Consider the following 115,343-nt stretch of genomic DNA (forward strand, 5'->3'; position numbering starts at 1 on the left):
GGTGGCTGAGCTTGTCGAAGTCACCGGGGGTTCGCGGGGCGTGGGGTGGTGCGATGTGAGGTGGCTGAGCTTGTCGAAGTCACCGGGGGTTCGCGGGTTCCGGTCCCTTCGACAGGCTCAGGGACCTGGGGGTCCGCGGGTTGCGGGCCCTTCGACAGGCTCAGGGACCTTGGTTCTGCGGGTTTCCGGTCCCTTCGACAGGCTCAGGGACCTGGGGTTCGCGGGTCTCCGGTCCCTTCGACGGGCTCAGGGACCTGGGTTCTGTGGGTTGCGGTCCCTTCGACGGGCTCAGGGACCTGGGGTTCGCGGGTTTCCGGTCCCTTCGACAGGCTCAGGGACCTGGGGTTCGCGGGTCTCCGGTCCCTTCGACGGGCTCAGGGACCTCGGTTCTGTGGGTTGCGGTCCCTTCGACGGGCTCAGGGACCTCGGTTCTGTGGGTTGCGGTCCCTTCGACGGGCTCAGGGACCGGGGGTCCGCGGGTTGCGGTCCCTTCGACGGGCTCAGGGACCTGGGGTCCGCGGGTTGCGGTCCCTTCGACAGGCTCAGGGACCTCGGTTCTGCGAATTTCCGGGCCCTTCGACGGGCTCAGGAAGGGGAAGGGCCGGGCGGCGGCGGGTCGGGGCGGCGCCGCCCGGCGGGCTCACACCCCGGGGGCGGGTGTGAGGGCTGTGAGGCAGACCACCGCAGCGGCGGCCGACCACGCCTGCGGACGGCAGGCGGCGGGGTAGGGCGTCGGCACCGACGAGTGGGTACGCGGGTCGCCCGCGTGCAGCTCGGGCACGCGGTACGCGAAGCCCTCGGCGGCATCGAGCAGGCCGTCGACCACCGCGCGCGCCTGGTCGTGCAGGCCCGCACGCAGCATGCCGTGCGCGGCGATCGCGGTGTCGTGCACCCAGACGCTGCCCCCGTGATACGACAGCGGCCAGTATCCGGCGGCGCCGGTCGACATGGTGCGGATGCCGTATCCACTCGACATGCTCTCGCCCAGCAACAGCTGGGCGACGTGCGCCTCTTCGGCGGGGGAGAAGATGCCGGTGCCGAGCAGGTGCCCGATGTTGCTGGTCAGCGTGTCGACCGGGCGCTTGTCGCGGTCGAGGGCGACGGCGGGGTAGCGGCCCTCGGGCGTCTCGACCCAGTAGGTCGCGGCGAAACGCTCCTTGAGGTCGGCGGCCCAGGCGCGCCAGAACGCGACGTCATCGGCATCCGCCCCCTCACCGAACTGCTCGAGCAGGTCGGCTCCGGCGAGGGCGGCCTCGTACGCGTACGCCTGCACCTCGCACAGGGCGATCGGACCCTCGGCGAGGCGGCCGTCGCGCCACTGGATGGAGTCGCCCGAGTCCTTCCACCCCTGGTTCGACAGGCCCGTGCCCATGCGGTCGATGTAGTCGAGGAAGCCGTCTCCGTCGCTGTCGCCGCTGTCGCGGATCCAGCCGAGGGCGCCGCGGAGCGTGGGGAGCAGCGCGCGCACCTCGGCCTCGGGCATGCCGCCGCGCCAGGCGTCGGCGAGCAGGCAGATCCACAGCGGGGTCGAGTCGACGCTGCCGTAGTACTTCGGCGGCAGCACGATGCCCTCACCGGGGATCTCGAGCGCCGAGGCCCGCAGCTCGTGCAGGATCTTGCCCGGTTCCTGCGCGGTCTGCGCGTCGTCGTCGGCGCCCTGCAGGCGGGCGAGGACACGCAGGGTGGATGCCGCGATCTCGCGGTCGAGCGGGAGCGCGAGCCGCGCGGCCCAGATCGAGTCGCGGCCGAAGAGCGTGAAGAACCACGGCGCTCCCGCGGCGAAGAACTCGTCGTCGGGGTGATCGGGGAGCACGAGCCGCAGGGCGTCGAGGTCGTCGAGCGCCGTGCGCAGCCATCGCGACAGGCGCGGGTCGGGGGCGGTCGCGGCGAGGGCAGCGGCATCCCACCGGGCGGGAGCCGTGGCCGAGCCCACGACGAGGGTGTCGTCGCGGAGCGTCAGCGTCCACCCGATCTCGGCGGAGCCGAAGGGAGCGATCTCGACGTCCCACTCGGCCTCGACCTCGCGACCGGTCGACGCCACGCGGGCGCCCGGCGCGACGAGGTCGAGGCCCTGGGCATCGGCATCCACTCGGGCTTCGTCTCCCTCGATCGCGGTGTCGGCGTCGCGCGCGGCTGCGTGACCCGACTTCACCTCGTGCAGCTGGGCGAACTCGGGCGTGAGCGTCAGGCGCAGCGTGGTGCGGAGGGGGTGGTCGACGCGCGAGTGCACGGTCCACGACTCGCTCACCACGCCGTCGGCGACGCGGCGGTTGCGCAGCAGCCGCACCTTCGGGTCGGGGGTGGTGTCGTCGAGCCCGCGCAGCAGTCCTCCGAAGACCACGCGCGAGGCGCCGTCGGGGGCGGTCGAGATCCACTCGATCGGTGAGCCGTCGCAGCTCGCGGTGAGCGAGCGCACGTGCCGCACGTCGCCGTGGTAGACACCGTGCACCGCGGCCGCGCCCATGTCTCCCGTGCCGTCGGACCACACCTGGGTGGGGGCCCGCAGCACGATGAGCGCATCGCTGAGCAGCGGTTGCAGGGGAGGGGTGTCGACCTTCGTCCCGGCAGGCGAGGTGGTGGGGGCGGTGGTCATTCTTTGACGGCTCCTTCGCTGGCGTTCATGATGCGGCGCTGGAAGATGAAGAACACCACGGCGACCGGGATCGTCATGATGGCCGCGGCCGCGAGTTTGAGGGGGAATTGGCTGCCCTGGCTGAGCTGACCGCTCGCCAGCGCCGCCACGCCCTTGGTCAGGGTGGTGAGTTCGGGCGACTGGGTGGAGATGACGAAGTGGCTCAGCTCGTTCCACGATCCCTGGAACGACAGGATCACGATCGTGATGAGCGCGGGCCGGGCCATCGGCAGCACGACCGACCAGAAGATGCGGAACGTGCCCGCTCCGTCGATACGGGCCTGCTCCTCGACCGAGGGCGGGATCGACTCGAAGAAGTTCTTCATGATGAACACGCCCGCGGCATCGACCAGCAACGGCAGGATCATTCCCGCGTACGAGTCGTACATGCCGAGTTGGTTGATCACGAGGAACTTCGGAATCAGCAGCACCACCGAGGGCACCGCCATCACGGCGATCAGGGCGGCGAACACCACCCCGCGCCCGCGGAACTGCAGGCGGGCGAGGGCGTACCCGGCGAGGGAGTTGAAGAACACCCGGCCGGCGGTGACGAACAGGGTCACCACGACCGAGTTGCCGAACCACACGGGGAAGTCGGAGTTCAGGAACAACCGCTCGTAGGCCGCCCACGTGAACGGTTGGGGCGCGAGCGAGATCGGGTCGGCCGCCGCCGCGGCATCCGTCTTGAACGACGTCGCCACCTGCACGAGGAACGGATAGATGTAGATGACCGCGAGAACGATCAGCAGGACGTAGAGACCGATCTGCCAGCGCAGGGCCTTGCCCGACATGCGGTGCTTCGCGGGCCGACCGGGCCCGTCGATGCGCTGCTCGGCGAGGACGGTGGTCTGGGGCGAGGCCGTGGCGGTCATCGCTTCGCTCCCTTCTGTGCGGGCACCTCGTACTGACGCAGGCGTCGGCGCGAGACCGGGCGGTCGCGCAGCACGAAGCGCTGCAGGATCGTGAGCGCCACGATGATGACGAAGAGCACGAAGGCGATCGCCGCACCCTGACCCCACTGCTGCGACAGGAACGCCGAGGAGTAGCTGAGGTAGGCGGGGGTCAGCGTGGTCTTTCCGGGGCCGCCCTGCGTGCCGGTGTAGATCTGGTCGAACACCTGCCACGTGCCGATGAGGCCGAGGGTCAGCACCGTGAACAGCACGGGCTTGAGCTGCGGCAGGGTCACGCGCCAGAAGCGCTGCCAGCCGGTCGCGCCGTCCATCATCGCGGCCTCCTGCACGTCGGCGCCGATGTTCTGCAGGCCGGCGATGAACAGCAGCATGAAGGTGCCCGAGGTGGTGAACACTGCCATGAGGATGAAGGCCGACATCGCGACCGAGGGGCCGGCGAGCCAGTCCCACCATGAGACGCCGAGCATCGTGTTGCCGGTGAGGAAAGCCGGGCCGCTGGTGATGCCCACGGCTCCGAGCAGGTTGTGCACGACGCCGGACGGATCGCTGAACCAGTTCGGTCCGTTGATGCCGAACCACGACAGCGCCTGGTTGACGGCACCGGATGCCGAGAAGAGGAAGAGCCACAGCACGGTGATGGCCACCGAGCTCGTGACCGAGGGGAAGTAGAAGGCGGTGCGGAACAGACCGCGTCCGCGCAGGATTGCGCGGTTGACGAGAACGGCGAGGAAGAGCGACAGGGCGGTCTGCAGCGGTACGACCAGCAGCACGTACCAGGCGTTGTTGCGCAGCGCCGTGCCGAAGTCGCGTTCGGCGAGACCGCCGCCGGTGGTGACGGCGGCGTAATTGTCGAGACCGACGAAGCCGACGTTGGACGAGAAGGGGCTGCCGCGCCCGGTCCAGTCGGAGAAGCTCACCCACAGCGCCATGAGCACGGGGACGAGCAGGAACACGCCCAGGATGATCAGCACGGGGGCGGTGAAGAGCCAGCCGGCGGCGGCCTCGCCGCGCCGGATCCCCGGGGAGGAGGATCCGGCGCGACGCGGCGCTGAGGTGAGAGCACTCATGGCTACTTGGTGATGGCCTCGAGGTTGGACTGCGCCGTCTGCAGCAGCGCCTGCGGGTCACCCGTCTTCAGCGACTCCAGCTGGGCGTTGAAGTCGGTGATGACGTCGGCGGCACCGGCCATGTTCGGCGGGAACTGCGCGTACTCGGCTCCGGAGAGGAACGCCGTGAGGTCGGGGTTGGCGCTGCTCCACGCGTCGGCGGCCGACTGGATCGAGGGCATCGGGCCGAAGGCCTTCGAGAACGCCAGCTGCTGGTCGGTGCTCGTCAGGTACTCGACGAGAGAGCGGGCCTGCTCCTGGTTGCCGCTGTCGGCGGCCATGCCCCAGCAGTTGGTGAACTGCAGCGTGCCCTTGCCGCCGGGGCCCGCGGGCAGCTCGGCGACCTGGTATTTCACGTCGGGGTAGTCGGCCGACATGGCGCCGGTGATCCAGTTGCCCTCGATGACCATCGCGGCCTTCTGGGTGCCGAACGCCTCGCCGCCCCAGCCCGCGCCCACATCCGACGCGAAGGCGAAGGTGCCGTCGTTCAGGTGCGTCTTGACGTAGTTCAGCGCCTCGACGTTGGCGGAGCTGTCGGCCGTGGCCGTGCCGTCGGAGACGAGTCCGCCTCCGGCCTCGGCCATGAAGGCACCGACGCGCTGGTACTCGGCGCCGAACGCGAGACCGACGCGGCCGTCGGTGGTGAGCTTCTGGGCGACGGATGCCAACTGGTCCCAGGTCGTGGGGACATCGGCATCCGTCAGCCCTGCCGCCGACCACAGGTCGGTGTTGATGATGAGGGCCAGGGTCGAGAAGTCCTTGGGCGCGCAGTAGAACTTGCCGTCGACGGTGAAGTTGTCGACGAGCGAGGGGTAGAAGTCGTCCTTGTTCGCCAGGTCGTCGCCGTACGCCGCGATCGAGCCGTTCGCCGCGTAGCCGGCGAGGGCCTCGGGGGCGAGGTAGAACAGGTCCGGCGGCGAGCCGGCCGCGAAACCCTGCGAGAGCTGCTGGGGGAGGTCGTTGGCGGTCTGCACCTCGGCCTGCACGCCCGACTGCTCGCTCCAGGCGGCGACGGCGTCGGTGACGGCGGTGGTCTCGGCGTCGCCCGAGGAGCCGATGAGGATGCTGAGCTTTCCCGAGCCCGAGGCCTGGGATTCGCCGGGGGTGTCGTTGAATCCGGAGCCGCACGCGGTGAGCGTGAGGGCTCCGGTGGCGAGAAGTGCGCCGGCGGCGAGCCAGTTCCGGGCGGTGTGCCGTGTCATGTGTCTCTCTCCTTCGATGAGGCATGCGACCCCTCCGGGTGCTCGGAGGGCCGTCGGTTTGATCGTTCAAATGACGGTTCGACAACGGTAAGGAACGGCGGTGTTTCCTGTCAAGCGGTTGCCCGCCCGCTTAGGCTGTCGGTCTGACCGTCAGGCCTGCGCGCGCGTCGTCGCGGAGCGCGCCGGCGTCGAAGGATCGGAAAACCGGATGCCGCGGGGCACCGGCCACGGCACGGGGGAGACGAGACATGGCGAAGGCGCCCACGGTCGACGACGTCGCACGCGTCGCCGGGGTCTCGCGGCAGACCGTGTCGAACGTCGTGAACACCCCCGACATCGTGCGCGAGGCCACCCGCCTGCGCGTCGAAGCCGCGATCGCCGAGCTCGGCTACCGCCCCCACGCCGCCGCGCGCCGCCTGCGCACGCGTCGGAGCTCGACCATCGGCATCCATCTCGATCCGTACGCCGGGGGAATCTCGGGCGTCGTGCTCGACCGCTTCGTGCACGCCCTCACCGAACGCGCGGGCGAGCGCGACATGCGCGTGCTGCTGTACGCCGCGCGCACGCCCGAAGAGGAGATCGCCCGCCTCGGCGATCTGCTCGAGGGGGGAGAAGTGGATGCCGTCGTCATCACCGGAACCTTCCACGGCGACCCGCGCACGGGGTGGCTGCTCGACCGCGCCCTGCCGTTCGTGTCGTTCGGACGGCCGTGGGGCGAGGACGACGTCGAAGCCCCCGCGCACCTCTGGGTCGACGTCGACGGAGCGGCGGGCACGCGCGCCGCGACCGCGCACCTGCTGGCCCAGGACGGCCAGCGCATCGCCTTCCTCGGGTGGCCCGCCGGGTCGGGAACCGGCGACGAACGCGAACGCGGGTGGCGCGAGAGCGCGGCCTCGGGACCGCGATGGGTCGTCGAAGAGAACGTCTCGGCGGCCCGCGACGTGGTCGCCGCCGGTCTCGCCGCCGACCCGGGCGTGACGGGCATCGTCTGCGCGAGCGACTCCCTCGCGATCGGCGCGCACCTCGCCGTCACCCTCGCCGGCCGGAGCGACATCACGGTCATCGGCTTCGACAACACCCCCGCGGTGGAGGCGCTCGGCCTGTCGAGCGTCGAGCAGTTGCCCGAGAAGGTGGCATCCGGAGCCCTCGACCTGCTCATGGGCGAGAACGGCACGGTCGTCGCCCCCCGCGCACCGACGGCCGGAGCGGCGCACGTGCTGGTGGAGCCGCGGCTCGTCGTTCGCTGAGGCGCGGGGGTGGGCGCGGGCGGCGCCCGGGGAGTTTGGGGCGGGATCCGTCGATTGGGGCGAGAATTTCACGCCCCGAACGACGAAACTCGCCCCGAACGCGCGTCAGGCCGGCCGGCCGATGCGGCGGGCGAGCTCGGCGGCGGTTCCGGATGCCGCTGACGCCAGCGCCTCGGCATCGCGCGGGGGTCCGTCGGCCGGCCACGTGATCGCCACGGCCGCGGCGGGCCACCCGGCGTGATCCAGCACCGCGGCGGCGACGGAGCGGAATCCGGGAGTGACCTCGCCGTTCTCGCTCGCGTGGCCGTCGGCCCGCACGAGGCGGAGCACCTCACGCAGCTCGCGCGGGGTCGTGGGGCCCGCACCGTGGCGCTGGGTGAGGGCCGTGGCATCCGGGAACAACGCCCGCACCTGCTCGCGGGGGAGCGCCGCGAGCATGGCCCGCCCCGTCGCCGTGAGGTGTGCGGGCAGGCGCACGCCGACGTCGGTCACGAGCGCGGGGCGGCGCGGAGCGCGCTCTTCGACGATGTACAGCACGTCGCGTCCGGCCAGCACAGCGAGGTGGGCAGATTCGCCGACCCGGTCGGAGAGCCCGGCCAGCAGCGGCCGGCCGAGGCGGGCGAGGGGCTGCTGCCGGGCGTATCCGCCGCCGAGCTCGAACGCCGCGGTGCCGAGGCCCCAGCGACGGTCGCCGGGCAGGTGCACGACGTAGCCGTGCTGCTCGAGGGTCGCGAGCAGGTGATAGACGCTCGAACGCGGGATGCGGAGGGTCGTCGCGATCGACTGCGCGGCCATCGGGCCGGGCTGGCGCGCGAGCAGCGAGAGGATCCGCAGCGTCTGATCGGCGGCGGGAACCTGCGGACGGGGAATGTCTGGCATGACAGACACAGGATGCCATAACCCCGTCGTCGCGCGACAGTGCGCGCGATGGAATCGGCGTATGAACGCGAGCGTCACCGTCGGATCCCAGCCCCTCACCCCTCAGGATGTGGTCGCCGTCGCGCGCCACGACGCGCAGGTGACGGTGGACGACGACGCCCTGCAGCGCGTGGCCGACACCCGCGCCCTCATCGAGGCGCTCGCCGACGACCCGCAGCCGCACTACGGCATCTCGACCGGCTTCGGGGCGCTGGCGACGACCTTCATCGCCGAGGACCGGCGCGCCCAGCTGCAGGCGAGCCTCATCCGCTCGCACGCCGCCGGCACCGGGTCCGAGGTCGAGCGCGAGGTCGTGCGCGCCCTCATGCTGCTGCGCCTGCAGACCTTGTCCACCGGTCGCACCGGGGTGCGCCCCGTCGTGGTCGAGACCTACGCCGCCCTGCTGAACGCCGGGATCACCCCGGTCGTGCGCGAATACGGCTCGCTCGGCTGCTCGGGCGACCTCGCGCCGCTGTCGCACGTGGCCCTCGCGGTGATGGGCGAGGGCGAGGTACGCGACGCCGCCGGCAATCGGCGATCCGCCGCCGACGCGCTCGCCGCCGCCGGGATTGCCCCGGTCGCCCTGCGCGAGAAGGAGGGCCTCGCCCTCATCAACGGCACCGACGGCATGCTCGGCATGCTGCTGCTGGCCCTGCACGACCTCGAGATGCTACTCACCACGGCCGACGTCTCGGCGGCGATCTCGATCGAATCGCAGTTGGGGACGGATGCCGTCTTCGCGGCCGACCTCATGGCGCTTCGCCCGCAGCTGGGGCAGGCGGCATCCGCGGCGAACCTCCGCGCGTTCCTCGCCGGCTCGTCCATCGTCGCGAGCCACCGCGGCCCCGAGTGCACCCGCGTGCAGGATGCCTACTCCCTGCGTTGCGCTCCCCAGGTGCACGGCGCCGCGCGTGACACGATGACCCACGCGGCGCGGGTCGCCGAGCGCGAGCTGGCATCCGCCGTCGACAACCCCGTCGTCACCGTCGACGGGCGCGTCGAGTCGAACGGCAACTTCCACGGCGCCCCCGTCGCGTACGTGCTCGACTTCCTCGCGATCGCGGTCGCCGACGTGGCCTCGATGTCGGAGCGCCGCACCGACCGTGCGCTCGACGTCGCCCGCAGCAACGGGCTGCCGCCGTTCCTGGCCGACGAGGTGGGGGTCGACTCGGGCCTGATGATCGCGCAGTACGCCGCCGCCGGAATCGTGTCGGAGCTCAAGCGCCTCGCCGCCCCCGCCTCGGTCGACTCGATCCCCTCGAGCGCCATGCAGGAGGATCACGTGTCGATGGGCTGGGCGGGTGCCCGCAAGCTCCGTCGCTCGATCGACGGGCTCGCCCGCGTGCTGGCGATCGAAGTGCTGACCGGATGCCGCGCCCTCGACCTGCGCGCTCCCCTCGAGCCCGCGGCGGCCACCGGCGCCGTGCGCGACCTCGTCCGCACGCGTGTCGAAGGCCCCGGCCCCGACCGCTTCGTCTCGCCCGAGATCGAGGCCGTGACCGAGCTCGTCGCCTCGGGCGCGGTGGCGCGGGTCGCGCTCGCTCGGACGGATTCCGCCCACACGCTCTCCACTCCCGTACACACCGCCTGACCTCGCGCCCCGATCGAAGGAGATCCGCCATGACCGACACCACCACGACCGGCGCGGCACCGGTCGACACGACGCCCGAAGCCGCCGCCCCGGCACCGGAGGTCGCAACGGCTGCGGGTCGTGGTACGGCTGCCGCGGCCGCATCGACCGCCGGGGGCCCGGCATCCGCTCCCCGCTCTCCGATCCGCGCGGCGCGCGGCTCCGAGCGCACCGCGAAGAGCTGGGGAGCCGAAGCCGCGAAGCGCATGCTCATGAACAACCTCGACCCCGAGGTCGCCGAGCGCCCCGACGACCTCGTCGTCTACGGCGGCACGGGCAGGGCCGCGCGATCGTGGGCGGCGTACGACGCGATCGTGCGGACCCTCGACGAGCTGGAGCCCGACGAGACGTTGCTCGTGCAGTCGGGCAAGCCGGTCGGCGTGTTCCGCACGCACGAGTGGGCGCCGCGCGTGCTCATCGCCAACTCGAACCTCGTGGGCGACTGGGCGACGTGGCCCGAGTTCCGCAAGCTCGAAGAGCTCGGGCTCACCATGTACGGCCAGATGACGGCCGGGTCGTGGATCTACATCGGCACGCAGGGCATTCTGCAAGGCACGTACGAGACGTTCGCGGCCGTCGCGCGGTCGCTGGCGGGGGCTTCGACAGGCTCAGCCACCGAGACCGCTGCTTCCGCCGGTGATCTCCGGGGCACCCTCACCCTCACCGCCGGGTGCGGCGGCATGGGCGGGGCGCAGCCGCTCGCCGTCACGATGAACGGGGGAGCGGTGCTCATCGTCGACGTCGACCGCACGCGCCTCGACCGCCGCGTCGCCCACGGCTACCTCGACGAGGTCGCCCCCGATCTCGACGCGGCCATCGAACGGGTGAGCGCCGCACGCGAGGCGGGCGAGGCGCTGTCGGTCGGCGTCGAGGGAAATGCGGCCGAGGTGTTCCCGGAGCTGCTGGCCCGCGGCATCCGGATCGATATCGTCACCGACCAGACGAGCGCGCACGACCCCCTGTCGTACCTGCCGATCGGCGTGTCGGTCGACCAGTGGCAGGCCGAAGCCGCCCGCGACCCCGAGGATTTCACCCGCCGCGCGCGCGAGAGCATGGCGGCCCACGTGAAGGCGATGGTGGGGTTCCAGGATGCCGGGGCGGCGGTGTTCGACTACGGCAACTCGATCCGTCGCGAGGCCGAACTCGGCGGGTACGACCGCGCGTTCGCGTTCCCCGGCTTCGTGCCGGCGTACATCCGCCCGCTCTTCGCCGAGGGCAAGGGACCGTTCCGCTGGGTCGCTCTCTCGGGAGACCCGGAAGACATCGCCAAGACCGACCGCGCCGTGGCCGAGCTCTTCCCCGAAGACGCAGCTCTCCACCGCTGGCTCGACAAGGCGGGAAAGCAGGTGCACTTCGAGGGGCTGCCCGCGCGCATCTGCTGGCTCGGCTACCAGGAGCGCCACCTCGCGGGCCTGAAGTTCAACGAGATGGTGGCCTCCGGCGAGCTGTCGGGACCCATCGTGATCGGTCGCGACCACCTCGACGCGGGATCGGTCGCCTCTCCCTACCGCGAGACCGAGGCCATGGCCGACGGCTCGGACGCCATCGCCGACTGGCCCCTGCTCAACGCGCTGCTGAACACCGCCAGCGGCGCGTCGTGGGTGTCGATCCATCACGGCGGAGGGGTGGGGATCGGCCGCAGCATCCACGCGGGACAGGTGTGCGTTGCCGACGGCACCGAGCTCGCCGCCGAGAAGCTCGCGCGCGTGCTCGTCAACGACCCCGGCACCGGAGTCATGCGCCACGTGGATGCCGGCTACGACCGCGCCCGCGAGGTGGCGGCCGAGCGCGGCCTGACGGTGCCGATGTGGTGAGCGGTTCCGGGCGGGCCGGACGCGCGTTCCTCCTGACGAACATCGGGGAGCTGACGACGAACGTCGCGGCCCCGGGCGATGCCTGCGGAACCCTGCGCGACGCCGCCGTGATCGTGCGGGACGGACGCGTCGAGTGGGTGGGGTCGGCGGATGCCGCTCCGACCGACGTTCCGGTGGTGAATGCCGAGGGTCGCGCCGTCATCCCCGGCTTCGTCGACAGCCACACCCATCTGGTCTTCGGCAGCGACCGGGCTGCGGAGTTCGCGGCCCGGATGGCCGGTGAGTCGTATGCCGCGGGGGGAATCCGCACCACTGTCGCCGCGACCCGAGCGGCCTCCGACGATGAACTGCGGGCTCGTCTCGCAGCCCTGGTCGGGGAGTGCCGAGCCCAGGGGACGACCACCCTCGAGATCAAGACCGGCTACGGGCTCGACGTCGAGACCGAGACGCGTCTCGCGCGGCTCGCGAGCGAGGTCACCGCCGAGGTCACCTTCCTCGGCGCGCACGTCGTGCCCGCGGAGTTCGCCGGGCGGGGCGACGACTACGTCGAGCTCGTCGTCGGCGACATGCTCGACGCGGTGGCTCCGCACGCGCGGTGGATCGACGTGTTCTGCGAGGAGGGCGCGTTCACGCCGACCCAGAGCCGCCGGGTGCTCGAGGCGGGCCGTGCCGCGGGTCTCGGCATCCGGGTGCACGGGAACCAGCTCGGCTTCGGCGGGGGAGCGGCCCTCGCCGTCGAGCTCGGCGCCGCGGCGGTGGACCACTGCACGTACCTCAGCGACGACGACGTCGCCGCGCTCGCCGGCTCGGACACCGTGGCGACGCTGCTGCCCGGGGTGGAGTTCTCGACGCGGCAGCCGTTCCCCGACGCGCGGCGCCTCATCGACGCGGGCGTGACCGTCGCTCTCGCGAGCGACTGCAACCCCGGATCGAGCTTCACCAGTTCGATGCCGCTCATGATCGCCCTGGCCGTGCGCGAGATGGGCATGACGGTCGCCGAGGCCGTGTGGGCGGCGACCGCGGGAGGTGCCCGCGCGCTGCGCCTCGCCGACGTGGGGGTGATCCGGCCCGGCGCGCGCGCCGACCTCGTGCTGCTGGAGGCCCCGACCCGCGTGCACCTCGCCTACCGGCCGGGCGTGCCCCTCGTGCGGGCGGTGTGGAAGGACGGGGCCGAGGTCTGAGGCATCGCGCGGGTCGGGGGCACGGCCGGGCCGGTCGTCGGGCCGGGCTGGACCGTCGTGCGGATGCCGCGGGGGACACGCCGGGTGTCGGGTCGGGCGGGACGGCGTGTCGGGGGTGAGGTCCGCAGGACGGCGGGCTCGGCGGGGCACGGCGGGTCACGGCGGGGCGGGGGTACGGCCGGTCGGCGGGGTCCCGCCCGAGTGTGCCGTCGTGCGGATGCCGCGGGCGACACGCCGGGTGTCGGGTCGGGCGGGACGGCGTGTCGGGGGTGAGGTCCGCAGGACGGCGACGCGGCGAAGAGGTGAGGCAACCCGGGGCCGGACGGCCCAGGCCGGCCTCAGGGCGTCAGCAGCTCGAACTCGTCGGGAGGGGTCGCGTCGACGTCGTCCCACGTGCCGTCGTGCCAGGTGAAGATCGCCACGGCGCACGTGACCATGCGCTCGTCGCGGTCGGCGAGACGCGAGACGAGGGCGCTCATGCCGGGGTCGTGCGCGACGACAATCAGCTCGTCGACCCCCACGGCGCGCGCGGACGCCAGGATCTGCGCGGGATCGGCCAGGTACAGCTCGGCGAGCTCGGTGACTTCGGCGTCGAAGGCCTTCGCGAAGAACTGCGCCGTCTCTTTCGCGCGCACGGCCGTGCTCGACAGCACGGTCTCCGGTCGGACGCCCTTGCGCACGACCATCCGCGCCATCGCCGGTGCGTCGCGGCGACCGCGGTCGTTGAGCGGACGTTCGTGATCGTCGAGGCCTTCGTCAGCCCAGTCCGATTTCGCGTGCCGCGCGAGGATGAGTTGGATCATCGTCTTTCCGCCATTCCTGCCAGGATCTCCAGAACGCACAGCGCAGCCAGACGCACCGTGCGGGCGTCGGCGGTGTCTGCCGTGGCATCCACCTCGACGATGTCGGCGCTGATCACGCCGGAGTCGCGGGAGAGGCCGCGCACGAGAGCGCGCAGCTCCCACGCGGCGAGGCCTCCGGGAACGCTCGCCGGGCACCCCGGTGCGACCGAGCGGTCGCAGACGTCGACGTCGACATCGAGATGGATGCCGCCGGCATCGGCCGACGCGGAGCCCGCTCCGGCGATGCGCAGGGCGTCGGCGATCACCGTGTCGATGCCGCGACTGCGGAGCTCGTCGAGGGTGATGACGGTGATGCCCGCCTCGTGGGCGCGCTGCGCGTAGGCCGCGGAGTTCGCGAAGTCGGCGATGCCGATCTGCACGATGCGCGAGGGGTCGAGCCCGTCGGCGGTGAGCCGGCGTACGGGGGATCCGTTCGATTCGCCGTCGCGCAGGTCGAAGTGGGCGTCGAGGGTGATGAGCCCGCGGGCGCGGCGTCCTTGCGCGACCGCGTAGGTCGCGGAGTTGTCGCCGCCGAGGGCGATCACCATGCGCGCGGCGTTGAGCTCGGAGACGGCGTCGCGCACGCGCTGTTCGCCCTCGCGACCGTCGGGTTCGGTGACGTCGCCGGCATCGACGATGCGCAGCACGTCGTCGAGCGAGACCGGGGGCGGACCCATCAGCGTGGGCGAGAAGCGGCGGAGAGCGGCGCGAACCGCCGCGGGGGTTTCGCCGGCGCCCGTGGGCGAGAGCGACGTGCGCCAGGCGGGGACACCGAGCAGAGCGGCATCCGGAATCTCGTTGGGCGAGGGCGCGGGCCAGTCTCCGGCGCGGGGCCAGAGCGGGTCGACGGACAGGGCGGTCATACGGCGACGTAGACCCATGCCTCGTCACCGCTCGATAGCGTGACCCGCGTGCGCCGCGAGACGGTCGCCATGTACTCGTCGGCCGCGTCGAGTTCGTCTGCCGTGAGCTGCAGCACGCTGCCGAACACGCGATCGCGCGGGTCGTCGGTACGCCTGAGAGCCCGGTGACGATCAGCCAGAGCGGAGGCGGTGTCGACACCGCCCGGATCGTGGACGCCGGTGGCGTCGATCCATTCGAGACGGAAACCGGTCAGTGCGTCGTCGTCGCCGTCGACACGGCGACCGAACGTGTCGAGTTGCACGTCGGGCGACTGCAGCGTGCCGTACGTGAAGAGCGACTCGGCGTCGGTTCCGTCACTCACGCGCCCCAGGCTACTCACCCGGCTACGCCGCAGGGCGGTGCGACGCGACGGATTTCGGCGCGCCGCCCTGAGAGCGCTCACGAACCCCAGATCACGTGGGCGACGGTGAAGATCACGAGCCCCGCGAGCGCGCCGACGATCGTTCCGTTGAGGCGGATGTACTGCAGGTCGCGTCCGACCATCAGCTCGATCTTCTCGGTGGTCTCTTCGGCGTCCCACCGCTCGACGGTGTCGGTGATGATCGAGGCGATGTCGTGGCGATAGCGGCCCACCACGAACACGGCCGCGTCGGTGACCCAGCCGTCGACGCGCTTCTGCAGGACCTCGTCGCGCTGCAGGCGCTCGCCGACCTCGGCGAGTGCAGCCGTGGCGCGGCGCCGCAGGGCGCTGTCGGGGTCGCCGAGCGAGCGGAGCAGCCCGGCCTTCGCGGTGTTCCACGCATCGGCGGCGAGCTGACGCACGCGCGGGCTGTCGAACACCGCGGCCTTCGCTTCTTCGAGGCGCACCATCGTCGACGGATCGTGCTGCAGGTTGTCGGCGAGACGCCCGAGGTAGCCGTCGATCGCTCCACGCGCCTGATGGCGGGGGTCGGCGCGCACGGCGTCGACGAACTGCACCGCTTCGCGATAGACCGTGTCGTCGACGAGGCGCGCCGCCATGCTCGGCACCCACGCCGGCAGGCGTCGGGACACGAGGCCCTGGAAGGTGTCGCGGTTGTTACCCAGCCACACGGCGATGTTGTCGAGGGCGAGGTCGACCGCCCCGTGGTGCGCTCCCGACGACACGACCCGTTCGAGCCACCCTCCGATCGAGGGGCCCCAGTCGGGCGAAAGGAGGTGCTCGCGGGCGAGGTCTTCGATGAGGCCCTGCACGTCGTCGTCGCTCAGCGCAGTGAGCACGCTCGACGCGAGGGTCGCCCCCTCGGCGGCGACGCGTTCGGCGTGGGCGGGCTCGGCCAGCCAGGCACCGGCGCGAGCCGAGAGCGGTGTCGACTCGAGCTTGGTGCGGACGACGTCGCCCTCGAGGAAGTTCGTCTCGACGAACTCGCCCAGTTGGCGACCGATCTCGTCTTTGCGGCGCGGGATGATCGCCGTGTGGGGGATCGGCAGACCCAAGGGGTGCCGGAACAAGGCGGTGACGGCGAACCAGTCGGCCAGGGCGCCGACCATCCCGCCCTCGGCGGCCGCGCGCACGTACTGCAACCACTCCACCTCGCGCTGGAGCGAGAACGACACGGCGAAGACGATGGCCATCGCCACCAGCGCACCGAGGGCGACCCCCTTCATGACGCGCAGGGCGCGACGGCGCTCCTGATCGGCCGGGCTCAGAGCGCGCGTGGGCGTGCGCGCCATCAGGAGGTCACCGGTCCGAGCCACGCCGTGGCGGTCGTCGCGTGCGCCGACTCGGCGTCGGACGGGTGGAACATGCCGGCCAGCACGTCGCGGTACAGGCGGCTCAGCTCGTGACGCGAGAAGTACGCCGCGCCCCCGCCGACGAGGACGGCGTCGTCGACCACCTCTTTCGCCATCGCCACGGCGCGGTACTTCACGCCCGAGAGCAGCGAGAACCACCGTGGCCCGTGGTCGGCGAGGGAGTCGACGTCGTTCGCGAGGGCGGCGAGCTGGGGAGGCATCGCGTCGTAGGCGAGGGCCATATCGGCGATGCGCCAGCGGATGTCGGGGTCGTTGGCGTAGATCGTGCCGGTCTTCTTCGAGGTGCGCGAGGTGGCGGCCTCGACCGCGAGGTCGAGTGCGCGCCGCGCGATGCCGGTGTACACCGACGCGAGCAGGATCTCGAAGACGGCGAAGATGCCGAACACGAGCGGATCGGGCGTGGGACCCGGGTCGATCCGGCGCACGACGCGGTCGGCGGGGGCGTGCGCCCCGCGGAGCTGCGTAGTGCGGCTCTGCGTGCCGCGCATGCCGAGGGTGTCCCAGTCGTCGCGCGTGACGACCTCGTCGGTGCGGTCGAGGAAGGCGAACACCGTCTTCGGGCCGTCGGGCGACTCGGTGTCGAGACCGTGCACGCCGAGGTGGTTCCACACCGGCGACAGCGAGGTGAAGATCTTCGTCCCCGTGAACGTGTAGCCGCCCTCGCCGTCGGGAAGCGCCACGGTGTCGCTCCCGGCCAGCACGAGGTCGTTGCCGGCCTCGCTGATGCCGAAGGCGAACACCTCGCCCGCGACGGCCCCCTCTTCGACGAAGGCCAGATCGTCGATGCCCCGATCGCGCAGCACCTTCGCGACGCCCGTCCACACGAGGTGCATGTTGATCGCGAGCGCCGTCGCCGGGGCCGCCCCCGCGAGCCGCTGCTGCAGCACCGAGGCCTCGGCGAGGCTCAGACCCGCGCCGCCGCGCTCGGTCGACACCAGGATGCCGAGATAGCCGGCCGCGCGCAGCTCGTCGAGGTCGTCGTGCGGGAAGGTGTTCTCGTGGTCGTGCACCACGGCTCGCTCGCGGATGCGGGCCAGCAGGTCGTCGGGCAGGAACCGAGCCGGGTCGAACGAGGTCATGGCATCCATTGTGCTCGGGACCACCGACATCGGGACGGGGGTGGCGTCCGACACCCGAACGGCTTCAGAGGATCTCGGCCCGACGCCGTCGACCGCCCCCAGAATGGATGCCATGATCTCGACCGAGATGGCCCTGGCCCTCCGCGAAGCCGGACTCGTGTGGCATCCGCGCTCGGGAGACCGCTTCCAGCTCGACGAGCCGGAGTTCGACGCCGACGTCTTCACCGTGAGCGAGATGACCGTCGAGCCTCGGGATTATCCGACCGGCCGCATCCTCGCGTTCAACGGCACCACGGAGTGGGCGCTCGACTCGGTCGCGACCGAGGACGCCCTGTGGCTGCCCTCCGAATCGCAGCTGCGCGAGCTGCTGCGCTCCACCTTCCGGTCGCTCCGTCGCCTCTCCGACACCTACGAGGTCGAGATCGCGGTCGGCGGGTCCACAATCGTGTTCGACCACCCCGAACCCGCCGACGCCTACGCGCTCGCCGTGCTCGAGCTGCTGCGTCGCACGCACTGAGCCGCCGTCGCCAGGAGTGTTCCGGATGCCGAGCTCCCCGGCATCCGCTCAGGTGATGGTGGGAACCGGCTCGGTGTCGGGGATGGGGCTGGCGTCACGGTGTCGCAGGTCGGGGAAGCCGCGCACGAAGATCACCGACACGACGAACCCGGCCACGGCGAAGCCCGCCGCCGCCAGGTACGCACCGGTCGGACCGACGCCGTCGACGAGGAAGCCGGCCACGGCGGACCCGGCCGCCGCGCCGATCAGCTGCCCGGTACCGATCCACCCGTAGGCCTCGGCGGTCTCGCTGAAGCGCACGCTCGCCGAGGTCATCGCGAACATCACGGCCAGCGCGGGCGCGATGCCGGCGCCGGCGACCAGGAGGGTCGCGCCGATCCACCACGCGTTCAGCGAGAAGACGGTGAGGGAGAGTCCGACCGCGACGATCGCGAAGCGACGCGCCATCGCCCAGCGCCCGATCGGGATGTGCCCGAACGAGAGGCCGCCCGCGAGGCTGCCGACCGCGAAGACGGCGAGGATCAGCCCCGCCTCGAGGCCACCGTGGTCGAAGGTGGCGACGACACCGGCCTCGACGGCCGAGCACGCGCCGATGAGCAGGAACCCGGTGGCCGTGGCGAGGATGACCGGCGGCTTCGTGAGCACGCGACCGAGACCCCGGCGGCTGCGCGGGATGCGCACGCGCCCGACCTCGGGGCTGAGGATGAACCACGCGCCGCCGCCGATGAGGATGACGACGACGAGCAGGAGCCCCGGCACCGTGCCGATCTGTGTCGCGACGAGGGTGATGAGCACGGGCGCGAGCACCCAGATGATCTCTTGCAAAGAGGCGTCGAGCGAGTACAGCGGCGTGAGCTGCTTCGAGGGGACCATCTTCGGGTAGATCGTGCGCACGGCCGACTGCACCGGGGGCGTGGACAGGCCGGCGATCAGGCCGAGCGCCATGTAGAGGGGGAGCGGCATCTCGATCAGCGCCAGGGTCGCGATCGCCGCCGCGCACACGAGGAGCGTGACCGAGAGAACACGACGCATGCCCCAGCGGCCCATCCAGCGGCTGGTGACGGGGCCCGCGACGGCCTGCCCGAGGCTCGTGGCGGCCAGCACGAGACCGGCGGCACCGTACGAGCCCGTGACGTGCTCGATGTGCAGCAGGACGGCCAGGCTCGTCATGCCGTTGGGGAAGCGCGCGGTCAGCTGCGCGGCGATGATGCGCCCCACGCCAGGGGTTCTGAGGAGTTCGCGGTAGCCGGCCACCGCACAACGCTACCGCCGACCTCCGACACCCGCCGAGCGGTCCGGATCGACGGATGCCGCGACACGCCGCGACACGCCGGAGTCGAGATTCCACCGCCTGTGCGATGTCGGAACCCCCGTCTAGCGTCCGATCTGTGGACAGATGGCGGACGACGACGCGAGAACCGCGGAATCGCGCCTGTTGGCAGAGCGAGGAGAGGGGGTCGATCTGTGGATGAAATCGTGGACAACCTGTGTTGTACATGGGGAGAGACGGTGGAAAATCACATCGATGTAACTACTACCCCTTGTGGTGCCTTCCGATGTCCGTCCCCATATGTAGTATTGAGGTCCCGGCGAGCCCTGCCCGCCCGGACGAAAATTTTCCAGGGGAGAGAGAGAACGACATGGCGATCACGGTCTACACCAAGCCGTCCTGCGTCCAGTGCACGGCGACGTACCGCGCGCTCGATTCGAAGGGCATCGAGTACAACGTGCTCGACCTGTCCGAAGACCCGTCGGCCCTCGAGCAGGTCAAGTCGCTCGGGTACCTTCAGGCCCCCGTCGTCATCACCGACGAGGACCACTGGTCGGGCTTCCGTCCCGACAAGATCGACGAGCTCGCTTCGCGCCTCGCCTGATCCCACGACACGCTCTCAGACCTTCGTCATGAGCGATGTCATGTCGGCGACCGAGGCTCCGCTGCTGGTCTACTTCTCGAGCGTGTCGGGCAACACCGCGCGTTTCATCGAGAAGCTCGGCAAGCGGGCCGTGCGCATTCCGCTCCGGCCGACCGATCCGCCCCTTCACATCGACGAACCCTTCGTGCTGGTCACCCCCACTTACGGTGGGGGTGCCAGCCGGGGCGTCGAGAAGGGCGCGGTCCCCAAGCAGGTCATCCGGTTCCTCAACGAGGAGCGGAACCGACGCAACATCCGCGGGGTTATCTCCGCGGGAAACACGAACTTCGGCGACGCCTTCTGCCTCGCCGGAGACATCATCGCGCGCAAATGCGCGGTGCCACACCTATACCGGCTGGAAGTTTTCGGCACCCCCGACGATGTCGAGCGGGTAACCGAGGGATTGGAACGATGGTGGAAGTTGAGCTGACCGACGTGGACTTCAAGACCGAGGCGCGGTTCGAGGGGCTGGATTACCACGCCCTGAACGCGATGCTGAACCTGTACGACGCCGACGGCAAGATCCAGTTCGACGCCGACAAGCGCGCGGCGCGGGAGTACTTCCTGCAGCACGTCAACCAGAACACCGTGTTCTTCCACTCGCTCAAGGAGCGCCTCGACTACCTCGTCGAGAAGGAGTACTACGAGCCCACCGTGCTCGCGAAGTACTCGATGGACTTCATCCAGGAGCTCAACGACCGCGCCTACGGCGCGAAGTTCCGTTTCGAGACCTTCCTCGGAGCGTTCAAGTACTACACGAGCTACACGCTCAAGACCTTCGACGGAAAGCGCTACCTCGAGCGCTTCGAGGACCGCGTCGTCATGACCGCCCTCGCCCTCGCCGACGGCGACCAGCGTCTGGCCGTGCAGCTGGTCGACGAGATCATCTCGGGTCGCTTCCAGCCCGCGACCCCCACGTTCCTCAACGCCGGCAAGGCGCAGCGCGGCGAGCTCGTGTCGTGCTTCCTCCTGCGCATCGAGGACAACATGGAGTCGATCGCCCGCGGCATCAACTCCGCGCTGCAGCTGTCGAAGCGCGGCGGCGGCGTCGCCCTGCTGCTGTCGAACATCCGCGAGGCGGGCGCGCCGATCAAGCAGATCGAGAACCAGTCGTCGGGCATCATCCCCGTCATGAAGCTGCTCGAAGACAGCTTCAGCTACGCCAACCAGCTCGGCGCGCGCCAGGGCGCGGGCGCGGTGTACCTCAACGCGCACCACCCCGACATCCTGCGCTTCCTCGACACCAAGCGCGAGAACGCCGACGAGAAGATCCGCATCAAGACGCTGTCGCTGGGTGTCGTCATCCCCGACATCACGTTCGAGCTCGCCAAGAACGGCGAAGACATGTACCTCTTCTCGCCCTACGACGTCGAGAAGGTCTACAAGAAGCCCTTCGGCGACATCTCGGTCACCGAGAAGTACCGCGAGATGGTCGACGACCCGCGCATCAAGAAGACGAAGATCAACGCGCGCGAGTTCTTCCAGACCCTCGCCGAGATCCAGTTCGAGTCGGGCTACCCGTACATCATGTTCGAAGACACGGTGAACAAGGCCAACCCGATCGCCGGTCGCATCAACATGTCGAACCTGTGCTCCGAGATCCTGCAGGTCAACACCCCGACGACGTACAACGAAGACCTCTCGTACGACACCATCGGCAAGGACATCTCCTGCAACCTCGGCTCGATGAACATCGCGCTGGCGATGGACGGCGGCGACCTCGGCCTCACGGTCGAGACCGCGATCCGCGCCCTCACCGCGGTGAGCGTGCAGAGCCACATCGCCTCGGTGCGTTCGATCGAAGACGGCAACGACCGCTCGCACGCCATCGGCCTCGGCCAGATGAACCTGCACGGCTACCTCGCTCGTGAGCACGTGTACTACGGCTCCGAAGAGGGCATCGACTTCACGAACATCTACTTCTACACGGTGCTTTTCCACGCGCTGCGTGCGTCGAACCGCCTCGCGATCGAGCGCGGCACGGCCTTCGACGGCTTCGAGAACTCGACCTACGCCTCGGGTGAGTTCTTCGACAAGTACACCGACCAGGTGTGGGAGCCCGAGACGGCCAAGGCCAAGGAGCTGTTCGCGAACGTCCAGATCCCCACGCAGGACGACTGGCGCGAGCTGAAGGCGTCGGTGCAGGCCCACGGCATCTACAACCAGAACCTGCAGGCGGTGCCCCCGACCGGTTCGATCTCGTACATCAACAACTCCACGAGCTCGATCCACCCGATCGCCTCGAAGATCGAGATCCGCAAGGAAGGCAAGCTCGGTCGCGTCTACTACCCGGCTCCGTTCATGACGAACGAGAACCTGGACTACTACCAGGACGCCTACGAGATCGGCTACGAGAAGGTCATCGACACGTACGCCGCGGCCACGCAGCACGTCGACCAGGGCCTGTCGCTGACGCTGTTCTTCAAGGACACCGTTACCACGCGCGACATCAACAAGGCGCAGATCTACGCGTGGCGCAAGGGCATCAAGACCATCTACTACATCCGTCTGCGTCAGCTGGCGCTCGAGGGCACCGACATGACCGAGTGCGTCTCGTGCATGCTCTGAGCCGCTGACCACCCATCGATCAAGGACACAGGAACGACATGGCTGAGAAGCTGCAGTTGCTGAACCACGTGCAGGCCATCAACTGGAACCGCATCCAGGACGACAAAGACCTCGAGGTCTGGAACCGTCTGGTGAACAACTTCTGGCTGCCCGAGAAGGTGCCGCTGTCGAACGACATCCAGTCGTGGAACACGCTCACCCCCGAGGAGCAGACGCTCACGATGCGCGTGTTCACGGGGCTCACGCTCCTCGACACGATCCAGGGCACGATCGGTGCGGTCTCGCTCATCCCCGACGCGATCACCCCGCACGAAGAGGCCGTCTACACGAACATCGCGTTCATGGAGTCGGTGCACGCCAAGAGCTACTCGTCGATCTTCTCGACGCTGTGCTCCACGAAGGAGATCGACGAGGCGTTCCGCTGGTCGACCGAGAACGAGTTCCTTCAGAAGAAGGCGCGCATCGTCATGGACTACTACCGTGGCGACGACCCGCTCAAGCGCAAGGTCGCCTCGACCCTGCTCGAGTCGTTCCTGTTCTACTCGGGCTTCTACCTGCCGATGCACTGGTCGAGCCGCGCGAAGCTCACCAACACGGCCGACCTGATCCGCCTCATCATCCGCGATGAGGCCGTGCACGGGTACTACATCGGCTACAAGTTCCAGCGCGGTCTCGAGACGGTCGATCAGGCCCGTCGCGACGACATCAAGGACTACACGTTCTCGCTGATGTACGAGCTCTACGACAACGAGGTGGGCTACACGCAGAGCCTGTACGACTCGGTCGGGCTGAGCGAAGACGTGAAGAAGTTCCTTCACTACAACGCGAACAAGGCGCTGATGAACCTCGGCTACGAGGCGATGTTCCCCGCGTCGGTCACGAACGTGAACCCCGCGATTCTGTCGGCCCTGTCGCCGAACGCTGACGAGAACCACGACTTCTTCAGCGGGTCGGGTTCTTCGTACGTCATCGGCAAGGCCGAGGCGACGGAAGACGACGACTGGGACTTCTGAAGTGCACGCCGGAGCAACGGCGCTATCAGTGGTCTCTCTCTACTCCGGCGCCGGAGGCCTCGATCTTGGCTTCAGGCAGGCGGGCTACGAACTAGAGTTCGCGAATGACCTGGACCCTTTAGCTCGCGAATCGTACTCTCTCGTGCATTCGGACGCGCCTGGGCAAATTGATCATGAGTACGTGGTCGGAGATCTAAGCGCGGACTTTTCTGTGCTTGGGCGTCGAGAGAGCTCGGTGTTGGTCGGCGGCCCGCCGTGCCAGGGGTTCTCGCGCGCCGGGCGGATGAATCCCTCCGACCCTAGATCCCGTCACGTTCGTGCCTTCATTCAAGCTGCTGAGTCGATGCGACCGCGAGCCTTCGTCATGGAGAACGTTCGTGCGCTCGCGACTCATCCCCGCTGGACATCAGTTCTCGACACGCTCAAGGATGAGGCGCATCTTGCTGGATATGAGACCACCACATTGCTTCTGAATGCTCGCGATTATGGCGTGCCCCAGTCGCGAGAACGCATGTTCCTAATCGGCTACCGGAGAGGGGACCTCGACGTTGATATTCTCCGGCGGCCTGTCGGGCTGCGGCGCAGCTCAGTGCGAAGCGCGCTGCAAGCTTTAGGGCATCCGGGCCCGACCTGGCAGCAATGTCGCGCACGAATCGTACCTGCACTAGCCCCCGTGATCAGGCGTTCACCATTTGCTGGAATGATGTTCAATGGTCAGGGACGCCCGCTAGATCTCGACGGAGTCGCGCCGACCATAAGCGCCTCCCTTGGCGGAAATCACACGCCAATCGTCGACCAGCTTTGGCTCGACAACCCCGACGAGCGCGGCTTGGCCACCAGAACTTATCATCACCAGGTTGTATCCGGTGGTCACGCGGAGGTTCCGACCTCCTGGCGTCGAATCTCACTTCGCGAAGCAGCGGCCCTCCAGGGATTCCCTGACGTGGCCTGGGATGCTCCGCTGTCGGCGCGTTTTCGTCACGTCGGTAACGCTGTTCCACCGCCGCTGGCGCAAGAAGTCGCCACCCGCCTGCGCCTTGCGCTCGGTTCGCCTGCGATGGCGACCCCAGACAAGGTGAAACTCGGCGGTCTCCAGTTGACGGCCTAGGCGTCGCGCGCGTCTATCTGAGATGCTTCCAGAGATGAATGCCACTGAAGAGCAGCCAACAGCAAGCGAGCGACCGCACCGAGCAGAGACTCTCCGCGTGTCGCGAATCCTGCTGGACCCAGAGAACCCGCGGCTTGTGGTCAGTCGCAATCCCGCTCAGCTCACCCTTCTCAAAACGCTTTACGAGGACGAGTCCCTCGACGAACTCGTTCCCTCGCTTGTGGAGCACGGCTACTTTTCGGAAGAACCCCTGGTGGTAGTGCCAGGGGAGCCAGATGAGCTAGGGCCCCGATGGGTCGTGGTGGAAGGCAACCGGCGGACGGCAACCCTCAAGTTGCTGTTAGATGACGAACTCCGACGAGCGGTTCGCGTCTCGGGCTGGCCGACTCTCTCGGAGGCGCAGCGTGCCCGGCTTGAGGCGGTGCCATGCATCATCTACGACGAGCGCGATGATGTGTTCCCATTTCTTGGATTCCGGCACATCACGGGTGTGAAGAAGTGGGCGCCGTTTCAAAAAGCTCGATTTGTGGCTCACCTTCTGAAGCGGGGACGCAGTCTTGAGGAGATTCAGGAACTCATAGGCGACACCACTCAGGCGGTGAAAAAGCTCTATCAGCAGCACGTCGTATTTCAGCAGATTGTCGACAATACGGATATTCCAGAGAGGGCGATCCGTGACAGATTTTCTTTGCTGGAGGTTGCGCTCGGACAGCGGCCAATCAAAGAATATCTCGGAGTGCCCAAGAGGCTGCCAGCGCAACCAGTGGAGGAACTGGTTCCCGAAGATCGCCTCGAAGAACTTGAAGAAGTAGCCACATGGGTTTTCGGAGACGGGGACCGAAGAGCTGTAATTAGCGACTCAAGAGAGATTGCCAATCGGCTCGCGCCAGTTCTCTCGAGCGAACAGTCCATCACGCATCTCAAGAAGACGGGTGATCTTGAGGCCGCATATGAGTACAGCGATGGCGAGGTGGCATATCTCGCGCGAAAGATTCGTTTGGCGGAAAAGTCTATTGGGGAAGTATCCGCCCTTCTTGCCGTCTACAAGACAGAGCCGGAGATTGTTCAGTCCATTAAGCGCCTGGTAGCCTTGACGGAGGCGCTCGACCGCATCTTAGGTGATAGTTGATGCCGGATTGGCCAGCATTTCCCGCGGGCACATCTCCCGCGGTTGCCGAAGTCGCCGACTGGTGCGAGTATGTGGCGCTCACAAAGGTGGGGGATTTCAAACGCGGCGATCTTAAGGCTGCCATTAGCATCGAGGACATCTCGTCTCCTGATCTGTTGGAGCAACAAACGTGGGCCGAGCTTCGGCACCGCTCTAAACTGTTCGGTTCGAGCTGGCCGCTGAAGATCCAGGGGTCACGCGTCAGTGGACGCACCAATTTCAGGATCCAGAGGGAGCTATATGCCTATCTTTGCTTGCTCGGCCTAAACCAAATTGAGAGTTCCGATCGGAAGCTGTTCGAAGAACTGGTGGCTGAAATATTCGCTAGAACTCTGGGCGGAAACGCCATGCGAATTGGTCATCCAGCTTCAGGATCGCTTTCCAAGTCGTTCCGCGAGCGCGTAACTATGTATATCGAGAGTTCCGGCCTTTCTCCGCTGGAAGTCAACAAGCCTCCATTGAGCGATGACAAAGATCTTGGTGTCGACATAGCTGGTTGGTTTCCTCACCTCGATGCTCGCGGGGGTCAGCCGCACATCCTAATTCAATGCGCGACAGGTCGAAATTGGGACAAGAAGTTCGACGACATTAGTCTGCAGGTTTGGCAATCACACCTTGCATGGGCGGTGCCACCCCTCCGTGCATTCTGCGTACCAAATGTCGTATCCCTGTCGCCCGAAAAGTGGATTCGCGTCACTCAAGAAGCGGGCTGGCTCATCGATCGCGCCCGCCTGGTGGTTTTTGCTGCTCGATACCGGATGTCGCAGGACCTCGCGGATCGTGTCTCTGAGCGCGTTTTGGACCTAGCTGCCGCCTGAAGGATCCGCAGACTCGCTACGTCGGTGATTCCCGCGTGGCAGTCCGTGCACCTTTCTCCTACTGGTCAGATAGACAAGGTCGAGAGCCCGTTTGGGCGCGCGCCCGCCGCATCAGCGTCGGTGTGGCTCCGTTACCGTCACAGAAGAATTTGCCCCGGCCACTCCCGCCTTTCAAGCGCGCCGAGCAGCACCTCGACCGCCGAGCCCTCCATGCCGCGCACCCAGCGCTGCGTGTCGGAGCCGCGTGATGACACCGTCCGCCCGCGTTCGCCGCGCTCGAGTCGCACCTCGACCTGGCCCGAGGCGACGCTGACGCCGCGCAGCACGCCGGCGGCCACCATCGCGGCGAGTGGGTCGTGCAGCGCGCAGCGTCGGTCGGGAAAGACGCGATCGGCGTAGAAGTCGAGGTAGGCCGGCAGCATGCGGGCCAGTGCGTGGGGGAGCGCGCCGGGGATCGCCTCGAGTCGTACGAGGTCAGCGGAGTCCAGCGTCTGCGTCATCGTCACGTCGAGCGGCACGAGCGTGGTGTCCCAGTCCTGCGCGAAGACGACGGCGGCCGACTCGGGGTCGTTGTGGATGTTCGCCTCGGCCCACGCCGTGACGTTGCCCGAGTGCGCGAACGCGCCGCCCATCACCACGAGGTGGTCGAAGCGGGCGACGCCGGGCGTCTCGGCGTAGGCCGCGAGGTTGGTAAGTGGTCCGAGGGCGAGCACGGTGAGATCCGGATGCCGAGCGGCGAGGTGGTCGATCAGCTCGACCGCCGGTCGGGCGTCGTGCAGCTGAGCGGCCGTCGCGAGCGCGATCCCGCCCACCCCGTCGTCTCCGTGCACGTGCGGAGCGCCGCCCGCGTAGGCGCGGCCACGGAAGTCGTGCGCTCCGACCGCGACGGGGATGCCGTCGACGCCGGCGAGTTCGAACAGCGCGAGGGTGTTGGCGGCCGCGCGGGCGGCATCCGTGTTGCCCGAGACGGTGGTGACACCCACGATCTCGACGGACGGCTCGGCCAGCAGGTAGGCCAGGGCGAGGGCGTCGTCGATGCCGGTGTCGCAGTCGACGAGGATCGGCCGGCGGCTCATGCGGTCACCGCGTAGGAGTCGAGGGCGTCGAGCGCGGGCTGCGAGGCGTCGTCGGCGACGGCCGCGGCACCGACGGCGCAGGCGCGGGCAAGGGCGTCGGCTTCGGCGTCACCGCGCAGGAGCCCGACGACGAGCGCCGCGCAGAACGCATCGCCCGCGCCGACGGTGTTGCGCACGGTCGTCGAAACCCCCGGGGCGGATGCCACGAGCTCGCCGTGCCGGTACAGGCGTGCTCCCGCGGCGCCGAGGGTGACGCACAACAGCGGGGCGTCATGCACCTCGGGGAGCTGCGCGTACTCCGTCTCGTTCACGATGACGAGGTCGCACTTCTCGAGCAGGGCGCGGGGGAGGGGCCGCGCGGGGGCGGCGTTGAGCGCGAAGAAGCCCGCGGCGTGCGCGGCGGCCGAGACCACGGCATCCGCCACCTCCAACTGCGCGAGCACCGCGGAGTCGGGCTCGATGCCCAGGGACTCGGCGTCGATCGCCGCGTTCGCACCCGCGCACACGACGATCGAGTTCTCGCCCGTCGCGTCGACGACGATGAGGGCGGTACCGGTTGCGGCCGCGGTGGTCTGCACACCCGAGGCGTCGACGCCGATCGCGGCAAGCTGATCCCGGATGCCGCGGCCGTCGGGGTCGTCGCCGACCCCGCCGATCAGCCGCACATCGGCGCCGAGGCGGGCCGCGGCGACCGCCTGATTCGCGCCCTTGCCGCCGGGTCCGTGCTGGAGCACGCCGTCGGCGACGGTCTCACCCGCGCCGGGAGCGCGCTGCACGCGCGCGGTGAGGTCGACGTTGATGGCGCCGACCACGGTCAGCGCTACGGCCCGGTCGGGAGAGGGGGAAGTCGTCACGAGGGTCAAGCCTGTCACGCGTCGTCGCGCTGCACGCTGAAGTACGACAGCGTCACGGTGATCACGAGGAACTCCCCACCATCGGCTCGGGCCATGAGCGCGTCGCGCATCTCACCCGAGTCCGATCCGACCCGCTCGTTGATGTGCCAGATCGGCAGGATGTCGTAGTCGGCCACCTCGGCGGACTGCAGGTAGCCCGTCATCTGCACGCGCCGACCGTCGACCAGCAGCGCGCCGCCCGCGTTCGGCGGGGAGGCATTCACGGCGAACGCGGGGGACTCGGGCGGCACGTCATCGGGGTGGAACGCGCTCGGCAGGTCGGCGAAGGCGGTCTGGATCTGCATCAGCGCGGTGAAGGCCGCGGCGTCGCGCGTGCCCGCGTCGGCGGCATCCGTCAGCTCGTACGCCGTGCGCCGCACGGCCACGCACGAGTAGCCCTCGATGTGCGTCTCGTCGAACATCTGGTCGCTCGTGTTCGAGCCGCAGGCGTCGATCGTGCGTTCGGCGGCGACGGTCCACCCGGTCAACTCGGGCAGCGGGAACGCCTCGAGGGCAGCAAGGCCCACGGGTCGTGCGTCGGCGGCGCCCTGAAGTTCGGAATCGGACGGCGTGCCGCTGCACCCGGCGAGTAATCCCGTGAGCGCGAGGACCCCAACCCGCAGGGCGCGGCGGCCGGTCAATGCAGCATCAACTTCGCCGAGACGAGCAGCGCCGACACGATCGCCGCGCCCGCGGCCGTGAGTACGACCCCCAGGGCCGAGTAGCCGCGGAGGCGTGCTCCGGCGGTCGCCACCACGACGAGGTACGCCATGGCGACGCCGACGCCCCACAGCAGAGCGGTGGGCAGCGACACCCCGAACGCGACGAGCACGACGACCACCAGCAGCGGGAGGAAGGTCACCGACACCATCGGCGCGCTCACGCGCAGGTGGTGCAGGAAGATGCGCGAGGGGCGGTCCGTCGAGGTGTCGCCCAGCGAGTAGGCGAACACGTGGGTCGCGAAATACACGACGTTCGTGAGCGCGACCACCGCGATCACCAGCGCGAGGTCGGTGGTGCCCAGGCCGATGAGGGTGGATGCCGAGACCAGGGCTCCGTAGCATCCGGCACTGATGCGCTCGGCGGCGTCGTGCCCGAGGGTGCGGGATGGGCGGTCGTCCATGGCGGTCATCCTCCCGCGGTGCGCCGGCGCAGCGCCGCCGACACGATCGCGACGACGGTGCCGACCGCGACGCCGATGATCGTCTCGATCACGCGGTCGCGCAGCAGCATCTCGGGCGTCGCGGGCGAGGCCAGCGAGATCATCAGCAGGGCGAGCGGGGTGATGAAGACCATCGCGATGCCGTAGTTGCGGCCCACGAACAGCTCCGACAGCGCCTGGAACGCCACGGCGACGAGGATCGTGAGCCACGGCGGGAGGTGCAGCGCGAGCAGTCCCGCCGCGATCAGCACGCCCAGCAGGGTCCCGAGCAGTCGCTGGGCTCCGCGGATGAGCCGCGCCGTCACGTGCGCGCCGCCGACCGCCGCGACCGCACCGACCATGGCCCAGTACCAATGAGTGCCCACGAGCAGGGCCCCCGCGAGACCTGCGAGCAGGGCGGCGACGCCGACGGTGGCGGTCATCTCCCACGCGACCGGGCCGATCGACGGTCGGGGGCGGGTGGGGCGCGCCCACGATCCTCGGCGGGCGAGCACGAAGGCGACGGTGACGATGAGGCTCCACGCGACGCTCGCGCCGCCGACGAACAACACGAGCAGCAGCGACGGCCAGCCGGCCGGAAGACTCGCCGTCGCACCGCCGGCGAACACCGCGAAGAGCGCTCCGGGCGGATGCCACTGCGAGCGGTAGGCGAAGAGGGTCACGGTCGCGGCGATCGCCGCCACGACCACGACGCCCACGACGGCCGGGCTCGACAGCGCCGACACGACGGTGCCGATCAGCATGGACGAGACCAGGATCGCGCCCGCCGTCGCCTGCATGATCACGCGCGGACGCGGCTGGTCGGTGCGACCGTAGAGCGCCGCGAACGCGCCGAAGCTGGCGTACACGCTGAGGTCGAGGCGGCCGATCAGCAGCAGCACGAGGAGCGGCACACCGACGCTGAGAACGGCGCGCACCGCGACCCGGTGGTCTCCCTGACGGGGTCCGACCCGGATCACCCCGGTCCACACGCGCCCCCGGGATTCCGCCACCCCACCAGCCTACGCTTCGCGTGTTCGCTCTCCCGTCCGCTCCGGGGGAGAGGGTGACGGATGCCGCGGCGTCAAGGAGGTGGCATCCGTCGCCCGATCTGCTGGGCTGGGGGCATGGACGCCGAACGCGAGAAGGGGCCGATCGAGCCCGGCCCCGAGCCCGACACCACCACCGCGGCCGAGGCCGACCGCTCCAACGACTCCCTCGACAACGACGATCAGCCGATCGAGTGACCTCTCGACGTCGAGGGGAGCGCACGGGCGCCGTCAGCGGCGTCCGTAGGCTGGAAGCCCCCGACTCGCGAGGAGAGACGTGTTCCGCACGCCCCTGACCCTGTTCCGCACGCTCGCGATCGCCGAGGCGATCTCGTGGACGCTGCTCATCGGCGGCCTGATCCTGCGCGCGGTCGCCGATCTGCCGCTCGCCGTGACCATCGGCGGCTCGATCCACGGCTTTGTCTTCTTGGCCTACGGCGCGACCGCCGTGCTCGTCGCCCTCAACCAGCGCTGGGGTGTCGGCCCCGCCGTGGTGGCCGTGGCCAGCGCGGTGATCCCCTACGCGACCGTTCCGACCGAGATCTGGCTGCACCGCACCGGGCGCCTGCGCGGAGACTGGCGTCTCGACGCCACCGACGACCCGCGCGATCAGCGGCCCCTCGACCGACTGCTGCGCTTCTTCTTGCGGCGTCCGTGGGCGCTCGCCCTCGCGTTGGTCGCCGCCGTGGCGCTCGTATTCGTCGTGCTGCTGATCGTGGGCCCGCCGGGCGGCAAGGGCTGAGTCCGTCTCGAGCTCACCGCACGTGGATGCGCACCGCCGACGGCGCGATGCGGCACGTCGCGGTGAAGGTCTGGACGGTGCCCGACACCGTCGCCCCGGCGACCCCCGTGTCGAGTAGCTCGACCGCGCCGCCGCTCGCGTGCAGGGTGGGCGTCGCGTCGCTGAAGCGGTGCATCGCACCCCCGTTGCGGCTCGAATACCAGACGTCGATGTCGATCCGCTCAATCGGCCCGGTGGTCGAGGTCGCGCGCCAGTCGATGGCTGCCAAGCCCCCGCCGCGGCTCTCCATCGTCAACGTCACGCTGCCGCATTCCTCGCCGCCGACCGCTTCGGTGCGCAGGGGCTGATCATCGGGCGTGATGTCGGCGCCGCAGAGATCGATCGAATGGATGCGGGCGTATTCGCGTGCTTTTCCGGTGATGCTCGAGCAGTCCGCCAGCAGCGCGGTCGCCACGCTCGCGGCGAAGGGGTCGTCGGGTCCGGCACCGGCCGGTGTCGGTGCCGGAGACGCGGCGAGCAGTGCCGCCGTCGTGATGGCGGCGAGGGCAAGGGCGCCGAGCGACGCGGAGATCGTGCGCACGCCCATGCTCGCCCCCCTTCGTCGCGGTCGAGGGAAATCTACGCTCGACCGGGCCGCGCGGCCATGGCTTGCGTCAGCGCTTCGTCGACACCGTCACCGTGAACTTGCGATCGCGCGCGACCTGACGGGTCGGTCCGACCAGGCGTTCGAGGGCGGGCCGGTACTGCAGGGCGGAGTTCCACACGGTCCACAGCTCCCCGCCGGGGGCGAGCACGCGCGCGGCGTCGGCGAACATGCGCGGAGCGAGCTGGTCGGTGACCGCGGCCCCCGAGTGGAAGGGCGGATTCAGCGCGATGAGCGACGCCGTGGCATCCGGCTGCGATCGCATCATGTCGTCGCGCACGACCTGCACGCGGTCGGCGACGCCGTTGGCTCCGGCGGTGGCGCGGGCCGACGCGACGGCGATGGCCGACTGATCGCACGCGATGACCTCGAGCGACGAATGCCGCACGGCCAGGGCAGCGGCGACGACCCCGGTTCCGCAGGCGAGGTCGATCGCACGGCCATCGCGGGGAGCGGGGAGGTGCGCCAAGAGCAGGCGCGTGCCGATGTCGATCGAGGCGCCGGCGAAGGCGCCGCCGAAAGCTCGGATCCGGATGCCGTCGACCTCCGCGGCATCCGGTTCGGGCTCGACGCCGTCGTGCGGACCGCGCGCGATCAGCACGCGGGACTTCTGCCGCGCGTGGCTGACGTCGAGGCGGTCGAACCTTTCGCGCAGCACGTCGTTCATGGTCACGGTCATGTGCTTGAGGCGTCCGCCGGCGTACACGACGACGTCGGGGTGCGCATGCAGGGCGATCAGGCCCGCGATGTCGGCGAGGGCGCGCAGGGATCGGGGCAGGCGCAGCAGCACGACGCGGGCGCCGGAGAGCAGCGACGCGTCGAGGGCGTGCGAGGTGAAGGCGTCGTGGAGATCCGCCTCGACCGCGTTGGCGCGGAGCGCCTCTTCGCCGAGGATCTCGTCTTGATGCACGCGGATGCCGCGCGCCCCGGCATCCGCCGCGCCCAGGGTGAGAGCGCCGAAGGAATCGCCGATCACGACGAGTTCTCCCTCGCCGAGGCGGGCGCGGTCGTCAGCGGATTCGTCGAGGATCAGCCGGTCGGCTGCGTCGACCGCGACGAGGTCGGGGCCTTCGAGATCGGGTCTGCGGCGGAGAGCATCGAACGAGAAGGGCACTGTGCCACGCTACCGGGCCGTGCTTCGAACGTGCCCGTCATCGGGCGGTGCGGGTTTACCGGGTGCCGAAGTGGAACGGCAGGGCCAGCGAGGCCGAGACGAGGATGATGCCGAGCGCGAAGAACAGCGCGGGTGCGGCGAGCGAGAACGACAGTCCGGTGAGCAGCATGCCGCCGACGAACAGGATGAGCGAGACGATGAACATGGGGTTCCCTTCGGTCGCTCCAGGCTATCGTGCCGCGTCGGCGCTCCGGTCCGCGGGCGGGGGCGGCGTGGCGGCGGCGGGGTGTTCCCGAGGGTCTGTTCCGGATGCCGCTGGGCCGGCGCCGGGCCGGACGGGGCCACCGAGCGCCGAGAGCGTCCACAGCGTGCTGCCGGCCACGGCGGCCGGCATGACGGCGACGGCCCCGAGGGGCACGAGGAAACACAGCTGGGTCGCCACGCCGAAGCCGAGGGCCCGGGCGCGGTGGTCTTTGACGATCGCGCGCCGGGCGCGTCGATCGAGACCGCGCGCCGAGAGCGAGCGCGAGGTGAGCTCGTCGGCCAGGAGCCAGCCGGTCAGCGCGACACCGGTGACGAAGCCCAGGACGCCGCCGACGAAGGGGATGAGCCCGATCACCCACGCGAGCAGCGCCGCGAGGATGCCGCGCAGGATGAGGCGCACGCTGTCGCCCACGGCGCGCCAGAAGCCGTAGTCGGCGTCGGGAACGGTGCCGGTGACGCTGCGCTCGGTGGCGCGCCAGATGCGGTCGTAGAACGGCTCGCCCACCGCGAGGGTGACGGCGGTGAACGACACCACGACGATCAGCAGCGCGGCGCCGAACGAGGCGACCCCGATGGCGGTGCGCACGGTCGTCGCCCAGAACGGGGCCCACGTGTCGGCGAAGGGGGTCCAGTCGTCGACGAGCCCGGGGAGCACGAGACCCCACCCGATGAGCGCTCCCGCGAAGACGAGGCCCACGAGCGTGCCGGGGATGAGGCCGAGCGCCATCGCCCCGGGCGTGCGACGCCACTGACCGAGCCCGCGGAGCAGGAGCCCTGCCCCGGTGAGGAATTCGCGCATGCGGGAAGTCTGTCACCGACTTCCGACATCGTCCGGAACCGGGTCGCGCCGGTGTCGGAGGCCCCTGGCAGGATGCCGGTATGCGCATCCGCACCACGTCGACCCAGCGCACCTACCGCTACGTGCGCCTGGCGATCATCGGGGCCACCGTGTTCCTCGCGGTCGGGGTGGGCGTGCAGATCGCGGGCGGGGGAGTGCTGCCCTCCGTCAGCGCCGCGTACTACACGCCCGCGGGGCCGGTCTTCATCGGAGCGCTGACCGCCATCGCCCTCGCGTTGCTCGCGCTGTCGGGGCGCAGTCTCGAGCAGGGGCTCCTCGACATCGCGGCCGTGCTGGCGCTGGTGGTGGCCTACGTGCCGACGACGGTGGCCGCGGGCGTCTGCCCGAGCGTCGCGCGCTGCGTGCCGCCCGAGGTGCAAGCGACGGTGGCGAACAACGCGGTCTCGGTGGCGGTCATCGTGGTGGTCGGGGTCGTGGCGGCGATCGTCCTCGCACGGGTGCAGGGCACGGCGACGCCAGGCGTGTTCCTCACGGCCGGGATCGTGCTCGCGCTGACGGCTGCCCTGGCGACCTGGGGGACGGCGGCTCCCGAATCGTTCCTCGCCGCCGCGCACGAGGTCGCGGCCGTGGCGTTCTTCCTCGCGATCGCGGGTGTCGCCGCGCTCGCCGCGTGGCGCCCGCAACCACGCGGTGCTCCCCGTCGGGGCGTGCGGACCGCCTACGGCGTCGTGGCGGCGGCCATCCTCCTGACGCTCGCGCTGCTCGTTGCCGGGGTCGTGCTCGGGGTGGACGAGAGAGGCTTCCCCGTCGTGTTCGTGGGCGAGGCGGTGGCGCTCGCGCTGTTCGCGGTGTTCTGGCTCATCCAGACCATCGAGCTGTGGAACCAGCCGGATCCGAGCCTGCGGGAATAGCCGAGGCGGCCTCGCGTTGAAGTTGATACGACGGCGCTCAAGATGCAAACTTGAGCGAACCGCACTCACGTATCACAGGAGACGGAATTGCCCGAAGACTTCACCCCCGGCGCCGGGGAAGACGGCGCCCAGTCGTTCGACGAGTTCCTCGCGCGCTACCTCGCGGGCGAGCAGGCACGTGCCGAACGGTCCATCGATCTGAGCCGCTTCCTCAGCGCCCGCACGCAGGAGGCCCTGCAAGAGGCCGGCCGCTACGCCCTCGGTCGCGGCCAGCGCGAACTCGACGCCCTGCACGTGCTGCACGTGCTCGTCGGCCGCTCGCCCGCCAAGGACGCCGTCGCGCGCCTGGGTGCCGACCCTGCCGCGATCGCCCGCGCCGCGGAGAGCCGCCTGCCTGCCGCGGGTTCGCCCGCGAACGTCGACGGCGCCGTCGTCGCCGGCTCCGTGCAGCGTGCGCTGTTCCACGCTTTCCAGGTCGCGCGCGCCGCGGGCTCGACATACGTCGACCCCGACCACCTGTTCTTCGCCCTCGTGCTCGCGCAGGACGCCCCCGCCGGGCAGATCCTCGCGCAGGCGGGCGTCACCGCCGAGGCCCTGACCCAGGGTGTGCGCGACACCGTCATGGGCGGCGAGTCCGACGAGATGGCCGGGGAGTCGGCATCCGTCACCCCGAACCTCGACCGTTTCGGCACCGACCTCACCGCTCGCGCCGCGGCGGGCGAACTCGACCCCGTGATCGGCCGCGCCGACGAGATCGAGCAGACGATCGAGATCCTGAGCCGTCGCACGAAGAACAACCCCGTGCTCGTCGGCGAGGCCGGCGTCGGCAAGACCGCCGTCGTCGAAGGCCTGGCCCGTGCGATCGTCGCGAACGAGGTTCCCGAGCAGCTCCGCGACACCCGCGTGGTCTCGATCGACCTGGCCGCGATGCTCGCCGGGGCGCGCTACCGCGGCGACTTCGAAGAACGCCTCACCCAGACGATGGATGAGATCGCGGCATCCGACAAGCTCGTCGTCTTCATCGACGAGGTTCACACCCTCGTCGGTGCCGGTGGGAGCGGTGACGGGTCGATGGATGCCGGCAACATCCTCAAGCCGCGCCTCGCCCGTGGCGACGTGCACCTGATCGGAGCGACGACGCTGCGCGAGTACCGCACGATCGAGAAGGACCCCGCCCTCGAGCGGCGCCTGCAGCCCGTGCGCGTGGGGGAGCCCTCGCTGCCGGATGCCGTGGAGATCCTGCGCGGCCTGCGCTCTGCGTACGAGGAGCACCACGCCGTCACCTACACCGACGACGCCCTGCGCGCCGCGGTGGAGCTGAGCGACCGCTACCTGAGCGACCGCGTGCTGCCCGACAAGGCCATCGACCTGATCGACCAGGCCGGAGCGCGCCTGCGCCTGCGCCTCGGTGTGAGCGTGGACACGTCGTCGCTGCTCGAGCGTCTCGCGACGCTGGAGGCCGACAAGAACGCCGCCGTCTCGGCCGAGCACTATGAAGAGGCCTCGCGCCTGCGCGACGAGATCGCCGCGGTGCAGGCGCGGCTCGACGACGCCACCAGCGCGCCGCGTGGCGCCGCCGTCGTCGACGAGCCCGAGATCGCCGCGGTGATCAGCCGGGCCACCGGCATCCCCGTCGCACGCCTCACCGCCACCGAGCGGGGGCGCCTGGCCGAGCTCGAGACCGAGCTGCACGCCCGCGTGATCGGTCAGGACGACGCGGTCGCCGCCGTCGCCAAGGCCGTGCGGCGCAACCGCACGGGCATGGGCGACGAGAACCGTCCGGTCGGTTCGTTCCTGTTCCTCGGCCCCACCGGCGTCGGCAAGACCGAGCTGGCCAAGGCCCTGGCGGGGTCGCTCTTCGACGACGACGGCGCTGTGATCCGCTTCGACATGAGCGAGTTCGGCGAGCGCCACACCGTGTCGCGCCTGATCGGCGCCCCTCCGGGATACGTCGGCTACGACGAGGCCGGCCAGCTCACCGAGCGCGTGCGCCGCAACCCCTACGCGGTCGTGCTGTTCGACGAGATCGAGAAGGCGCACCCCGACGTGTTCACCCTGCTGCTGCAGGTGCTCGACGACGGTCGTCTGACCGACGGACAGGGGCGCACGGTCGACTTCCGCAACACCGTCATCGTGATGACCTCGAACCTGGGTGCCGAGGTGCTCGCGTCGCGCGCCGGCGCGATCGGCTTCACCACCACGGGCCGCGAGTTCGCCGACGACGACCTGCGCGACCGCGTGATGGGCAAGCTCCGCGAGGCGATGCGGCCCGAATTCCTCAACCGCATCGACGACATCGTGCTGTTCCGCAAGCTTGAGAAGACGCAGCTGCGCCAGATCGTGCGTCTGCTGCTGAACGCGACCTCGCGCCGCCTCGCCTCCCGCGAGGTGACCCTCGAGGTGACGGATGCCGCGATCGACCGCCTCGCCGAGGTCGGCTACGAGCCCGAGTACGGGGCGCGGCCGCTGCGCCGGGTCATCCAGCGTGAGGTCGACGACCGCATCGCCGATCTGTTCGTCGCCGGCGACCTCGTCGACGGGGGAACGGTGACGGTGGATGCCACGGCATCCGGTTTCACGGTCATGCCCGTCATCACGGCGCTCGCCGCCTGACGAGTCGCTTTTCGACGCCCCCGGTGCTGCGGTGCCGGGGGCGTCGTCGTGTGTGCGGGCGGCGGCGGGCGCGGGCGTTGCGGGGTGCCGTCGTGCGGATGCCGTGGGCGGCGCGCCGTGATTCGGTGGGGTGTGCGCGGTGTGTCGGGGGTCCGGTCCGCGGGACGGGGGTTCGCCCGGCGCGGGCGTTGCGGGGTGCCGTCGTGCGGATGCCGTGGGCGGCGCGCCGTGATTCGGTGGGGTGTGCGCGGTGTGTCGGGGGTCCGGTCCGCGGGACGGGGGTTCGCCCGGCGCGGGCGCTGCGGGGTGCCGTCGTGCGGATGCCGTGGGCGGCGCGCCGTGATCCGGTGGGCCCTGTGCGGCGTGTCGGGGGTCCGGTCCGCGGGACGCGGGTTCGCCCGGCGCGGGCGTTGCGGGGTGCCATCGTGCGGATGCCGTGGGCGGCGCGCCGTGATCCGGTGGGCCCCGTGCGGCGTGTCGGGGGTCCGGTCCGCGGGACGGCGGAACGCGGGCGGTGCCCTGCGCCACCCCTGCCCGGATGTCGGAGGTTCGAGGCAGAGTAAGAGCATGAGTCGTATCGGCACGATCTTCAGCCCGTACCCGCACCCGCCCGAAGAGCTGCGCGACGCCGCGCGAGCGGCAGAAGACGCCGGGGTCGAGGAACTGTGGCTGTGGGAGGACTGCTTCCGCTCGTCGGCGTGGGCGGCCGCTGCCGCGGCGCTCGCCGTCACCGACCATCTGCGCATCGGCGTGGGCATCGCACCGCTCCCGCTTCGCAACGTCGCCGCCTCGGCGATGGAGGTCGCGACGATCGAGCGCATGTTCCCCGGACGACTCCTTCCTGGTTTCGGCCACGGGGTGCAGGACTGGATGCGCCAGGTGGGGGCGAAGGCGGCCTCGCCGCTGACGCTCATGCAAGAGCAACTCCCGGCGCTGCGCGCTCTGTTGGCCGGAGAAACGGTCAGCACCGAGGGGCGGTACGTGAAGCTTCGCGACGTCGCGCTCGATTGGCCGCCCGCCCAGGCTCCGCTCGTCTATGCGGCAGCCGAGGGCCCGAAGACGCTGGCGCTGGCGGGGGCGGTGGCCGACGGCGTCGTGCTCGACAGCCGGCACACGGTCGACGAGATCGCAGCGGCGGTGCGCACCGTGAACGACGCGCGGGCGGGAGCGGGTCGCCAGGGCCGCGCCGACATCGTCGCCTACGTGCTCACCGCGTTCGGTCCCGACGCGCGCGAGCGCGCCACCGCCGTGCTCGCCGACCGCGAAGACGCCGCCGATCGTGTGCTCGCGGGCTCCGTGTCCGAAGTCGCTGAGGGCGTCGCCCGCTTCCAGGCTGCGGGAGTCGACGACGTCGTGCTCCTGCCGACCGACGACGTCGATCTCGCCGCCTTCTTCTCGGCGGTCGGCCAGGTCGCGGTCGCCGTCCCCGACCCGGGAGGCGTCTCATGACTCGCGGTGTCGTCTCGCTCGGCGTCGCGGGGTCGCTCGGGCCCGACGCGATCGCGGCGATCGCCCCCGCCGTTGAAACAGCCGGCTTCCACACCCTGTGGGTCAACGACACTCCCGACGGCGACGCCCTCGCGGCGCTCGCCGCCGCGGCCCGTGTTACCGACCGGCTACGGCTGGCCACGGGCGTCGTGCCCGTCGACCGTCGACCGGCCTCCGAGGTCGCGGCGGAGGTATCGTCGCTGGGCCTCCCGCTCGACCGGCTGACGATCGGCATCGGCTCGGGCATGGCCCGCCAAGGAGCCCTCGCCCGCGTCCGCGAGGCCGTCGAGCAGCTGCACGATGCGGGCATCGAACGCGTGTTGGTCGGAGCCCTCGGGCCCAAAATGCGCCGTACCGCGGTGGAACTCGCCGAGGGCGTGCTGCTGAACTGGGTGCCGCCCGTCGAGGCGGCACAGCAGGCGAGCGAGCTCCACTCCCTCGCTCCCGCGACGCACGTGGCGGTCTACGTGCGCACGGCGATCGCCGCCGCGGCGCGCGAACGCCTCGACGAAGAGACCGCCCGGTACGCCTCGTTCCCCAATTACGCCGCGAACTTCGAGCGGATGGGGGTGGATGCCATCGACACGACGATTCGCGACGCCTCCGAGCTCGACGACGCCCTCGACGCCTACACCGGGGCGGCCGACGAGGTCGTGCTGCGCGCGATTGTTCCCGACGACACGGTCGAGGCTTATCTCGAGTTCGTGCGGCGCACGGCTCCCACGCCGGGCTGAGGCGAGGGCGGGCGGCGACGACGGCGAGGGCGGGCGGCGACGCCGGCGAGACCGGCCCGATAGTGTGCGACTCATGACGCCGTCGCTTCCCGGACTCCCGCCCCTGTTCTGGACCGGAACCGAGGGCATCGTCTCGTACGACGAAGACGCCGCGACTCTTCAGCTCACGGCTCGCGCCGGGGTCGACTGGACCAACGACGCGACCGGAGGCCCTGCGCAGCACGCTGCGACCGCGCTGGCCTTCTCCGCGCCCGACGGCGATTTCGTGCTGTCGGCCCGGGTGCGGGTACTCGGTGCTCGCTCCACTTTCGACGCCGGGGCCCTTGCCGTGTGGGCCGGGCCCGATCGTTGGGCGAAGCTCTGCAACGAGTATTCGCCGCAGAGTGCCGCGATGGTCGTCAGCGTCGTCACGAACGCATTTTCCGACGACGCGAACGGCCCGCTCCTCGACGCGGATGCGGTGTACCTTCGCGTCGCTCGGACGGGGCCCGCTTTCGCTTTCCATTTCTCGCGCGACGGGGTCGCCTGGGATTTCGTGCGGCTTTTCCGCCTCGACGTGGCCGCCGCCGCCGTATCGATCGGGTTCCTCGCGCAGGCGCCCCTCGGTGACGGGGCCACGGCGGTGTTCGATGAGATCGCGTACGCGCGGACCTCGCTCGCAGATCTTCGCGATCTGAGCTGACGGACCCCCACCCCCGGTGCCGGTGGAAGACTGGGCGGATGCCGCACCGCCGAGGCCTCACCGTCCGCTCCGTCGCCCGCGGAGCTCTCGCCGCCCTCCTGGTCGGGGCGGGGGTGAGCCACGTGACCTGGGGCCGCCGGGGCCATCGGATCGTCGTCCCGGGCTGGGCCACGCGACTGCTGCGCACCGACAAAGACGCCATCGTCGTGGCATCCGGAGCCGTCGAGGTGATCCTCGGCGTTGCTCTCGTCGCGCTGCCCCGCGAGAGGTCGCGCATCGGCGCGGCGATCGCGGCGTTCTTCGTCGCGGTGTTCCCGGGCAACGTGCACCAGTGGCGCACCGGCCGCGCGGCGCCCGGCCTGCAGACCGACCGCGCGCGGTTCCTCCGCCTGTTCCTGCAGGTGCCGCTCGTGGCGTGGGCGTGGTGGGCGACGCGCGAGCGCTGACCCGCGAGCGCTGACGCCAACGCCCCCGCCCGCGCGTGTTCCGCCCGCCGCGCGATTACGCCGCTGCGCCGAGCTCCATGACGCCGCTCTCGAAGGCCGCGCGCGCGAGCACCTTGTAGCCATGCTCGGGGAAGAACACGGTCAGCCGGTCGGCCTCGATCCCCATGACCGTGCCGACACCGAACTCGCCGTGCTGCACGGTCGAGTCGATCCGGATGCCATCGGCATCCGCCTCTGCGGGCTCGGCGTCGTTCGGGGTCACGGTGGTTCCGGTGCCGCAGCGATCGCACGACCCGCACTCATCCGGCGTCTCGACCCCGAAGTACTCGAGAAGCGCGCGGCGGCGGCAGTGCGAGGTCTCGGCGTAGCCGCGCATGATCTCGATGCGCGAGGCGCGGATGCGCTCTTCCGCCTCATCGCGCTCGCGCACGGCCGCGACCGCGTCTCCCGCGGAAGCCTTCTTCGCCGCCGACACCCCGTCGGGGCCGGAGACGGCGAAGCCGCAAGTGACGAGCTGGTTCAGCACGCGTCCGATCGCGCGGACCGACCGGCCGGACTCCTCGGCGATGGCTTTCGCCCGCAACGGCGTCTTCGCGCGGCCCAAGGCGTCCCACACCCCGGCCACGTCGGCGCGCTTGCTGTGCCCACCGGCGAAGAAGGAGCGCAGCGAGAAGTCCTCGGCGCGGTAGTGCAGGATCGCGCGGGCGGGCTGCCCGTCGCGCGCCGCCCGGCCGATCTCCTGGGCGTACGAGTCGAGCGACTCGGTGACGTCGGCGTGCACGACCAGACGCACGTCGGACTTGTCGACGCCCATTCCGAACGCCGAGGTGGCCACGACCACGTCGAGCTCCCCCGCGCTCCAGGCCGCGTGCACCTCGTCGCGTCGCTTCTGCGCCATCGCCCCGTGATAGGGCGCCGCGCGCACTCCGAGGGCGACGAGCTCGTCGGCGTAGGCGTCGGTTGCCTTGCGCGTCGCCACGTACAGCAGCGCCGGGCCGCCGGCATCCTGAACATCGGCGAGCACCGCGCGGCGCTTGTCGAGGTCGTGCTCGTGGCGGCGCACCGCCATGTGGATCTCGGGGCGGTCCATTCCGCGGACCTCGAGGTGCGGTTCGCGCATGCCGAGGCTCGCCACGATGTCGTCGCGGACGGGGGCGGATGCCGTGGCCGTCAGGGCCAGGATCGGGGGATGCCCCAGCGCCTCCACGGCGTCGCCGATGCGCGCGTAGTCGGGCCGGAAGTCGTGGCCCCACGCCGACACGCAGTGCGCCTCGTCGACGACGACCAGGCGTACGTCGGCCTTCGCGAGCCGGTCGAACACCTCGGTGTTCGCGAGCTGCTCGGGAGCGAGGAACGCGTAGACCGCATCGGGGCCCTCGATCGCGGCCCACGCGCGCTTCTTGCCCGCCGCGCTGGTCCGCGAGTTCAGGGCGACCGCCGCCGGAGCGTCGGGAGCGGCATCGATCGAGTCGATCTGATCGCGCTGCAGGGCCAGCAGCGGCGAGATCACGACGGTGACCCCGCCCAACTCGCAGCCGGCGATCTGGTACACCGCCGACTTGCCCGCGCCGGTGGGGAAGACCACGAGGGTGTCGCGCCCGCCGATGACCGCATCGATCGCCTCCGCTTGACCCGGGAGCAGGTCGTCCCACCCGAAGACCTCGCGGGCGGTGCGGGCGGACTGTTCGAGAGTGGCGGGAGCGTTCACAAGGCCTCATTCCTGGGGGAGGTCCCCAGCACACCTCAGACCTCCGACATTGCCGCGGGGGTTGCGAGCCGCACCGACGTGTGATCAGCTCCGCGCCCCGACAGAAGGTCGGCCCCTAGGCATTCGAGGGGCGCTGACGCAACCGCGTCATCGACGTCGGAGGGTGCTGACAGGATGCCGCCATGCTCTTCGTAGAGATCGAGACGGCCCTCGCGGCGGTGACGAACACGCGTTCGCGCCTCGCCAAGATCGAGGCTCTCGCCACGGTGCTCCGCGGCCTCGAGCCCGACGAGATCGAACCCGCGATCGGCCTGCTCACGGCATCCCCCCGACAGGGCCGACTCGGCGTCGGCTGGCGCACCCTCTCGGCGCGCGGCGGGGAGCACGCCGAGACCCCGTCGCTGACGGTCGCCGATGTCGACGAGACGTTCTCGCGCCTCACCGGGATCGGCGGGTCGGGCTCCGCGGCGGCACGCACGAGCCTCCTCGACGAGCTCGCCCAGCGCGCGACGGCGGGGGAGTGGAACCTGCTCATCCGCATCATGACGGGCGAGCTGCGCACCGGCGCCCTCGAAGGCGTGCTGCTGGATGCCGTCGCCCGAGCCGCCGACCGCGACGGCACGGCCGTACGACGGGCCGCGATGCTCTCGGGCGATCTCGGAGCCACGGCCCGCGTCGCTCTGACCGGGAGCGACGACGACCTGGCCGCGGTGGGACTCATCGTGCTGCGCGGCGTGCAGCCGATGCTCGCCTCGACGGCGACCTCGGTCCGCGAGGCGCTCGAGGTCGCGGGGCGCGCCTCGGTCGAGTACAAGCTCGACGGTGCCCGCGTTCAGGTGCACCGCCACGGCGACGCTGTGCGCGTGTTCACCCGCACTCTCGCCGACGTCACGCACCGGGTGCCCGAGATCGTCGAGGCCGCGCTCTCGCTGCCCGTCGACGACGTGATCCTCGACGGCGAGACCCTCTCGCTCGACGAAGACGGCGGGCCGCGTCCCTTCCAAGACACCATGGCGCGCTTCGGCGCCGAGACCGCGCGGGCCATCGCGTTGCGTCCGTGGTTCTTCGACATCCTCCACGTCGACGGCCGCGACCTCGTCGACGAGCCCCTGTCCGCACGCCTCGATGAGCTCGAGCGGATCGCCGCCGAATGGCGCATCCCGGCGATCCTCACCGACGACGCCGAGCAGGCCGAGACGTTCGCCCGCGATGCGCTCTCCGCAGGCCACGAAGGCGTCATGGTGAAGGGGCTGGATGCCGCGTACACGGCCGGCCGCCGCGGCAAGAGCTGGCTGAAGGTCAAGCCCGTGCACACGTTCGACCTCGTCGTGCTGGGGGTCGAACGTGGCTCCGGCCGCCGCGCGGGCTGGTTCTCGAACCTCCACCTGGGGGCACGCGATCCCGACGGCGTCTTCGGCGATCCCGGCGGATTCGTCATGGTCGGCAAGACCTTCAAGGGGCTGACCGACGAGCTGCTGACCTGGCAGACCGCGCACTTCAGCGAGCGCGAGACGGGGGAGGTTCCCGGTGGCATCCGCGTCGTCCCCGACACCGTCGTCGAGATCGCGATCGACGGCGTGCAGCGATCCGTGCGCTACCCCGGCGGCGTGGCGCTGCGCTTCGCCCGCGTGAAGACCTACCGTTCGGACAAGACCGCGGCCGAGGCCGACACGATCGACACGCTTCGCGCGCTGCTGCCCGGCGGCGGCGCTGCGACGGAGGGATGACGCGATGAGTCTGGCGCCTTGGCTCGACGGCGAGCTCGGCTACCGCAGTTTCGGAACGCCGGGCGCACCGCGCGCCGTGTTCGTCCTGCGCACCGGCGACGTGTCCACGACTGATCCCGATGCGAGCGTCACCTCGGGATTCGACGTGCGGGTGGTCGCGGTCGGGCTCGACGCCCCCGAGCTCGAAGACCCGCCGGTCTTCGGCGGCCAGACGCCCGCCGGACTGACCGTCGAGGCGCTGCGCGAACTCGTCGCCCGTGAAGCACCGGGCGTCACCGTGGGCCTCGTCGGAGAGCGATCGGCCGGGGCCATCGCGATCTACCTCGCCGCGGCTCTGGGCGAGGTCGTCGACCGCCTCGCGATCGTCGGTGTGCCGAGTCCCAACGATCCGCTCAGCCGCGACCTCCGCACGCCGTTGCTCGACGACCTCGCCGCCGAGGTGCTGGTGGTCGTCGGGGGCGACGGCCCGGCCGACGTCGCCGACGCGAACTGGTACGTCGAGCGCATGCGGTCAGCCGAGGCCGAGGTCGTTCCGGATGCCGAGATCACCTCGGTCAACAATCACGTCACTCTGACGACCGTGTGGGAGCGCGTGCTGGCGCACGTGGCCCCCGGCGCCGAGCGCCGCTGACCCACCGACCGCGAACGTCAGCGCAACAACGGCAGGTCAGCCGCGCGTCAGCGCCTTGACCTGCACGACGTTCGACTCCTCGTCGACCTCGACGTGATCCGTCTGCGCCTTGAGGAAGTCCGAGAAGCTGCGGAACCCGAGTGCCTTCTCGCTGAACGAGGGGTCGAGCCGCTTCATGAGGTCTTTCACCGCGGAGGCGTGCAGCCACTCGCCGTCGGCGCGCTCGGCCTCGAGCTGCATCGCGCGATCGAGAAGGTCGACGGCGGGGTCTTTCGAGCGCTTGCGGGCGCGCGGGCGCGAGGGGGTGCTGTCTTTCTTCGTCTCGGAGAGCTTCGGAATGCCCGGCAGCGAGTCGTACGCGTCGAAGCGGTCGCAGGCCGCGGCCAGCGACTTCGCGGTCGACCCCGCCACTCCCACGCCCACGACGTAACGGCCGAGGCGCTTGCACCGCTGGGCGAGCGGGACGTAGTCGCTGTCGCCCGCGACGATCACGACGTGCGTGAGGTCGGGCAGGCGGAACATGTCTTCGACGGCATCCACGGCGAGGCGGATGTCGGCGCCGTTCTTGGCGTATGCCGCCGCGGGGAAGAGCTGCACGAGATCGACCGCGCGGGCGACCAGCTGCGAGCGGTACTCCGCGTTGACCGGCGACGACCAGTCGGCGTAGGCGCGCGTGAGAACCAGGGTGCCGAACGAGGCCGCGTAGTCGATGACGGCTCCCACATCGATGGTCGCCTTGGTGAGGCGCTCCGCGATCTCGGGGTCGAGGGGGTTCTCGGCGATCTTCTGCCGATCGCGCGAGTAGGCGTTTCGCCCGTGGACGCGGTCGTACCACGACATCACGATGTTGTCGAAGTCGAGGTAGACGGCGACGCGGGCGGTCTGCGTATCGGGCATGGGTCCAGTCTGGTCGGTCGCGAACGGTTGCGGAACGCCTCGCGGGCTCAGCGCTCGGTGGGGTAGACGACGCCGATCTGCCGGCGCACCTCGTCGAGGACGCCCATGATCGCGACGGTCTCGTCGATGGGCAGGATGTCGTTGGATCCGACCCCGGCGGCGACGAAGCGCTCGGCGGCCAGCGCCTGGTACTGCATACCGCGGCCCTCGACCTCGCTCGTGTACTCCTCGGCGACCTCGTTCGAAGGCAGCGTCACGCGGAACGAGGTGGGGGTGTACCAGACGCGGTCGATCTCGATGCGGGCTTCGGTGCCGACGATCTGCGCGGTGTTCGCGCCGGCGCCGCGCGACGACGACACGGTGGTCGAGACGGTTCCGCCGGGGTGCACCATCGCGGTGGCGACCTCGGCGTCGCTGCCCGCGTCGGACAGGCGGGCGACGGCGGTGATGCGCTCGGGCAGGCCCAATACGTCGACGGCGAACGAGAGGGGGTAGATGCCCAGGTCGAGAAGCGCTCCGCCGCCGAGGGCGAGGTCGTTGAGGCGGTGGGCGGGGTCGGTCGAGATCTTCTGCGTGTGATCGGCCGACACCACGCGCAGCTCACCGAGGGTGCCGGCGGCGATGATCTCGCGGATGCGCACCATGTGCGGCAGGTACCGCGTCCACATGGCCTCCATCGCGAGCAGCCCCTTCGCTGCGGCCGCGTCGCGGATGGCCGCGGCCTCGGCCTGGTTGAGGGTGAAGGGCTTCTCGACGAGCACGTGCTTCCCGTGCTCGAGGGCCAGCAGGGCGTTGTCGACGTGACCGGGGTGCGGGGTCGCGATGTAGACGATGTCGACGTCGGGGTCGGCGACGAGCTCTTCGTACGAGCCGTGCGCGTGCGGGATGTCGTACTTCTCGGCGAAGGCGCGCGCGTTGTCGAGGCTGCGCGAGCCGACGGCGGCGACGTCGAGGCCCGCGGTACGCAGGTCGGAGGTGAAGGCGTGCGCGATGCCGCCCGTTGCGAGGATGCCCCAGTGCAGTCCGGTCATGGGTTCCACCGTATCGGCGCCCACCGACATCGCGGTCGATCGAGCCGGGATGCGCATACGAGTCGCCTCTAGGCTCGGGTCATGACGCCCGTCGAGCGCTTCCGCGAGTTGCTGTCGATCCCCACCGTCTCGCGCGTCGATCCCGCCGAGGTCGACGACGACGCCTTCGAACGCTTCCACGCAGCACTCGCTCGCCTGTACCCGCTGGTCCACGAACGCCTCGAGCGCGAAGTCGTGGCCGGCCGCTCGTTGCTGTACCGCTGGCGCGGCGACAGCCCCGAGGCGCCACTCCTGCTGCTCGCGCACCAGGACGTCGTCCCGGTCGACGGCCAGCCCTGGCGGCATCCGCCCTTCGCCGCCGAGGTGGTGGGGGAAGGTCCGGATGCCGAGATCCACGCCCGCGGTGCGATCGACGACAAGGGGGCCCTGGTGGCGATCCTCGAGGCGGTCGAGCAGGCGCTCGCCGACGGGGTGACCCCGCGCACCGACGTGTGGCTCGCGTTCGGCCATGACGAGGAGACCCACGGCACCGGGGCTCGGGCCATGGCCGCGGAGCTGGCCGAACGCGGGGTCGCCCCCGCTCTCGTGCTCGACGAGGGGGGCGCCGTCGTCGAGGGTGCCGTGCCCGGGGTCGCCGCTCCGACCGCGATGATCGGCGTCGCCGAGCGCGGGGTCGCGACCTTCGACCTCGTCACCCGCGAAGCCGGAGGACATGCCTCGACCCCGCCGCGCCTGCCCGCCACCGCTCGGCTCGCCCGCGCGATCGACCGCCTGCGTCGACGGCCGTTCCCGCGGCGCCTGACCGCTCCGGTGCGGGCGATGCTCGGCACCGCGGCGGCCCACACCGACGAGCCGCTGGCGACGCTCTTCCGCCGCACCGCGGTGTCGGCCCCGCTGGTGACGGCCGCCCTCGCGCACCTCGGACCCGAGACGAACGCCCTCGTGCGCACGACGGCCGTGGTGACGCGGCTCGAGGGCTCGGCGGGCGAGAACGTGCTGGCCACCACCGCCCGCGCGAGCGTGAACGTGCGCCTGCTGACGGGGGAGACGCTCGCCGACGTCTCGGTGCACCTGCGCCGTGCGGTGGCCGATCCGCTCGTCGACATCGAACTGCGCCAGGGCAACGATCCCTCTCCGGTGTCGCCGTGGCGGGGCGAGGCGTGGCGCCGCCTCTCGCGCACGGTCTCGGCGACCCTCGGCGACGACGTGGTGCCGTTGCCGTATCTGCAGTTGGGGGCCAGCGACAGCCGGTTCTACACGGGTCTCACCGACGCGGTGTACCGCTTCGCGCCCTTCCACCTCACGCGCGCCGAACGCGACGCTCTGCACGCGCCCGACGAACGCATCCGCGTCGAGGTGTGGCTCCGCGGCATCCGGTTCTATCGAGCCCTCCTCGAGTCGTGACGGGGGCGCCCGGGGAGGAGGTGCGCCTCCGCCGCGGCGCGGTGCGCTGAGCAGCAGGGCGAACGGGCGAAGAGCGACGAACGGGCCCGCCCCACTCGCGATCGAGCGAACAGAGCGCGGTCCGCTATTGTCGTGTGACCGGTCACGCAACAGCGCGCGACCCGCAACGAGGCGGACATGAGCGACACCGAGACCCCGGATGCCACGGGCAAGGCCCCCAGCATCCGCGACGTCGCGCGGCTCGCGGGTGTGTCGTACCAGACCGTCTCGCGGGTGATCAACAACAGCCCGCAGCTTCGGCCCGAGACGGCCGCGAAGGTGCGCTCGGCGATCGCCGAACTGAAGTTCGTGCCCAACCAGGCCGCCCGGGCATTGGCGACGAACCGGTCGCGCCTGATCGGCGTGCTCGGCCCGCGCATGACCACGCACGGCACCTCGGCGATGGTGCAGGCGATCGAGTCGGTCGCTCGGGCAGCGGGCTACCGACTCACCCTCACCAACCTGGCCACGAGCGCCGCCGACGACGTGCGCGCCTCGATCGACCACCTCATGCAGCAGTCGGTCGAGGGGCTGATCGCCGTCGCCCCGCAGACGCGCGTGGTGCCGATCCTCGATGAGCTGAAGCTCCCCGTCCCGGTGCAGATCGTGGCCTCGACGGGGACCTCGAGTTCGCACAACGACCAGACCGCGGGCGCCCGCGCCGCCGTGCGCCATCTCATCGAGCTCGGGCACTCGCGCATCCTGCACATCGCCGGCCCCCGGGACTGGGTCGAGGCCGATCACCGGATGCGCGGGTATCTCGCCGAGATGGACGCGAACGACCTGACGCCGCGGCCGCCGGTGCTGGGCGACTGGACCGCGCAGTTCGGCTTCGAGGCGGGACTCGAGCTGTTGCGCACCGAAGACGCCACGGCGGTGTTCGCAGGCAACGACCATATGGCGCTCGGGTTGATGCATGCCGTGCGGGCCATAGGTCGCTCGGTGCCCGAGGACATCTCGGTCGTCGGGTTCGACGACGTGCCCGAATCCGCCCACCTGTGGCCGCCGTTGACGACGGTGCGCCAGGACTTCGCGGGCATCGGCGCCCGCGCGATCACCGATCTGCTGACCAGGTTGGGGGAGTCGTCGGATGCCGTCGGGCCCTCGGAACCCGATCATCTGCGTCTCATCGTACGTTCGTCGACCGCTCCGCCTTCGCGCTGAGTTCGTCACGTTTCGGCAACGGACGCCTCCGCGACGCGCCGGGACTTGACATCCCTGGCTCACCGCGATGTAGCATCACACACACAATGTGAACGGTCACATGACCGGGTCACACGGCCGACGGGACTCGCTGCGGAGCGGATCCGTCGAGACGAAGACGTTTCGAACGACACGGGTGAGCCGTGTCGCCGACCGGCCTCGTTTCGCCCCGCCGCCCGTGCGCCCCGACGTGCGGCGACAGCACTGCGCGGTGGACTCCAGGGGGAGACGCCGCGACAACCACCCAATGGAGGGAACCAGAGTGAAGAAGCACAGCATGCTCAAGGCGATCGCGGGCGCGGGCGTCCTCGCGCTCGGCATCGGTCTCGCCGGTTGCGCCGGTGACCGTACCGGCGCCAGCAGCGGAGACTCGCAGGAGGCCGGCGGCACCATCGGTGTGGCCATGCCGACCCAGCAGTCGGAGCGATGGATCGCCGACGGCAACAACGTCAAGTCGCAGCTCGAGGAGCTCGGCTACCAGGTCGACCTGCAGTACGCGAACGACGACATCCCCACCCAGGTCTCGCAGATCGAGAACATGATCACCACGGGCGCCAAGGCCCTGATCGTCGCCTCGATCGACGGCACGACGCTCACCGACGTCCTGCAGCAGGCCAAGGACGCGAACATCCCCGTCATCGCGTACGACCGCCTCATCAACGGCACCGAGAACGTCGACTACTACACGACGTTCGACAACTACAAGGTCGGCGTCCAGCAGGCCACCTCGCTCCTGACCGGCCTGGGCGTCCTCGACGCTTCGGGCAAGGAGACCGGCGCCGCCGGCCCCTTCAACGTCGAGCTGTTCGCCGGTAGCCCCGACGACAACAACGCCACGTTCTTCTGGAACGGCGCGATGGACACCCTGAAGCCCTACATGGACTCCGGCGTGCTCGTGGTCCCCTCGGGTCAGACCGAGTTCGGCCAGGCTGCCATCCTCCGCTGGCTGCCCGAGACGGCGCAGAAGCGCATGGAGAACATCCTCACCGTCATCGGCGGCACCAAGCTCAACGGTGTGCTCTCGCCCTACGACGGTCTGTCGATCGGCATCATCTCGGCCCTCACCTCGGGCGGCTACTCGGCCAGCGACCTCCCCGTCATCACGGGTCAGGACGCCGAGGCCGGCTCGATCAAGTCGATCATCGCCGGTGAGCAGTACTCGACGATCTTCAAAGACACGCGCGAGCTCGCGAAGCAGGCCGTGACCATGGTCGACGACATCCGCAAGGGTGAGACCCCCGAGACGAACGACACCACGACGTACGACAACGGCAAGAAGGTCGTCCCCTCGTACCTCCTGCAGTCGACGATCGTCACGAAGGACAACTACAAGGAAGTCCTCGTCGACAGCGGTTACTACACCGAGGACGACCTCAAGTAATCCCTCGGAGGGGCTCCGGCTCCTCCACCCCGCCTCCGCCGCGGCCCGACAGGGTCGCGGCGGAGGCTCCCGCGGGTCTGCGGCATCCGCCCCCGCCCCCCACCATCCCGACCGGCCACGAGCCGGTTCTGCAAGGAGGACCTCGTGAGCACCATCCTCGAGATGCGCTCGATCACCAAGGAGTTCCCCGGCGTCATCGCGTTGGCCGACGTGTCGCTGACCGTCGAGCGCGGTACCGTCCACGCCATCTGCGGCGAGAACGGCGCGGGCAAGTCGACCCTCATGAAGGTGCTCAGCGGTGTGTATCCCGCGGGCGACTACCGAGGCGAGATCGTCTTCGACGGGCAGACCGTCGAGTTCAAAGACATCCGCGACAGCGAAGCGGCCGGCATCGTCATCATCCACCAGGAGCTCGCGCTGAGCCCCTACCTCTCGATCGCCGAGAACATCTTCCTCGGCAACGAGATCACGAACCGCGGCCTCATCGACTGGGACGCCACCAACCGCGAGGCGGCGAAGCTGCTGGCGCGCGTGGGGCTGGGCGACAGCCCCGACGTGCCCGTCAACGAGATCGGCGTCGGCAAGCAGCAACTCGTCGAGATCGCCAAGGCCCTGTCGAAGGACGTCAAGCTCCTCATCCTCGACGAGCCCACCGCGGCGCTGAACGACGACGACTCCGAGCACCTGCTCGATCTGATCCGCCACCTGCGCGGCCAGAACATCACGTGCATCATCATCAGCCACAAGCTCAACGAGATCCGCGCGATCGCCGACGAGGTGACCATCATCCGCGACGGTCGCACGATCGAGACGCTCGACGTGGCCACCGGGGGCACCAGCGAAGACCGCATCATCCGCGGGATGGTCGGTCGCGAGCTCGAGAACCGCTACCCCGACCGCGACGTCGAGATCGGCGACGAGGTCCTTCGCATCGAGGACTGGAACGTCAGCCACCCCACCGACGGCAACCGCACGGTGATCCACCAGGCGAACCTCACGGTTCGCGCGGGCGAGGTCGTCGGCATCGCGGGTCTGATGGGCGCCGGTCGCACCGAGCTCGCGATGAGCGTGTTCGGCAAGAGCTTCGGCTCGAAGATCTCGGGCAACGTCTACATCCGCGGTCAGAAGGCCGACACCTCGACGGTCCCCGCGGCCATCCGCAGCGGTCTCGCCTACGTGACCGAGGACCGCAAGGGTGCAGGTCTCAACCTGATCGACACGATCAAGCGCAACATCTCGCTCGCGGGCATGCGCAAGCTCGTCAAGGGCGGGTTCGTCGACGGCGATGAGGAGTACCTGGTCGCCAACCGCTACCGCAAGTCGATGAACATCAAGGCGCCCAGCGTCGACGTGGTCGTGGGCAAGCTCTCGGGCGGCAACCAGCAGAAAGTCGTGCTGTCGCAGTGGCTCTTCTCCGACCCCGAGGTGCTCATCCTCGACGAGCCGACCCGCGGCATCGACGTGGGCGCCAAGTACGAGATCTACACGATCATCAACTCCCTCGCGGCGCAGGGGAAGGGGGTGCTCGTCATCTCTTCGGAGCTGCCCGAGCTCCTCGGCATCTGCGACCGCATCTACACCCTCAGCGAAGGCCACATCACCGGCCAGCTGCCCATCGAAGAGGCCACTCCGGAGGCCCTCATGGTGCTCATGACGAAGGAGAAGGAAGCCGACCATGTCAGCGCTTGACAACACCGCGACCCAGGCGGGCCCGGGCGGCACGCCCCGCGGTCCCGTGGGAGGCGGAGCCGGGGGACCCGGCAGCCTCGTGACGTTCTTCACCTCGCGTCTGCGCGAGATCGGCATCTTCATCGCCCTCATCGTCATCGTGCTGCTGTTCCAGGCACTGACCGGCGGGCGCCTGCTCACCGCGGGCAACGTGTCGAACATCATCGTCCAGAACAGCTACATCCTGATCCTCGCGATCGGCATGGTGATGATCATCATCGCCGGCCACATCGACCTGTCGGTCGGTTCGGTCGCCGCCTTCGTCGGTGCGGTCTCGGGTGTGCTCATCGTGCAGTGGGGCCTGCCCTGGTGGCTCGGCATCCTGCTGTCGCTGGTGCTGGGTGCCGTGGTCGGCATGTGGCAGGGCTTCTGGGTGGCCTATATCGGCATCCCCGCGTTCATCGTGACCCTGGCGGGCATGCTGCTGTTCCGCGGTCTCACGCAGATGACCCTGGGCAACACGCAGATCACGCCGTTCCCGACCGAGTACCGCGCCCTCGGTGGCGGGTACCTCTTCCCCGACCTGTTCCCGGCGTCGTCCTCGCCCGCCGAGTGGATCACGGTCGCCCTGGGCGCCCTGACCCTGGTGCTGTTCGTCTTCTCGCAGGTGCGTCAGCGTGCGAAGCGCGCCGCCCTCGAGCTGCAGAACGACCCGATGACGGCGTTCCTGGTCAAGGTCATCGGTGGCGGCGCCCTGATCGCCTACCTCACCTACCTGCTGGGTGTGGCTCCCGGATCGCGCGGCACGCCCATCGTGCTCGTCGTGCTGGCGCTGCTGATCATCGGATACTCGACGGTCATGAGCCGCAGCGTCTTCGGCCGTCACATCTACGCGATCGGTGGCAACCGCACCGCCGCGAAGCTGTCGGGCATCAACACGCGCCGCGTCGACTTCATGCTGTTCGTGAACATGGGTGTGCTCGCGGCCCTCGCCGGCATCGTGTTCACGGGTCGCCTGAACTCGGCCGGTCCCGGCGCCGGTAACCTCTTCGAGCTCGACGCGATCGCCGCCTCGTTCATCGGTGGAGCGGCCGTGCAGGGTGGTGTCGGCCGCGTGGTCGGCGCGATCGCCGGTGGTCTGGTCATGGGTGTCCTCAACAACGGCATGTCGCTCATGGGCATCTCGACCGACGTGCAGCAGTTCATCAAGGGCCTCGTGCTCCTTCTGGCCGTGGCCTTCGACGTGTGGAACAAGAACCGCACGCGCGGTTGATCCACGCTTCTTCATCGAACGCCCCGTCGCCTCGTGCGGCGGGGCGTTCGTGCGTGTGCGGCGCGTCGGTGGGAGAGGATGGACGGATGCCAGCTCGTCCGATCCTCCGCGCCGCGGCCGCGCTCGCGCTGGTCGCCGTCGCGCTGACGGGATGCACGTCGTCGCGCGCGCAGACCCAGGGGTCGAACGACGGCGCCGGGGTGATCGGCGTCTCGCTGCCCACCGAGGCCGATGCGCAGTGGAGCCGGGGCGGCGACGCGCTGAAGACCGAGCTGGTCGCGCGCGGATACGCCGTCGATCTGCAGTTCGCCGCGGGCGATGCGCGCACGCAGGGCTCCCAGGTGCAGAACATGCTGACGAAGGGGGCGGATGCCGTGGTGGTGGCTCCCGTCGCGGCCGGCGACCTGGCGGCTCCGCTCGAGGTGGCGAACGGCGACGGCGTCCCCGTCGTGGAGTTCGGGCGTTCGCTCGCGGGCGTCGATGCGGCGGCCGCGTTCGCGCCGGATCCGACCGCGCTCGGCCGCGCTCAGGCCGAGGCGCTCCTCGCCGACCTGCCGTCATCAGGGTCCGAGCAAGTGGCTCCGGATGCCGCGACGGAGCCGTCGCCGTCGCCGTCCGAGGCGCCGTCGCCCGCGGCATCCGCCCCCGCCACCCCGACTGTCGCGCGCGTCGCGCTGATCACCGGGTCGTCGGCCGATCCGTGGGATGAGCAGCGGTTCGCGGCGGCGCTCGACGCGCTGCAGCCGGCGATCGCCGCGGGTACGGTGCAGCTGGTGTCGGGTGCGAGCCTCGAGGCCGCGGCCGTCGACGAGGACACCGCCGCGGCGCAGGCCGCCGCCGCCGAGAAGCGTCTCCGTGCCTTGCGCGCCGATGCCGATGCGCCCACCGCCGTGCTCGCCCTCGGCGATGCGGTCACCCGCGGTGTCGTGACGGCCCTGACCACCGATCCGCCCGCCGAGGAGTCGCCGAGTCCGAGCCCCCGCCCGACCGCGAGCTCGACCCCCGAGGCGCCGGCGCCGCTGGTGGTGGGCACCGGGGCCGACGCCGCGACCGTCCGGGCTCTGCGCGACGACGTGCTCGACGCGACGATCTTCGCCGACCCCCGTGCCCTCGTCGACGCCACCGCCGACGCGGTGCAGGCGCTGCTCGACGGCGAGACGCCCGCCGCGGCGGGCGAGGGCGTCGCGCCGAGTGTCGTGCGCCCCGACGACGTCGAAGAACTCATCTCCTCGGGCTGGATCTCGACCGACGAGCTCTGAGGGCGCATCATTCGGGTTTTCCCGAATGCGGCTCGGGGGCTGCCCGGGCGGTGCGAGCGCGGGGCTGAGCCCTAGCGTGGAACCCATGACCACGGCATCCGTCCTTCCGCCTCCGCCCTCGACCCCGCCGGTCGCGCCCGCACCGCCGTCCGCGGCCGACGTGCGCCCCGTGCGCATCGGCTCGCCCGCCCGCGTCGCCGGCGCCGCCGCCCAACTGGCCGCTCTCGGCATCGTCGGCCCGGGCGTCTTCGCGGGGCTCATCGGACTGCTCAGCTCGGGATTCGGCCTGCTCGCGGCGCTGCTCATCGGCGTCGTCGTGCTCGTCGCGTTCGTCTACGCGCTGTTCGCCCTGGCGTGGTTCGAGCGGGCGCGCCTCGAGGGCCTGTACGCCTTCGGCCTCGCTCCGTTGCGGCCGCGCCGCAGCCCCAAGCCCGGCTTCGGCGGCGTGCTGCACACCATCTGGCTGCAGGCGATCGACCCCCTGCAGTGGCGCGCGGTCGCCTCGTTCGCGATCTCGACCGTGCTGGGGCTCGCGACCATCACGATGCTCGGAGGCCTCGCCTGGGGCCTGGCGCTCTCGGTCAGCCCGCTGTTCGGCTGGCCCAACCGGCGCTTCCTCGGCATCGTGCCGCTCGAGGGGGCCGCGGCTCCGGTCGTCGGCATCCTCGCGGTGATCGTCGGCGCCGCCGCGGTGATCGGCCTGGCCCTGCTGCAGGGCGTCATCGCGCGGGCGATCTTCGTGCCCTCGCGCGAGGCGCAGCTCGTCGAACAGGCCCGCACCTCCGACTCGCGTCGGGCCGGCGCCGTCCGCGCCGCCGAGGTGGAGCGCACCCGCATCGAACGCGACCTGCACGACGGCGTCCAGCCGCGGCTCGTCTCGATCGGCATGACGCTGGGCCTGGCCCAGACCAAGATCGACGACGACCCCGAGGCCGCGAAAGCCCTGGTCGCCGAGGCCCACGCGTCGACGAAGTCGGCCATCACCGAACTGCGGCAGCTGGCCCGCGGCATCCACGCCTCGGTGCTCGAGGATCGGGGGCTGGATGCGGCGCTGTCGGCCCTCGCCTCGCGCTCGCACATCCCCGTGACCCTCGACGTGCGCCTCCCGCGCCGCTGCGGCCGCGCCGCGGAGGCAGCGGTGTACTTCGCGATCGCCGAGACCCTCACCAACGCCGCCAAGCACTCGCGGGCCACGGCCTGCCGCGTGCACGTGCGGGTGCGCGACGACGGTTCGCTCTGGGCCCGCGTCGAAGACGACGGCTTGGGCGGTGCGCGCGTCGTCCCCGGCGGTGGCCTCGACGGGATCGTCAACCGCACCACCGCCGCCGGCGGCACGGCGCGCATCGACAGCCCGCAGGGCGGCCCGACGACGGTGGAGGTGAACGTCCCGTGCGCGTCCTGATCTGCGAAGATTCCGTGCTGCTGCGCGAGGGGCTCGTGCGCCTCCTCGCCGATGACGGCCACGAGGTCGTCGCGGCGCTCCCGGATGCCGAGGGTCTCGAGCGGGCCGTGTCGGACACGTCACCGGAGCTGTGCATCCTCGACGTGCGGCTGCCGCCGACCTGGACCGACGAGGGCATCCGCGCGGCGATCGCGCTGCGGTCCCGGCATCCGGGTCTCGCCGTGCTGGTGCTGTCGCAGTACGTCGAAGAGCGCTACGCGAGCGACCTCATCGCCGACGGCCAGGGCGCCCTCGGGTACCTGCTGAAAGACCGCGTCGCCGACGTCAAGGACTTCCTCGCCGCGGTCGCCTCGATCGCGGGCGGAGCCACGGTGCTCGACCCCGAGGTGGTGGCGCAGCTGCTCACCCGGCGCCGCCGCGACGAGCGCCTGCAGAGCCTCACCGAACGCGAGCGCAGCGTGCTCGCCCTCATCGCCGAAGGCCGCTCGAATCAGGCGATCGCCGCCGCGCTGTTCGTGTCGGAGGCCAGCGTCGAGAAGTACATCACCGCCATCTTCACCAAGCTCGGCCTCGAGCAGGACGAAACAGGCAACCGCCGCGTGATCGCCGCGCTCGTCCACCTCGGCCACGACACCACCGGAGCTGCGTCATGACCCTCGAAACCCCCCTCGCCCCGACCCCCGATCCCTCGCCCCAGCCGCCTCGCCGGGGAGCCGCCTTCGCGGTGTCGGTCGTCACCATCGCCGTCGGCGCGTGCATCGCGCTCGGCACCCTCGCCGGCACCGGCGCGTCGGCCGTGGTCTCGCTGCGCGACACGGGCGAGAACAGCTCCGTGCTCGACAGCGGCGTGGAGGGCCTGACCGACGTCGACATCGACGTGGCCGCGGGCGCCCTCACCATCGCGTACGGCGACGTCAGCGAGGCCCGCCTCGACGCCGACCGCGAGGGGCCGCGCGGATGGAGGTTCGACCGCCGCGGAGACACCCTGCGCGTGTCGTCGCCGGAGGGACCCTTCGCGGGGGTCGGCACCGGCTCCCGCGCGACGCTCACCCTTCCCCGCGAGCTCGAGGGCAGCGGCATCCGCGCCTCCATCGACGTCACGGGCGGGTCGCTCGACCTCGACGGCGACTTCGGCGCGCTGTCGGTGCAGCTCGCCGGCGGGGCGGCGACGCTGCGCGGATCGGCGGCCGAGCTCGACGTGTCGGTCTCGGGCGGGGCTGCAACGGCTCGGGTCGACGACGTGTCGACCGCGTCGTTCGAGGTGGCCGGGGGCGACCTCACCGCCGAGCTCGGGGGCCTCACCCCCGACCGCACGAAGGTCGACGTGACGGCCGGGTCGGCCGACATCACCCTGCCCGACGACGACTATCGCGTGAACGTGGACGACGGCCTCGGCCGCGTCGACAACGCGCTGCGCACCGACGCCTCCGCCACGGCGCGCGTCGACGTGCAGGCGACGATGGGCCAGGTGCGCCTGCACTCCTGAGGGCCACCCGCGTGAAGGGTCATCTTCGGTCGCTTCGAGCCGTGCTCGGCGACGGAAGGTGACCCTTCACGCGCTCTTGAGCGCCTTCGCGATGCGCTGCGGCGACACCGGCTCGGCCGTGCCGAGGCGCTGGGCGAACAGGCTCACGCGCAGTTCTTCGAGCAGCCAGCGCGTCTGCACGAGGTTTGCGGGGGCGTCGGCCGGCAGGGGAACCGTCCCGCCGGCTTCGCCGAAGCCCGCGGCGGAGCGCTCGTACTCGGTCATGCGCTGGCGGTCGCGGCCGGGGTTGTCGGACAGCGTCTTGACGCGGTCGAGGGCTCCGGCCAGATACCGCGGAAGGTGCTGCAGCCGCGCGGGGCCCGTTCGCGAGAGGAAGCCCGGGAAGATCAGGCCCTTCAGCTGCCCGCGCACGTCGTTCAGCGCGCCGAGCAGGGTGATCGACGAGGCGTCCTTCATCGCGCGGTCGACCTCGCGCTGCGCGAGCAGGATCTTCGCCGCGAGCGACACCGTCTGAAAGGTGCGGTCGACGGATGCCGCGGAGAAGGCGTCGCGCACGCGCTCGAAATCGGCCTTCGTGCGCACGACTCCCCTCGGCGCCTCGCGCAGCAGCACGTCGTCGGCGAGGGCGACGCGGGCGTCCTCGATGAGCGCCTTGGCGTTCTGGTACGGCGAGGCCGCGAGGGCGAGCTTCTCGTTCGCGGTGAGGTGGTCGAGCACGTAGGTCGCGGGGGAGGGGACGGCCAGCAGCAAAAGACGACGGATGCCGGCACGCGTGTGCCGCGCGGCGTCTTCGGGCGTCGCCTCCACGCGCAGGGCGACGCTGTCTCCCTCATCGACCAGAGCGGGGTAGCCGCGCACGACGCCGCCGGCGACCGGGGTGTCGACGACCTCGGTGAGCTCATCGAGATCCCAGGTGGTCAGCTTCGACCGGGAGGCGAAGGCGGGGGAGGCCTCGGCGACCTTCGCGGCTCTCTGCGCCGGGCGAGCGATCGTCGACTCGACGCTGGAGCGGGCCTTGTCGGCGAGACGGCGCTGCAGGGTCGCCAGATCGCGGTCGCTGCCGATCGCGCGGCCACGTGCGTCGACGGCGCGGAACGACGGCGTGAGGTGGCCGGGAACCCGCTCGAGCTCGAAGTCGGCGGCGCTCACCCGCTGGTTCGCGACGCGTTGCACGAGGGCGGCGAGAGCGTCGACGAGCGTCGTCTTGGGCAGACCGTTCGCGTGCTCGGGGCCCTTCTCGGCGAGCTCGGCCGAGAACTTCTCCGCCCAGTCGGCGGCGGGCACGACGTTGCGGCGGATGGTCTTCGGCAGTGCGCGCAGCAGCGCGGTGACGAGCTCGTCGCGCATGCCCGGAACCTGCCAGTCGAAGCCGTCGGGGCGCAGCTGCGCGAGCAGCGGCAGCGGCACGACCACCGTCACGCCGTCGTCGGGAGCTCCTGGTTCGAAGCGGTACGCGAGGTTGAGGGTCTGATCGCCCTGCCGCCAGCGCGCGGGGAAGGCCCGGTCGTCTCCCTGGGCGCGGTCGCCGGTGAGGTCGGACTCACGTAGGTCGAGCAGGTGCGGGGTGCGGTTCGAGGCGTCCTTCCACCACGTCTCGAACGAGCGCACGTCGGTGACGTCGGCCGGGATGCGCGAGTTGTAGAACGCGAACACGGCCTCGTCGCCGATCAGGATGTCACGGCGACGCTCGCGCTCCTCGATCTTCTCGAGCAGGCGACGCTGCTCCTGGTTGCGGCGGAGGAACGCGGTGAGGCGCTTGTCGAGCACCGAGGGGTCCCACTCGCCCTCCACCAGCGCGTGGCGCACGAACATCTCGCGCGCGAGCGGCCGGTCGAAGCGCGCGAGCTGCACCCGGCGGCGCCCGACGAGCTCGACCCCGAAGAGGGTGACCTTCTCGTAGGCGGCGGCGGAGCCGGCATCCTTCGACCAGTGCGGCTCGCTGAGGGAGCGCTTGACCAGGTCGGGGGCGAGCTCTTCCGCCCACGCCGGGTCGACGGCGGCGACCGTGCGGGCGAACAGGCGCGAGGTCTCGACGAGTTCGGCGGCCATGACGGCCGAGGGGCGCTTCTTCTTCAGACCCGAGCCGGGGAAGATGGCGAACCGCGCCCCGCGCGCGCCGATGTACTCGCCCTTGGTGGGGCGGGCGTCACCCGGCGCCTTGCGGTCTTTGGCCTGCGCCATCGTGCGGGGGTCCAGGATGCCGAGGTGCGAGAGCAACCCGGAGAGGATCGCGCGGTGGATCGCATCGCCGGCGGCGTGCCCCTCGAGGGCGGTGCTGTGGTCGCCGCGCCCCGATCCATGTCCCGATTTTGTCGCCGCATGTCCCGAATTGTGCGGCCTGGAGGGGTCGGAGCCAGCCGAAAGTGGGACATGGTTCCGCGCGCGACGGCCTCCGTCGCCGGAGCCCCGCGCGCCACCTTCGCCGGAGCGCTCGCCGCCGAGCGACCGCAGCTGCCGGTGCACGTCCATCCACTCGCGCACGCGCACGTAGTTGAGGTGCTCGCTGCGGCACAGGCGCCGGAACGCGCTCGAGCCGAGCTCGGCCTGCTTCTCCTGCAGGTAATCCCAGAGGTTCAGCAGCGAAAGGAAGTCGCTGGTGGGGTCGGTGAAGCGCGCGTGGAAGCGGTCGGCCTCCTCCCGTCGCTCCTCGGGCCGTTCGCGCACGTCTTGGATCGACATGCCCGACACGATCGCGAGCACCTCGCTCGACACGTCGTTGCGACGCGCCTCGATGAGCATGCGGGCGAAGCGCGGGTCGATCGGCAGCCGCGCGATCTCGCGGCCGATCTCGGTGAGGCGGGGACCGTCCTCGCGCGGTGCGCGTCTGCCGCGCTGCCGAGACGGGTCGCCGTCGTCGCGCACGTCGCGCTCGCGCGAGGTGTCAGCCCCGCGCGAACCGGGGGCGGGCAGCTTCACCGCGCCGAGCTCGACGAGCAGGTCGAACGCCGCCTTCACGCCTCGCGAGTCGGGCGGGGTGAGGAACGGGAAGGCCTGGATGTCGCCGAAGCCGAGCGACAGCATCTGGAGGATGACGGATGCCAGCGACGTCCGCAGGATCTCGGGCTCGGTGTACTCCGGGCGACGCGTGAAGTCGTCTTCGGAGTAGAGTCGGATCGCGATGCCGGGCGAGGTGCGCCCCGCACGCCCGGAGCGCTGCTGGGCCGAGGCCTGCGACACGGCCTCGATGGGCAGGCGCTGGATCTTCGACCGGTTGCTGTAGCGCGAGATGCGGGCGGTTCCGGTGTCGACGACATACCGGATGCCGGGGACGGTGAGACTCGTCTCGGCGACATTCGTGGCGAGGATGACGCGACGGCGCACGCCCGCGACGCTCGAGCGCTCGAACACGCGGTGCTGTTCGGCCGCGGACAGGCGCCCGTAGAGGGGCAGCACCTCGGTGGGCGAGGTGTCCTTCTGGTACGCCCCGCGGATGGCATCCGCCGCATCGCGGATCTCGGCCTCGCCGGGGAAGAAGACGAGCACGTCGCCCGGGGCCTCGCGATCGAGCTCGCGCAGGGCCGCGACGACGGCTCCCACCTCATCGGCGTCGTCGTCGGAGCGCCCCGGCTTGGCCGCCGGCCGTGCAGAACTCCGGACTTTCTGCGGGCCGGTCGCCGCTCGGCCGCGCGATGACGGGGCGTCGGGGTCATCGGCATCCGGAATCTCCGGAGTCGTGCTTGCGTCGTCCGCTCCGTCGACCGGCCGGTAACGGATCTCGACCGGGTACGTGCGACCCGACACCTCGATGACCGGCGCCGGGGTCGGCTCGCCGCCCGGCTCGGGGGGAGCCGCCGCGAAGTGTCGCGCGAAGCTCTCGGGGTCGATGGTGGCCGAGGTGACGATGACCTTGAGGTCGGGGCGCTTCGGTAGGATGCGGCGCAGATAGCCGAGCAGGAAGTCGATGTTGAGCGAGCGCTCGTGCGCCTCGTCGACGATGATCGTGTCGTAGCGACGCAGCAGCCGGTCGCGGTGGATCTCGTTGAGCAGGATGCCGTCGGTCACCAGCGCCACGCGCGTGTCGGCCGACACCTTGTCGGTGAAGCGCACCTTGTAGCCGACGGTCGAGCCGAGCGGAACCTGCATCTCTTCGGCGATGCGCTCGGCGATCGTGCGCGCGGCGATGCGGCGCGGCTGGGTGTGCGCGATCGAGGTGCGGCCCAGTTCGAGGCAGATCTTGGGCAGCTGCGTGGTCTTGCCCGAGCCCGTCGCCCCGGCGACGATCACGACCTGGTGGTCGCGGATGGCGCGCGCGATCTCGTCCCGCGCGGCGCTGACGGGCAGCTCGGGCGGGTAGACGATGACGGGTTCGACAGACACAGCCTTCCAGCCTATCGGCCTCGTCGCCTTCATCGCCCGCCGGGCACCGAATCCCGCGTGAGGGGTCGCTTCCTGTCGCCTGGCTCACCGGCTGGGCGACAGAAAGCGACCCCTCACGCGCGGCGACTCACGGCATCGACGCCTTCTGCGCCAGGATCCGGCGCACCGCCGCGTCGACCTTGGCGGCGAACGCGGGGTCGGCCTGCGCGCGCGCGAGCACGGCCTGGTGCATCTCGGCGTACACCGAAGGGTCGGCCGAGACCAGCAGCAGGTCGATGCCGGCGTCCACGGCGAGGGTCGCGCGATCCGCGGGCGACCACGGCTGCACCTGCCGCGCGGCCGAGAGGTCGTCGACGGTGACCACGCCGTCGAAGCCGACGCGATCGCGCAGCACACCGACCACGGCGGGCGAGAAGGCCGCGGGCGCCGAGGGGTCGATCTGCGCGTAGATCGCGGTCGACAGCATCACGACCCCGGGGCCCTGCGGCAGCACGCTCGAATACACGCCGACGTCCGCTCCGTCGGCGGTGACGGTGTCGTCGGTCACGCCGCTGCGGGTGTCGGTGTTCTCCGTCACGCGACCGAGTCCCGGGAAGTGCTTGAACGTCGGCAGCACGCCGCCCGCGCGCATGCCCGCGGCGAAGGCGCCGACCTTGGCGGCGACGGTGGCGCCGTCGTAGCCGTACTCGCGGGCCAGTGCGCCGATCGGGGGGTTGGATGCCGCGGCATCCGGGCTCGCGACGATGTCGGCCACGGGCGCGAGGTTCATGTTCACCCCGGCCGACGCGAGCTGCGCGCCCCACGTGGTCGCCGCCGCCTGCAGAGAGGCGTCGTCCTGCTGGCCCTGCCGGACGGCTGAGGGGATGTCGTCGAATCCCGGGCCGGACAGTACTTGAACGGTCCCGCCCTCTTGATCGGTGGCGACCCACAGCGGCGGCTGGCCCGCAGCGACGACCGAGGTGAAGCCCTGCACCAGGGACGCGGTGGCCTCCGCCCCGGCGGCCGAGCGCCCGTGCAGGAAGATCCCGCCGATGTGGTCGTTCTGCACGGCCGCGAGGGTCGTCGGGTTGGCGCCCTCGACCGAGGTCCCCACCATGAACATCTGCCCCACCTTGTCGCTGAGGCTCATGCCCGCGAGCGGGTCGGGCGTGCGCGTGGGCGTGGGGGTCGGCGTGGGCGTGGGGGTGACGGATGCCGAGGGGGTCGGGGCGGCGGAAGGGGCTGCGGCGGGCGCGCAGCCGGCGAGGGCGAGCGCCGCGATCACGACGAGCATCGAGAAGCGGGGGGCGGTCTTCACCCCTCGATGGTGGCCCATCGACCTGAGCGTCCGGTCCCCGCGCGGGCGGCTTGCGCTCGCGCGGGGCGGGGCCTAGGGGCGGGGATCAGCCGTTGCCGGCGGAGCAGGTCGCCTGGTCGGCCTTGGTGCCCTTGACGTTCTCGGGCAGCTCGACCACGCCGGGCGCCGCGCTCCCGTCGGGCGAGGCGCTGGCATCCGGAGCCGGGGTGTCCTCGACAGGGGTGGTCGGCTCGGGCGTCGGGACGGACGGGTCGGCGACCACGCCGCCGTTGGACCCGGCGGCACCCGTGATCGCGAGCCCGGCATTGCTGTTCAACGCATCGAAGAGCACCTGAGCGGACTCCTCGTCGGGGACGACCCGGTTGCTGTCGTACGGGTCGTCGACGACCGGGTACTGCACGAACGTGAACTCGCTGAACGGCACGTCCTTGAGCGTGTACGCGAGCTGCGCGATGCGGATCGGGTCGGCGAGGCTCTCGCTCGGCTCGATGTTGTTGACCGCGGTGTTCGCGAGGCCGATGAGTGTGCCGGGGTTCGACAGCACGTCGTCGCTGCGCAGCTTGTTCACCAGGCGCGACATGTACTGCTGCTGGTTGCCGATGCGGGCGAGGTCGCTGCCGTCGCCGATGCCCGTGCGGGTGCGGAGGAACGCGAGGGCGTCGAAGCCCTTGACCACGCGGGGTCCGGCGTCCCATTTGATGCCGGCATCCGGATCATCGATCCCGTCGCCGCCGATGCAGACCTCGACGCCGCCGATGGCGTCGGTGATGTTGACGACGTTGCCGAAGCTCACCTTCGCCGCGAACGGGATGCTCTGACCCGTCAGGTCGGAGATCGTGTCGGCGACGCAGGGCAGTCCGCCGTCTTCGTAGGCGGTGTTGATCGAGGCCCTGTCGGTGCCGCCGAAGACCGAGCCGTCCTTGTTCGTGCACTCGGGGATCCCGACCTGCAGGTCGCGGGGGAACGACACGACCGTGACGCGCCGCGGGTCGGCCGAGACGTGCAGCAGCATGTTGACGTCATTGCGGGCGCCGTTGTTCTCGGGGTCGGAGCACCGAGGACCGAAGGCGGCCGCCACGACGTCGTCGCACTCGTCGGTGCCGACCACCAGCACGGCGAACGGCTCGCTGTATTCGCTCAGGGCGGGGGGTTCGACCGGGGCGTCCTTCAGCGGAACCGAGGCCTCCTGCAGGCGGCTCGTCAACGACCAGGCGTAGAAGCCGCCGACCGCGACGGCGGCGACGACGACGACCGCGGCGACGATGGCGACGGCTTTCACGCCGCGACGCCAGGGCGACGCGGGCTCTCGGCGCGCGTGCTGCGGAGGAGGCTTCATCCGGTCAGTCAACCACGGCAGAGCCTGCGGAGGGGAGAGACCCGCACGAGGCGACCGGTCGCTGCCGGCCGCCCCGTGCGGGTGCGGGTTACTGTCCGCCCTCGGTGAGGGTGACGTCGATCGGCGTGTAGTCGCCGTCGACGGTGACGCCCTCGTCCTTCAGCGCGGTCAGCGCAGCCTGCACGTAGTCGTTCGAGTACGCGGATGCCGGCGGCTCGGTCGTGATGAGGTTCAGGCCGTCCTGGTTCTTGGCGGCCAGGGCGCCCTTGAACGTCTTGTCCCACGCGGCGGAGTCGACGACGCCGAAGTCGCCGCCGGTCCAGATGAGCTTGTTGACCTCGTTCATCTGCCACAGCTGGTGGGTCGGTCCGACGGGGAAGGCGCTCACGCCGGGGGCGGTCGCGGCCTTGTAGGTGATGTCGGCGGCCTCGGCGGGGTTGTCGCGCGCGAACACCCAGCCCTTGATGACGGCCTTGAGGAAGCGCGTGGCGGCGTCGGCGTAGGCGGGGTCTTCCGACAGGCGCTTCGTGTCGGCCCAGATCGCGTCCTGCAGCATGGCGCCCGCGGTGTCCTCGTACGAGATCACGTCGATGTCGTCCATCGTGTACAGCTTGCCGGTGGCGGGGTTCACCGTCTCGAGCAGCTGGGCGAGCTCGTTGTAGGTCATCGCCTGGGCGGCGTCCACGTCTTTGTCGAGCAGGGCGTTCATCGAGAAGTCCTGCGTGGTGATCTGCACGGTGGAGGCGTCGAGACCCTTGTCGGCCATCGCGGCGAAGATCTCCCACTCGTTGCCGAAGCCCCACGAGCCGATGCGCTTGCCCTCGAAGTCGTCGACGCTCGTGATGCCCGAGCCCTTCCACGACACCTGGGTCGTCCCCGACTTCTGGAAGACCTGCGCGATGTCGGTGAGCTCGACGCCCTGGTTCTCCATCGTGCCGAGCACTTTGGGCACCCATGCGACGGCGAAGTCGACGTCGCCCGCCACGAGGGCGTCCTGCGGCACGATGTCACCGCCGGAGGGGACGACCTCGACGTCGTCGAAGCCCTCCTCCTGGAAGTAGCCCTTTTCGAGCGCGACGTAGTAGCCGGCGAACTGCGCCTGCGGCAGCCACTGCAGCTGCAGCTTGACCGAGGTCAGGGGCGTGAAGTCCTCCGTCGAGGCGGCGTCGGGGGTCGAGCTTCCGGCGCAGGCGGAGAGGGCGAGGGATGCCGCGGCGAGTGCGGCCATCGCGCCGAGGGCGCGACGTGTGCTGTGTGACATGGGTGTCCTTTCGGGAGGCGGGTGGTGCAGGTGTGGAGCGGGCGGAACCTGTTCTGTCGAGGGCGGGTGGAGGTGCCGGTCAGGCCGGCGGACGCCCCGCGCCGAGGCGTCGCGAGACGACGCGCTCGAGCAGCGAGGTGACGAGGAAGAAGACGAGACCGATCGCGATGCCGCCCGCGACGAACGCCCAGGCGAGCGAGGCACGTCCGGATTTGGCGTAGGTGGCGATCGCGGTGCCGATGCCGTCGGCGGGTCCGCCGAAGTACTCGGCGACCAGGGCCGAGATGACCGCGAGCGAGGCGGCGACCCGGATGCCGGTGAGCAGGTACGGCACGGCGGTGGGCAGCGTCAGCAGGCGGAAGGTCTGCGAACCGTTCGCCGCGGTCGCGCGGAAGAGGTCGCGCTGCACCGGCCGGGTCTGCTGCAGTCCGCGCAGGGTGTTGACGAACACCGGGACGAAGGCGGCGATCCCGGCCACCGCCTGACGGCCGAACTGGCTCGATGCGCCGAACATCGTATTGAGGATCGGCGTGAGGGCGACGATCGGCACGACCGCGAGGGCGGCGATGAGCGGAGCCGTCATGCCGTCGACGGGTCGCCAGGTGGCGGCCAGCGCCGCCAGGGCGACCGCCACGACGCTGCCGGCGACGAGGCCGACGAGCGCATTGGTGCCGGTGATGGCGGCGGCTTCGGCCACCAGCGGCATCCGCCCGGTGAGCTCGCCCGCGATCGCGAGCGGGTCGGGCAGCATGCGCGGGGCGGAGCCCGAGGCCACGTAGGCGAACCACAGCGCGAGGCCGAGGAGGCCCACGGCGACGGGCGCCGCGAACCGCAGCCACGCGGGGAGGCGGGTGGCCGTCATCGCTCGTTCACCCGTTGCAGGGGAGCGCCGTGCAGGGCCTCGCGCACGGCGGTGACGCGCGCGAAGTACTCCGGCGATTCGCGCAGGGCCTCGTCGCGAGGGCGGCCCGGGCGCGTGTCGATCACGTCGGTGATGCGGCCGGGGCGCGGGCTCATGACGACCACGCGGTCGGAGAGGAAGACCGCCTCGGGGATCGAGTGGGTGACGAAGACCACCGCGGCTCCCGTCTCGGCGGCGATGCGGGCGAGCTCGGTCTGCAGGCGTTCGCGCGTCATCTCGTCGAGGGCGCCGAACGGCTCGTCCATCAGCAGCAGCTGGGGCGAGGCGGCGAGAGAGCGGGCGATGGCGACGCGCTGCTGCATTCCGCCGGAGAGCTGGTCGGGGTAGCGGCCGACGAAGTCCGACAGCCCGACGAGCTCGGCGAGTTCGGCCACGCGGGCGTCGCGCTTCGCCTTCGCCCACCGGTGCAGTTCGAGTGGCAGCGCGATGTTCGCCGCGACCGTGCGCCAGGGCAGCAGTCCCGCCTGCTGGAAGGCGATGCCGTAGTCCTGGTCGAGGCGGGCCCGGCGGGCGGTCTTGCCGAAGATGGTGAGCTCTCCCGCGGTGGCGTCGTCGAGGTCGGCGATCAGTCGCAGCAGCGTCGACTTGCCGCAGCCCGACGGCCCGATGAGCGACACGAATTCGCCCGCGGCCACCTCGAGGTCGACGCCGGTGAGGGCGGTGACCTCTCCGGATGCCGCGGGGAACACCTTTCCGATTCCGGTGGCGTGCACGGCGGGGGTGGGTGGGGTGGTCATCGGGTCTCCTCTCCGCGACGGAAGCGGCGCAGCGTCACGCCGATGAGCGCGACGCCCGCGGCGGCGACGAGCCCGATCACGACGGTGCCGAAGGTCGGCGCCCAGGGGGCGGCGGGGTCGGACGAGGCTTGCCCTGCGAGCTGGATGAGCATGCGGCCGATGCCGCCGCGCAGGCCGATCGACACCTCGGCGACGACGGCGCCGACCACGGCCGAGGCGGCGGCGAGGCGGAGCGCCGGCAGCAGGTGCGGAACGGCGGCGGGCAGGCGCAGGTGCACGAGCGTCTGCCACCATCCCGCCGACTGGGTGTGGAAGAGGTCGCGGTGCAGGGCGTCGGGCGACTCGAGCCCGCGCAGGGTTCCGATCGCGACGGGGAAGAAGGCCAGGTACGACGCGATGAGGGCGACCGAGAACCACTGCGGCCACGGCACCACGCCCGCGCGGTCGATCTGGTTGCCCAGCGCGTTGACCACGGGGGCGAAGGCGATGAGCGGCACGATCTGACTCACCACGATCCAGGGCAGCAGGCCCCACTCGACCAGGCGCCAGCGCTGCATCGCGATGCCCAGGATGCCGCCGACCACCACGCCGATCACCCAGCCCACCGCGGCGAGGCCGAGGGTGGTGCCCGCGGCCTCGAGCACCGAGACGATCAGCGGGGGAGTCGCCCCGCCGCTCGTGGGCTGGAACATCCGCGCGACCATGTCCCACACGTGCGGCATGGCGCGGTCGTGGGTGCGGGGGAGCAGGATGACGCCCGACCCCGCCGATCCGTCGCCGCCGACGGTGACCCCGTCGGCGGGACCGAGGAGTTTGTACAGCTCCCAGATCGCGACGAGGCTCGCGACGCCCGCGACGCCCCACCCCACCCGGCCGGTGAGCCCCGACGAACGTGCGGACCGGCGACGCGGCATCCGTCCGCTCGTGTCGGGGACGACCCCGGTCACCGAGCCGGGGGCCAGCGCCTGGTCGGTCACTTCTTCGCCGTCACCGGGGGAGTGAGCGCGGGGATCACGCTCTCGCCGTAGACCCGCATCGTCTCCTCTTTGTTGTCGTGCTGCAGATAGCCGGCGAACTGGGTGACGCCCAGCGCGCGCAGCTTCTCGAGCTTCTCGATGTGCTGCTCGGCGGTGCCGAGCACGCAGAAGCGCTCGACGATCTCGTCGGGCACGAAGTCGACGTGGTCGTTGTGGCTCTTGCCGTGCGAGTTGTAGTCGTAGCCCGTGCGCCCGGCGATGTAGTCGGTGAGGGCGGCCGGAACGTTCCCAGCGGTCCCTGAGCCTGTCGATGGGGTCCCTGAGCTTGTCGATGGGGTCCCTGAGCTTGTCGATGGGGTCCCTGAGCTTGTCGAAGGGCCGTACTTCGCCACGATGTCGGCGACGTGGTTGCCCACCATCCCGCCGAACCAGCGGCACTGCTCGATCATGTGCGCGCGCGACTCGGGAGTGTCCTCGCCGATGTACATCGGGGCGGCGACGCAGAAGGCGATCTCGTCGGGGTCGCGTCCGACGTTCTCAGCCGCCTCCCGCACGGTCGTGATCATCCACTCGGCGATGTCGAGGTCGGCCAGCTGCAGGATGAAGCCGTCGCCCACCTCTCCGGTGAGCTTGAGCGCGAGGGGGCCGTAGGCGGCGACCCACACGTCGAGCTCCGATCCGCGGCTCCAGGGGAACTGCAGCGTCGCGCCGTTGTACTCCACGGCGCGGGAGTTGCCGAGCTCGCGGATCACGTGGATCGACTCGCGCAAGGCCTTGAGCGTCGTCGGCCGCCCGTTCGTGACGCGCACCGCCGAGTCGCCGCGGCCGATGCCGCAGATCGTGCGGTTGCCGTACATCTCGTTCAGCGTCGCGAAGGTCGAGGCCGTGACCGTCCAGTCGCGCGTCGCGGGGTTGGTCACGAAGGGGCCGACCGTGATGCGGCGGGTGGCCGCGAGGATCGCCGAGTGCACCACGTACGGCTCCTGCCACAGCAGGTGCGAGTCGAAGGTCCACACGTGGCTGAAGCCGTGCGCCTCGGCGAGCTGCGAGAGCTGCACCGTGCGGGCGGCGGGGGGATTCGTCTGCAGGACGACACCGAAATCCATGGGGTCTCCTCTCAGACCAGGTACTGGCTCAGGCCGCGCTTGATGTAGCGACCGTGACCCTTGTCGCCGATGTAACCGCCGGCATCCACCACCACCCGCCCCCGCGAGAGCACGGTGTCGACGCGACCGTCGATCTCGTAGCCCTCCCACGCGGAGTAGTCCATGTTCATGTGGTGGCTGCGGCCCTCGCCGATGCCGATCGAGGTGTGCCCGTTCGGGTCGTAGACGACCACGTCGCCGTCGGCGCCGGGCTGGATGACGCCCTTCTGCCCGTACATGCCGAACATGCGCGCGGGGGTCGTGCTGGTCAGCTCGACCCAGCGGGGGAGCGTGATCTGCCCGGTCACGACGCCCTGGTACATGAGGTCCATGCGGTGCTCGACCGAGCCGATGCCGTTGGGGATCTTCGAGAAGTCTCCGACGCCGAGCTCCTTCTGGTCCTTCATGCAGAAGGGGCAGTGGTCGGTCGACACCATCTGGATGTCGTTCGTGCGCAGCGACTGCCACATGTGGTGCTGGTGGCCCTCGTGCTTCGAGCGCAGCGGCGTCGAGCACACCCACTTCGCGCCCTCGAAGTCGCCCCACTCGGCGCTCGAGGCGCCGAGCTGGTCTTCGAGCGAGAGATAGAGGTACTGCGGGCAGGTCTCGCCGAACACGTTGAGACCGCGGTCGCGTGCCTCGGCGATCTGTTCGACCGCCTGCTTCGCGCTGACGTGCACGATGTACAGCGGTGCACCGGTCAGATCGGCGAGCATGATCGCGCGGTGGGTGGCCTCTTCCTCGGCCTGCCAGGGGCGGGTCGTGCCGTGGAAGTACGGGCTCGTGTCGCCGCGGGCGAGGGCCTGCTGCACGAGCACGTCGATGATGGCGCCGTTCTCGGCGTGCATCATCATCATCGCGCCGTTGTCGGCGCCCTTCTGGAACGCCCGCAGGATCTGGCCGTCGTCCGAGAGGAACACGCCCTTGTAGGCCATGAACAGCTTGAAGCTCGTCACGCCCTCGGCGATGAGCTCGTCCATCGCGGTCAGTGAGCTGTCCTGCACGTCGGAGAGGATCTGGTGGAAGCCGTAGTCGATCGCGCACTGCCCGGCGGCCTTGTCGTGCCAGGCCTGGTAGCGGTCGAGGATGTTCTCGTCGGGGTACTGCACGACGAAGTCGACGATGCTCGTCGTGCCGCCGATCGCCGCCGCCCGGGTGCCGGTCTCGAACGTGTCCGAGGCCTCGGTGCCGCCGAAGGGCATCTGCATGTGGGTGTGCGCGTCGATGCCGCCGGGGATCACGTACTTGCCGGTGGCGTCGACGACGGTGTCGACGGATGCCGCGAGGTCGTGGCCCAGCAGGGTCGAGCCCGGCTGCAGCACGGCGGCGATCTTCTCGCCGTCGATGAGCACGTCGGCGGCGCCCGTGCCGGTGGCGTTGACGACGGTGCCGCCCGAGATCAGGGTGGTCGCCATTTCAGGCCTCCACGATCTCGCCGTAGGTGTCGGGCCGGCGGTCGCGGTAGAACTGCCAGTCGTCGCGCATCTGCTGCACGAGGTCCATGTCGAGGTCGCGCACGAGGATCTCCTCGTGCTCACCCGAGCCGAGCGCGCCGACGTGGTTGCCGCGCGGGTCGATCACCTGGCTCGTGCCGTAGAAGGTCACGGCATCCGCCCCGTACTCGTTGTCCTCCCGGCCGACGCGGTTGGGCTGCAGCACGAAGTAGCCGTTGGCCACGGCCGCGCACGGGCCCTCGACCTCCCACAGGCGGTTCGACAGCCCGGGCTTGGTGGCGTTGGGGTTGAAAACCATGTGCGCGCCGTTCAGGCCCAATTCGCGCCAGCCCTCGGGGAAGTGACGGTCGTAGCAGATGTACATGCCGACCTTGCCGACGGCGGTGTCGAACACGGGGTAGCCGAGGTTGCCGGGGCGGAAGTAGAACTTCTCCCAGAACTTGTCGAGGTGGGGGATGTGGTTCTTGCGGTAGCTGCCGAGCACGGTGCCGTCGGCGTCGACCAGCACCGAGGTGTTGTAGTAGACGCCGGTCTGGGCCTCTTCGTAGATGGGGAGCACCGTGACCAGGCCGAGCTCTTTCGCGAGGGCGGCGAACCGCTGCACGATGGGGCCGTCGACGGGCTCGGCGTAGCGGTAGTACTTCTGGTCCTGCGTGATGCCGAAGTAGGGGCCGTAGAACAGCTCCTGGAAGCACAGCACCTGCGCTCCCTGCGCGGCGGCGTCTCGAGCGAACTGCTCGTGCTTGTCGAGCATCGACGCTTTGTCGCCGGTCCAGGTCGTCTGCGTGATCGCTGCGCGCACCGTCGTCATGGGGCTTCCTCGTTCCTGTGGGCCTGCTCGAGTTCTGTTACTGTCGCGCCTGAACATTTCTCGACGATTTCTCCCGGTGTCACCGCCGTAAAGTCTCGGTTCGGTGGTGGGGGAGTTTCCGGATGCCAGGTGGAGGGCCGCCGATGCTCGCACCCGAATCGCTGGTCGAGCGCAGCTCCGCAGGCCTCGCGGCCGAGATCGCCCGACGCGTGAGCGAGGGCGCGTTGGCACCGGGGAGCCGACTGCCGACCGTTCGCGAGGTCGCGGCGACCCTGGGCGTGTCGACGGGCACCGTCGCGGGAGCCTGGCGCGCGCTCGCCGACGCGGGAGTCGTGACCTCGCGCGGTCGGGCCGGCACCTTCGTGCGCACCGAGCGCCGCGAATGGTTGAGCCCCCGCGTGCAGGGCATGGCGGTGGCCCCCGCCCCCGGGGCACCCCGCGGCCTGGGAGCGGGTCCGCACCGCGCCGCGATGCGCCTCGACCTCTCGCTCGGCACGCCCGACCCCGCGATGCTGCCTTCGATCGAGCGCGCGCTCGCCGGGGCGCGGCCCCGCGCCGACACCGGGCGCTACCACGACCTCCCGGTATTGCCCGATCTGCACGACGTGCTGCGCGAACAGTGGCCCGTGCGCGGGGTCGAGGCGCTCACCGTGGTCGACGGCGCTCTCGACGGCATCTCGCGCACGCTCGACCAGGTCGTGCGCTTCGGCGATCGCGTCGCGGTCGAGTCGCCCGGCTTCCCCTACTTCTTCGACCTCGTCGACGCCGCCGGGGCGGTGCCGGTGCTGCTCGAGAGCGACGCCGACGGGGTGCTCCCCGCCTCCCTCGCCCGGGCGCTCGCGCAGCGTCCCTCGGCGGTCATCCTGCAACCCCGTGCGCAGAACCCCACGGGCGCCTCGATGTCGCTCGATCGCGCTCGCCGCCTCGCGAACGTGCTGCTGAGCGTGCCCGGCGGCAGCCGCGTCACGGTCATCGAAGACGACCACTCGGCGCTCATCGCCTCGGCGCCGCCCGTGTCGCTCGCCCTCTGGGTTCCCGCGCAGGTCGTGCACGTGCGCGGGTTCTCGAAATCGCACGGCCCCGACCTGCGCATCGCCGCCCTCGGCGGACCCGCGGCGATCGTCGACCGCATCGTGCGGCGGCGCATGCTGGGTCCCGGGTGGACCTCGCGCCTGCTGCAGGCGGTGCTGCTCGAATTGCTCACCGACTCCCGGTCGATCGCGCCCGTGCGCACCGCCCGGCTCATCTACCGCGACCGCCTCGACCGCCTCGCCACGGCCCTTCGGCGCCTGGGGGTCGAGGTGGGCGATCCCGACGGAATCAACGTCTGGATGCCGGTGCGCGACGAACGCGCGGCCGTCGTGCACCTCGCCGCCGAAGGCATCGCCGTCGCCGCCGGAACCCCGTTCGTCGCCGACGCCTCGATCGCGTCCGACCGCGAGCCGCGCGTGCGCGTCACGGGCGGATCGGTGGTCGAGAACGTGCGCCTCGTCGCCGAGGCCCTCGCCCGGGCCGCCGACGCCGCTCCCTTGGCGTGAGGCCGCCGTCAACCCCGATCCGCATGTCGGAGGCCGCTCCTAGGGTGGAAGACATGACCGTTCCTTCTGTTCAGCTCAACGACGGAAACTCCATCCCCCAGCTCGGCTACGGCGTGTTCCTCGTGCCCGCCGACGACGCCGAGCGCGCCGTGTCCGAGGCGCTCGAGGTGGGCTACCGCCACATCGACACCGCCGCCATCTACAAGAACGAAGAGGGCGTCGGCCGCGCCATCGCTGCCAGCGGCATCGCGCGCGACGAGCTCTTCGTCACCACCAAGCTCTGGAACGACCGCCACGACGGCGACGAGCCGCTCGCCGCGATCGACGAGAGCCTGCAGAAGCTCCAGCTCGACGCCGTCGACCTCTACCTCATCCACTGGCCCACGCCGAAGAACGACAACTACGTGCACGCGTGGCAGAAGATGATCGAGATCCGCGAGTCGGGCAAGACGCGCTCCATCGGCGTCTCGAACTTCCTCGTGCCGCACCTCGAGCGCATCGTCTCCGAGACCGGTGTCACCCCCGTGGTGAACCAGATCGAGCTGCACCCGGCCCTCAGCCAGCGCGAGATCGCGGCCTGGGGTCAGCAGCACGACATGCACATCGAGTCATGGGGCCCGCTCGGCCAGGGCAAGTACGACCTGTTCGAGCTGCCTGCGGTGAAGGACGCCGCCGAGGCGCACGGCAAGTCGCCCGCGCAGGCGGTGCTGCGCTGGCACATCCAGCACGGCTTCATCGTGTTCCCCAAGTCGGTGCGCCGTGAGCGCCTCGAGGAGAACTTCGACCTGTTCGACTTCGAGCTCACCGCCGACGAGATGGCCGCGATCGACGCGGTCGACCCGGGCGACGGTTCGGGCCGCGTCGGCACGCACCCCGACGACCTCAATTGACGTCGGCGCACCCGCGCGCATGAACCGCCTCGCGAACGCCTCGAGCCCCTACCTGCGGGCCCACGCCGACAATCCCGTCGCGTGGTTCCCCTGGGGGGCCGAGGCGTTCGCGCTCGCGGCCGAGAGAGACGTCCCCGTGATGGTCTCGATCGGCTACAGCACCTGTCACTGGTGCCACGTGATGGCCCGGGAGTCGTTTCAAGACGCCGAGACCGCGGCCGAGCTCAACGCCGGTTTCGTGTCGATCAAGGTCGACCGCGAAGAGCATCCCGAGGTGGATGCCGCCTACCTCGACGCCGCCTCCGCATTCACCCCGCACCTCGGCTGGCCGTTGACCGTGTTCGCCTCTCCCGAGGGGCGCGTCTTCTACGCCGGCACCTACTTCCCGCCCGCCCCTCGGCCTCCGCAGCCCTCGTTCCGCCAGGTGCTCGCCGCCGTGCGCGAAGCCTGGACCGAGCGGCGCGACGAGGTCGACGCCACCGGGGCATCGCTGCGCGAGGCGCTCGCGGCCGCGGCATCCGCCCCCGCCGACGCCCCGCCGAGTCTCGACCAGCTCGCGACCGCCGCCCGCACGGTCGCCGCGCGCGAAGACCGCGAGTACGCCGGCTTCGCCGCCGGCCCCGCCTTCGAGACGCCGAAGTTCCCCAACACCCCCGTGCTGCGCTTCCTGCAGCACCCCGCGCTGTCTTCCGAGGTTCCGGATGCCGCGGCCGTCGCCTCCCGCGCGCTCGCGGCCATGGCGGGCTCCGACCTGCACGACCCCGTCGACGGCGGATTCTTCCGCTACGCCACGCGCCGCGACTGGAGCGTGCCGCACTACGAGCGCATGCTCACCGACAACGCCGGTCTGATCGAGGTCGCCCTCGCCGCGGGCGACGAGGCCTCGGCGACCGACGCCGCCCGGTTCGTCGTCGACGTGCTGCAGCTGCCGTCGGGCGGCATCGCCGCCGCTCAGGACTCCGAGTCGATCATCGACGGCGCCCGCAACGAGGGCGGGTACTACCGCGCCGTCGACCGATCCGGCCTGCAGCCCCCGGCGCTCGACGCGAAGGTCGTCAGCGGCTGGAACGGCCACGCGATCGCCGCTCTCGCCGCCGCCGGCGCCCGCACCGACCCCCGCTTTCTCGAAGCTGCCCGGTGGGCCGCCGACGCGGTGCTCGAGAGCAACGTGGCCGACGACGGAACCCTGCGCCGCGCCTCGCTCGAGGAGACCCGCTCCGCCGCCCCCGCGACGCTCGAAGACTACGGCGGGCTCGCGCGCGGCCTGCTCGCCCTCGCCCGCGCGACCGGTGAGGTCGCCTACGCCGAGCGAGCGCGGGCCCTCGTCGATCTGTGCCTCGGCGACGACGGCATCCACCCACCCGGAGGCGGTGACGCCGTGCTCGTCGCCCAGGGCATGCAGTCGCACGCCGTGCCCACCGACGGCGCCTCGCCCTCGGGTCCGTCGGTGTTCGCGGCCGCGGCCCTCGACCTCTGGCGCCTCGGCGCGGGCGAAGGCTACCGCGACGCGGCTGAGTCGCTCGTGCGCGCCGCCGCCGAGGTCGCGCTGTCGTCGCCCCTCGCACACGGAGCGATCCTCGAGGTCGCCGTGGGGCTCGCCGCGGCGCCGCGCCAGATGGTCGTGGTCGGCGAGGCCGATGCCGAGATCGCTGAGGCCGCGCGCCGAGTGGACGCCGACGTCGTCGCGATCGTCTCACCCGCTCAGGCCCAGGCCTTCGCCCAGGCGGGCTTCGAGCTCTTTGAGGGCAAGGTCGCGCAGGGCGGCGAGGCGACCGCCTACGACTGCCGGGCATTCGCCTGCGCCCTGCCGACGACGGATCCAGCGCGGCTGGTCTGACGCGCGGGGCGCGAGGCGGCGCGGGAGCGCCGCTTCAGGCGGTCGCGCACGGCCGTGTGAGATGCGCGGGGCGACGGAGTACGAGGCGGTCGACTCGCGCCTGTCCCCCTTCCGGTGGACCCCAGCGTGACCCGCCCGGATTGGGCTGAACGGACAGGTGATTCTCCCGCGCCGGCCCCGCGGAATTCCGCAGCGACGCCCGTTTCCTGAATGAACGCTATGCGCACGATCAGTGCCGTCTGAATACAGACGACGTTGACCGCCACGTTGGCGGGCCCCGGGGGTGCGTGTGCTCTCTGTCTCTCGTCTCGCCGTCGTGTCGGTCGTCACGACAGCCGCCCTCCTCGTCGGGTTCGCCGTTCCGGTCGATGCCGCGCAGGCCGCGTCGCAGCCGGATGCCGTGGCACCGGTCGCCGACGGTCCGGCCCTTCCGTCGACCGACGAGGCGTCCACCGCACCGCAGCTGCCCGCGGGCTCGTTCGACATCCCCTCGCCGCCGACCGACGTGCCGACCTCGGCGGTCGAGACGGTCACTCCGCCGCCGACCTCGGAGGTGCCCCTCGACCAGAGCTTCACGCCGTCGACCGACGGGCTCGAGATCATCGATGAGTCCGAGACCTCGACGACCTATCGCTTGCCGTCGGGCGGCCAGATCACCCGCCTGACCACCGACCCGGAGCGCGCAAGCGAGGGCGACGGCGCGTGGTCCGACATCAACACCTCGGTCTCGCGCGACGGCCAGACCTGGACCGTCGACGACCACCCCCTCGCTCCCGTCTTCCGCGGAGGTCCCGACGAGGCGCCGGGTGTCACGGTGACGCGACAGGGCCACGACGTGTCGTTCTCGCTGATGGGCGCCGAGCCGGGTGAGGTGGCGGCGCCGTTCTGGTGGTGGGACGACTGGAAGCAGCTGACCTACCGCGACGTGGTCGGCTCGTCCGATCTCGAGTACCGCATCGAGCCCGGTGCCGTGAAGGAGTCCGTCGTCCTCGACGCGGCACCCACGTGGCGAACGTCGTGGACGTGGCGCATCGACGCCGGCGCTCTCACTCCGACCCTCGGCGAGGCGGATTCGGTGACCTTCACGGATGCCGACGGCGCCGAGGTTCTGATGATCCCGACCCCCGTCGCGTTCGACTCGAGTGGCGTCGACGGCGCCTCCGACGACGCGACGGTCGCTCTCGACGCATCGCTGCGACAGGCAGCCGACGGTTCGTGGCGCTACACCCTGCGCGCCGATCGCGACTGGCTGCGCGACCCGGAGCGCGTCTACCCGGTGCGCATCGACCCCACGATGATGACCCCCCGCTCGACCACGGCGTACAAGTCCGACGGCACCGTGCGTAACGGGTCGACGCTGATCGGCAACACGCGCGAGGGAAATCGTGACAGGTTCTGGCGATCGGTCGTCTCGTACGACTATGGCTCGCTGCCGGGTCAGTTCATCGCGGACGCTGCCGTCGGCGTCGCGTGGGACGGCGGCGGAACGCGGTCGGCTCAGCAAGGCTGGGTGCAGCACGCCAGCGCCTTCTCGTACAACGGCATGGGACCGCATCTCGGCTGGTTCACGCTCGGCGACGGTCAGGCATGGACCGACGGCACCGGCGTCGCCGCTCGGTTGGCCAGCCAACTGCGCATCGGCGACCGACCCGCCTTCATGATCGGCGGCTACGAGGGCTCGACGTATTCGCTCAAGAGTGTCGACACCAACCTGTGGGTTCACTCGTGGGACTACCCCCACGTGTGGGGCAACGGCCCCCGCGAAGATCAGACGGGGGTCGGCCTCACCCCCACGCTGGGCCTGACCGCGACCAACCCTGGTGGTCGCCAGCAGTGGTTCCGCTTCGAGGTGGCGACCGACCCCGGCATGTCCAATCTCATCGCGGGGTCGGCCTGGGGTGGGGCGACGCAGTATCAGGTGCCCTGGGGGATCCTGCGGACCGGAACGCCCTACTACTGGCGCGTCTGGTTGGTCGACGACGTCAACGGTCACCTCGGCCAGAGCACAGAGACCCAGTCGCCCGTCTACCGCTTCACGACGAACCAGGTTCCCCTTCCGGATGCCGCGACCGCGACGCCCGGCTCCCCGGTCACCGAGACCCCGACCACCGTCACGACCCTGACGCCGCAGTTGCAGGTCGGCGCGGTCTCCGACACCGACGGCACCGGCGGTTCGATGACGTACCAGTTCAAGATCGCCACCGGTCAAGACGCCCGCTCGGGCGCCGTGGTCACGTCGGGCTGGGTGAGCGCGGTGAACGGCGTCGCCTCGTGGACCGTCCCGATCGGAACCCTGCAGGACGGCGGCGTCTACTCGTGGACCGTCACCACGAACGACGGCCAAGACACCACGACCGAGAACACGTGGGTGCGGCGCCTCCGCACCGATCTTCGCCTCGGTGCCTCGGGCCCCTCGCCGTACGACACCGCCGGGGCGGTCACGACCAACCTCGCGAACGGCAACGTCAACGTCTCGTTCGCCTCGCCCACGGTGCAGACCCTGGGCGGCGCGATGGGCATGTCGTTCACCTACAACTCGCAAGAGGTGCCGCAGGCGAACCGTGGGTTGCTCGCTGAGTACTTCGACGCTCGAGTGAACGGCAGCCCGCCCTCCGCCGCCGACGGCTACACCTTCGCCGACAAGGTCCCGGCGATGGTCCGCACCGATCCCGCGGTGTCGTTCCAGTGGGGATCCGGCGTGCCCGCCGAGGCTCTTCCCGCCGACTACTTCCTCGCGCGGTGGACCGGATTCGTGACCCTTCCGCCCGAACTGATCGGCCGCGAGGTGCGGTTCGGGGCTTCGCACGACGACGGCATCCGGGTCACCTACGACGGACGCAAGCTGATCGACCGGTGGCAGCACGGTTCGCAGACCACCACCGACGGCGCGACCGTCACCGGCGCCGGCGGGGCGAAGCCGATCCAGGTCGAGTACTACGAGAGCGTCGGGCTCGCCGGCATCGACCTCTGGGTCGAGTACACGCCAGAGGGAGCATCCGCTCCTACGCGCATGAACGTTCCGCCCGACTGGTTCACGAAGCGCGTGACGACGCTGCCGCAGGGGTGGGGCGCGTCGGTGCCGCTCGCGGGGGTTGCGTCGAGCTGGGTCTCGGCGCAGATCACCGACGCGTCGGTCGTGCTGACCGACGTCACCGGCAAGTCGCACACGTACACGAAGGTCGCGGCGGGCGGCTACACGCCGCCGACCGGCGAGTACGGCGTGCTCTCGCTCGACGGAAACGGCTGGGTCGTCTTCACCGACGAAGACGGGACGGTCTACCAGTTCTCGAAGGAGGGGCGCGTGGCATCCGCCACCCCGCCCGAAGACGTGCGCAAGGCCGCCGCACCCCAGGCGCTGCTGAACGCCAACGGCGTCACCACGCAGATCGTCGACCCGGTGTCGAAGAGCGGCGACCAGTACCTGCGCGCCGTCGCCTTCACTTATCAGAACGGCGATCGCACGGCCTGCCCCGAGCGCTCCGGAGACGGCTTCGCGAAGGCCCCCGTCGACATGCTGTGCCGCATCGCGTACCCCGACGGCTCCGAGTCGCGCCTGTTCTACAACGGCACCGGGCAGCTCGCGGCAATTCTCGATCCCGGCGACGAGCTCACGTTGTTCGGCTACGAGAACGCGGGAGGGCTGCTGAGCCAGATCCGCGATGCCACGGCGAACGACGGGCGGCCCCTCACCGCTGCGGCCTCCGGGAACGATCCGGCCTCGACGACCGTCGCCTACGACAGCGGGCGCGCGGTCGGCGTGACCCTTCCCGCTCCCGACGGCGTCACGGCATCCGCTCGTCCTTCCCGGACCTACGGCTACGGCTCGGGTCAGACGACCGTGACCATCGCGGGGTTGTCGGGTCCGTCGCAGACCGTCACCTACGACGTCTCGTGGCGCCAGACGGCATCGACCACCGCCATGGGCGTGTCGACCAGCCAGCAGTGGGACGCGTCGAAAGACCTCGTGCGACGGACGACGGATGCCACGGGCCTCGTCTCCACGCGCATCTACGACCGCACCGATCGGCCGGTGGCCGCGTACGGGGCCGCACCCGCCGCGTGCTTCGGCAGCGACGGGATGCCCGTCTCGCAATCCGAGAGCCTGCAGGGATGCGGCATCGTGCCCCCGTCGTCGACAACGACCTACGACGGCGGCATGAACGGCCTGCAGGCGGCGTACTACTCGAACACCGAGAAGCTGTCGGGCAAGCCCGAGGCGTACGGACTCGGTCTCGAGGGCGTGAGCGGGGGAGCGGTCGACCGCGACTGGGGTGAAACCGCGCCCATCGCGGGCATCTCGGCCGACCACTGGTCGCTCCGATTGACGGGTCTCATCACCTTCCCCGAGGCGGGCACCTACCGCCTTCGCACCACGAGCGATGACGGCGCACGGGTGTGGCTCGACGACGTCCGGGTGATTGACCGGTGGCGCCCTCAGGGGGCGACCGACGAGACGAGCGCTGCTTTCACGGTCTCGGCGGGGGAGGTGCGGCGCATCCGCCTGGAGTACTTCGACACGACGGCTTACGCCGTGCTGCAGCTGAAGTGGTCGACGCCGTCGAACGGCGACTTCACGATCGTGCCGGGTGCGCAGCTGCGACCCGACTACGGCCTGGTCACCTCGACGGTCGTCGCCGACGGCACGTCGGTCGCCGGAGCAGCTGCCCCCTCGCTTACGACCGCGACGAGCTACGCCGATCCGGTGGTGGGTCAGGCGACCGAGAACGTCGTCGACCCGGCCGGGCTGGCGCTGAAGAGCACGGCGGCGTTCGAGAAGATCAACGGCACCGGGTGGCTGCGTCAGTTGTCGAAGACGTTGCCCGCCGTCGCCGCCTCGGGATCGACGACGGATGCCACGAGGACGACCCGCGCGTACTACGGCGACCTCGAGCAGCTCGAGGCCGACACGTGCGGGGTTCCCGCCGGCACGCGGCAGTTCGGCATGCTGAAGAGCTCCACCGGCCCCACGCCCGCGACGGGTACCGCCATCGTGACCTCCTACGTTTACGACGTGATGGGGCGTACCGCGGGAACGCGGGTCACGGGCGACACCGGCTGGTCGTGCAGCACCGTCGATGCGCGCGGTCGAGTGACGCAGCACACGTCGATCGGTGGCGCGGGTGTGCCGACGCGCACCGTCACCACGACCTACACCGCGACGGCGGAGGGCACCCGAGTCGTCGTGACCGGTGAGGCGATCGAGGGGTCGAGCGGGTCGTCGATCACGACGCGCTCCGACTTCCTGGGCCGGGTGATCGCCTACACCGACGTGTGGGGCACGACCACCGCGCCTGAGTACGAGCCGCTGACCGGGCGCGTGCTGCAGGTCGTCACCAGCGGCGGGAGCCTCGACTCGTCGACGACCGGCTTCACCTACGACCGCGACGGAAAGACGACGTCCGTCTCGTTCCGCGGTGAGACCTACGCCTCCGTCGTGTACGACGCGAAGCAGCGGGTGTCGCAGGTGTCGTATCGGGGCGGCTCCGCGCTCGCCGTGGCGTGGGACGACACCCGCGGCAGCATCGGATCGCAGACGTGGTCGTTCCCCTCGGCGGCATCCATCACCGATGAGGTGACGAGATCGCTCGCCGGACGCATCGTGCGCGAGAGCTTCACCCAGGGAACCCAGTCGTACACCTCGACGTACGGCTACGACGGCGCGGGCCGCTTGGTCTCGGCGAAGATCCCCGGGCACGAGCTGTCGTACGAGTTCGCTTCATCCAGCGGGTGCGGTCCGAACGCGTGGGCCGGGGCGTCGGGTCACCGCACGCGCTCGGTGGACGCGTACACCGCGCCGGGTTCGACGACGGCGCAGGTGGCGACGATGCAGTTCTGTTACGACTGGGCCGACCGGCTGTTGTCGACGGCGAACAGCGGCACTGTCGCCGGGGCGAATCAGATCACCGACGGGTTCGGTGCGGATGAGATCTGGTACGACGTGCGCGGCAACACGCGCCGTCTGGCCGATCTGCAGTTCTCGTACGACGCCGACAACCAGCACATCGGCACGGTGACCTACAAGGGTTCGCGCACGTCGTTGGTGCGGGATGCGGCGGGTCGTGTGGTGTCGCGCACGGTGGATCCGGCGGGCGATGCGCCGGCGGTGACGAAGCGGTACCTGTATGCCGGTGCGGGCGATAGCCCGGTCGCGGTGGTGTCGGCGGATGCGTCGTCGGTGTGGATGCTGTCGCTTCCCGGTGAGGTGACGGTGGATATGCCGTCGGCCGGGGCGTCGACGTGGGCCTACCCTTCCCTGCAAGGCCACACCCTGACGACCGGGGACGGGGCGACGTCGACGGGGGTGCAGCTGTACGACCCGTTCGGTCAGCCGTTGGATGCCGCGACCTTGGCGATCGGCACGGCTGCGGCGAACGCGTCGGGTGTGATCGATGAGACCTCGGGCTGGCACCAGGGCGCGCAGAAGCTGGTGGAGGCCACCGAAGACACGCTGATCGTCGAGATGGGCGCCCGGTTGTACGTGCCGACGCTGGGGCGGTTCTTGCAGGTCGACCCGGTCGAGGGCGGCGTCGACAACGACTATGTGTGGCCGACGGACCCGATCGGGAAGAACGACCTGAGCGGACGCGCGTGGTGGGAAGAAGTCGGGCGAGCAATCACGGACAACAAAGCCCTTGAGTTTGGATGCATGTTCGCATTCGGTGTTGCTGGAACGATCTGCTCTATCGTCAAAAGAGCCGGATACGCGGTGCAGGGTGATCTTGCAGGAGTCGCTATTGAGGTTGCCGGCGCGGTAACCGGTGGGCTCGCCTCAAAGGCAGTCGCTGCTGCTCATGTGCTTGTGATTTCGACCAAAGTAGTCTCCTCTAGGGTCGGCAGCGTCACGAGGGCGACGCTGCGACCGACGGCCGCTGCGGCTCGCGCTGACGGGCGGTTGGCCGAGGTGTTTACGGCCAATGCTTGGGGAGTGGTATCGCGACGCACCCCGGTGAGTTCGCCTATGGCACCCGCCACACCGCGATCGGTCAACCGGCGCGCACCGAAGCGCGGAGAGATCTACGCCTGATGACTGCGCCAAAGCAAGTAGATCGACAAATGGGACGGAGAGGTCGGATTCGCCGTCTCGGTGTCTCCAGCGCACTCATGGGGATGTTGCCAACCGCGGCGGTCGTCGCGACCTCGGGCGCAACTCCCGCAGAGCTCGTCCTCCTTGCGACTTGTTCGAGCCCTGTTTTGCTGTTCTACGGGTGGGCTTGGTTGCGCGTCTGGCGGACCGGGGCCTTTCCTGGGGTGGACGCTCTTCACGTTGTGGGGTGGTGGAAAACAAGCGTCATCGAGAAATCGATGATCCGCCGGGCTTATGCCGTCCCTTATCGAGGTTGGTTCTATGTCTTCGGGTGGCCGGTCGTGAGCGGGTCGTGGCAGAGCGGAGCTATAGAAGTCGAGGTTGCCGGCGCTGTCAGAACGCTCAGTGGAACGGTCACATCCCTTGGCTGCGCACGTGAAGAGGCGGAGCGAATCAACCGTTGGCTTGGTCTTGAAGCGGGCGCAGGTGATGGGCCACGCAGACGGAACTCCCGAAACGAGGGACGCGGAAGGTGACAGCCGAACAACCCAGGGGTCCGAAGGCTGTCGCGACGGTCTTCGCTCGAACACCGGCACTCGACGCGGTGGTTGCAGCTGTATGACTCATTCCATGGGCGGTTGGATTCCGCGACGTTCGCCAACGGCACGGCCGCATCGAATGCGTCTGGTGTGGGCCGAAAGCGGCGAGTTGAGGCGCGCCTTCGGAGCAATAGCGACCTATAAGGGTTCGCGAACCCCGTTCGTGCGGGATGCCGCCGGTCGTGTGGTCTCGCGCACGGTGGATCCGGCGGGCGATGCGCCGACGGTGACCAAGCGGTACCTGTATGCCGGTGCGGGGGATAGTCCGGTGGCGGTGGTGTCGGCGGATGCGTCCTCGGTCTGGATGCTGTCGCTGCCCGGCGGGGTGACGGTGGATGTGCCGTCGGCGGGGGCGTCGACCTGGGCCTACCCGTCGTTGCAGGGTCACACCTTGACGACCGGGGACGGGACGACGTCGACGGGGGTGCAGCTGTACGACCCGTTCGGTCAGCCGTTGGATGCCGCGACCCTGGCGATCGGCACGGCAGCGGCGAACGCGTCGGGTGTGGTCGATGAGACCTCGGGGTGGCACCAGGGCGCGCAGAAGTTGGTGGAGGCGACCGAGGACACGCTGATCGTCGAGATGGGCGCCCGGTTGTACGTGCCGACGCTGGGGCGGTTCTTGCAGGTCGACCCGGTCGAGGGCGGCGTCGACAACGACTATGTGTGGCCCACGGATCCGATCGGATACAGCGACCTGAGCGGGCGCGCGTGGTGGGATGAGGCTTTCGAGACAACCCAGCGCTTTGCGAAGTCGGCAGCACAATTTGTCACGGACACGCCGGCTGTGCAGGCGGCCTTGTTCGCGTGCGGGTTAGTCCCCAATGCTGTCGCCGTTGCGTGTGGGGCTTTGAGTGCCGGAGCCTACGCCGTGCAGGGGCGCTACGGCGAGGCGGCAGCTTCGGCGGCAGGCATGGTGATCGGAAGCGCCGCGGCGGGAGCGTTGAAGCTCGGTATCAAGGCTGTTGCCGTGGCCTCGGTTCGTCCCGTCATGGGTGTCTCGACTCGTGCCGCGCTGAGGACGTCGAGGAATAGGTACGTGACCTCAACGACCTACCAGAGATCGGCCATCAGCACGCTTGTCGGCTATGCCGTTGAGAACGCCATCAAGAGCGTCCTAGTGGCGTCGGCTCCGAGTAGGGGTTCAAGACCTGTGAATAGGGGGATGTATTGATCTTGCAGAGTGATGAGCCGAGCAAGGCTGTGCCATATGTGGGTCGAGTATGTCGTATCATTCATTTTTTCGGCCTGTGTGTAGCACTATCAGTCGCGCTGTTTGCCTACGACAGTAGGCCGAATCTCTTCGCCGCGGCGGCCATAACGCTCCCAGCTATGGTGTCATTCGCGCTTTCGCTTCGAGTGCGCCTGCGTGTGGCGGGGGTGAAGGTATTATTTCAGGCTCACTTTCGAAAGTACGAATTCGACCTGTCGCTCGGCGACGAATTCCAGTGCGTGCTGTACGAGGGATTCTGGAATAGATACAGCGCGGTAAACCGCTTTCTCAATGCAAACGCATACATGCTCGAAGTTTCGGTCCAGGGCGGGCGCGAAATATCGCTACCCGCGACGATCGGAGGACGTGAGCGGTTGACCCTTATCGCCGAACATCTCAACGATCGATCGATGCGATGAAAGATTGTCGGGCGCGCACGATTCGTGTCGCAGCTCTCAGGCGGCGAGATAGTGATTCGCCAGATTCCAACGCTGCTCTGTTCGCTTGTGGTTTGATCCCTGGCAGTATTCGGGCTGCCCGCGCCGTCGCCGAGACGACTCCCTACCCTTCGCACAAAGGTCGGCACCGTGACCTATAAGGGTTCGCGCACGTCGCTGGTGCGGGATGCCGCCGGTCGTGTGGTCTCGCGCACGGTGGATCCGGCGGGCGATGCGCCGACGGTGACCAAGCGGTACCTGTATGCCGGTGCGGGGGATAGTCCGGTGGCGGTGGTGTCGGCGGATGCGTCCTCGGTCTGGATGCTGTCGCTGCCCGGCGGGGTGACGGTGGATGTGCCGTCGGCGGGGGCGTCGACCTGGGCCTACCCGTCGTTGCAGGGTCACACCTTGACGACCGGGGACGGGACTTCGTCGACGGGGGTGCAGCTGTACGACCCGTTCGGTCAGCCGTTGGATGCCGCGACCCTGGCGATCGGCACGGCAGCGGCGAACGCGTCGGGTGTGGTCGATGAGACCTTGGGCTGGCACCAGGGTGCGCAGAAGCTGGTGGAGGCGACCGAGGACACGCTGATCGTCGAGATGGGCGCCCGGTTGTACGTGCCGACGCTGGGGCGGTTCCTGCAGGTCGACCCGGCCGAGGGCGGCGTCGACAACGACTACGTCTGGCCGACGGACCCGATCGGGAAGAACGACCTGAGCGGGAGCGCGGAGGAGTGGCGCGGCTTTCTCGAAGGCGCGGCGATATTCGCCGGAGTCGTGGGCGCCGTGGCGTGTGCGGCAAGCGTCGTGTGCGGGGTGGCAGGCGCGGTCGCGATCGGCGTTGCAGCGGGCGCGGCTGCGTACGTCGCTCGGGATGGGTTCTCAGATCGTTTCAGTGCGGGCGGCCTCGCAGTGAACGCCTTGGCCGGGGCTCTGCCCGGCGGCGTCGTTACGACTGGAATCCGTTCCGTTGCCGCTCGTGTGGTGGCGCGGGCAGTGCCAGCTGGTAGTGCGGCGTTCAAGAGGGACAGCTTCCACCGGGTCGGCGGTTGGGTGGCATCATCTATAACTCGCCGGGGTGCCATTCGACCCGTCCGCGTAGCAGCGACTAGGTCGTGGGGCCTAAGCGTGAGTGTTCGAGCGCAGATAAATGGCCGCGCTGGCACTCAGAACTGGGTCGTGGGACGGGGACGCCTCGTGCATTCTCACTACAAGTACAACTGAAAGGACGAACGGGTTGGTCGATTTTGAACTGGAGGAATGGGCTAGTGGCGTGCGCGTCTCGCTCACACCACTTTTCGGTAGGACCGTTCATGTGAAGAACCCCGGCGCAAGCGAGCAGGTTTGGAGAGACTCGCAATGTATCGGGCGGGCGCTTGGGCTCGTTGAAACTTCGGTGTCCGATGGGACTCATCAGAGCCGCTGCGACGAACGAACGCACAAGTCGATTTGGCTTCGCGTCGTGCTCGAACTGATGGCAGAAGTGTGGTCGCGTGGCGAGAGCGATCCTCGAATCGACATGGATGAATTCGCGCAAACCTGGGGCGCAGAAGCGGAGGAGATCGCTCGAAAAATAGCTCCAACCGGGATGGACAGATGGTTTTTCACGAGAGGCGCCCGGCGCCGATATCTCAAACGCCTTCACGAAGCGTTGCCATGCTGTGGCGCCTAGCGGAACGTCGCGTGCCGGCGTCATGCGGCCGCATGGCGTGCGGGAGGATCCACCTGGGCGGCCGGCCGGCACGTCGTTCACGCGGGTGCAGCCGTTTGACCCGTTGCGGACGGCGCGATGGGGCACAGGACGAGGTAATTCCGGCGGGAGATGCGCCGGCGGTAACGAAGCGGTACCCGTGTGCCGGTGCCGGGGATAGTCCGGTGGCGATGGTGTCGGCGGATGCCTCGTCGGAGTGGATGCTGTCGATGCCCGGCGGCGTGACGGTGGATGGGCCGTCGGCCGGGGCGTCGACGAGGGCCTACCCCTCGCTGCAGGGGCACACCCTGACGGCCGGTGACGGCACGACGTCTAATGAGACTGTCACGCAGCTGGTGTATCCGGTCTCGGAAACCTGACTCTAGGCATTCTCGTGTGGGATCTGGAGAGCGGCCGGTCCTCGACCCCAGGATGGGAGCTTCCGTGGGTGGCGGCCCCGAATGTGCGGGCGGCGGGAAAGCACTCGGGCATCTGTAATTGGTGAGGGTGGCATGAGACCAGGAAAGGCAGTCCGTCGCATCTTGCCGGGGCCGACACTATTGCTTATTGCTTCAGTCGGCGGTGGGGCCATAGTGACATCTATTCTCGCGAAGGAAATACTTGCCTGCGCGGGTCCTTCAGGTCATTGGGCCACTCGCTTGACGCTGGCGGCCTGGGTGAATCTGGGTTTTCATATCGCCGTACTCTCGGGACTTTCAATCCTGATCTCAATCGGATTATCGGTGCTTACCCGGGGCGTACGCGGCGGTCGTTATGTCGCTTTTGTCGCCTCCCTCTCGGTGGGGGTGACGGCATGGCTCATACCGTCTTTGATGATCATGAACGCTGCGTACGCGCTGGGCTCGACGACATGTTCGGACGAGCATTTCTGGGCGATCCTGCTGCTGGAAAGCTGCGCTGTCTGCGGAGCTATTGCATCGATTCTGAGTCTTTTCGTCATGGCAATCTTCTTCGCGTGGCGTCGGTCTCGAACTGGCGGCAGTTGAGATGGACCCCCGGCCGTACGTGCTGACGCTGGGTCGGGTTTTGCACGTCGACCCGGCTCGGCGCGGCGTCGGCAACGGTTACGCCTGGCCGACCGATCATCAACCAGCGGTGCCCGGAAACACGGATGGGCACTATAAAGTTCTTTCGAAATGTTGCCTTACACGTGGGTGTCAAAAGGCGCGGTTGGAGGATCTATTAATGTCGCGGCGGAAGGGAAATTCAAATGACCTTTTCGCGCTCGTTGCCATCGTTGCCATTGGCGTTATGTCTATGATCTTGCCGCTAGTGATGGGCAACCTAGCTGCGGCTGCCCTCGTGTTATTCGGTATGCTGCTCGCTTTGGGGGCCCTCAGGTACTCCACTCAGAATGCGGCTACTGGCCGTCAATCGACCCGGGCTACCACTCCGAGCGACATCGAGCGTGAAGTGCCCCGCTTCTTGATAATCGGATTCCCTGTGGGGGTGGCAGCGATAACGATTGTGATCGTCGTTGTGACAACCGTTTGGCACGAGGCGCACTGATGGGTGCGCAGAAGCTGGGGGAGGCGACCGAAGACACACTGATCGCGGCTGGGGCACCAGCCGATGCCGCGACTGGCGGGAGTGGCTTCTTTATGGGGGGTAGTTGTACGGCACGGCTGGGCCCATCGGTTTGTATGGGGAGGCCGGTATTCAACAGAATGGTCCTCTGGGCTACTACGGTGGGGGAGTTTTCTTTGGAGCCAAAGCGGGCTGCAGTGCTCAAGCGGGATGAGGATGGTGAATTGCGATGCTATTGATGTCCCTCAACGAGGCGCCTGCCCCCGCCCTACCTAATCTGATCGCTGGGATGCTCTTCGTCGTCATGGGCGCGTTGTCGATCATTCATCGCAAACGCATATATGCAGCGACTGTCCGTGGAGAAAAGCGATGGTTTGGTCGGGGAATCGGTAAGTTCCTGGAACGCCTCCAGAGTCCATTCTGGATCGGATTTGCGGGCCTGCTGGGCGTCCTCATGGGGGCCGCGGCCATCGTCTACGCTCTGTTCCGGTTCGTCAATCCGTGAGATCTACAACGAGGCGTCGACCAGTGTCGAGGGTGAATCCCGCCTTGAGCTTTCCAATTCTCCTTTTTGAGTCGGACGGGTATTATCAGCGAGTAGATCAACCAGCGATTTGCCAGGACTTCGCGACGGCAAGCGAGTTGTACGACAGATAGTTGCCGACCGATGGGCCAGAATTGCTATATGAAATTTTGGAGTCTGCAGACTTGAGCGACGAGTTCCCGGAACTCGTGTACTTTTCTCCGGTCGGGTTTCTCGGGACGTTCCGAAGGGGCGCGCCACTGAGAAATCGTCTTCGTGTTCGATTGGAGGAGTTGTCGGCGATGGTGACTGCGTTGTAGACGGGTTCTCTTGTGTTGGGATACTTCTGGAACGGCACCTGTCTCTGGGAGTAACGTGACTGCTGTCGAGTGTGCGTAGCGCCCCGGCACGCGGCATCCGTCCCCGTCCCTTCACTCCAGCAGATGCCGCAGGTACCGCCCCGGCGCATCCAAGAAGCCGCGGTGTAACCGGACCAGCTCGAGGTCTTCCCACGCGCTCTCGCGGATGCCCCAGTCGCCCAGCTCGAGGATCGTCGCCCCGGGCAGCGCGGCGAGCACGGGGGAGTGGGTCGCGCAGATCACCTGCGTGCCGCGCGAGCGCATCCGGTCGAGAGAGGCGAGCCAGCGCAAGGTCGACGAGAACGACAGCGCGGCCTCGGGCTCATCGAGGCACGCGAGTCCTGAGACGTAGTGCGGGTGGTCGAGCACCTCGTCGAGCAGGGCGTTGAACGACTCTCCGTGGCTCATCGTGTGCAGGCTCGGCGGGGCATCGGGCAGGTCGTCGCGCCACGAGTAGTAGCCGTGCATCGTCTCGGCGCGCAGGAAGAATCCCCACCGCGGCGCCCGAGGGCTCCGCTCGATGCGCAACCACTCCGACAGGGGACTCTCGGTGCGCCGCGTCTCGCCGCCGCCGTTGGTCGACCCGCCCTCTGCGGGGAGTCCGGCCGCCTCGGCGATCCCCTCGATGAGCGTGGACTTGCCCGAGCCGTTCTCTCCGACGAGGAAGGTCACGCCGGGGCCGAACTCCCAGCCGTCTCGGCCGGCCACCTCGAGGAACTGTGCCACCGCGGGCACCGTCGCCGGCCACGCCGCCGGGTCGATGCCGGCGTCGGAGAAAAGTTTCACCCGCTGGACGGGCCGAGGATCGTGCAGCCAGTCATCCGCGCTGGTCATGACCAAACCCTTCGGGGGTGCGGGTGGGGCGCGGGACGCCAGCCGCATCTGGTCACGCCCACAGGGGTGTGATCCGCGCGCGCACGCCGGGTCTGCATCGACATCAGATCCAGGTCGGCAGCCAGTTGTGCAGGCGCCAGAACTCGTACGACACCGGCAGCCCCGCCCACACGGGGTACCAGAACGCCGAGACGACGACGCAGAACCCGAGGAAAACGAGCACACCCACCTGCCCCGTCACTCGTGATGCCGCGCGCGCCGGGCTTGCGATCTCGCGGAGGGCGAAGGTGAGGGCGATCACGAGGAAGGGCAGCATCGCGACCGTGTAGAACTGGAAGATCGTGCGCTCGGGGTAGAGCAGCCACGGCACGTAGGTGGCGGCCAGGCCCGTCAGCACCAGGGCGTAGCGCCAGTCGCGCACCATCACGAAGCGCACGAGCAAGAAGACGGATGCCGCGATCCCGGCCCACCAGATGATCGGGTTCGCCAGGCTCGAGATCGCCTCGGTGCAGCCGGTCGGCAGGGTGCAGCCGTTCACGCCTGCGGCATCCTGATGCCAGTACATCGAGGTCGGACGGATGAGCAGCGGCCACTGCCACGCGGGACTCGCGTAGCTGTGCGGCGTGACGAGCCCGACGTGGAAGGCGTACATCGCCTGGTGGTAGGCCCACAGCCGTTGGAGCGCTTCGGGAACCCACGACCACAGCGGACTCGTCGCCACCGGCGTGCTGCGCATGTATCCGCCGCTGGTGAAGAGCCATCCCGACCAGCTCGCGAGGTAGACCACCAGCGCCACGGGCACGAGCAGCACGAACGAGGCGAGGCCCTGGCGCACGGCATCCATCGGCCATTGCACGACACCCGCGCGACGCCGGGCGAGCGCGTCGGTCACGACCGCGTAGACGCCGATCGCGGCGAGCACGTACAGCCCCGACCACTTCACGGCGGTCGCAGCGCCCGCGGCGGTGCCGGCGGCGATCAGCCACGGCCGGTTCCAGAGGATCGGGCCCCACATCGGCCGTTCGCCGCGCCTCGCGACGAGCTCGGCGATGCGATCACCGGTGCGCAGATGGTCGAGGGCGACGAACCAGAACGTCAGCAGGATGAAGAACGTGAGGAAGATGTCGAGCAGCGCGATGCGGCTGAGAACGATGCCGAGGCCGTCGATCGCGATGAGACCGGATGCCACGGTGGCGAAGGGGATCGACCGCGTGAGCGTGCGCGCGACGAGGTAGACCAGCAGCACGGTCGCGGTGCCGAAGACCGCGGCCGAGATGCGCCAGCCGGTCGCGGAGTCGGGCCCGAACAAGGCCATGCCCGCGCCGATGAGGATGCGCCCGAGCGGCGGGTGTACGACGTAGCTGCCGATGCCGGTGAAGATGTCGGTCTGGCCCGCCGCGAAGCGGGCGTCGGTGTCGTCGGGCTCCCAAGTGGAGGGGTAGCCGAGCACCCACTGACTCCACGAGTCCTTCACGTAATAGGTCTCGTCGAACACCAGCTGGTGCGGGTTGCCGATGTCGATCAGGCGCAGCACCGCCGCCACGACTGTGACGAGCAAGGGTGCGAGCCATCTCCACAGGCGGTACCCGCGGGGGCTCACGAGGAGGGCGTCGCGCCACCGATCGATGCGCGTCTGCTCGACCGTGGGGAGCAGCGGAGGCACGGCGGTGGTCACGTGCCCCAGCCTAAGGTGGAACGGTGATCATCCTCGCGGCGACCCCCATCGGCAACCTGGGCGACGCGTCGCGCCGCCTGGTCGAGGCGCTCGAGAACGCGACGGTCGTCGCGGCCGAAGACACCCGCACCACGCAGCGCCTGCTCGCGGGCCTCGGGGTCGAGAACCGCCCGCGGCTGATCGCCCTGCACGACCACAACGAGAAGGAGCGCGCGGCCGAGCTCGTCGAGCTCGCGCGCGAAGACGACCTGCTCGTGCTGAGCGATGCGGGAATGCCCACGGTCAGCGACCCGGGCTTCGGCCTCGTCGCCGCCGCGGCCGCCGCCGGCGTCACCGTCACAGCGATCCCCGGGCCGAGCGCCGTCGTCACCGCCCTCGCGGTTGCGGGCCTTCCCACCGACCGCTTCGCCTTCGAGGGATTCCCGCGCCGCAAGCCGGGGGAGCGCCGCAAGGCCTTCGCGCAGCTCGCGTCGGAGGAGCGCACCCTCGTCTTCTTCGAGTCGCCCTCGCGCCTGGCATCCACTCTCGAAGATCTTGCGAGCGCGTTCGGAGCCGATCGCCCCGCCGCCGTCTGCCGCGAGCTCACGAAGCTGTACGAAGAGGTCAAGCGCGGCACTCTGGCCGAGCTCGCCGCATGGGCGGCCGAGGGCGTACGCGGAGAGATCGCGATCGTCGTCGGCGGCGCCTCGGCGCGCGAGGTGGCGTTCCCGGATGCCGTGACCCAGGTGCTCGAGCTCGTGCGCGGCGGCACGCGGCTCAAGGAGGCTGCCGCCGAGGTGGCGTCGCAGACGGGTCACTCGTCGCGCGAGCTGTACCAGGCGGCGCTGGCCGTCAAGCGCTGAGCATCTCTGCGCGTCCCCCGCGTCTTCGCGCGTGAGGGGTCGGTTGGTGTCGCCTGGCGCGCGTCGCGGCGACGGTTTCCGACCCCTCACGCGCGGGGGCGCCGGCCCGCGCGTCACACGCGGCGGGAGTGTCGGAGGCTCCCCGTAGAATCTCCAGGTGACTTCCGGCCGATCCTTCTACATCACGACGCCGATCTACTACCCCAGCGATCTGCCCCACATCGGGCACGGGTACACGACCGTCGCCGTCGACACGCTCGCCCGCTGGCATCGCCAGGCGGGGGATGACACCTGGATGCTGACCGGCACCGACGAGCACGGGCAGAAGATGCTCCGCGCCGCCGCCGCCAACGGCGTCACTCCGCAGGAGTGGGTCGACAAGCTCGTCACCGAGTCGTGGTTCCCGCTGCTCGAGACGCTCGACGTCGCCAACGACGACTTCATCCGCACCACGCAGCCCCGCCACGAAGAGCGTGTGCAGCAGTTCGTGAAGGCCCTGTTCGACCGCGGCTACATCTACGCGGGCGAGTACGAGGCGCTGTACTGCGTCGGCTGCGAGGAGTTCAAGCCCGAGGCCGAGATCGTCGACGGCACCGGCCCCTTCGAGGGCCTCAAGGTCTGCGCGATCCACTCCAAGCCCCTCGAGCTGCTGCAAGAGAAGAACTACTTCTTCAAGCTCAGCGAGTTCCAGGACCGCCTGCTCGAGCTGTACAAGACCGAGCCCGACTTCGTGCGCCCCGAGTCGGCGCGCAACGAGGTCGTGTCGTTCGTGCGCAGCGGTTTGAAAGACCTCTCGATCTCGCGTTCGGCGTTCGACTGGGGCATCACGGTTCCGTGGGACCCCTCGCACGTCATCTACGTGTGGGTCGACGCGCTGCTCAACTACGCCACCGCCGTGGGCTACGGCACCGACCCCGCCGAGTTCGAGCGTCGCTGGCCGGCGTTCCATGTGGTCGGCAAAGACATCCTGCGCTTCCACGCCGTGATCTGGCCGGCCATGCTGATGGCCGCGGGCCTCGACGTGCCGCGCGGCGTCTTCGCACACGGGTGGCTGCTCGTCGGCGGCGAGAAGATGTCGAAGTCGAAGCTCACCGGCATCGCGCCCACCGAGATCACCGACGTCTTCGGGTCCGACGCGTACCGGTTCTACTTCCTCTCGGCGATCGCGTTCGGTCAAGACGGCTCGTTCTCGTGGGAAGACCTGTCGGCGCGCTACCAGGCCGAGCTCGCGAACGGTTTCGGCAACCTGGCGTCGCGCACGGTCGCGATGATCTCGAAGTACTTCGAGGGCGTCGTGCCGGCACCGGCCTCGTACACCGAGGGCGATCTGACCATCCAGAAGATCGTGGCGGATGCCGCGACCACCGCCGACGCCGCCATCGAGCGCTTCCGCACCGACGAGGCGATCGCCGCGATCTGGACGATCGTCGATGCGCTGAACGGCTACATCACCGAGAACGAGCCGTGGGCACTCGCCAAAGACGAGTCGACCCGCGAGCGTCTGGGCACGGTGCTATACACCGCGGCCGACGGACTCCGCGCCCTCGCGGTGCTGCTGTCGCCGGTCATGCCCGAGTCGACGTCGAAGCTGTGGGTCGCGCTCGGTGCGGCCGAGCGACTCGGCGCTCTCGTCGAGCAGCCGATCCGCGAGGCGGGCACCTGGGGGCAGCTGCCGGCGGGCGCCACGGTCACTCCGCTCACGCCGCTTTTCCCGCGCGTCGAGCAGGCGTGACGCAGGTGCCTTCCGAATCGGCGGCGTCGGCGACGGTCCCTGAGCCTGTCGAAGGGTCCGCCGCCCGGGCCGCCGCCCCCGGCTCGACCCCGGTCGAGCGTCCCCGCGACACGATCGGCGACGGCGACCCGAGCCAGTACGTGCGCGAGCGTTCGGTCGACGGCCGTCGCGACGTGAGCTATCCGCCGGCGCCCGAGCCCCTCGGCATCCCGGTCTACGACAACCACACGCACCTCGAGATCGAAGACGGCCCTTCGACAGGCTCAGGGACCATCGACGGATTGTCACTGGACGAGCAGCTCGAGCGCGCTCTCGCGGTCGGTGTGCACGGGGTCGTGCAGGCGGGCGGCGACATCGACTCCTCGCGGTGGTCGGCGTGGGCGGCACGGTCGCACCCGCGCGTCCTCGCGGCGGTGGCGATCCACCCCAACGAGGCTCCCGCGTACGAGCAGGCGGGGGAGTTGGATGCCGCGATCGCCGTCATCGACGAACTCGCCGCCGAGCCGCGGGTGAGGGCCATCGGCGAGACGGGGCTCGACTTCTTCCGCACCGAGGCCGACGGCATCCCGGCCCAGATCCGCTCGTTCGAGGCGCACATCGCGCTGGCGAAGAAGCACGGGATCGCGATGCAGATCCACGACCGCGACGCCCATGACGCCGTGCTCGAGACCCTGCTGCGCGTCGGTGCTCCCGACAAGACGGTCTTCCACTGCTTCTCGGGCGACGCCGACATGGCGCGCATCGCCGCCGACCGCGGCTACTACCTCTCGTTCGCCGGCAACGTCACGTTCAAGAACGCGCAGAACCTGCGCGACGCCCTCGCGGTCACGCCTCTCGACCGCATCCTGGTCGAGACCGACGCCCCGTTCCTGACCCCCGCGCCGTATCGCGGCCGGCCCAACGCGCCGTACCTGATCCCCGTGACGCTGCGCTTCCTCGCGGCCGAGTTGGCGATGGATGCCGACGAGCTCGCCGCCCAGGTCGCCGCGAACACCCTCGAGGTCTACGGCGCGTTCGAAGACTGAGCGCGCGGATCCTCGGTGATTCGCGCATCTTCAGCCGGATGGCCGCGGATGCCGCTGAGGTTGTGCGGATCGCGGAGGTTGTGACGGCGTGCGCCGCTGTCGCGGGCGTGGCGCAGGTTGAGTGATTCGCGCATCTTCAGCGGGATGGCCGCGGATGCCGCTGAGGTTGCGCGGATCGGGGAGGTTGTGGCGGCGGGTGCCGCTGGCGCTGCACTGGCTCAGTTATTCGCACGTCTTCAGCCGGAATCCTGAGGACGCCGCTGACTATGCGCTGATCGCGGAGGTTGTGGCGGCAGGTGCCGCTGGCGCTGCTTAACCTCAGTGATTTGCGCATCCTCAGCCGGATGGCCGCGGATGCCGCTGAGGTTGCGCGGATCGCGGAGATTGCGCGGGCGCGACGACACCGAGAACGACGAAGGCCGGCACCCCGCGGGGCGCCGGCCTTCTGGCATCCGGGATCAGGCCTTGGCCTTGTCCTTCGGTTTGCGCACGAAGAGCGTCTCGGTCTGCTCGAGCTCCATGCCCTTCGTCTCGGGGATGCGCAGCAGCACGTAGACGAACGACAGGCCGGCGAACAGCGCGTACATGCCGTAGGTGAGCGGGAGCGACCAGCTCGACATCGCCGGGAACGACACCGTGATGGCGAAGTTCGCGATCCACTGCGCACCGGCGGCCACGCCGAGCGCCTTGCCGCGGATGCGGCTCGGGAAGATCTCGCCCAGCAGCACCCACACCAGCGGACCCCACGAGGCGCCGAAGCCGACGACGAACACGTTCGCGGCGACGAGGGCGACGCTGCCCCAGGGAGCGGGAAGCGAGACGTCCTGACCCGAGCCGGTCGCGAACGCGAACGACAGGGCCATGGCTCCGAGCGAGACGGTCATGAGGATCGAGCCGGTGAGCAGGATCGGCTTCCGGCCGACGCGGTCGACGAGGAAGATCGCGACGAAGGTGACCACGACGTTGGTGATCGAGGTGATCACCGAGATCAGCAGCGAGTTGCTCTCGTCGAAGCCGACGGCCTTCCAGAGGGTCGTGGAGTAGTAGAAGATCACGTTGATGCCGACGAACTGCTGGAACATCGACAGCAGAATGCCGGTCCAGACGATGCCCTGCAGGCCCAGCACAGGTCCGCGCAGCGACACGTTCTTGTTCTTGCGATCGGCTTCGATCGTGTTCGACAGCTCGTTCATCGTCTTGTCGAGATCGGCCGGCGGCACCAGGCGCGCGAAGATCGCCTTGGCCTCGTCGCGCTTGCCCTTGGCGAGCAGATAGCGCGGCGACTCGGGGACGGTGAACGACAGGATGCCGTAGACGGCGGCGGGGATCACACCGACCAGGAACATCCAGCGCCAGGCCTCGAGGCCCAGCCACAGCTGGTTGGCCGCACCGCCCGCGGTGTTGGCCAGCAGGGCGTCGGACAGCAGGGCGCCGAAGATACCGAGCGTGATGGCCAGCTGCTGCAGCGACGCGAGCGAGCCGCGGATCTGCCGGGGCGCGACCTCGGCGATGTACGCGGGAGCGACCACCGAGGCGATGCCGATGCCGAGGCCGCTCATCACGCGCCAGAGGATCAGGTCGGGGACGCTGAAGGTGAGCGCCGCACCGATCGACGACACGAAGAACAGCACGGCGCCGAGCAGCATGACCTTCAGGCGACCCCAGCGATCGGAGAGGGCGCCTGCGATGATGGCTCCCACCGCGCAACCCAGCAGGGCGACCGCGACGACGAAACCGGTGAGCACCTGCCCCAGCTCGAAGTTGCCGTCGACCGCATCGACCGCGCCGTTGATGACGGAGGAGTCGAAGCCGAAGAGGAAACCGCCCACGGCGGCGGCGACGGACAGCCCGATCGCTCGTCGCCCGTACGGGCTCCGCAAAGTGAAGGCATTGGCGGGGATCGACTGTGTCTGACTCACCCGACCACGCTACTCCCGGCTGGTGCGCAGCAAGGGTTCTGGCGGAGCCCTGACTACAGTGGAACAATGCCCGTTTCGCTCCTCGGTGCCGCCGAGATCCGTCGGCTCGCCGCCGACCTCGACGTGACCCCGACCAAGAAGCTGGGGCAGAACTTCGTCGTCGACGCCAACACGGTCCGCAAGATCGTGCACGCGGCCCGGGTCACGGCATCCGACCGTGTCGTCGAGATCGGACCGGGCCTCGGTTCGCTCACCCTCGCAATCCTCGAGACGGGGGCCTCGGTGGTCGCCGTCGAGATCGATCACCGCCTCGCCGAGCGCCTTCCCGTCACCGCCGCCGCCCACGACGTGCCCGCCGACCGGCTCACGGTGATCGACGCCGACGCTCTGCGCGTGACCGAGCTGCCGGGCGAGCCCGAGGTGCTGGTCGCGAACCTGCCGTACAACGTGTCGGTGCCGGTGCTGCTGCACTTCCTCGAGAGCTTCCCCTACCTGCAGCGCGGCGTCGTCATGGTGCAGGCCGAGGTGGGCGAGCGCCTGGCGGCCCCTCCCGGGTCGAAGGTGTACGGCGCACCCAGCGTCAAGGCCGCCTGGTACGGCTCGTGGCGTCTCGCGGGCACCGTGTCTCGCCAGGTCTTCTGGCCGGTGCCCAACGTCGACAGCGTGCTCGTCGGCTTCGATCGCGACGCCGAGCCCCGCGGCACCGAAGAGCACCGGCTGCGGACGTTCCAGATCGTGGATGCCGCGTTCCAACAGCGCCGCAAGATGCTGCGACAGGCGCTGTCGGGCGTGCTCGGCGGCACCGCGGCCGAGGCATCGGCACGCCTGAAGGCGGCGGGTGTCGACCCGACCCTGCGCGGCGAGCAGCTCACGGTCGACGACTACGCCCGCATCGCCGGCGCCTCCTGACGATTCCGCGCTGATCGCGGGATCCGGCCCGCGTGGGTGGTCGCGGCATCCGGCCCGCGTGTGCACAACGGCGGGGGGTTCGGCGACACGCCGCGTGGGTCCGGCCGGTGTCCGGCTTGTCGTCGGCGACGCCCGCGGTTGTGCTCGGCCCACCGCCTGCTCTGCCGACCCACAACGCGCGCAGGGTGAATTCCCTCCGTGTTCATCACGCGTTTGCGAAACATGTCTGTAACATTTCGAGGCAACCGGGAGCATCACGCCGGTCACGAGGCCGTACCCGACGGCCCGGAAGGAACGAGATGCGTTACGCCGAGTACCCCCGTGCTGAGAGGGTGCTGCTGCACCTGAGTGACACCCACCTGCGCGCCGGCGGTGCGCCGCTGTACGACAGCGTCGACTCCGAGGCCTACCTCGCCCGGGCGGTCGAGGCGATCGGTGCCTCGGGAATCCGCCCCCACGCCCTGGTGTTCACGGGTGATCTGGCCGACTTCGGCGAGGCTGACGCCTACGAGCGCGTGCGCCGACTGGTCGAGCCGCTCGCGGAGCGCCTCGGCACGCGCGTCATCTGGGTGATGGGCAACCACGACGACCGCGCGGCGTTCCGCGCCGAACTGCTTCCCGGCGATGCCGCCGATGCGACCGCCCCGGTCGACCGCGTCGACGAGATCGACGGCCTGCGCGTCGTGACCCTCGACACCTCGGTGCCCGGCGCGCACCACGGAGAGGTCACCGCCGCCCAGCTCGAGTGGCTCACCGAGGTGCTGGCGACGCCGGCCCCGCTCGGCACGATCCTTGCGATGCACCACCCGCCCGTGCCCAGCGTGCTCGACCTCGCCGCCTCCGTCGAACTGCGCGACCAGCGCAGCCTCGCCGCGGTGCTGCGCGGCACCGACGTGCGCGCGATCCTCGCGGGTCACCTGCACTACTCGACGTTCGCCACGTTCGCCGGAATCCCCGTGTCAGTGGCATCCGCCACCTGCTACACGCAAGACCTCATGGTGCCCGTGGGCGGAACCCGCCCGCAGGACGCCGCGCAGGGGTTCAACACCGTGCACGTCTACGACGACACCGTGGTGCACTCGGTCGTGCCGCTCGCGGCGACTCAGGCTCTGCAGTACGTGGATGCCGCGGAGTCGCAGCGACGCCTGCACGACGCTGGCATCGTGGTGCCGGCGTCGCGGGCGTTCAGCGGACCGGTGTCGCCGCCGACGACGCCGCTGCCGATCCTTCGTTGACCGCCGTCTTCTCCCAGGGAGCGGCGACGGGGAAGTAGCGCTCGAGGCACGCCCGGAGCGCGGGGACGCGCACCTCTTCAGGGATCTCGGGCACGCTGCCGTCGTTCAGGCAGAACATGTCGGTGTCGCGGCGCGAGACGAGGCGCTCCATCGTGCGCAGCGAGTCGAGCTGCGTGGTCTGCACGTAGCGCGTGCGGGGCTCGGTCGTGATGACCGCCCGGCCGGTCGCCAGCGCGTAGTGGTGGTACAGGCTGTTGGTCACCGAGATGTCGGTCGCCGAACGGAACCGGCTCGCGGCGGTGCGGGCGTAGTCGTCGGCGAACTCCTGCTCGAGCTCGAATGCGACCGAGCGACGAAGCGGCGTCGCGCAGTGCTCGAGGTCGAGGGTGATGACCCGGCCGAAGCGCTCCTTGAGCAGCGCGCGGTTGACGCGCAGGCCGTTGTCGTGGCCCGAGCGGTCGATGTGCGCGGGGCCGCTGCCGATGCGCACGCCGCTCTCGACGAACCGGCTGACCCCGCCGCCGCTGAAGAACAGCTCGGGGGTCACGGGACGACCGAAGAACATGTCGTCGTTGCTGTAGAGGAAGTGCTCGGCCAGCCCCGGGATGCGGTGGAGCTGCGCCTCGACGGCGTGGGAGTTGTGGGTGGGCAGCACCGCGGGATCGGCGAAGAACTCCTCGCTGCGCACGATCGTCACCTTCGGGTGATCGGCGAGCCACTCGGGGGTGGGGGAGTCGGTCGCGATGAAGATGCGGCGCACCCACGGCGCGTACATGTGCACGCTGCGCAGCGCGTAGCGCAGCTCGTCGACCTGCCGGTAACGCGCGGCGTTGTCGTCGCCGTCGCCGACGACGTAGCCCTTCATGCGCGCGGCGCGCTGGCGCTGGAACTCGCTCGACGAGCCGTCGACCCACGAGAAGACCATGTCGACCTCGGCCGTGAGCTCGTTCGGGTGCGGGTCGAACATGCCCGCCACCGTCGTCCACCGTCGTCCGTAGCGCTCCACCTCGACCAGGTCGAGGTCGGCCGCGGCGAACTTGCGGCGGGTGAGGGCGCTGGGCCGCGGGGCCTCGATGGTCTTGTCGCCGAAACGCCAGAGCTCGAGTCGCGGGGCGAGCGACGCCCCGTAACGGTACGAGCCCTCGGTCGAGGTGCGGGGGCGGAACACCGCGTACGCCTGCACGGAGCCGGGCGAGGGGTGCACGCTGTGCGCGGGCACGGGGTCTTCGCCGCGGGCCTTCAGGTACACCGGGCCCAGCTCGGGATCGCGCAGAGCGGTGAGCGCCGCCTCGGCATCCGCCGTGTCGACGACGAGCTTGGGGCGACGGTTCGCGTCGCGCACGAGCATGACGCGCACGCCCGCGGCCTCGATCGCGGCGGCCGCGGTGAGCAGGTCGTCGCGCTCGGACATCGAGGGCGTGGAGGAGTCGTCGACGACGTGCAGGATGCCGTCGTGCATCCGGATATCGGAGCGGGAGAGCAGCGCGCGCCAGGGGTCGGTGTCGATCGACAGGGGGACCATCGGGCGCATAGTGCCTCCACGGGGATAGGTGACGGGCTCCCGTCACCGTAGGGTTCCGGGGTTACGAAGACGTTTCGGCGGCGGCGCCGAACGGCGGGGAGCGGCGCGCTACTGTCGAAGAGTGACTCGAATCGCTCGCTCCGGCCCGGTCTGTCCCGAACCGCTTTGCGAGCGACGGCGGGAACCGGGCCGACGTTCCAGTTTCGCACACGCCGGCTCCGTCGGACGCACGTTCGAGCGGCCCGCGCGATGAGCGCTGCTCCGCCGGCATCCGTCCGCGTCCGCGCCCCCGGCAAGATCAACGTCTTCCTCGAGGTCGGCGACGTCCAGGACGACGGGTATCACGAGCTCGCCACGGCCTTCCAAGCGGTGTCGCTGTACGAGGAGATGACGGCGACCCCTGCCGATGACATCACCTTGAGCGTGACGGCGAAGGGCCCCGTCGACATCGGGGGCGTGCCCACCGACGACCGCAACCTCGCCGTGCGCGCCGCGCGCCTGCTCGCGCAGACCGCCGGCATCGACCGCGGTGCCCATCTGTCGATCCGCAAGGCTGTTCCAGTGGCCGGCGGGATGGGCGGGGGATCGGCGGATGCCGCCGCCGCCCTGGTTGCGTGCGATGCACTGTGGGGACTCGGCATGCCGATGAGCGAGCTGGCCCGTCTCGCGGCGCGACTGGGCGCGGACGTTCCGTTCGCCCTGCTCGGCGGGACCGCGGTCGGAACAGGCCGCGGCGACGAGCTCAGCCCCGCTCTCGCACGCGGGCGGTTCGACTGGGTGCTCGTGCCCAACGACGAGGGCATGTCGACACCCGTCGTCTACGGCGAGCTCGACGCGCACCGCCGCCGCCACGCCGTCGACATCGGCCCGGCGCCGCGCGTGCCCGCTGTCGACCCCGACGTGCTGCACGCGCTGCGCCAGGGCGACGCCGAGATGCTCGCTCAGACCCTGCGCAACGATCTGCAGGCGCCCGCGCTGCACCTGCGGCCCGATCTCGCGCGCGTGCTCGAGCGCGGCGAGAGCTCGGGAGCGCTCGCGGGCATCGTGTCGGGATCCGGTCCCACGCTCGCGTTCCTCACCGCCGACGAGTCTTCCGCGATCGACCTGCAGGTCACCCTCAGCGCGGCGGGACTCGTCGCTCTGCACGTGCACGGCCCCGTGCCGGGCGCCCGTGTGGTCTGACCGCGGCGCACCATAGTGCAGGTCGACACACGGAGCAATCTTCGCCTCGGGGCCCCGCGACCTGGTTAGCCTCGTTCGAGGTGGTTCGTCACCGCTGGGTGCCGTGCCCGCGGGGCGCCACGAAGGGGGTTTCCCATGAAGGCAACACTCGACGGCGTCGTGATCGCCGAAGCCGACCGCGACGACCTGGCCTCGATCGAGGGCAACTGGTACTTCCCGCCGCAGGCGGTGCGCGAGGGCGCGCTGCACGAGAGCCCCACGCCCTACACCTGCCCGTGGAAGGGCGCCGCCCAGTACTGGAACATCTCGGTCGACGGTGCGGAACTCCCCGACGGCGCATGGTCGTACCCCGATCTGTACCCGGGCGCTGTGGATCGCGTCGGCAAGGACTTCGCCGGATTCGTCGCGTTCGACCGCAAGGTCGTGGTCTCCGACTGAGGTCGGGCAGTCACATGATCGAGTTCTCCGCCGTCTCGAAGATGTTTCCCGACGGCACGCGCGCCGTCGACGACTTCAACCTCGTCATCCCCTCGCGCCAGACCACCGTGTTCGTCGGGTCGTCCGGCTGCGGCAAGACGACGCTGCTGCGCATGATCAACCGCATGGTCGAACCCTCGTCGGGCACGATCCAGATCGACGGTGCCGACATCGGCGGCAAGCCCGCCGTGCAGTTGCGTCGCAGCATCGGCTACGTCATGCAGAATTCCGGGCTCATGCCGCACTTCACCGTGGCCGACAACATCTCCACGGTCCCCGTGCTGCAGGGCCAGAGCCGCAAGGCCGCTCGTGCGCGTGCGCTCGAGCTCATGACCACCGTCGGTCTCGACACGGCCATGGCCGACCGGTACCCGAGCCAGCTCTCGGGCGGCCAGCAGCAGCGCGTCGGTGTCGCCCGGGGGCTCGCGGCCGACCCCAACATCCTGCTCATGGACGAGCCGTTCGGCGCCGTCGACCCGATCGTGCGCGACGAACTGCAGCAGGAGCTCCTCCGCCTGCAGCGCGACATCGGCAAGACGATCGTCTTCGTCACGCACGACATCGATGAGGCGTTCCTGCTCGGCGACCAGGTCGTGATCCTCGAGAAGGGTGCCAAGATCGCCCAGGTCGGCACCCCCAGCGAGATCATCGAGAACCCCGCGAGCGACTTCGTGGCCAGCTTCATCGGCGCGGTCAAGGGTAAGCGCGCGCTGCACCTGAAGCAGACGCCGACCGGCACGGTCGTGGTCGATGCGGAGGGGCGCACGCAGGGCGCGATCGTGGAGGATGCTCACCCGTGAATTGGGTAGGGAACAACCTCGACCTCATCGCGCAGCTGACCGTCGTGCACCTGCGGCAGAGCCTCATTGCGCTCGTGGTCGGTTTCGTCATCAGCATTCCGCTCGGGTGGGTGGCCTGGCGGTACCGCCTGGTGCGCAGCAGTGTCATCACCATCACCGGGCTGCTCTACACGATCCCGTCGCTGGCCCTTCTCATCCTGGTACCCGTCGTGACCGGGTGGTACAGCATCGTCAGCGAGACGAACCTCGTCGTGGCGCTGGCCATCTACGCCGTGGCGATCCTCGTGCGAGCGGTGGCCGACGGCCTCGACTCGGTCGACGCGGGGGTTCGCCAAGCCTCCACTGCGATCGGCTACGGGTCGCTCCGGCGCTTCGTGGCCGTGGACTTCCCCCTGGCCGGTCCGGTCGTCCTCGCCGGGCTCCGCGTGGCTTCCGCGAGCACAATCGCGCTGGCGACGGTGGGCATCCTCGTCGGCATCCAGAACATCGGCTATCTCTTCACCAACGGGTTGCAGCGGCGCATCATCCCTGAAGTCTTCGCGGGCGTGATCGCGGTCGTCGTTCTCGCTCTGGTCATCGACCTGCTCCTCGTCGTGGCGGGACGGCTTCTCATGCCCTGGACGCGGGGAGCGAAGACCGTGTCCCGGCAGGGCAACCGGACGTTGGTGAAGGCATGAACCTCATCGGCGACGCGATCGGATGGATCTTCGGCGGCGACACGGGGCAGTTCGACCCCATCCCGGTCGCCATCGCAGGCCAGCTGCTGTACACGCTCATCGCGATGGTCATCGCCGGCGCGATCGCCATCCCCCTCGGCTGGTTCATCGGTCACACCGGCAAGGGGCGCGAGACCGCCGTCGCGATCTCCGGGGCCGCGCGGGCGATCCCCTCGTTCGGTCTCCTCATCCTGCTGACCCTGCTGCTGGGAGTGCTGCACAAGCCCGAAGCGGCGGTCATCTCGTTCATCGTGCTCGCCATCCCGTCGCTGCTCGCGGGCGCGTACACCGGCTTCGAGGCGATCGACCGCCGCGTCATCGACGCGGGACGTTCGATGGGGATGACCGAGACGCAGGTGTTCTGGCGCATCGAGGTGCCCCTCGGGCTCCCCCTGCTCGTCGGAGGCATCCGCGCGGCGACCCTGCAGGTGCTCGCAACCGTCACGATCGCGGCCTACATCGGCCTCGGTGGACTTGGCCAGTACATCATCGCCGCCATCCCGCTGCGCCGCTTCGACATCCTCATCGGCGGCGCCATTCTCGTGGCCGTGCTGGCCCTGGTGATCGACGGTCTCTTCGCCCTCCTCCAGCACCTGGTCGTACCCCGCGGCATCCGCGCGGCCGGTGCTGCGCAGCCGCAGCGTCGATCCGCACGACAGCGACGCGCGGAGGCCATCGCCGTGGGTGCCCCGGCTGCACCGCCGACCGCGCCCTGACCCCACCCGACTCCCGAACCACCAGAAAAGAGAGCACCCATGTTCACAGCACGAACCACCAAGGGCCTCGGCCTGATCGCCGGCCTCGCGGTCGCCTCGCTTGCCTTCGCAGGCTGCAGCGGCGGCTCGTCCGACCCGCTGAGCAACGGCGGCGGCGCCGCCAGCGGCTCGTCCGACACCATCGTCGTCGGATCGCAGGCGTACTACTCGAATGAGATCATCGCCGAGATCTACGCCCAGGCCCTCGAGGGCGCCGGCAAGACCGTGACGCGCCAGTTCCAGATCGGTCAGCGCGACGCGTACATCCCGCTCCTTGAAGACGGCACCGTCTCGGTCTTCCCGGAGTACACCGGCAACCTCCTGCAGTTCTTCGAGAAGGACACCACCGCGCGCACCGCAGACGATGTGTATGCGGCGCTGCCGGCGGCCCTCCCCGAGGGCCTCGAGGTCCTCGACCAGTCGTCCGCGACCGACCAGGACTCCTACACGGTCACGAAGGCGTTCGCCGACGCGAACGGCCTGACCAGCATCGCCGACCTCGCAAAGGTGACGACGGGGCTCACCCTGGGCGGCAACGCCGAGCTCGCCGAGCGCCCGTACGGGCCCGCCGGACTCGAGTCGACCTACGGCGTGAAGGTGCAGTTCTCGGCAACCGGCGAGACCACCGTCGACGACCTGGTCGCCGGCACCGTGCAGGTCGCGAACGTGTACACGTCGGAGCCTCGCATCCAGACCGACGACCTCGTCACCCTGACCGACCCGAAGGGCCTGTTCCTCGCGTCCAACGTGGTACCGGTCGTCAACTCGAACGTCGCGTCCGAGGTGTCGGACGTGCTGAACAAGGTCAGCGCCGCGCTCACCCCTGAGGGACTCGTCGAGCTGAACGTGAAGTCCACGGTCGACGAGGAGTCGACGCCCGACATCGCCAAGGAGTGGCTCTCGGCCAACGGCTTCTGAGCCCGTACCGCTCACGCGGGGTCGTCCGGTTCGCCGGGCGGCCCCGCGTCGTTTTCGCCCGCGAGACTGCATCTCGCTGACATGTCGATGTCAGGGTGCAGCCCCGTTGTCAGCGGGTTGCCGTCTCGGCGCGAAGGAGGGGCCCGCGTCCGAGCGCTTCGCGCGGAAAAGGCGGGCGGATGCCGACGCCCCGGGCACCGCGTAGCCTGGGACGGATATGGCACATCTGCTCGGGGGCGAAGCCCTGCACCTGGAATACCCGACCAAGGTCGTCTTCGACTCCGTCTCGCTCGGCGTGAACGAGGGCGATCGCATCGGTATCGTCGGCCGCAACGGTGACGGCAAGTCGAGTCTGCTCGGCATGCTCGCCGGCATCCGCGAACCCGACGGCGGTCGCGTGACCGTGCGCGGCGGGGTCACCGTCGGTGTACTCGACCAGCAGGACACCCTTGACGACGATGACACGATCGGCCACGCGGTGGTCGGAGATCGCGCCGAGCACGAGTGGGCGGGCGACTCCCGCACGCGCGACGTGATCGCGGGACTGCTCGGCGACCTGCCGTGGGACGCCCGTCTCGGCGACCTCTCGGGTGGTCAGCGCCGCCGCGTCGCGTTGGCGAAGCTGCTCTCGGGCGACTGGGACGTGCTGTTCCTCGACGAGCCCACCAACCACCTCGACGTCGAGGCCATCACCTGGCTCGCCGCCCACCTCAAGAAGCGGTGGGCGCCCTCGGCGGGCGGCCTGCTCGTCGTCACGCACGACCGGTGGTTCCTCGACGAGATCTGCACCGCGACCTGGGAGGTGCACGACCGCACCGTCGAGCCGTTCGAGGGCGGGTACGCGGCGTACATCCTGCAGCGCGTCGAGCGCGACCGCCAGGCGGCGTCGATCGAGCAGCGCCGGCAGAACCTCGCGCGCAAAGAGCTCGCGTGGCTGCGCCGCGGCGCCCCGGCGCGCACCTCGAAGCCGAAGTTCCGCATCGACGCGGCGAACGAGCTCATCGCCGACGTGCCCGAGATCCGCGACAAGGTGGCCCTGCAGTCCCTCGCGGTCGCGCGGCTGGGCAAGGACGTCGTCGACCTGCTCGACGCGGGCGTCTCCTTCGGCGACAAGACGGTGCTGAAGGACGTCGAGTGGCGCATCGCGCCGGGCGAGCGCACCGGCATCCTGGGCGTGAACGGCGCGGGCAAGTCCACGCTGTTGAGCCTCGTCACCGGATCGCTCGAGCCGACGAGCGGCCGCGTCAAGCGTGGCAAGACGGTCAAGGTCGCCACCCTCACCCAGCGGCTCGACGAGCTCGACCAGCACCTGAACGACCCGGTGCGCGTCGTCATCGCGGGACTCCGCACGACCTACGCCTTCGGTGCCGGCTCGAAGTCGCAGGAGCTCACTCCAGGTCAGCTTCTCGAGCGACTCGGCTTCTCGAGCGCGCAGCTGTCGACGCCGGTGAAAGACCTCTCGGGTGGGCAGAAGCGGCGCCTCCAGCTGCTGCTGGTCATCCTCGACCAGCCGAACGTGCTGATCCTCGACGAGCCCACCAACGACCTCGACACCGACATGCTCGCTGCGATGGAAGACCTGCTCGACTCGTGGTCGGGCACCCTCCTCGTCGTCTCGCACGACCGCTACTTCCTCGAGCGCGTCACCGACCAGCAGTACGCGATCCTCGACGCCAAGCTCCGGCACCTCCCCGGAGGAGTCGACGAATACCTCCGTCTTCGGGCGATGCAGGATGCCGAGCCGACGCGGTCCGCGTCGACCGGCGGTTCCGCCTCGACTCCGGGCCTGCAGGGCGCGGAACTCCGTGCCGCGCAGAAGGAGGCCTCTGCCACCGAGCGGCGCATCGAGAAGCTGCAGCAGCAGATCGACAAGGCCAAGGCCGCGCTCGTCGACCACGACCAGGCGGACTACGAGGGGCTCGGCAAGGAGATGCAGCGCATCTCCGCTCTCGAGGGCGAGCGCGACGAGCTCGAGATGCGGTGGTTCGAGCTCACCGAGACGATCGGCTGACGGCATCCGGAACCGCCTTCGTGCGCGTCAGTGGATCGCGTACTCCAGTAGCACGATGAAGACCCCCAGGCACGCGGTGGCGAACGCCCCGAGCAGTCGGCCCGCGAGGCCCGCGCCGCGACGGCGGTAGGCGTTGTAGCCCAGCAGGGCGAGCACGATGAAGGTCGACCACATGCTCAGGTCGGCCGCGTCGTCGACCGACACGCCCGTCGCGCCCGCGATGAGCAGCACGAGCACCGAGGGGACCGAGGCGTAGAGCATGCCCGCGCCGTGCCGCATGCCCTCGCGGGTCGCGTGCCGCAGACCGTGATCGGCGTGCTCGGTGAGCGTGTGGGCGAACACGTGGGCGATGAAGAAGACGACGAGCGAGGTGGCGGCGCTCAGCAGCACCTCGCCGACGGAATCGGCGTGGTCGTCGGCGATGGTCACGAACGCCGCGAACACGATGAGGCCGTAGATGGCGGCGGGGGAGCGGAAGCGTACGTCGAACCACGACTTCACCCGCTGCCAGCGGGTGGGGGCGTCCGTCGGCGCGCTCACGCGTCGAACCCCAGGCTGAGCTTGCGCAGCAGCGTGGCGAGGCGGTCGCGGTCGTTGCGGGCGAGCCCGTCGAGCAGCAGGGCCTCGGCGTCGACCAGGCGCGTGATCGCGGCATCCACCCGCACGCGTCCGTCTTCGGTGAGCGTGACCAGGATGCTGCGTCCGTCGCCGGGATCGGCCTCGCGGCGCACGAACCGGCGGGCCACCAAGCGATCGATGCGGTTGGTCATCGTGCCGCTCGAGACGAGGGTCTGCTGCAGCAGCTGCTTGGGGCTCAGCTGGTACGGCTCGCCCGCGCGGCGCAGGGCCGAGAGCACGTCCCACTCCCACGACTCGATGTCGCTGCGGCGGAAGGCCTCTTTGCGGGCGATGTCGAGATGGCGCGACAGGCGCGCGACGCGGGAGAGCACCTCGAGGGGCGAGAAGTCGAGGTCGGGGCGCTGACGCATCCAGGCCTCGACGATGCGGTCGACCTCGTCGCTGTCCTGGCTCGTGCTCACGCTCTCATTATGGCCAGCCCACCGCGTCGCGACAGCGCGCCCCTCATCGGTGGGGCCCGCGTCTGGCAGACTTGACCGGTGCCCTCGGGCGCGGTCCGCCGTGGTGTAACGGCAGCACGACAGCCTTTGGAGCTGTTAGGTCCAGGTTCGAATCCTGGCGGCGGAGCATGACATCATCGACCGAGCTGGCCGTCGTCGTCCTCGCCGCGGGTCAAGGCACCCGTATGAAGTCGCGCACCCCCAAGGTGCTGCATCCGGTGGGCGGTCGCCCGCTCGTCGGGCACGTGCTCGACACCGCCGCCTCGCTCGACCCGGCGCGCATCGTCGTCGTCGTGCGGCACGAGCGCGAGCTCGTCGCCGAGACGGTGTCGGAGCTCGCTCCCGGCGTCGTCGTCGTCGATCAGGACGAGGTGCCCGGCACGGGGCGCGCGGTCGAGGTCGCCCTCGACGCGCTCGACGGCTTCGAGGGCGACGTCCTCGTGCTCAGTGCCGACGTCCCGCTGCTCGAGACCGGCACCCTCACCGAGCTGCTCGCCACCCACCGCTCCGGCGGGACCGCCGTGACGCTGTTGAGCGCGCGCGTCGACGAGCCCTTCGGCTACGGCCGCATCCTGCGCGATCACACCGACGGCGTGAGCCGCATCGTCGAGCAGAAGGACGCCTCGGCCGAAGAGGCCGCGGTCACCGAGATCAACGTCGGCGTGTACGTGTTCCAGGCGTCACCGCTGCGCACGCAGCTCGCGCGCGTGGGCACCGCCAACGCGCAGGGCGAGAAGTACCTCACCGACGTCGTCGCCCTGCTGCGCGAGGCCGAGCTCGGGGTCGCGGCATCCGTCACCCGCGACGCCTCCGCGGCGCTCGGCGTGAACGACCGCGTGCAGTTGTCCGAGGCCGGCCGCACCCTCAACGCGCGCACGGTGCGCCGCTGGCAGCTCGAGGGCGTCACCGTCGTCGACCCCGCCACCACGTGGATCGACGTCACCGCGACGCTCGCCCCCGACGTCACGATCCTGCCGAACACGCACGTGCGCGGCGCCACAGCCATCGCCTCGGGCGCGACCATCGGCCCCGACACGAGCCTGACCGACTGCGAGGTGGGCGAGAACGCCACCGTGACCCGCACCGACGGCACGCTCGCGGTCGTCGAGGCCGGCGCCACCGTCGGCCCGTTCGCCTACCTCCGCGCCAACGCGCGCGTCGGCGTGAACGGTAAGGTCGGCACCTTCGTCGAGGTGAAGAACTCCTCGATCGGCGAGGGCAGCAAGGTGCCCCACCTGTCGTACATCGGCGACACCGAGATCGGCCGCGGGGTCAACCTCGGCGCCGGCGCGATCACCGCGAACTACGACGATGTCGCCAAGCACCGCACCGTCATCGGCGACCAGGTTCACAGCGGATCGCACAACGTCTTCGTCGCGCCGGTTACGATTGGAGCCGGTGCCAAGACAGGTGCCGGTGCGGTCATCCGCAAGGACGTTCCGGCCGGTGCTCTGGCGCTCAGCGTGTCCCCCCAGCGCAACATCGAGGGGTGGGTCGAGAAGAACCGACCGGGCACCGCTGCGGCCGACGTGGCTGCGCGGGCTCGGGCTGAACAGGAAGCGGCCGATGGCTCGTAAGAAGAATCGTGTAGACCTCGACCGCGACAACGGCATCGCCCCCGGGCTCGTCGCCAAGACCAAGAAGCGGCTCGTCGTCGCCTCGGGTCGGTCGCACCCCGAGCTCGCCGCGCAGGTCACGCAGCACCTGGGCACCGAGCTCGCCCCCACCGAGCACCGCACCTTCGCCTCGGGCGAGATCTACACCCGCTTCGAGGTGTCGATCCGCGGCTGCGACGTGTTCGTCATCCAGTCGTTCGGCCCTCCGGTCAACGAGTGGCTCATGGAGCTGCTCATCATGCTCGACGCGCTCAAGCGCGCCTCGGCCAAGCGCATCACGGTGGTCGCCCCGTACTTCCCGTACTCGCGTCAGGACAAGAAGGGTCGCGGCCGCGAGCCCATCAGCGCGCGCCTCGTCGCCGACCTGCTCAAGACCGCCGGCGCCGACCGCGTCATGAGCGTCGACCTGCACGCCGCGCAGATCCAGGGCTTCTTCGACGGTCCCGTCGACCACCTCTTCGCCAAGCCGGTGCTGCTCGAGCACTTCGAGCAGGGCCTGTCGACCGAAGACCGCGAGACCCTCACGGTGGTCTCGCCCGACATGGGCCGCGTGCGCGTGGCCGACACCTGGTCGGACAGCCTGGGCGCGCCCCTGGCGATCATCCACAAGCGTCGTGACCCGAAGGTCGCCAACCAGGTTTCGGTGCACGAGATCGTCGGTGACGTGAAGGGCCGCACCTGCCTGCTCGTCGACGACATGATCGACACCGGCGGCACGATCCAGAAGGCCGCCCAGGCGCTCAAGGCGTCGGGTGCCCGCAAGGTCATCGTCGCGGCGACGCACGCGATCTTCAGCGACCCGGCCACCGAGCGTCTGCAGGATCCCGCGATCGACGAGGTCGTCGTCACCGACACCATCCCGATCTCCGCCGAGCGTCGGTTCGACCGGCTCACCGTCCTGCCGATCGCGCCGCTGCTGGCGCGCGCGATCCACGAGGTCTTCGAAGACGGCTCGGTCACGAGCATGTTCGGCGGCGACGCGTAGCAAGTTCCCGATCGACCATTCCCAGCCGCCTGCCCTCCGGGGGAGGCGGCTGGGTTCGTTCGAAGGCCGCGCGTGCGCCGTCGTGCGGACTCCGGGGCCGACACGCCGGTCCCGACGGCTAGCGAGGGGGCGTGTCGACCGTCTCGTCCGCACGACGGCGCACCGAGCGCTCACAGGTGGCACAAATGTGTGAACCCGCTCGCCGTCAAGGTCGTGTCCCTAGCGTGAGCTCGACCGAGCCGCGAGGCACGACCGAAGGAGGACCCTCATGATCCGCACCACAGCCGTACCCCGTCCCGTCCGCGTCGGAACCGCCCTGTTGGGCGTGGCCGGCATCGTCACGCTCGCCGGCTGCTCCGGCGGCACGTCGGACGCCGCGGCCCCCGCCGCGAGCGAGGCCGCCCCCGCGGCGAGCTCGGCGCCGTCGACCAGCGCGGCCGCCGACGCCTCGAGCACGTCGGGTGCGTACAAGGACGGCACGTACGAGGCCACCGGGCAGTACGCGACCCCCGAGAGCGTCGAGACGATCGACGTCACCCTCACGGTGGCCGGCGACACCGTCACCGCCGTTGAGGTGACCGGAGACCCCCAGGCCGCGGAATCCAAGCGCTACCAGGGCGAGTTCATCGGCGGCATCCAGAGCGAGGTCGTCGGCAAGAAGCTCGACGAGCTGTCGGTCAGCAAGGTCGCCGGTTCGTCGCTGACCAGCGGCGGCTTCAACAAGGCGGTCGACACGATCAAGACCGAGGCCAAGGCCTGACGATCATGGTCACCCCGACCGCGACGGCCTCGACCTGGGCGTTCGACGCGATCGGCACGTCGTGGGCGATCGACACGGCGGCCGAGCTGCCCACGGTCGCCCGCGACGCCGTGTCGGCCGTCATCGAGCGTTTCGACCGCGAATGGTCGAGGTTCCGTGCCGACTCGCTCGTGTCGGAGCTGGCCGAGGGGCGCGCGGCATCCGTTCCCGCTCCGAGCGACGCGGATGCCATGCTCTCGCTCTACCGCGAGCTCGACGAGGCGACCGCCGGGGCCGTGAACCCGTTGGTCGGCGACGCGCTGGCGCGCCTCGGCTACGACGCGCGCCTCACCCTCGCCCCGTGGGGAGGGCCGCAGCCCGCGCCCGCGTGGCGCGATCTGCTCACCTGGGGCGACACGCTGTCGCTGGGCGCCCCGGCCACGATCGACGTCGGTGCTCTCGGCAAGGGGCGACTCGTCGACCTGGTGCTCGACGTGGTCACCGCCCACGTGGAGGGCGATGTCGTCGTCGACGCCTCGGGCGATCTGGCCGTTCGCGGGGAGCCCGTGCGGGTCGGTCTCGAGCACCCGTACGACGCCTCGCGCGCGATCGGTATCGCCACCGTGACCGATGGCGCGCTGGCGGCCTCGGCCATCAACCGTCGCGCGTGGGGCGAGGGCCTGCACCACGTTCTCGACGCCCGCACCGGTGCGCCGGTGAACGCGTTCGCGGCGACCTGGGCCCTCGCCGACACCGCGATGCACGCCGACGCCCTGGCCACCGCGTTGTTCTTCGACGGTGGCCCGCGCCTCGCGGCCTCGTGGAACGCGCAGTGGGTTCGCATGCGCACCGACGGCCGCGTGGAGTGGTCGCCCGGATTCGAAGGAGAAGTGTTCTCATGAGCGTCACGCTCACCGCGGGCTCGACCCGCGTGCTCGGTCTGATCGGCCGCGTGTCGATGTACCGCCTGGTCATGGCCTCTCTCGGCCTGCTCGCGGTGATCTCGCTCGTGCTGTCGTTCGCCGGCCTCGTCGTCCCCGAGCCGCTCGAACTGGTCGCGAGCGCCGTCGTGCTCGCCCTCGCGTGCGTGGCGACGGACCTGGTCGCGCAGGGCGTGCTCCGGATGCCGCGGCGTGTGGAGTCCTCGCTCATCACGGCCGCGATCCTGTTGTTCGTGCTGCGGCCCACGCTCGAGCCGGTGGGACTCGCCGGACTCGCGCTGGCCGGGGTCGTGGCATCCGCGTCGAAGTACCTCCTCGTGTGGCGGGGCCGGCACATCTTCAACCCGGCTGCCACCGGCGCGTCGGTGCTCACGATCGTCAGCATCTGGGCGCCCGACCTGGGCTCCTCGGCGTGGTGGGTGGGGTCGCCGTGGCTCGCTGCGCCCGTGCTCGTGCTCGGGGTGCTCTTGCTGCTGCGCACCGACAAGCTCCCGATCGTCGTGGTCTTCTGGGGCGTCGCGATGGCGGTGGCGTTCACGCGCACGAGCGTGCAGTTCCAGGCGGCGGGCTTCCCCGTCGATGTGCCGAGCGTGCTGCTGCAGGTGGCGTTCTCGTCGCCGTTCCTGTTCCTCGGGGCGTTCATGCTGTCGGAGCCCCTGACCCTGCCGCCGCGGCGGATGCAGCAGTACGTCGTGGCGGTGCTGGTGGGCGTGCTCGCCGGCTGGCCGATCCCCGTCGGCGAGGTCACGCTCGGTCAGGAGCGCGCCCTGCTGGTCGGCAACCTCGTGGCCTTCCTGTTCTGCCTGCGCGCTGCCGTGCGCCTGCAGGTCGAGGGGCGCCGCGACCTCACCCCCACGGTGCGCGAGCTGACCTTCCGCGCCGCGCGTCCGTTCTCGTTCTCGCCCGGGCAGTACCTCGAGCTCGACGTGCCGCACCGCAAGCCCGACGGACGCGGGACCCGCCGCGAGTTCTCGATCGCTTCGGCCCCCGAAGACCTGCCCGAGGTGCGGATCGCTTTCAAAGACGGCTCGCAGTCGTCGTACAAACGCGCCCTCGCGGCGGTCGAGCCGGGCTCGACCCTCGCGGTGACGGGCGTGTGGGGCGATTTCGTGCTGCCGTCGCGGCCCACGGCACCCGTCCTGCTGGTGGCGGCGGGCATCGGCGTGACGCCGTTCGTCTCGCAGCTGCGTCACCTCGTGGCCACCGATCAGCAGCGCGACGTCGTGCTGGTGTACGTGGTGTCGGATGCCGAGGAGCTCGCGTTCCGCGACGACATCGCCGCCAGCGGCATCCGCGTCGTCGTCTTCTCGCGCGACGAACCGCGTGACCTGCCGGCGGGCTGGGAGTGGGCGGGGCCGGACCGCGTCGACGCCTCGTCGCTCGTGCGCGCGGTGCCCGACCTCGCGCAGCGCGCGGCTTATGTGTCGGGCCCGCCGCGGCTCATCTCCGCACTCGCCCCGGCCCTGTCGAAAGCGAAGTCGCTGACC

General features: G+C 70.0%; 96 protein-coding genes and 1 tRNA gene (1 of these 97 running past the window's edge). 58 read left to right on the forward strand and 39 right to left on the reverse strand.

From position 1 onward, the window contains the following. Positions 1-640: 640 nt before the first annotated feature. Genes LPW41_RS16105 through LPW41_RS16120 form a run of 4 tightly spaced genes read right to left on the reverse strand, consistent with a single transcriptional unit; the run spans position 641 to position 5,851 of the window. Positions 641-2,593 (reverse strand): glycogen debranching N-terminal domain-containing protein, encoded by a 1,953-nt coding sequence (locus tag LPW41_RS16105; RefSeq protein WP_230705385.1) that lies wholly within the window; start codon positions 2,591-2,593, stop codon positions 641-643. After that, positions 2,590-3,504: a carbohydrate ABC transporter permease gene (locus LPW41_RS16110; RefSeq protein ID WP_144834018.1), complete on the reverse strand. Its 915-nt coding sequence runs from the start codon at positions 3,502-3,504 to the stop codon at positions 2,590-2,592. Before LPW41_RS16110 ends, LPW41_RS16105 begins: the two co-directional genes overlap by 4 nt. Next, positions 3,501-4,610 carry a carbohydrate ABC transporter permease gene (locus tag LPW41_RS16115; protein WP_154097524.1) on the reverse strand — a complete coding sequence of 370 codons (1,110 nt, stop codon included), beginning with the start codon at positions 4,608-4,610 and terminating at the stop codon, positions 3,501-3,503. Before LPW41_RS16115 ends, LPW41_RS16110 begins: the two co-directional genes overlap by 4 nt. A gap of 2 nt (positions 4,611-4,612) precedes the next feature. Next, positions 4,613-5,851: an extracellular solute-binding protein gene (locus tag LPW41_RS16120; RefSeq protein ID WP_230705386.1), complete on the reverse strand. Its 1,239-nt coding sequence runs from the start codon at positions 5,849-5,851 to the stop codon at positions 4,613-4,615. Between the two features lie 248 nt (positions 5,852-6,099). Here LPW41_RS16120 and LPW41_RS16125 point away from each other — a divergent pair, with 248 nt between their 5' ends. Continuing rightward, entirely contained in the window at positions 6,100-7,098 is a 999-nt protein-coding gene (locus LPW41_RS16125) for a LacI family DNA-binding transcriptional regulator (RefSeq protein WP_230705387.1), read from the forward strand. Positions 7,099-7,203: 105 nt separating this feature from the next. On the opposite strand, the gene LPW41_RS16130 is transcribed toward LPW41_RS16125, so the two are convergent. Further along, complete coding sequence (locus tag LPW41_RS16130) at positions 7,204-7,977, reverse strand: IclR family transcriptional regulator (protein ID WP_230705388.1); 774 nt, start codon at positions 7,975-7,977, stop codon at positions 7,204-7,206. Between the two features lie 61 nt (positions 7,978-8,038). Here LPW41_RS16130 and hutH point away from each other — a divergent pair, with 61 nt between their 5' ends. Genes hutH through hutI form a run of 3 tightly spaced genes read left to right on the forward strand, consistent with a single transcriptional unit; the run spans position 8,039 to position 12,641 of the window. Further along, complete coding sequence (hutH, locus tag LPW41_RS16135; protein WP_230705389.1) at positions 8,039-9,607, forward strand: histidine ammonia-lyase; 1,569 nt, start codon at positions 8,039-8,041, stop codon at positions 9,605-9,607. A 29-nt stretch (positions 9,608-9,636) separates the two neighbouring features. Next, on the forward strand, positions 9,637-11,460 hold the full coding sequence (locus tag LPW41_RS16140; protein WP_230705390.1) for a urocanate hydratase: 1,824 nt from the start codon (positions 9,637-9,639) through the stop codon (positions 11,458-11,460). Further along, positions 11,454-12,641, forward strand: coding sequence for an imidazolonepropionase (gene hutI / locus LPW41_RS16145; RefSeq protein WP_230705391.1), 1,188 nt, complete (start codon positions 11,454-11,456; stop codon positions 12,639-12,641). Before LPW41_RS16140 ends, hutI begins: the two co-directional genes overlap by 7 nt. 338 nt (positions 12,642-12,979) lie before the next feature. On the opposite strand, the gene LPW41_RS16150 is transcribed toward hutI, so the two are convergent. The 5 genes from LPW41_RS16150 to LPW41_RS16170 all read right to left on the reverse strand — a co-directional run bounded on the left by LPW41_RS16150 (position 12,980) and on the right by LPW41_RS16170 (position 17,220). Beyond that, positions 12,980-13,444: a histidine phosphatase family protein gene (locus tag LPW41_RS16150; protein WP_230705392.1), complete on the reverse strand. Its 465-nt coding sequence runs from the start codon at positions 13,442-13,444 to the stop codon at positions 12,980-12,982. Continuing rightward, on the reverse strand, positions 13,441-14,346 hold the full coding sequence (locus tag LPW41_RS16155; protein ID WP_230705393.1) for an arginase family protein: 906 nt from the start codon (positions 14,344-14,346) through the stop codon (positions 13,441-13,443). The genes LPW41_RS16150 and LPW41_RS16155 overlap by 4 nt, the downstream gene beginning before the upstream one ends. Then, positions 14,343-14,708 (reverse strand): gamma-glutamylcyclotransferase family protein, encoded by a 366-nt coding sequence (locus LPW41_RS16160; protein ID WP_144834036.1) that lies wholly within the window; start codon positions 14,706-14,708, stop codon positions 14,343-14,345. The genes LPW41_RS16155 and LPW41_RS16160 overlap by 4 nt, the downstream gene beginning before the upstream one ends. A gap of 77 nt (positions 14,709-14,785) precedes the next feature. Next, complete coding sequence (locus LPW41_RS16165; RefSeq protein WP_144834037.1) at positions 14,786-16,060, reverse strand: DUF445 domain-containing protein; 1,275 nt, start codon at positions 16,058-16,060, stop codon at positions 14,786-14,788. Beyond that, positions 16,060-17,220, reverse strand: coding sequence for an acyl-CoA dehydrogenase family protein (locus LPW41_RS16170; protein ID WP_230705394.1), 1,161 nt, complete (start codon positions 17,218-17,220; stop codon positions 16,060-16,062). Before LPW41_RS16170 ends, LPW41_RS16165 begins: the two co-directional genes overlap by 1 nt. Before the next feature lie 112 nt (positions 17,221-17,332). Between LPW41_RS16170 and LPW41_RS16175 the strand changes: the two genes are divergently transcribed. Then, positions 17,333-17,737, forward strand: a complete 405-nt coding sequence (locus LPW41_RS16175) for a pilus assembly protein CpaE (protein ID WP_144834324.1) — start codon at positions 17,333-17,335, stop codon at positions 17,735-17,737. Between the two features lie 48 nt (positions 17,738-17,785). Here the strand turns inward: LPW41_RS16175 and LPW41_RS16180 are convergent, their stop codons facing one another. Next, positions 17,786-18,991: an MFS transporter gene (locus tag LPW41_RS16180; RefSeq protein WP_230705395.1), complete on the reverse strand. Its 1,206-nt coding sequence runs from the start codon at positions 18,989-18,991 to the stop codon at positions 17,786-17,788. Between the two features lie 386 nt (positions 18,992-19,377). Here LPW41_RS16180 and nrdH point away from each other — a divergent pair, with 386 nt between their 5' ends. From nrdH to LPW41_RS16215, 7 genes are all read left to right on the forward strand, one after another. After that, entirely contained in the window at positions 19,378-19,611 is a 234-nt protein-coding gene (gene nrdH, locus LPW41_RS16185; protein ID WP_055838040.1) for a glutaredoxin-like protein NrdH, read from the forward strand. A 28-nt stretch (positions 19,612-19,639) separates the two neighbouring features. Continuing rightward, complete coding sequence (gene nrdI / locus LPW41_RS16190; protein ID WP_230705396.1) at positions 19,640-20,080, forward strand: class Ib ribonucleoside-diphosphate reductase assembly flavoprotein NrdI; 441 nt, start codon at positions 19,640-19,642, stop codon at positions 20,078-20,080. Continuing rightward, positions 20,062-22,218, forward strand: coding sequence for a class 1b ribonucleoside-diphosphate reductase subunit alpha (gene nrdE / locus LPW41_RS16195; protein ID WP_230705397.1), 2,157 nt, complete (start codon positions 20,062-20,064; stop codon positions 22,216-22,218). The genes nrdI and nrdE overlap by 19 nt, the downstream gene beginning before the upstream one ends. 38 nt (positions 22,219-22,256) lie before the next feature. Continuing rightward, positions 22,257-23,231, forward strand: coding sequence for a class 1b ribonucleoside-diphosphate reductase subunit beta (gene nrdF, locus LPW41_RS16200; protein WP_230705398.1), 975 nt, complete (start codon positions 22,257-22,259; stop codon positions 23,229-23,231). A 28-nt stretch (positions 23,232-23,259) separates the two neighbouring features. Next, positions 23,260-24,339, forward strand: a complete 1,080-nt coding sequence (locus LPW41_RS16205) for a DNA cytosine methyltransferase (RefSeq protein ID WP_230705399.1) — start codon at positions 23,260-23,262, stop codon at positions 24,337-24,339. A 97-nt stretch (positions 24,340-24,436) separates the two neighbouring features. After that, the gene (locus LPW41_RS16210; protein ID WP_230705400.1) at positions 24,437-25,468 is read left to right on the forward strand and encodes a hypothetical protein; all 1,032 of its coding nucleotides are present in this window, start codon (positions 24,437-24,439) and stop codon (positions 25,466-25,468) included. Beyond that, positions 25,468-26,325 carry a hypothetical protein gene (locus LPW41_RS16215; RefSeq protein ID WP_230705401.1) on the forward strand — a complete coding sequence of 286 codons (858 nt, stop codon included), beginning with the start codon at positions 25,468-25,470 and terminating at the stop codon, positions 26,323-26,325. Before LPW41_RS16210 ends, LPW41_RS16215 begins: the two co-directional genes overlap by 1 nt. Before the next feature lie 137 nt (positions 26,326-26,462). Here LPW41_RS16215 and LPW41_RS16220 read toward each other — a convergent pair whose 3' ends face one another. The 5 genes from LPW41_RS16220 to LPW41_RS17140 form a co-directional block, all read right to left on the reverse strand. Then, positions 26,463-27,401 (reverse strand): nucleoside hydrolase, encoded by a 939-nt coding sequence (locus LPW41_RS16220; RefSeq protein WP_230705402.1) that lies wholly within the window; start codon positions 27,399-27,401, stop codon positions 26,463-26,465. Further along, positions 27,398-28,255 carry a PfkB family carbohydrate kinase gene (locus tag LPW41_RS16225; RefSeq protein WP_230705403.1) on the reverse strand — a complete coding sequence of 286 codons (858 nt, stop codon included), beginning with the start codon at positions 28,253-28,255 and terminating at the stop codon, positions 27,398-27,400. The genes LPW41_RS16220 and LPW41_RS16225 overlap by 4 nt, the downstream gene beginning before the upstream one ends. Before the next feature lie 14 nt (positions 28,256-28,269). Beyond that, the gene (locus LPW41_RS16230) at positions 28,270-28,821 is read right to left on the reverse strand and encodes a hypothetical protein (RefSeq protein ID WP_230705404.1); all 552 of its coding nucleotides are present in this window, start codon (positions 28,819-28,821) and stop codon (positions 28,270-28,272) included. Positions 28,822-28,931: 110 nt separating this feature from the next. Then, positions 28,932-29,417, reverse strand: a complete 486-nt coding sequence (locus LPW41_RS16235; RefSeq protein WP_230705405.1) for a hypothetical protein — start codon at positions 29,415-29,417, stop codon at positions 28,932-28,934. A 5-nt stretch (positions 29,418-29,422) separates the two neighbouring features. Then, positions 29,423-30,448, reverse strand: a complete 1,026-nt coding sequence (locus tag LPW41_RS17140) for an FUSC family protein (protein ID WP_230705406.1) — start codon at positions 30,446-30,448, stop codon at positions 29,423-29,425. 313 nt (positions 30,449-30,761) lie between these two features. Between LPW41_RS17140 and LPW41_RS16245 the strand changes: the two genes are divergently transcribed. Next, positions 30,762-31,226: a DUF3817 domain-containing protein gene (locus LPW41_RS16245; protein ID WP_144834153.1), complete on the forward strand. Its 465-nt coding sequence runs from the start codon at positions 30,762-30,764 to the stop codon at positions 31,224-31,226. A gap of 13 nt (positions 31,227-31,239) precedes the next feature. Here the strand turns inward: LPW41_RS16245 and LPW41_RS16250 are convergent, their stop codons facing one another. The 4 genes from LPW41_RS16250 to LPW41_RS16265 form a co-directional block, all read right to left on the reverse strand. Beyond that, a complete protein-coding gene (locus LPW41_RS16250; RefSeq protein ID WP_230705407.1) occupies positions 31,240-31,812 on the reverse strand; it encodes a hypothetical protein in 573 nt (190 codons plus the stop codon). Between the two features lie 67 nt (positions 31,813-31,879). Then, positions 31,880-32,983, reverse strand: a complete 1,104-nt coding sequence (locus LPW41_RS16255; RefSeq protein WP_230705408.1) for a class I SAM-dependent methyltransferase — start codon at positions 32,981-32,983, stop codon at positions 31,880-31,882. Positions 32,984-33,038: 55 nt separating this feature from the next. After that, positions 33,039-33,188, reverse strand: a complete 150-nt coding sequence (locus LPW41_RS16260) for a hypothetical protein (protein ID WP_013585971.1) — start codon at positions 33,186-33,188, stop codon at positions 33,039-33,041. A 24-nt stretch (positions 33,189-33,212) separates the two neighbouring features. Then, on the reverse strand, positions 33,213-34,046 hold the full coding sequence (locus LPW41_RS16265) for an EI24 domain-containing protein (RefSeq protein ID WP_230705409.1): 834 nt from the start codon (positions 34,044-34,046) through the stop codon (positions 33,213-33,215). A gap of 80 nt (positions 34,047-34,126) precedes the next feature. Between LPW41_RS16265 and LPW41_RS16270 the strand changes: the two genes are divergently transcribed. The 6 genes from LPW41_RS16270 to LPW41_RS16295 all read left to right on the forward strand — a co-directional run bounded on the left by LPW41_RS16270 (position 34,127) and on the right by LPW41_RS16295 (position 40,920). After that, complete coding sequence (locus LPW41_RS16270; protein WP_144834160.1) at positions 34,127-34,957, forward strand: hypothetical protein; 831 nt, start codon at positions 34,127-34,129, stop codon at positions 34,955-34,957. A gap of 87 nt (positions 34,958-35,044) precedes the next feature. Continuing rightward, positions 35,045-37,570, forward strand: coding sequence for an ATP-dependent Clp protease ATP-binding subunit (locus LPW41_RS16275; RefSeq protein ID WP_230705410.1), 2,526 nt, complete (start codon positions 35,045-35,047; stop codon positions 37,568-37,570). A 567-nt stretch (positions 37,571-38,137) separates the two neighbouring features. Then, on the forward strand, positions 38,138-39,019 hold the full coding sequence (locus LPW41_RS16280) for an LLM class flavin-dependent oxidoreductase (RefSeq protein ID WP_230705411.1): 882 nt from the start codon (positions 38,138-38,140) through the stop codon (positions 39,017-39,019). After that, the gene (locus LPW41_RS16285; RefSeq protein WP_230705412.1) at positions 39,016-39,792 is read left to right on the forward strand and encodes an LLM class flavin-dependent oxidoreductase; all 777 of its coding nucleotides are present in this window, start codon (positions 39,016-39,018) and stop codon (positions 39,790-39,792) included. Before LPW41_RS16280 ends, LPW41_RS16285 begins: the two co-directional genes overlap by 4 nt. Before the next feature lie 73 nt (positions 39,793-39,865). Then, positions 39,866-40,474 carry a DUF1349 domain-containing protein gene (locus tag LPW41_RS16290; protein ID WP_144834167.1) on the forward strand — a complete coding sequence of 203 codons (609 nt, stop codon included), beginning with the start codon at positions 39,866-39,868 and terminating at the stop codon, positions 40,472-40,474. Between the two features lie 38 nt (positions 40,475-40,512). After that, a complete protein-coding gene (locus tag LPW41_RS16295) occupies positions 40,513-40,920 on the forward strand; it encodes a hypothetical protein (RefSeq protein WP_230705413.1) in 408 nt (135 codons plus the stop codon). A gap of 55 nt (positions 40,921-40,975) precedes the next feature. On the opposite strand, the gene LPW41_RS17145 is transcribed toward LPW41_RS16295, so the two are convergent. After that, a complete protein-coding gene (locus tag LPW41_RS17145) occupies positions 40,976-42,628 on the reverse strand; it encodes an ATP-dependent DNA helicase RecQ (RefSeq protein ID WP_230705414.1) in 1,653 nt (550 codons plus the stop codon). A gap of 182 nt (positions 42,629-42,810) precedes the next feature. Here LPW41_RS17145 and LPW41_RS16305 point away from each other — a divergent pair, with 182 nt between their 5' ends. After that, positions 42,811-44,355 (forward strand): ATP-dependent DNA ligase, encoded by a 1,545-nt coding sequence (locus LPW41_RS16305; RefSeq protein ID WP_230705415.1) that lies wholly within the window; start codon positions 42,811-42,813, stop codon positions 44,353-44,355. A gap of 4 nt (positions 44,356-44,359) precedes the next feature. Next, positions 44,360-44,986: a hypothetical protein gene (locus tag LPW41_RS16310; RefSeq protein ID WP_144834175.1), complete on the forward strand. Its 627-nt coding sequence runs from the start codon at positions 44,360-44,362 to the stop codon at positions 44,984-44,986. Between the two features lie 36 nt (positions 44,987-45,022). On the opposite strand, the gene LPW41_RS16315 is transcribed toward LPW41_RS16310, so the two are convergent. Continuing rightward, the gene (locus tag LPW41_RS16315) at positions 45,023-45,883 is read right to left on the reverse strand and encodes an NYN domain-containing protein (protein WP_144834176.1); all 861 of its coding nucleotides are present in this window, start codon (positions 45,881-45,883) and stop codon (positions 45,023-45,025) included. Between the two features lie 47 nt (positions 45,884-45,930). After that, a complete protein-coding gene (locus LPW41_RS16320; protein ID WP_154097550.1) occupies positions 45,931-46,914 on the reverse strand; it encodes a Gfo/Idh/MocA family protein in 984 nt (327 codons plus the stop codon). Positions 46,915-46,995: 81 nt separating this feature from the next. Here LPW41_RS16320 and LPW41_RS16325 point away from each other — a divergent pair, with 81 nt between their 5' ends. The 9 genes from LPW41_RS16325 (at position 46,996) to LPW41_RS16365 (ending at position 58,029) form a co-directional block, all read left to right on the forward strand. Further along, the gene (locus LPW41_RS16325; RefSeq protein ID WP_230705416.1) at positions 46,996-48,318 is read left to right on the forward strand and encodes a M20/M25/M40 family metallo-hydrolase; all 1,323 of its coding nucleotides are present in this window, start codon (positions 46,996-46,998) and stop codon (positions 48,316-48,318) included. A 177-nt stretch (positions 48,319-48,495) separates the two neighbouring features. Further along, complete coding sequence (locus tag LPW41_RS16330; RefSeq protein WP_144834181.1) at positions 48,496-49,521, forward strand: LacI family DNA-binding transcriptional regulator; 1,026 nt, start codon at positions 48,496-48,498, stop codon at positions 49,519-49,521. 316 nt (positions 49,522-49,837) lie between these two features. Beyond that, complete coding sequence (gene chvE / locus LPW41_RS16335) at positions 49,838-50,941, forward strand: multiple monosaccharide ABC transporter substrate-binding protein (protein WP_230705458.1); 1,104 nt, start codon at positions 49,838-49,840, stop codon at positions 50,939-50,941. A 162-nt stretch (positions 50,942-51,103) separates the two neighbouring features. After that, positions 51,104-52,630, forward strand: a complete 1,527-nt coding sequence (mmsA, locus tag LPW41_RS16340; protein ID WP_144834331.1) for a multiple monosaccharide ABC transporter ATP-binding protein — start codon at positions 51,104-51,106, stop codon at positions 52,628-52,630. Then, on the forward strand, positions 52,617-53,882 hold the full coding sequence (gene mmsB, locus LPW41_RS16345; protein WP_230705417.1) for a multiple monosaccharide ABC transporter permease: 1,266 nt from the start codon (positions 52,617-52,619) through the stop codon (positions 53,880-53,882). Before mmsA ends, mmsB begins: the two co-directional genes overlap by 14 nt. An 86-nt stretch (positions 53,883-53,968) precedes the next feature. Further along, the gene (locus tag LPW41_RS16350) at positions 53,969-55,141 is read left to right on the forward strand and encodes a substrate-binding domain-containing protein (RefSeq protein WP_230705418.1); all 1,173 of its coding nucleotides are present in this window, start codon (positions 53,969-53,971) and stop codon (positions 55,139-55,141) included. Positions 55,142-55,226: 85 nt separating this feature from the next. Then, positions 55,227-56,543 (forward strand): histidine kinase, encoded by a 1,317-nt coding sequence (locus LPW41_RS16355; protein WP_230705419.1) that lies wholly within the window; start codon positions 55,227-55,229, stop codon positions 56,541-56,543. Next, positions 56,531-57,196 (forward strand): response regulator transcription factor, encoded by a 666-nt coding sequence (locus LPW41_RS16360; protein WP_230705420.1) that lies wholly within the window; start codon positions 56,531-56,533, stop codon positions 57,194-57,196. Before LPW41_RS16355 ends, LPW41_RS16360 begins: the two co-directional genes overlap by 13 nt. Further along, complete coding sequence (locus LPW41_RS16365) at positions 57,193-58,029, forward strand: DUF2807 domain-containing protein (RefSeq protein ID WP_230705421.1); 837 nt, start codon at positions 57,193-57,195, stop codon at positions 58,027-58,029. Before LPW41_RS16360 ends, LPW41_RS16365 begins: the two co-directional genes overlap by 4 nt. A gap of 66 nt (positions 58,030-58,095) precedes the next feature. Here LPW41_RS16365 and LPW41_RS16370 read toward each other — a convergent pair whose 3' ends face one another. The 10 genes from LPW41_RS16370 to LPW41_RS16415 all read right to left on the reverse strand — a co-directional run bounded on the left by LPW41_RS16370 (position 58,096) and on the right by LPW41_RS16415 (position 72,286). Continuing rightward, complete coding sequence (locus tag LPW41_RS16370) at positions 58,096-62,346, reverse strand: DUF3418 domain-containing protein (RefSeq protein WP_230705422.1); 4,251 nt, start codon at positions 62,344-62,346, stop codon at positions 58,096-58,098. A 127-nt stretch (positions 62,347-62,473) separates the two neighbouring features. Continuing rightward, on the reverse strand, positions 62,474-63,643 hold the full coding sequence (locus LPW41_RS16375) for a glycoside hydrolase family 3 N-terminal domain-containing protein (RefSeq protein WP_230705423.1): 1,170 nt from the start codon (positions 63,641-63,643) through the stop codon (positions 62,474-62,476). Positions 63,644-63,728: 85 nt separating this feature from the next. Next, positions 63,729-64,979 carry an LCP family protein gene (locus tag LPW41_RS16380; protein WP_230705424.1) on the reverse strand — a complete coding sequence of 417 codons (1,251 nt, stop codon included), beginning with the start codon at positions 64,977-64,979 and terminating at the stop codon, positions 63,729-63,731. An 88-nt stretch (positions 64,980-65,067) separates the two neighbouring features. Then, positions 65,068-66,240 carry an ABC transporter substrate-binding protein gene (locus tag LPW41_RS16385; RefSeq protein ID WP_230705425.1) on the reverse strand — a complete coding sequence of 391 codons (1,173 nt, stop codon included), beginning with the start codon at positions 66,238-66,240 and terminating at the stop codon, positions 65,068-65,070. 79 nt (positions 66,241-66,319) lie between these two features. Continuing rightward, positions 66,320-67,102 carry an ABC transporter permease gene (locus LPW41_RS16390; protein WP_230705426.1) on the reverse strand — a complete coding sequence of 261 codons (783 nt, stop codon included), beginning with the start codon at positions 67,100-67,102 and terminating at the stop codon, positions 66,320-66,322. Next, on the reverse strand, positions 67,099-67,899 hold the full coding sequence (locus LPW41_RS16395) for an ABC transporter ATP-binding protein (protein ID WP_144834198.1): 801 nt from the start codon (positions 67,897-67,899) through the stop codon (positions 67,099-67,101). Before LPW41_RS16395 ends, LPW41_RS16390 begins: the two co-directional genes overlap by 4 nt. After that, positions 67,896-68,876, reverse strand: coding sequence for an ABC transporter permease (locus LPW41_RS16400; protein WP_144834200.1), 981 nt, complete (start codon positions 68,874-68,876; stop codon positions 67,896-67,898). Before LPW41_RS16400 ends, LPW41_RS16395 begins: the two co-directional genes overlap by 4 nt. Beyond that, the gene (locus LPW41_RS16405; RefSeq protein WP_230705427.1) at positions 68,873-69,982 is read right to left on the reverse strand and encodes a TIGR03842 family LLM class F420-dependent oxidoreductase; all 1,110 of its coding nucleotides are present in this window, start codon (positions 69,980-69,982) and stop codon (positions 68,873-68,875) included. The genes LPW41_RS16400 and LPW41_RS16405 overlap by 4 nt, the downstream gene beginning before the upstream one ends. Positions 69,983-69,993: 11 nt before the next feature. Further along, on the reverse strand, positions 69,994-71,436 hold the full coding sequence (gene hydA / locus LPW41_RS16410; RefSeq protein WP_230705428.1) for a dihydropyrimidinase: 1,443 nt from the start codon (positions 71,434-71,436) through the stop codon (positions 69,994-69,996). A gap of 1 nt (position 71,437) precedes the next feature. Next, positions 71,438-72,286 carry a nitrilase-related carbon-nitrogen hydrolase gene (locus tag LPW41_RS16415; RefSeq protein ID WP_144834205.1) on the reverse strand — a complete coding sequence of 283 codons (849 nt, stop codon included), beginning with the start codon at positions 72,284-72,286 and terminating at the stop codon, positions 71,438-71,440. A gap of 143 nt (positions 72,287-72,429) precedes the next feature. Here LPW41_RS16415 and LPW41_RS16420 point away from each other — a divergent pair, with 143 nt between their 5' ends. The 10 genes from LPW41_RS16420 to LPW41_RS16465 all read left to right on the forward strand — a co-directional run bounded on the left by LPW41_RS16420 (position 72,430) and on the right by LPW41_RS16465 (position 89,567). Continuing rightward, the gene (locus LPW41_RS16420) at positions 72,430-73,824 is read left to right on the forward strand and encodes an aminotransferase class I/II-fold pyridoxal phosphate-dependent enzyme (protein WP_154097562.1); all 1,395 of its coding nucleotides are present in this window, start codon (positions 72,430-72,432) and stop codon (positions 73,822-73,824) included. Between the two features lie 53 nt (positions 73,825-73,877). Next, on the forward strand, positions 73,878-74,714 hold the full coding sequence (locus LPW41_RS16425) for an aldo/keto reductase (RefSeq protein ID WP_144834209.1): 837 nt from the start codon (positions 73,878-73,880) through the stop codon (positions 74,712-74,714). 19 nt (positions 74,715-74,733) lie between these two features. Then, positions 74,734-76,551, forward strand: coding sequence for a thioredoxin domain-containing protein (locus tag LPW41_RS16430; RefSeq protein WP_230705429.1), 1,818 nt, complete (start codon positions 74,734-74,736; stop codon positions 76,549-76,551). 289 nt (positions 76,552-76,840) lie between these two features. Beyond that, positions 76,841-83,575, forward strand: coding sequence for a PA14 domain-containing protein (locus tag LPW41_RS16435; protein ID WP_230705430.1), 6,735 nt, complete (start codon positions 76,841-76,843; stop codon positions 83,573-83,575). Between the two features lie 687 nt (positions 83,576-84,262). Further along, positions 84,263-85,348: an RHS repeat-associated core domain-containing protein gene (locus LPW41_RS16440; RefSeq protein WP_230705431.1), complete on the forward strand. Its 1,086-nt coding sequence runs from the start codon at positions 84,263-84,265 to the stop codon at positions 85,346-85,348. Continuing rightward, entirely contained in the window at positions 85,345-85,806 is a 462-nt protein-coding gene (locus LPW41_RS16445; protein ID WP_230705432.1) for a hypothetical protein, read from the forward strand. Before LPW41_RS16440 ends, LPW41_RS16445 begins: the two co-directional genes overlap by 4 nt. A 168-nt stretch (positions 85,807-85,974) precedes the next feature. Then, positions 85,975-87,048, forward strand: a complete 1,074-nt coding sequence (locus LPW41_RS16450; protein ID WP_230705433.1) for a hypothetical protein — start codon at positions 85,975-85,977, stop codon at positions 87,046-87,048. 651 nt (positions 87,049-87,699) lie between these two features. Further along, a complete protein-coding gene (locus tag LPW41_RS16455; protein ID WP_230705434.1) occupies positions 87,700-87,894 on the forward strand; it encodes a hypothetical protein in 195 nt (64 codons plus the stop codon). A 213-nt stretch (positions 87,895-88,107) separates the two neighbouring features. Next, entirely contained in the window at positions 88,108-88,521 is a 414-nt protein-coding gene (locus LPW41_RS16460) for a hypothetical protein (RefSeq protein WP_230705435.1), read from the forward strand. 830 nt (positions 88,522-89,351) lie between these two features. Then, on the forward strand, positions 89,352-89,567 hold the full coding sequence (locus tag LPW41_RS16465; protein WP_230705436.1) for a hypothetical protein: 216 nt from the start codon (positions 89,352-89,354) through the stop codon (positions 89,565-89,567). Between the two features lie 449 nt (positions 89,568-90,016). Here LPW41_RS16465 and LPW41_RS16470 read toward each other — a convergent pair whose 3' ends face one another. Together LPW41_RS16470 and LPW41_RS16475 are read right to left on the reverse strand one after the other, a co-directional pair. Continuing rightward, positions 90,017-90,778 (reverse strand): AAA family ATPase, encoded by a 762-nt coding sequence (locus LPW41_RS16470; protein WP_230705437.1) that lies wholly within the window; start codon positions 90,776-90,778, stop codon positions 90,017-90,019. A gap of 103 nt (positions 90,779-90,881) precedes the next feature. Next, a complete protein-coding gene (locus LPW41_RS16475; protein ID WP_230705438.1) occupies positions 90,882-92,453 on the reverse strand; it encodes a dolichyl-phosphate-mannose--protein mannosyltransferase in 1,572 nt (523 codons plus the stop codon). A 23-nt stretch (positions 92,454-92,476) separates the two neighbouring features. Here LPW41_RS16475 and rsmI point away from each other — a divergent pair, with 23 nt between their 5' ends. The 3 genes from rsmI to LPW41_RS16490 all read left to right on the forward strand — a co-directional run bounded on the left by rsmI (position 92,477) and on the right by LPW41_RS16490 (position 96,052). Next, positions 92,477-93,295 (forward strand): 16S rRNA (cytidine(1402)-2'-O)-methyltransferase, encoded by an 819-nt coding sequence (gene rsmI / locus LPW41_RS16480; RefSeq protein WP_230705439.1) that lies wholly within the window; start codon positions 92,477-92,479, stop codon positions 93,293-93,295. A gap of 157 nt (positions 93,296-93,452) precedes the next feature. Further along, positions 93,453-95,027, forward strand: a complete 1,575-nt coding sequence (metG, locus tag LPW41_RS16485) for a methionine--tRNA ligase (RefSeq protein ID WP_230705440.1) — start codon at positions 93,453-93,455, stop codon at positions 95,025-95,027. A 113-nt stretch (positions 95,028-95,140) separates the two neighbouring features. Next, complete coding sequence (locus tag LPW41_RS16490; protein WP_230705459.1) at positions 95,141-96,052, forward strand: TatD family hydrolase; 912 nt, start codon at positions 95,141-95,143, stop codon at positions 96,050-96,052. A gap of 458 nt (positions 96,053-96,510) precedes the next feature. Here the strand turns inward: LPW41_RS16490 and LPW41_RS16495 are convergent, their stop codons facing one another. Continuing rightward, entirely contained in the window at positions 96,511-97,971 is a 1,461-nt protein-coding gene (locus LPW41_RS16495; RefSeq protein WP_230705441.1) for a sugar porter family MFS transporter, read from the reverse strand. 66 nt (positions 97,972-98,037) lie between these two features. Here LPW41_RS16495 and rsmA point away from each other — a divergent pair, with 66 nt between their 5' ends. Both rsmA and LPW41_RS16505 read left to right on the forward strand, forming a co-directional pair. Further along, the gene (gene rsmA / locus LPW41_RS16500) at positions 98,038-98,880 is read left to right on the forward strand and encodes a 16S rRNA (adenine(1518)-N(6)/adenine(1519)-N(6))-dimethyltransferase RsmA (protein ID WP_230705442.1); all 843 of its coding nucleotides are present in this window, start codon (positions 98,038-98,040) and stop codon (positions 98,878-98,880) included. A 299-nt stretch (positions 98,881-99,179) separates the two neighbouring features. Then, positions 99,180-100,115 carry a phosphodiesterase gene (locus tag LPW41_RS16505; protein ID WP_144834239.1) on the forward strand — a complete coding sequence of 312 codons (936 nt, stop codon included), beginning with the start codon at positions 99,180-99,182 and terminating at the stop codon, positions 100,113-100,115. On the opposite strand, the gene LPW41_RS16510 is transcribed toward LPW41_RS16505, so the two are convergent. Then, positions 100,066-101,646, reverse strand: coding sequence for a stealth conserved region 3 domain-containing protein (locus LPW41_RS16510; RefSeq protein ID WP_144834241.1), 1,581 nt, complete (start codon positions 101,644-101,646; stop codon positions 100,066-100,068). The two genes, LPW41_RS16505 and LPW41_RS16510, sit on opposite strands and share 50 nt — an antisense overlap. A gap of 240 nt (positions 101,647-101,886) precedes the next feature. On the opposite strand from LPW41_RS16510, the gene LPW41_RS16515 reads away from it, so the two are divergent. From LPW41_RS16515 to LPW41_RS16545, 7 genes are all read left to right on the forward strand, one after another. Then, entirely contained in the window at positions 101,887-102,819 is a 933-nt protein-coding gene (locus LPW41_RS16515) for a 4-(cytidine 5'-diphospho)-2-C-methyl-D-erythritol kinase (RefSeq protein WP_144834243.1), read from the forward strand. 135 nt (positions 102,820-102,954) lie between these two features. Then, a complete protein-coding gene (locus LPW41_RS16520) occupies positions 102,955-103,257 on the forward strand; it encodes a DUF427 domain-containing protein (RefSeq protein ID WP_144834245.1) in 303 nt (100 codons plus the stop codon). 14 nt (positions 103,258-103,271) lie between these two features. Continuing rightward, a complete protein-coding gene (locus LPW41_RS16525; RefSeq protein ID WP_154097573.1) occupies positions 103,272-104,096 on the forward strand; it encodes an ABC transporter ATP-binding protein in 825 nt (274 codons plus the stop codon). Then, on the forward strand, positions 104,093-104,773 hold the full coding sequence (locus LPW41_RS16530; protein ID WP_230705443.1) for an ABC transporter permease: 681 nt from the start codon (positions 104,093-104,095) through the stop codon (positions 104,771-104,773). The genes LPW41_RS16525 and LPW41_RS16530 overlap by 4 nt, the downstream gene beginning before the upstream one ends. After that, the gene (locus tag LPW41_RS16535) at positions 104,770-105,528 is read left to right on the forward strand and encodes an ABC transporter permease (RefSeq protein WP_154097574.1); all 759 of its coding nucleotides are present in this window, start codon (positions 104,770-104,772) and stop codon (positions 105,526-105,528) included. Before LPW41_RS16530 ends, LPW41_RS16535 begins: the two co-directional genes overlap by 4 nt. 39 nt (positions 105,529-105,567) lie before the next feature. Then, complete coding sequence (locus tag LPW41_RS16540; RefSeq protein WP_144834253.1) at positions 105,568-106,485, forward strand: ABC transporter substrate-binding protein; 918 nt, start codon at positions 105,568-105,570, stop codon at positions 106,483-106,485. Between the two features lie 217 nt (positions 106,486-106,702). Beyond that, positions 106,703-108,496 carry an ABC-F family ATP-binding cassette domain-containing protein gene (locus LPW41_RS16545; RefSeq protein WP_230705444.1) on the forward strand — a complete coding sequence of 598 codons (1,794 nt, stop codon included), beginning with the start codon at positions 106,703-106,705 and terminating at the stop codon, positions 108,494-108,496. 27 nt (positions 108,497-108,523) lie between these two features. Here the strand turns inward: LPW41_RS16545 and LPW41_RS16550 are convergent, their stop codons facing one another. Beyond that, the gene (locus LPW41_RS16550) at positions 108,524-109,036 is read right to left on the reverse strand and encodes a hypothetical protein (protein WP_144834257.1); all 513 of its coding nucleotides are present in this window, start codon (positions 109,034-109,036) and stop codon (positions 108,524-108,526) included. Further along, positions 109,033-109,485, reverse strand: coding sequence for a MarR family winged helix-turn-helix transcriptional regulator (locus LPW41_RS16555; RefSeq protein ID WP_144834339.1), 453 nt, complete (start codon positions 109,483-109,485; stop codon positions 109,033-109,035). The genes LPW41_RS16550 and LPW41_RS16555 overlap by 4 nt, the downstream gene beginning before the upstream one ends. Positions 109,486-109,630: 145 nt before the next feature. Here LPW41_RS16555 and LPW41_RS16560 point away from each other — a divergent pair. The 6 genes from LPW41_RS16560 to LPW41_RS16585 form a co-directional block, all read left to right on the forward strand. Further along, positions 109,631-109,702: transfer RNA gene (locus tag LPW41_RS16560), tRNA-Gln, on the forward strand. A gap of 1 nt (position 109,703) precedes the next feature. Next, positions 109,704-111,152, forward strand: coding sequence for a bifunctional UDP-N-acetylglucosamine diphosphorylase/glucosamine-1-phosphate N-acetyltransferase GlmU (glmU, locus tag LPW41_RS16565; RefSeq protein WP_144834259.1), 1,449 nt, complete (start codon positions 109,704-109,706; stop codon positions 111,150-111,152). Beyond that, the gene (locus LPW41_RS16570; protein WP_230705445.1) at positions 111,142-112,176 is read left to right on the forward strand and encodes a ribose-phosphate diphosphokinase; all 1,035 of its coding nucleotides are present in this window, start codon (positions 111,142-111,144) and stop codon (positions 112,174-112,176) included. The genes glmU and LPW41_RS16570 overlap by 11 nt, the downstream gene beginning before the upstream one ends. Positions 112,177-112,444: 268 nt before the next feature. Beyond that, positions 112,445-112,936 carry a hypothetical protein gene (locus tag LPW41_RS16575; RefSeq protein WP_144834263.1) on the forward strand — a complete coding sequence of 164 codons (492 nt, stop codon included), beginning with the start codon at positions 112,445-112,447 and terminating at the stop codon, positions 112,934-112,936. 5 nt (positions 112,937-112,941) lie between these two features. After that, entirely contained in the window at positions 112,942-113,817 is an 876-nt protein-coding gene (locus LPW41_RS16580; protein WP_144834265.1) for an FAD:protein FMN transferase, read from the forward strand. Next, on the forward strand, positions 113,814-115,343 hold the 5' portion of the coding sequence (locus LPW41_RS16585) for an FAD-dependent oxidoreductase (RefSeq protein ID WP_230705446.1). 24 nt of this gene lie beyond the right edge of the window; 1,530 of the gene's 1,554 nt are visible here — the first part of the coding sequence; its start codon is at positions 113,814-113,816; the stop codon falls past the right edge of the window. The genes LPW41_RS16580 and LPW41_RS16585 overlap by 4 nt, the downstream gene beginning before the upstream one ends.

The sequence above is a fragment of the Microbacterium sp. JC 701 genome (genome assembly GCF_021026215.1).
GTDB lineage: Bacteria > Actinomycetota > Actinomycetes > Actinomycetales > Microbacteriaceae > Microbacterium > Microbacterium algihabitans.

Coding starts and splice junctions, on each gene's coding strand:
- LPW41_RS16310 (WP_144834175.1), top strand. CDS start 44,360: ATGAGTCTGGCGCCTTGGCTCGACGGCGAGCTCGGCTACCGCAGTTTC.
- LPW41_RS16535 (WP_154097574.1), top strand. CDS start 104,770: ATGAACCTCATCGGCGACGCGATCGGATGGATCTTCGGCGGCGACACG.
- LPW41_RS16555 (WP_144834339.1), bottom strand. CDS start 109,485: ATGCGTCAGCGCCCCGACCTCGACTTCTCGCCCCTCGAGGTGCTCTCC.
- LPW41_RS16220 (WP_230705402.1), bottom strand. CDS start 27,401: ATGAGCCGCCGGCCGATCCTCGTCGACTGCGACACCGGCATCGACGAC.
- LPW41_RS16155 (WP_230705393.1), bottom strand. CDS start 14,346: ATGACCGCCCTGTCCGTCGACCCGCTCTGGCCCCGCGCCGGAGACTGG.
- LPW41_RS16505 (WP_144834239.1), top strand. CDS start 99,180: ATGCGTTACGCCGAGTACCCCCGTGCTGAGAGGGTGCTGCTGCACCTG.
- LPW41_RS16165 (WP_144834037.1), bottom strand. CDS start 16,060: ATGGCGCGCACGCCCACGCGCGCTCTGAGCCCGGCCGATCAGGAGCGC.
- LPW41_RS16575 (WP_144834263.1), top strand. CDS start 112,445: ATGATCCGCACCACAGCCGTACCCCGTCCCGTCCGCGTCGGAACCGCC.
- LPW41_RS16305 (WP_230705415.1), top strand. CDS start 42,811: ATGCTCTTCGTAGAGATCGAGACGGCCCTCGCGGCGGTGACGAACACG.
- LPW41_RS16325 (WP_230705416.1), top strand. CDS start 46,996: ATGACGCCCGTCGAGCGCTTCCGCGAGTTGCTGTCGATCCCCACCGTC.
- LPW41_RS16580 (WP_144834265.1), top strand. CDS start 112,942: ATGGTCACCCCGACCGCGACGGCCTCGACCTGGGCGTTCGACGCGATC.
- mmsB (WP_230705417.1), top strand. CDS start 52,617: ATGTCAGCGCTTGACAACACCGCGACCCAGGCGGGCCCGGGCGGCACG.
- LPW41_RS16510 (WP_144834241.1), bottom strand. CDS start 101,646: ATGCGCCCGATGGTCCCCCTGTCGATCGACACCGACCCCTGGCGCGCG.
- LPW41_RS16545 (WP_230705444.1), top strand. CDS start 106,703: ATGGCACATCTGCTCGGGGGCGAAGCCCTGCACCTGGAATACCCGACC.
- LPW41_RS16520 (WP_144834245.1), top strand. CDS start 102,955: ATGAAGGCAACACTCGACGGCGTCGTGATCGCCGAAGCCGACCGCGAC.
- LPW41_RS16540 (WP_144834253.1), top strand. CDS start 105,568: ATGTTCACAGCACGAACCACCAAGGGCCTCGGCCTGATCGCCGGCCTC.
- mmsA (WP_144834331.1), top strand. CDS start 51,104: ATGCGCTCGATCACCAAGGAGTTCCCCGGCGTCATCGCGTTGGCCGAC.
- hutH (WP_230705389.1), top strand. CDS start 8,039: ATGAACGCGAGCGTCACCGTCGGATCCCAGCCCCTCACCCCTCAGGAT.
- LPW41_RS16465 (WP_230705436.1), top strand. CDS start 89,352: ATGCTCTTCGTCGTCATGGGCGCGTTGTCGATCATTCATCGCAAACGC.
- LPW41_RS16395 (WP_144834198.1), bottom strand. CDS start 67,899: ATGACCACCCCACCCACCCCCGCCGTGCACGCCACCGGAATCGGAAAG.
- LPW41_RS16175 (WP_144834324.1), top strand. CDS start 17,333: ATGATCTCGACCGAGATGGCCCTGGCCCTCCGCGAAGCCGGACTCGTG.
- LPW41_RS16425 (WP_144834209.1), top strand. CDS start 73,878: ATGACCGTTCCTTCTGTTCAGCTCAACGACGGAAACTCCATCCCCCAG.
- LPW41_RS16265 (WP_230705409.1), bottom strand. CDS start 34,046: ATGCGCGAATTCCTCACCGGGGCAGGGCTCCTGCTCCGCGGGCTCGGT.
- LPW41_RS16270 (WP_144834160.1), top strand. CDS start 34,127: ATGCGCATCCGCACCACGTCGACCCAGCGCACCTACCGCTACGTGCGC.
- LPW41_RS16515 (WP_144834243.1), top strand. CDS start 101,887: ATGAGCGCTGCTCCGCCGGCATCCGTCCGCGTCCGCGCCCCCGGCAAG.
- LPW41_RS16330 (WP_144834181.1), top strand. CDS start 48,496: ATGAGCGACACCGAGACCCCGGATGCCACGGGCAAGGCCCCCAGCATC.
- LPW41_RS16120 (WP_230705386.1), bottom strand. CDS start 5,851: ATGACACGGCACACCGCCCGGAACTGGCTCGCCGCCGGCGCACTTCTC.
- nrdH (WP_055838040.1), top strand. CDS start 19,378: ATGGCGATCACGGTCTACACCAAGCCGTCCTGCGTCCAGTGCACGGCG.
- nrdI (WP_230705396.1), top strand. CDS start 19,640: ATGAGCGATGTCATGTCGGCGACCGAGGCTCCGCTGCTGGTCTACTTC.
- LPW41_RS16215 (WP_230705401.1), top strand. CDS start 25,468: ATGCCGGATTGGCCAGCATTTCCCGCGGGCACATCTCCCGCGGTTGCC.
- LPW41_RS16380 (WP_230705424.1), bottom strand. CDS start 64,979: ATGAAGCCTCCTCCGCAGCACGCGCGCCGAGAGCCCGCGTCGCCCTGG.
- LPW41_RS16415 (WP_144834205.1), bottom strand. CDS start 72,286: ATGACGACGGTGCGCGCAGCGATCACGCAGACGACCTGGACCGGCGAC.
- LPW41_RS16285 (WP_230705412.1), top strand. CDS start 39,016: ATGACTCGCGGTGTCGTCTCGCTCGGCGTCGCGGGGTCGCTCGGGCCC.
- LPW41_RS16405 (WP_230705427.1), bottom strand. CDS start 69,982: ATGGATTTCGGTGTCGTCCTGCAGACGAATCCCCCCGCCGCCCGCACG.
- LPW41_RS16315 (WP_144834176.1), bottom strand. CDS start 45,883: ATGCCCGATACGCAGACCGCCCGCGTCGCCGTCTACCTCGACTTCGAC.
- LPW41_RS16115 (WP_154097524.1), bottom strand. CDS start 4,610: ATGAGTGCTCTCACCTCAGCGCCGCGTCGCGCCGGATCCTCCTCCCCG.
- glmU (WP_144834259.1), top strand. CDS start 109,704: ATGACATCATCGACCGAGCTGGCCGTCGTCGTCCTCGCCGCGGGTCAA.
- LPW41_RS16350 (WP_230705418.1), top strand. CDS start 53,969: ATGCCAGCTCGTCCGATCCTCCGCGCCGCGGCCGCGCTCGCGCTGGTC.
- LPW41_RS16250 (WP_230705407.1), bottom strand. CDS start 31,812: ATGGGCGTGCGCACGATCTCCGCGTCGCTCGGCGCCCTTGCCCTCGCC.
- LPW41_RS16105 (WP_230705385.1), bottom strand. CDS start 2,593: ATGACCACCGCCCCCACCACCTCGCCTGCCGGGACGAAGGTCGACACC.
- LPW41_RS16125 (WP_230705387.1), top strand. CDS start 6,100: ATGGCGAAGGCGCCCACGGTCGACGACGTCGCACGCGTCGCCGGGGTC.
- LPW41_RS16365 (WP_230705421.1), top strand. CDS start 57,193: ATGACCCTCGAAACCCCCCTCGCCCCGACCCCCGATCCCTCGCCCCAG.
- LPW41_RS16150 (WP_230705392.1), bottom strand. CDS start 13,444: ATGATCCAACTCATCCTCGCGCGGCACGCGAAATCGGACTGGGCTGAC.
- LPW41_RS16130 (WP_230705388.1), bottom strand. CDS start 7,977: ATGCCAGACATTCCCCGTCCGCAGGTTCCCGCCGCCGATCAGACGCTG.
- LPW41_RS16470 (WP_230705437.1), bottom strand. CDS start 90,778: ATGACCAGCGCGGATGACTGGCTGCACGATCCTCGGCCCGTCCAGCGG.
- rsmA (WP_230705442.1), top strand. CDS start 98,038: ATGCCCGTTTCGCTCCTCGGTGCCGCCGAGATCCGTCGGCTCGCCGCC.
- LPW41_RS16110 (WP_144834018.1), bottom strand. CDS start 3,504: ATGACCGCCACGGCCTCGCCCCAGACCACCGTCCTCGCCGAGCAGCGC.
- LPW41_RS16570 (WP_230705445.1), top strand. CDS start 111,142: ATGGCTCGTAAGAAGAATCGTGTAGACCTCGACCGCGACAACGGCATC.
- LPW41_RS16235 (WP_230705405.1), bottom strand. CDS start 29,417: ATGGACGACCGCCCATCCCGCACCCTCGGGCACGACGCCGCCGAGCGC.
- nrdE (WP_230705397.1), top strand. CDS start 20,062: ATGGTGGAAGTTGAGCTGACCGACGTGGACTTCAAGACCGAGGCGCGG.
- LPW41_RS16525 (WP_154097573.1), top strand. CDS start 103,272: ATGATCGAGTTCTCCGCCGTCTCGAAGATGTTTCCCGACGGCACGCGC.
- LPW41_RS16390 (WP_230705426.1), bottom strand. CDS start 67,102: ATGACGGCCACCCGCCTCCCCGCGTGGCTGCGGTTCGCGGCGCCCGTC.
- hydA (WP_230705428.1), bottom strand. CDS start 71,436: ATGGCGACCACCCTGATCTCGGGCGGCACCGTCGTCAACGCCACCGGC.
- LPW41_RS16140 (WP_230705390.1), top strand. CDS start 9,637: ATGACCGACACCACCACGACCGGCGCGGCACCGGTCGACACGACGCCC.
- LPW41_RS16355 (WP_230705419.1), top strand. CDS start 55,227: ATGACCACGGCATCCGTCCTTCCGCCTCCGCCCTCGACCCCGCCGGTC.
- LPW41_RS16295 (WP_230705413.1), top strand. CDS start 40,513: ATGCCGCACCGCCGAGGCCTCACCGTCCGCTCCGTCGCCCGCGGAGCT.
- LPW41_RS16290 (WP_144834167.1), top strand. CDS start 39,866: ATGACGCCGTCGCTTCCCGGACTCCCGCCCCTGTTCTGGACCGGAACC.
- LPW41_RS16420 (WP_154097562.1), top strand. CDS start 72,430: ATGCTCGCACCCGAATCGCTGGTCGAGCGCAGCTCCGCAGGCCTCGCG.
- LPW41_RS16170 (WP_230705394.1), bottom strand. CDS start 17,220: ATGACCTCGTTCGACCCGGCTCGGTTCCTGCCCGACGACCTGCTGGCC.
- LPW41_RS16280 (WP_230705411.1), top strand. CDS start 38,138: ATGAGTCGTATCGGCACGATCTTCAGCCCGTACCCGCACCCGCCCGAA.
- LPW41_RS16430 (WP_230705429.1), top strand. CDS start 74,734: ATGAACCGCCTCGCGAACGCCTCGAGCCCCTACCTGCGGGCCCACGCC.
- chvE (WP_230705458.1), top strand. CDS start 49,838: ATGCTCAAGGCGATCGCGGGCGCGGGCGTCCTCGCGCTCGGCATCGGT.
- nrdF (WP_230705398.1), top strand. CDS start 22,257: ATGGCTGAGAAGCTGCAGTTGCTGAACCACGTGCAGGCCATCAACTGG.
- LPW41_RS16320 (WP_154097550.1), bottom strand. CDS start 46,914: ATGACCGGACTGCACTGGGGCATCCTCGCAACGGGCGGCATCGCGCAC.
- LPW41_RS16385 (WP_230705425.1), bottom strand. CDS start 66,240: ATGTCACACAGCACACGTCGCGCCCTCGGCGCGATGGCCGCACTCGCC.
- LPW41_RS16260 (WP_013585971.1), bottom strand. CDS start 33,188: ATGTTCATCGTCTCGCTCATCCTGTTCGTCGGCGGCATGCTGCTCACC.